This is a genomic window from Enterobacter sp. 120016, assembly GCF_018383635.1.
In the GTDB taxonomy this organism is placed as follows: Bacteria; Pseudomonadota; Gammaproteobacteria; order Enterobacterales; family Enterobacteriaceae; genus Enterobacter; species Enterobacter asburiae_D.
The window spans coordinates 229,179-344,521 of the sequence record NZ_JAHAWC010000002.1 but is presented as its reverse complement, the minus strand read 5'-3'; the positions used below and the strand labels follow the sequence as shown (position 1 = coordinate 344,521).

The following is a 115,343-nucleotide window of genomic DNA, read 5'->3' as shown; positions in this document are numbered from 1 at the left end:
CGACACCCTTCGCTATGATTACTACCTCGACGATAACGTGGCGTTTGAAGCGTTCAAAGCCGGGGCCTTCGATTTACGCGTTGAGAGCAGCGCCAAAAACTGGGCGACCCGCTATATCGGCAAAAATTTCGCAAAAGGCTATATCGTCAAAGACGAGCACAAAAATGAGTCGGCCCAGGACACCCGCTGGCTGGCGTTTAATATTCAGCGTCCGGTATTTAATGACCGCCGGGTGCGGGAAGCGATATCTCTGGCCTTTGATTTTGAATGGATGAACAAAGCGCTGTTTTACGGGGCTTACAGCCGCGCCAGCAGCTATTTTCAAAATACCGAGTACGCCGCGCGTGATTATCCGAAAGCCGACGAGCTGGTTCTGCTGGCACCGCTGAAGGCGGAGGTTCCGCCGCAGGTGTTCACCACCGTGTTTCAGCCGCCCGCGTCGAACGGGGACGGCTACGACCGCGACAACCTGCTCAAGGCCAGCAAGCTGCTGGATGAAGCGGGCTGGCACCTGAAAAATCAAAAGCGTGTGGATGCCAAAACGGGTAAGCCTCTCAGCTTTGAGCTGCTGCTCTCGTCCGGGGGCAACGATCAGTGGGTGCTGCCGTTTAAGCACAACCTTGAGCGGCTGGGCGTGACCATGAACATTCGCCAGGTCGATAACGCGCAGATCACCAGCCGCATGCGCAGCCGTGATTACGACATGATGCAGCGCCTGTGGCCCGCCCAGCCATGGCCCAGTTCGGACCTGCAAATCTCCTGGGCTTCCAGCTACATCGACTCCTCCTACAATGCGCCGGGGGTAAAAAGCCCGGCGATTGACGCGCTGATTGCGAAAATAGTGGCGGCGCAGGGGGATAAAGAAAAGCTCCTGCCGCTCGGGCGCGCCCTCGACAGGGTCTTAACCTGGAACTACTACATGCTGCCGATGTGGTATATGGGCGAAGACCGCCTGGCGCGCTGGGACAAGTTCTCCGTGCCTGCCGTGCGCCCTGTCTATTCCCTGGGCTTTGATACCTGGTGGTATGACGTTAACAAAGCCGCCAGACTTCCCGCTGAGCGGCGATAAGGAATCATCATGGGTGCCTATCTTATCCGTCGTCTCCTGCTGGTCATCCCCACCCTGTGGGCCATCATCACGATTAACTTTTTTATCGTGCAAATCGCCCCCGGCGGCCCGGTCGATCAGGCGATTGCCGCCATTGAATTTGGCAACCGCGGCGGCATGCCCGGCGGCGGCGGAGAAGGGATGGGCGCGAGCCATGCGCGAACCGGCGTAGGGAATATCAGTGAAAGCCATTATCGCGGCGGACGCGGGCTGGATCCGGAAGTGATCGCCGAGATCACCCACCGCTACGGCTTTGACAAACCGATTCACGAGCGCTATTTCAAAATGCTTTGGGATTACATCCGCTTTGATTTTGGCGATAGCCTGTTTCGCAGTGCCTCAGTGCTAACGTTGATCAAGCAAAGCCTGCCGGTTTCAATCACGCTGGGGCTGTGGGGAACGCTGATTATCTATCTGGTCTCTATACCGCTCGGGATCCGTAAAGCGGTGTATAACGGCAGCCGCTTCGATATCTGGAGCAGCACGTTTATCATCATCGGCTATGCCATTCCGGCGTTTCTGTTTGCCGTCCTGCTGATCGTCTTTTTTGCCGGGGGAAGTTATTTCGACCTCTTCCCGCTGCGGGGGCTGGTCTCCGCCGATTTCAGCTCCCTGCCGTGGTATCAGAAAATCACTGACTATCTCTGGCATATCACGCTGCCGGTGCTGGCCACGGTCATCGGCGGGTTTGCGGCCCTGACCATGTTGACCAAAAACGCTTTTCTCGATGAAATTCGTAAACAGTACGTCGTTACTGCACGCGCCAAGGGCGTAAGCGAGAAGCAGATCATGTGGAAACACGTGTTTCGCAACGCCATGCTGCTGGTGATTGCCGGATTTCCGGCCACGTTCATCGGCATGTTTTTTACCGGCTCGCTGCTGATAGAGGTGATGTTCTCGCTCAACGGCCTGGGGCTGCTGGGCTATGAGGCTACCGTGTCGCGCGATTATCCGGTGATGTTTGGCACACTCTATATTTTCACCCTGATTGGCCTGCTGCTGAATATCATCAGCGATATCAGCTATACGCAGGTCGATCCCCGAATCGATTTTGAGGGCCGCTGATGCCGCGTTTAAGCCCCGTCAACCAGGCCCGCTGGGCCCGCTTTCGCCACAACCGCCGCGGCTACTGGTCGCTGTGGATTTTTGCCGTGCTGTTTGCCTTAAGCATGTGTTCGGAGCTGATCGCCAACGACAAACCGCTGCTGGTGCATTTTAACGACCGCTGGTACGTGCCGGTTATCGCCAACTACAGCGAAAGCGACTTTGGCGGCCCGTTTGCGACCCCGGCGGAGTATCAGGATCCGTGGCTTCGCCAGCAGATTGAGCAGCACGGCTGGGCGCTCTGGGCACCGGTGCGCTTTGGCGCAAACAGCATTAACTTTGCCACCACGACCCCCTTCCCTTCCCCGCCCTCCGCGCAAAACTGGCTGGGAACCGATGCTAACGGCGGCGACGTGCTGGCGCGCATCCTTTATGGCACGCGAATTTCTCTTCTCTTTGGGCTGATGCTGACGATCTTCTCAAGCGTGATGGGCGTCGTGGCGGGTGCCGTTCAGGGCTACTACGGCGGGAAAATTGACCTGTGGGGCCAGCGGGTTATTGAAGTCTGGTCAGGCATGCCAACGCTGTTTCTGATCATCCTGCTTTCCAGCGTGGTGCAGCCTGGCTTCTGGTGGCTGTTAGGCATCACCGTCCTGTTCGGCTGGATGGCGCTGGTGGGCGTGGTGCGGGCGGAGTTTCTGCGCACCCGCAATTTCGACTATATTCGCGCCGCGCAGGCGCTTGGCGTGAGCGACCGCGGGATCATCTTCCGCCATATGCTGCCCAACGCGGTGGTCGCAACGCTCACCTTCCTGCCGTTTATTCTGTGCAGCTCCATCACCACTCTGACCTCGCTGGATTTTCTGGGTTTCGGGCTACCGCTGGGTTCCCCGTCGCTCGGCGAACTGCTGCTGCAGGGCAAAAACAACCTGCAGGCGCCGTGGTTAGGCATCGCCGCCTTTCTTTCCGTGGCCGTGCTGCTTTCACTGCTGATTTTTATTGGCGAAGCCGTGCGCGATGCCTTCGATCCGAACAAGGCGGTATAAAATGACCCAGCCTCTTCTGAGTATTGATAACCTGTCGATTGCTTTTTCAACGCAGGGCGAGACGCGCACCGTGGTCACCGACCTGTCGCTGCAGATCCAGCCCGGGGAAACGCTGGCCCTGGTGGGCGAGTCGGGTTCAGGCAAGAGCGTTTCAGCACTCTCCATCCTGCGGCTGCTGCCTTCTCCGCCGGTGAGCTACCCACAGGGGGATATTCTGTTTCACGGCAGTTCGCTGCTGCATGCCGACGAACATACCCTGCGCGGTATTCGCGGCAACAAAATCGCCATGATCTTCCAGGAGCCCATGGTTTCCCTCAACCCGCTGCACAGCCTGGAGAAACAGCTCTATGAAGTGCTCTCCCTGCACCGGGGGATGCGCAAAGAGGCCGCGCGGGGAGAAATTCTGGACTGTCTGGAACGAACGGGCATACGCAACGCGGCCAAACGGCTGAATGATTTTCCGCACCAGCTCTCCGGCGGTGAACGCCAGCGCGTAATGATTGCCATGGCCCTGCTCACGCGTCCCGAGCTGTTGATTGCCGACGAGCCTACAACGGCGCTGGACGTGACGGTACAGGCGCAAATATTGACGCTGCTGCGGGAACTGCGTGACGAGCTGAACATGAGCCTGCTGTTTATCACGCATAACCTGAGCATTGTGAGAAAGCTGGCCGACAGCGTCGCGGTGATGCAAAACGGACGGTGCGTTGAACAGAATACCGCGTCCACGCTGCTGAGCGCGCCGCAGCACCCCTATACGCAGCGTTTGCTCGACAGCGAACCCTCCGGCGACCCGGTTCCTCTCGCGGCTGACAGCACACCGCTGCTGCGCGTTGAGGATCTGTCCGTCTCGTTCCCGATCCGCAAAGGTATTCTGCGCCGCATTGTCGATCGGAACCCGGTGCTGAAAAACATCCGCTTCTCGCTGCGCCCGGGAGAATCCCTGGGGCTGGTGGGCGAATCCGGTTCAGGCAAAAGCACCACCGGTCTGGCGCTGCTGCGCTTAATTGCCTCTGAGGGCAAGATCCTCTTCGACGATATGCCGCTGCACCGCTGGAACCGTCGTCAGATGCTGCCCGTGCGGCCCCGCATGCAGGTGGTATTTCAGGATCCCAACTCCTCGCTTAACCCACGGCTCAGCGTGTTACAGATTATCGAAGAGGGTCTGCGCGTGCATCAGCCCGGCCTGAGCGCTCAGCAGCGAGAGCAGGACGTTATGCGGGTGATGGCCGAAGTGGGCTTAGACGCCGGGACCCGCCACCGCTATCCGGCTGAATTCTCCGGCGGACAGCGCCAGCGTATCGCCATTGCTCGCGCGCTGATCCTGAAACCGGAGCTGATTATTCTGGATGAACCGACGTCGTCGCTGGACAGAACCGTTCAGGCGCAGATCCTGGCCCTGCTGAAAGGGCTGCAGGAAAAGCACCAGCTGGCCTATATCTTTATCAGCCACGATCTACAGGTGGTGCGGGCGCTATGCCATCAGGTGATTGTGTTGCGACAGGGAGAAGTGGTCGAGCAGGGTGAGTGCCAGCGCGTATTTAGCGCGCCAACGCAGCGCTACACGCGCCAGCTGTTGTCGGCAGACTAGCGGTCAGAACGGGTACTGGCCGGAGAAAGGCTCTGCGATGGCAACGCCAAAATTCTTCAGACGGCAGGTGGCGGCAAACTCGTCCTGGCTTTTCACAAACAGGCACGGCTCACCTTCACACTCCAGTACGGAGCTGTCCACTTCGATATCCGTCAGGGCCTGACTGAGACGCTCCATCACCCGCCACGCATTTTCGTCGCTCGGGCTCAGCAGCTTGAGCGCGACCAGGCAGTTTTCGCAGCCCGCGACGTTTTGCGGAATCGGTTCAACTTTCGAACCTGCAAAACCCGCCGACCAGCGATAGCTCTGGGGCAAGCGATGGACAATGGAGAGTTGTAATGTATTCACGTTCGTTCCCCGGAAGCAAAATTTACTTCACAATTTATTTACATTTATAGTAACACATCATCGCCAGCCTGCACTATTCAGCGCTTTTTTATCCGTTTCCAGGCTCGCGTCGGCGCTATATGTACCCGTTTCTGCGATCTAACTCAACCTTTTTGAATACAATGATGTGACTTTTTACACAAATAGATTTTACATAAAATAAACAAACACGGAATAAACGAACGGGGGTTTGGTTGATATGCATCAACAAAAAAGGCCCTGGCGGGCCTTCTCTGTGTTTTAGTGGGCCGCTTTTCGCGGTCGACTGGCGTAAAGATAGAAGAGTATCGAGCTGGTTGCGCAAAACGCCATCGCCCACAGCATGGGCCATGCCGTCGTAAAGGTAGCCATCGAAAGCAACGCGCCAACGATAGCGCCGATGCCGAAGCGGAACGTCCCCGCCAGCGACGATGCGGTGCCCGCCATATGCGGAAACTCATCCAGGATCACCGCCATCGCATTAGATGACACCATCGACACGCAGCCGACAAAGGCCGCCACGCCGACCACCAGCGCCCAGAAGCCCACGCCCAGAAACGCGCTCACCACCAGCCAGATAGCCATCACAAACTGGATCCACAGCCCGGCGCGGAACATGTTCAGCGCCCCCACCCGCCGGACAAAACGGCTGTTGATGATGGTCATGATGAACAGGAAGACGATGTTGAGCGCAAAGTAATAGCCGAAGTGCTGCGGCGAAACGTGGTTCAGCTCGATGTAAACAAACGGCCCGGCGCTCAAGAAGGAGAACATCCCGGCGAAGCTGAACCCGCTTGCCAGCATATAGCTGAGCACGCGCTTGTGGCGAAACAGCGAGGCAAAGTTGCCGATTGTGGTTCGGATGTGGAATTTCTGACGGCGCTCGACGGGGAGCGTTTCATCAATAAAGAAGAAAATCATCGCGGAGGCCAGCAGCGCGGCCAGGGCCAGGATCCAGAAAATCACATGCCAGCTAAACCACACCAGCACCGCACCACCGGCCATGGGTGCCACCAGCGGCGCAATCGTCGTCACCAGCATCACGAACGACATCATGCGGGAGAACTCTTCCTTCGGGTAGATATCGCGCATCAGGGCGTTAATCACCACGCTTGCCGCTGCTGCCGCCAGACCGTGGAAGAAGCGCATGATAATCAGATGATCGATGGTCTGCGCCAGCGCACAGGCAACCGCTGCGGCCGCAAAGACCAGCGTCCCGCCCAGAATGACGGGCTTGCGTCCAAGGCTGTCCGCCATCGGGCCATAAAACAGCTGGCCGAGGGCAAAGCCGAGAATATAGGTGCTGAGCGTCATCTGCGCGCTGCCCGCCGGGACGCCAAACTGTGCAGAAATTACCGGCAGCGCAGGCAGGTACATATCAATAGACAGCGGCATCAGCATGGCCAGCAGGCCAAGAATGAAGACGATTTTGAACGACGAGTGTGGCCTGGTGGTCACAGAGCTCTCCTGAAATTAGTGCGAAGGCAGACCGACGCTGGCGATCTCTTCTTCCGTTAACGGGCGATATTCGCCTGGCGCCAGGTCGGGATCGAGTTCAATCGCACCAATCCGCTCACGATGCAGGCCAACAACGCGGTTCCCCACGGCGGCAAACATACGTTTCACCTGGTGGTAACGTCCTTCGCTGATGGTCAGACGGACTTCGGTCGGCGTGATTACCTCAAGCACGGCGGGTTTGGTCAGATCTTTTTCATTATGCAGCTGAACGCCTTTCGTGAATTGCTCTGCCGTGTCATCGGACACCGGCGACTCCAGCGTGACCAGATAGGTTTTCTCGCAGTGGTGACGCGGGGAAGTAATGCGATGCGACCACTGCCCGTCGTCGGTCATCAGCACTAGACCCGTGGTGTCGATGTCGAGACGGCCTGCGGCGTGCAGCTTGTGCGCCACCGGTTCATCGAGGAAATAGAGCACCGTCGGGTGATCCGGATCGTCCGTTGAGCAGACGTAGCCTTCCGGCTTATTGAGCATGAAGTAGCGCGGACCGTGCTGCTGGGTCAGCGGATTGCCGTCATACTCCACCTGATGCTCAGGCTGAAGTTTGAAAGCGGTGTCTCTCACAATGTCGCCATCCACGGTAACGCGGCTGGCGCGAATTTCGCGCCCGGCAATAGCGCGGCTTACGCCGAGTTGCTGAGCGATAAACTTATCAAGTCGCATGAAATCTTTTTAGCCTTAATGATGCTGGAAGTCGGACTACGGGTCCGAAAAAAGAAGCAGTCTGGAACGGTTCAGTATAATGGTCTGGTTGCGCCACTCAAGGGAAAAAGTTTCGTGGCATACTATGTGCGGAATAACGAAACCGAGACCCTATGACTTTTACACTTCGTCCCTATCAGCAGGAAGCCGTTGACGCCACCCTCGCCTGGTTCCGTAAACATCGCGAGCCGGCGGCGATTGTGCTCCCGACCGGCGCAGGCAAAAGCCTTGTCATCGCCGAACTGGCGCGTCTGGCACGCGGTCGCGTGCTGGTGCTAGCGCACGTCAAAGAGCTCGTCGCGCAAAACCACGCCAAGTATTGTGCGCTTGGGCTGGAAGCCGATATTTTCGCCGCTGGGCTGAAGCGCAAAGAGAGCCACGGTAAAGTGGTCTTTGGCAGCGTGCAGTCGGTGGCGCGCAATCTGGACCTGTTTCGCAACGAATTTTCGCTGCTGATTGTCGACGAATGTCATCGCATCAGCGATGACGACGACAGCCAGTATCAGCAAATCCTGGCCCACCTGAAAGCGGTGAATCCTCACCTGCGCCTGCTGGGCCTGACGGCGACCCCGTTTCGTCTGGGGAAAGGCTGGATCTATCGCTACCATTATCACGGCATGGTGCGCGGCGATGACAAGGCCCTGTTTAGCGACTGCATTTACGAACTTCCGCTGCGCTACATGATTAAACATGGCTACCTGACGCCGCCTGAACGGCTGGATATGCCGGTGGTGCAGTACGATTTCAGCCGTCTGCAGGCGCAGAGCAACGGTTTATTCAGCGAAGCGGATCTCAACCAGGAGCTGAAAAAGCAGAAGCGTATTACGCCGCATATCATCAGCCAGATAGAGGAGTTCGCCGCGACGCGCAAAGGGGTGATGATCTTTGCCGCCACCGTTGAGCACGCGCGAGAAATCACCGGGTTACTGCCCTCCGGCGACGCGGCGTTAATCACCGGCGAGACGCCCGGCCCGGAGCGCGACAGCCTGATTGACGCGTTTAAGGCCCAGCGGTTCCGCTATCTGGTTAACGTGTCGGTATTGACTACCGGCTTTGACGCCCCGCACGTCGACCTGATCGCCATTCTGCGCCCGACCGAATCGGTCAGTCTGTATCAGCAAATTGTTGGCCGCGGCCTGCGTCTGGCCCCGGGAAAAACAGACTGCCTGATTCTGGATTATGCCGGTAACCCGCACGATCTCTATACGCCTGAAGTCGGCGCGCCAAAAGGGAAAAGCGATAACGTGCCCGTGCAGGTCTTTTGCCCAGCCTGCGGGTTTGCCAACACCTTCTGGGGAAAAACCACCGCCGACGGTACGCTGATCGAACACTTTGGCCGCCGCTGTCAGGGCTGGTTTGAAGATGATGACGGGCATCGCGAGCAGTGCGATTTCCGTTTCCGCTTTAAAAACTGCCCGCAGTGCAACGCCGAAAACGACATTGCCGCGCGCCGCTGCCGAGAATGCGACACGGTGCTGGTTGACCCGGACGACATGCTGAAAGCGGCGCTCAAGCTGAAAGATGCCCTGGTGCTGCGCTGTTCCGGCATGGCACTGCAGCCCGGCGCCGATGAAAAAGGTGAGTGGTTAAAAATCACCTATTACGACGAAGACGGCGCGGACGTCAGCGAGCGCTTCCGGGTCCAGACGCCTGCTCAGCGAATGGCCTTCGAACAGCTGTTTATCCGCCCGCATACCCGAACGCCGGGCGTCCCCCTGCGCTGGATAAACGTGGCCGATATCGTGCGCCAGCAGGTGTTATTGCGCCATCCGGATTTTGTCGTCGCCCGTAAGAAAGGCCAGTTCTGGCAGGTGCGCGAAAAACTCTTTGACTACGAAGGTCGCTTCCGCCGTGCCAACGAATTGCGCGGTTAGCGGGACTTTTCATTGATGTGAGGGGCATTTGAGTATAAAATGCCGCCCGCTTCACATCCGTGAGGCAGAACACTCACCTGCTGCTGGGTCGCCTGTAGCAGGGTTTTAAATACAGAGAGAAATCAATGTTCACTATCGAAGCAGAAGTACGTAACGTGCAGGGTAAGGGTGCGAGCCGCCGCCTGCGTAACGCTAACAAGTTCCCGGCTATCGTTTACGGTGGCGAAGCTGCTCCAGTTGCAATCGAACTGGATCACGACAAACTGTGGAACCTGCAGACCAAAGCTGAATTCTACAGCGAAGTTCTGACCATCGTTGTTGGCGGTAAAGAAGAAAAAGTGAAAGTTCAGGCTGTTCAGCGTCACCCGTTCAAGCCAAAACTGTCTCACATCGACTTCGTTCGCGCGTAATCGCAAACACGTCGAAAAAAAACCCCGCTTCTGCGGGGTTTTTTTATGGCTGTTATTTCCCGCCCGAGGTGCGGCGCTGGAGCTGATCGCGCAGGTTCGGCGGCGTGCCTTTAATGGTCAGCGTATCGGTGGCCGGATCCCAGAAGATCCGTTCACCCAGCAACATCGCGTCAAAGTTGATGGTTAACCCGCCGCCGCTGCCGGCAAACTTGGTTAACTGACGCAGCGTACTGCGATCCGCCGGGAAGCTCTCTTCAAGCTCATAGCCTTTCTCCGCGGTGAATTCCTGGAAGCTGACTTCGCTGACGCCGGCCAGCTCTTTTGACAGGGACTCCAGCTCGATCTCCTCCCCTGCCTGCAGCTGTTCGTTGCAGTAGCTGTAAACCTGCTGACGCACGGTCTGGCGCTCAGATTTATCGAGCTGCGCTTCTGCTGTGAAGTCGTCAACCGCCTGGAGCAGACCTTTGTTCTGCGCTTTGGCGTTGAGACCTTCGCTGGCACCGAGGAAATCCATAAAGAAATCTGCCACTTTGCGGCCCACGCGCCCCTTCAGGAATGTCAGGTAGCGGGTCGACTCCGGATTGGTTTCCCATTCGGTCAAATCAATGCGCGCCACGATATCCGCATGGTTGATATCCAGATAATGCGTTGAGCTGATGTCCAGCTGCTCGTTCACGCGCATGCTGCTTAAGTTATTCAGCACGGTAACCAGCAGATACTCTACCGCCAGATAGCGGTAGTGGCAGAACAGCACGATCCCGCCGTCGGCGAACGGATATTTCGCCAGCTCGTCGCGCAGACGCCCGGTTGCGGCGCGGCTAAACGCCAGAAAATCCTCTTCGCCCTGACGCTGCAGGCGCAGGCTATCAGCCAGTTCACTCTCTTCGCTGAACAGGCCATAGGCTTTATTTTTGGCGCTGTAGACGCGATGCAGCTCTGCCATCATCTCCACAACGGTCGCCGTGGGTTCCAGTAACGAATCGCGCAGCACCACTTCAAGGGTTTGCTCATCACGCTTGATAAGCTGGTGCAAGGCAATCTGGTTGATTTCCAGACTCATGATAAACTCTCCTTTTAGACCGGGCGGTATTCAACCACCACCAGGACATGTGTGCAACAACAGATAAAAAAGGGGAAAAAAAGCTGTTGCTACGGTAATATGTTGCCCTTTCATCAACAAACTGATTTTGATTTATGCCACAACATTCCCGCTACAGTGATGAACACGTTGAACAACTGCTCAGTGAGCTGGTCAACGTACTGGAAAAACATAAAACGCCGACCGATCTCTCCCTGATGGTTTTGGGAAATATGGTCACCAACCTGATTAACACCAGCGTTGCTCCGGCTCAGCGTCAGGCGATCGCAAAATCGTTCGCCCAGGCTTTACAGTCGTCCGTCAGCAACGACCCGGCCCATTAAGGGATACGAACAACAGTTTATGGTGACGAATCGTCAGCGCTACCGTGAAAAAGTCTCCCAGATGGTTAGCTGGGGGCACTGGTTTGCCCTGTTCAACATTCTGTTGGCGACGGTCATCGGCTGTCGTTATCTGTTTGTCGCAGACTGGCCAACAACGCTAACCGGGCGTATCTACTCCTGGATAAGCGTTGTCGGTCACTTTAGCTTTTTGGTTTTCGCCACCTATCTGCTGATCCTGTTCCCCTTGACGTTTATCGTCATGTCGCAGCGTCTGATGCGATTCTTGTCCGCCATCCTTGCGACGGTGGGGATGACGCTGCTGCTTATCGACAGTGAAGTGTTCACCCGCTTCCACCTGCACCTCAACCCCATCGTCTGGGAACTGGTAATTAACCCCGACCAGAACGAAACGGCCCGTGACTGGCAGCTGATGTTTATCAGCGTCCCGGTGATCCTGTTGATTGAGATGCTGTTTGCCACCTGGAGCTGGCAAAAACTTCGCAGCCTGACCCGGCGACGCCATTACGCGAAGCCCGTCGCTGCGCTCTTCTTCATCTCCTTTATCAGTTCGCACATCATGTATATCTGGGCGGATGCGAACTTCTATCGCCCGATTACCATGCAGCGCGCTAACCTGCCGCTCTCATATCCGATGACGGCCCGTCGCTTCCTCGAGAAACACGGCCTGCTTGATGCGCAGGAGTACCAGCGCCGCCTGGTCGAACAGGGTAACCCGGAAGCCGTCAGCGTTCAGTATCCGCTGAGCGACCTGCAGTACCGCGATATGGGTCGCGGGCAAAACGTCCTGCTGATCACCGTCGATGGCCTGAACTATTCGCGCTACGAGAAGCAGATGCCTGCGCTGGCCGATTTCGCCAGTAAAAACGTCTCGTTTACTCAGCATATGAGCTCCGGTAACACAACCGATGCGGGCATCTTTGGCCTCTTCTATGGCATTTCAGCCGGCTACATGGACGGCGTACTGTCTACCCGCACGCCTGCGGCGCTGATCACCGGGCTGAATCAGCAAGGCTATCAGTTAGGGTTGTTCTCCTCCGACGGCTTTAACAGCCCGCTCTACCGCCAGGCGCTGCTGTCCGATTTCTCACTGCCGACGGCACAAAAACAGCCCGATGCGCAGACCGCCAGCCAGTGGATAAACTGGCTGCAGCGCTACGCCCAGGAAGACAACCGCTGGTTCTCATGGGTTGCCTTTAACGGCACAACGCTTGCTGACAGCAATAAGAATGACTTTGCGCGCCGTTATGGCCGCGCGGCTGGCGATGTTGATGCGCAGATAGGCCGCGTGCTTGATGCGCTTCGCGAGTCGGGCAAGCTGGACAACACCGTGGTGATCGTGACCGCAGGTCATGGCGTGCCGTTAGGTGACGAGACGAAGAGTATGAGCTGGTCTCGTCCGAATCTGCAGGTTCCGCTGGTGATCCACTGGCCAGGCACGCCGGCGCAGCGCATCAATATGCTCACCGAGCATAAAGATGTGATGACGACCCTGATGCAACGCCTGCTGCACGTCAGCACGCCGGCAAACGAATATTCGCAGGGGCAGGATCTCTTCAGCGCCGCGCGCCGCCACAACTGGGTGACGGCTGCGGGGAATAATACGCTGGTGGTGACCACGCCGAAGCTGACGCTGGTGCTGAACAGCAACGGGAATTATCAGACGTATAATCTGCAGGGTGAACGGTTGAAAGACCAGAAACCGCAGCTGAGCCTGCTGCTGCAGGTCCTGACGGATGAGAAGCGGTTTATCGCTAACTGATTAATAATAAACCAGTTAGCGACGGATTCCCTTGCATTCAAAACGGAATCGAGTAGTATTCTTTTTATGCGTCGGCACGTAGCGCAGCCTGGTAGCGCACCGTCATGGGGTGTCGGGGGTCGGAGGTTCAAATCCTCTCGTGCCGACCAAATTTTATCATTTAGATCAGATGGTTAGGGAGTTAAACACTTCTTGCCTTAACCACCTGACTCTATCGACTGTTGTACATGAGAGCGGGTTTAACCTGCTGTACTCCCGCACCGCTTGCAGGGTTTGCCGTGATAGAAGTAATCCACCTCCGGGCCTCCTTGCGTTTCGTCAGTAGTACATAAAGCCCTTACATGCTGAAAGCATGACAGTAGCGAAGCTACACGGGCTGGTATATGTTTCTCACATAAGATAAAAGCGAGGCCATGACACAACTACTGATCCGGCTCCCGCTTTATGATCTGGTTATACTTAAACAGGTTGTAACTATTTACCCCCTATTATTGGCTAATCTTGAAAAACGTTTCCCGTGTGAATACATTCTTATCAGCGGGTTTTTTCTTGCTGTATTGATTGATGATCACATAGTCGCCTGTAAGCTGTAGATCCTGCGCTTCATCTACACTCTCGGGGAGGCTGGTTAGTTCCCGGTATACGCCGTTTTCACTATCGATCACCTTTGCATAGAACCACGGGAAAACGCCGCCCATATCATAGAAACGGAAACGGATCACACCATCCCTAACCGCTTCAACTTCTAACTGTCTGCCCTTTGTCGGGCAATTCCCAAACTTGTTTGATCCATCCGGGTTAGTAGTATTGCAGTAAACATAATCGCTATCACTACCGCTATTCACGTACATAGTAGCAGAGGCATTTAGAGAGATAAGAACCAACACCAAAGCGGCTAAGGCTTGTCCTGCTTTCATTGTTCGCACCCTTGATTTTTAGAGTGATAGAACGGCTTAGGATCTACAGCTTCCCCACTGGCTTTCTCAAAGATTTTGTTATTGTCGATTGCTTCATAGTCGGTGAATTGATCCGGGTCGCTATAGAATTTCATATAGCTAACGTTTACTTTCCCATCGCTGGCATACTGCACAACGTCTATTTCTTCCAGATTATCCCGGCTCCTAAATATAGTGTTAGTAAGCACCGGAGTAGAGGCGGCGTTAGGGTTGTATAGCGGGTAAAGCACACCACCCATGATCAACCCCTTCTCTGTGATACGCATAGGTGACGGGGAAACATCCTTACACGTAAACGGCTTTGAAAGATCAATAGAACTATCAAACATCCCCGCGCGGGCTGGAAGGGCTGCAACCAACATGATCCAGCTTAAGATTAATAACGCTGCTTTATGATAACTTTTCATTCAATTTAGCCACTGAATCCCGAAGGGATTTAAACGCGCCTTTAGGTACTGTAGAAAAAATTTATAGGGGAGGATATTATCCTGATAAACACCATAAATTATTTGTAGGTTTGCATGCACACTTATAGGAGCAACCAACAACGAAAATAACCCTGCTCTGGTGCTCCTTTTCATCATTAAAAATTCTCTGCTAGCATATTAATTCGAAATTGGCTTAGCTTCTTTATCCCACGGTTTAGGGTCTAACCAGCCTTTTGTCGGGCTAAAAGCTTTTCCGCCGTCTAAGGTGTAGATGTGAAGCAGGAAGCCACCCCGGTAGCCATTCTTAACGGCTTTTTCACAGTCGGATTGCATCAAAGCCCCATCACAAACGATCTTCACTTCGCTAACCCCGTTAAGAGGCTTATCAAGAGTCGTAGTTACTCGATTATCTCCCAACGTGGTTACTCCATAGAAATAAAAGCTATATTTCCGGGCCGTATGAAGGTCAGCGGCATATTGCTTGATTTGTTGGGTATTGATTGAGTAATAGCCGGTGCTATCCTTCTTCGCGTTCTCTTGCCCCCATCTATCAACATCATTCAAGAAGGTAACGAGATCTCGTTGCTCCTGCTGTTGCTCTGCCCGATAGCGTTCGGCATTTTGTTGGTTTTGTACATAGAGCCAAACACCACCAATCACGCAAACGCCGACAACAGCTAAGACGGCATAACCGATCCATTTATAGGTACTACGTGGTAACAACTTGAAAATCACGATGATTAAAACAATAGCCAGAAGAAATAGAACGAAACCAACCATTTTTTGAACACCCTCAAACAAACGACGAGAAATAATAACGAGCATTGATTAATCAATGTTGATCCCGATCACACTATTATTCACAATACGTACTCCCCAGTGGTAAATCATCATAATACGTTATGAATCTGGAATTTACCTTCTCAGACTTCACCGTGGAAGTTTTATGTGGATCAATAATCCCATCGTAAAGACTAGCCCCGCACGATGTGGGTGATGTGTGAAGATGCTTAACCCCGGAGATAGTGATAACCGCTTCTGAACCATCGTTGTAGTTGATTGGTGTTGTGCCATTGTCGCAGGTCTATCTAAACCCCAGTAAGCCGTCTGCCTCGAGTTTCTCCGCTGCGTTCACGTTGGACACGGAGAGAAAGATCAGCGCTGTAAAAAGTAAAGATTTCATGTGTGTCGCCTCATAGGCCACTGATTATGGGGAAGGTCATAAACACAAAGAGTGAAAACTCTATTGATCAATGACTCTCTTTATCATGATCTCATTCATGTAAGGCGTAGTTAGCTTTTCTACAGTGTTCGTAGAAGGATAAAGCCCCGCTAAATATTCGTTAGCGGCTAGCTCACATTCAACATATGAATCACGGGTTATTGTATTTTGAGGGAAGTCCTTCACTCGGACTTGAACATTGAATTTACCAAACGTTAATTGACGGATTATAGCCATTAGAAACATTCCTAAAAAAGCCTAAATACCTGAAATATAATTAGTTAAACCGTCGTGGATGTCGGAGGTTCAAATCCTCTCGTGCCGACCAAAATTATTATCAAAACCAGCCTTTTACGGCTGGTTTTTTTATTCCATTTCGCCAGGTGTTTTTCGCAGATAAACCAGCGTCGCCAGACAAATCACCGCCCCGGCATAAAACGTATACTGCGCACCAAACGTCTCCCAGATGGCCCCTGCCCCCAGGCTGGCGACTAATAACCCCACGCCGCTGACCAGACTAAAAATACCGTAGGCGGTACCGCGCAGATCCGCAGGTGCGGTTTTCGCAATCATTGCCGCCAGCAGCCCCTGGGTCATGCCCATATGTATCCCCCAAAGCGCAACGCCTATAATAATGCCTGCCCAGTGGGTGCTCAGCGCCAGCACAATGTCCGCGCCAATCAGCACCACCAGCCCCCACTGCAGTAATCGGGTGTGGCTCATCACGTCGGATAACTTGCCAAACGGATAGGCAGAGAGGAAATAGAGCAGATTCATGGCAACCATCACCAGCGGGATCAGCGCCAGCGACACACCCGACTGCTGAGCGCGAAGGACAAGAAATGCTTCGCTGAAACGTGCGAGCGTGAAGATGGCCCCCAGGCCAATGACCCACCAGCAGCCTTTCCCGAGGCGCCTGAGGTTCTCTCGTTTGATGGGATTCGTTCGCTTATGTTCGACAGGGGTTTTAGGCTCATGCAGGCCGAAGAAAAGCAAGGCAACGGCGAGTACGCCGGGGATCACCGCAATCCAGAAAATGGTACGAAAATCATCATTCCACAGCAGCATTAAGCCGACGGCCAGCAGCGGCCCGAGAAAGGCGCCAATGGTGTCCATCGACTGACGCAAGCCAAAGGCCGCGCCGCGGAGTTCCGGCGGCGTAACGTCAGCGACCAGCGCATCACGCGGCGCCCCCCGGATCCCCTTCCCTACCCGGTCGATTAAGCGTGCCCCAAGAATCATGCCGGAGGAAGAGGCAATAGCAAACAACGGTTTACTCAACGCGCCAAGACCGTAGCCCAGAACCGCCAGCCCTTTACGTTTGCCCAGATAATCACTGATTGCGCCGGAAAACACTTTGATAAACAGCGCAGTGGCCTCGGCCAGACCTTCAATCAAACCAATGAAAATCACGCTGGCACCCAGCGTCGTGACCATAAACAACGGCAGCAGGCTGTGAACGATCTCCGAGGAGATATCCATCAACATGCTGACGCCACCCACAACCCAGACTCCTTTCGGGATCCGGCTGAGCGTTGCAAACCGGGATAACATTGCGCATCTCCTGCTTTATGTCGAACAATCTTGTTCGAAACAGAATATCCTGGAAATGCGAATAAAAATCATCTGATATAAAAAAAGCCAGCCCGCAGGCTGGCTTCATTTCTGAGGTGAATGCTTAGCGCTTCTCACGTCCACCCAGGAAGAAAATGCCCAGCGGGATGGCCAGCAGAACGGTGAATACCAGGCTGTAGACGAAGATCATCGCCGATTGCAGGACATACATGCTGGTTGTCCAGGCAGAGAGGGGGATATTGTACTGTTCGATCACGCCAACAATGGTTGCCCGCCCCACGCACGCGGCAGCAATCATAAACACGACCAGCAGCGCCAGGAGGAATTTGCGGCCTTCAGGTGTTTTCAGTTTTGCACGAACCATCTCTCTTCCCTTTTACAGATGAATAACATTATATAAGGTCTAAAATAACACGAACTGGCACTCGACTCCACACCAGCATAAACAACCACTAAACAGGATTTTTAAAAGCGTATAACGCTATCTATAGTGAAAATGTAAGTAAATAACACCAATCATTCATGGTTGTTATGTTAACCTGCGCAGGATCGTTTTGACATAAAGGAATGACAATGAAAAACGCACCTAAATTTGCCATCGCCCTCATCGCCGCCGCGTGCGTCAGCAGCAGTGCTTTCGCCAGCGAAACCCCAAAAGAGCAGCCGCTGGAGAAAGTGGCTCCGTACCCACAGGCGGACAAAGGGATGAAGCGTCAGGTGATTCAGCTGCCGGTTCAGCAGGACGAAGCGAACTTCAAAGTGGAACTGTTAATTGGCAAGACGCTGGAAGTGGACTGCAACCAGCACCGTCTGGGCGGTCAGCTGGAAAGCAAAACCCTGGAAGGATGGGGTTACGACTATTACGTCTTTGATAAAGTGACCTCTCCGGTCTCCACCATGATGGCCTGCCCGGACGGCAAAAAAGAGAAGAAATTTGTGACGGCGTATCTGGGCGACAACAGTCTGCTGCGCTACAACAGCAAGCTGCCGATCGTGGTCTATACGCCTGAAAACGTGGAAGTGAAGTATCGCGTGTGGAAGGCGGACGAGAACATCGGACAAGCGGTAGTACGTTAAAAATAAGTTGGGTGGCGGCTTCGCCTTACCCGACCCGGGAAGGGTGCGCTCTGGTGCCCTCACCCCAACCCTCTCCCACCGGGAGAGGGAGAAAACACTAAAAACGGTAACGGATGTTACCGTTTTGCTTTGACCTTACAGCGCGATATCCGCAACCGGTTTGTTTTCCGGCTGAGGCTTCAGCTCCGCTTTTGGCGCAGCATCCGCAGCCTGCGGCTTGATGTATTGCAGCTGCAGTACGCGGCTGGTGTATTCAAGCTCCTGCTCCGTCGCGCTCACGTTGCCGTTCAGCTTCGTGCCGTAGGATGGAATAATGGTTTTCAGCTTCGCCTGCCATTCCGGGCTGGCGACTTTATCTTTAAACACTTTTTCCATCAGGTGCAGCATGATTGGCGCAGCGGTAGACGCGCCCGGTGATGCACCCAGCAGCGCGGCGATGGTACCATCCTTATCGCTCACCACTTCGGTACCCAGACGCAGCACGCCGCCCTCTTTCGGATCGCGCTTGATGATCTGTACGCGCTGACCCGCCTGCCACAAACGCCAGTCTTCTTTCTTCGCCTGCGGATAGTACTCTTTCAGCGCCTCGAAACGGTCGTCGTCAGAGAGCATCACCTGGCTAATCAGGTATTTCACCAGGTCGAAGTTATCCAGACCCACGTCCATCATCGGCTTGACGTTAGAGGTGGTTGTGGCGCTGAGCAGATCCCACAGGGAGCCATTTTTCAGGAACTTGGTGGAGAAGGTCGCGAACGGCCCAAACAGCACCACGCGTTTGCCGTCAAGCATACGGGTGTCGATGTGTGGAACAGACATCGGCGGTGCGCCAACGGAAGCCTGGCCGTATACTTTTGCCAGATGACGGTTCACCACTTCCGGGTTATCGGACACCAGGAACTGGCCGCCCACCGGGAAGCCCGCGTAGTCGTCAGCTTCCGGAATACCGGACTCCTGCAGCAGCTTCAGCGCCGCGCCGCCCGCACCGATAAAGACAAACTTCGCCTTGATGACGTGCTCGGCTTCGTTGTTTTTCAGATCGGCAACGGTCACGCTCCAGCTGTTATCCGCGTTGCGCTTGAAACCGCGCACTTCGGTGCTGAGCTGCAGGTTGAAGTTCTCTTTTTTCTTCAGAGACGTCACCAGCTGACGGGTAATTTCACCGTAGTTAACGTCGGTACCAATTTCGGTACGGGTCGCCGCCACTTTCTGGTTCGGGTCACGACCTTCCATGACCAGCGGAGCCCACTCTTTAATCTGCGCGTGGTCTTCAGAGTATTTCATCCCGCGGAACAGCGTGCTCTGCTGCAGAGCGGCGTAGCGCGCGCGCAGGAAGTTAACGTTCTGCTCACCCCACACAAAGCTCATGTGCGGCACGGTGTTGATGAAGGAGTGCGGGTCGTGCATCACGCCGCTGTTGACCTGATGAGACCAGAACTGGCGAGAAACCTGGAATGCTTCGTTGATCTCTACCGCCTTCTCGATACTAATGGAACCGTCCTTTTTCTGCGGCGTATAGTTCAGTTCCATGAGTGCCGAATGTCCGGTACCGGCGTTATTCCATCCGTTCGAACTCTCCTGCGCCACGCCATCAAGGCGCTCGACCATGGTCATAGACCAGTCCGGCTGCAGTTCTTGCAGATAGGTTCCCAGCGTGGCGCTCATGATACCGCCACCAATTAAAAGGACGTCCGTTTCCTGCTCTTTTGGTGCGTCAGCTTTCGCCGCCATGGAGACGGTGTTAAGCCCCACGGCCAGAGAAAAGAGCATGGCAGTCATTTTTTTCATAATTTATGCCTTAGTGTAAAAGTGCTTGATGCGTGGAAATTGCAGGTGAAAAAAGCTGCGGGGGCACGGTAACAACTTTTAAATATTGTTTAAAGGTTACGAAATTATTGTAATTGTGAAATTTAATGATGGATTGTTTGTGAGGAATTATCGATGCGTCTGGTAAAGCGCGGTTTTACTGGCTAGTATGTTGCGTTTTGTGATCGCGCGCACGGAAGCCTGCCCTAACCAGCGAACTGTTATGTCCTTACCCCATTCTGCCGTATCCCCCGAAGACCGCGTAGCCAACGTGCTGCGTTCCCCTAAGCAGCTGACGCGTGAAACGCTGGCAGGCGTAATTACCGCCCTGGCGCTGATCCCCGAAGTCATCTCATTTTCGGTGGTGGCGGGCGTTGACCCGAAGGTCAGCCTGATCGCCTCCGTGGTGCTGTGTCTTGCCCTGTCTGTACTCGGTGGTCGCCCGGCGATGGTCACGGCAGCGGCCGGTTCCGTGGCGCTGGTCATTGGCCCGATGGTGCATCAGCACGGCGTACAGTACATTCTTCCTGCCGTGCTGATGGCGGGCGTGATTCAGATTCTGTTTGGCGTGCTGGGCATGGCAAGGCTGATGCGCTTTATTCCTCAGTCGGTCATGACCGGGTTTGTTAACGCCCTCGGCATTTTGATCTTCTTCGCTCAGGTGCCGCATTTCTGGAGCCGAAGCCCGCTGATTGTGGGCCTGTTCGCGCTGACGCTGCTGATCGTGCTGTGGGTGCCGCGCTATCTCAAAAGCATCCCTTCCCCGCTGATTGCGATTGTTGTGCTTACCGTGTTCACCGTTTCAACCGGTCAAATCCTGCCGACCGTGGGCGATGAAGGCTCCATGAGCGGCGGTTTACCAGGTCTTACCGAACTTCTGGTCCCTCTCAATGTACAGACGCTGAGCATTATCTGGCCATGCGCGTTGAGCATCGCCTTTGTCGGCCTGCTGGAATCCCTGCTGACGGCAAAGCTGGTGGATGAGCTGACCGCAACGCCGTCGAGCAAGCGCCGTGAGAGCATCGGGCTGGGCGTGGGTAATATTCTGGCCGGATTTTATGGCGGTATTGCAGGCTGCGCGATGATTGGGCAAACCATCGTCAACGTGGAGATGGGGAAAGGTCGAAGCCGCATTTCAACCCTTGCGGCGGGCATTGTGCTGCTGATCCTGGTGACGGCGCTCAGCGAAGTGATGGCCAAAATCCCGATGGCGGTGCTGGCGGGTATTATGGCAATTGTCGCCGTCAAAACCTTCAGCTGGCACAGCCTTCAGCCAGCCACGGTGAAAACGGCCCCGATTGCTGAAACGGTAGTCATGCTGGTCACCGTAGCCGCCACGGTATCAACCGGCAATCTGGCGATTGGCGTGCTGGGCGGGATTATCGTTATGGCACTCCTCCCCGCCCGCATTAAGCGTCGGCTTAAAGAAGAAAAACCGTCGCCAGCCCAAGAAAAATAAAGAAACCGCCGGTATCGGTGATGGCGGTGATCATCACGCTCGACCCCACCGCGGGGTCGCGCCCCAGTTTGGTCATCGTCAGCGGGATAATGACCCCCATCATCGATGCCACCAGCAGATTTAGCACCATCGCCAGCATCATCACCCCACCCAGCGCCATATCGTCATACAGCCACCAGGTAATGCCGCCCATAATGCCGCCCCACACCAGGCCGTTGATCAGCGCCACGCCCATCTCCCTGAAGATCAGAAAGGCGAAGTTACCGGGCTGAATATTTTCCAGCGCCAGCGCGCGGACGATCATGGTGATGGTCTGGTTTCCGGTGTTACCACCAATCCCTGCGACAATCGGCATCAGCGAGGCCAGCGCCACCAGCTGAGAAATGGTGTGTTCAAACCCGTCAATCACCCGGGAGGCGATAAACGCGGTACACAGGTTAATGGCCAGCCACGCCCAGCGCGTTTTCACCGCCTTGCCGACGGAGGCATGGACGTCATCTTCGGCGCTGATCCCCCCGAGCGCACGCAGGTCGTTGTCGGTTTCTTCGTAGACTACATCAACGATCTCATCGATGGTCAGACGCCCCATCAGCTTGCCGACAGAATCCACGACGGCGGCGCTGACGAGGTCGTCACGTTCGAAGGTACGTGCCGCTTTCTCCGCATCGTCTTCCGGGGAGAAGACCATCGGCTCGTTTTCCATCACCTCGCTCACCTTCCGCTGGGTGCTGTTGAGCAGGATGGTTTTCAACTCAAGTTCGCCAAGCAGGGTTTTATCCCGGGAGGTGACAAACAGTTTATCGGTGTTGTCCGGCATCTTGCCTAGGCGACGCAGGTAGCGCTGCACGGTGCCGAGCGTCACGTCCGGTCGCACCGTGATAACGCCGAACTCCATGATCGCGCCAACGCTGTTTTTCTCGTAATGCATCACCTGACGCACGCGCGCCCGCTCCTCCGCAGGCAGCGACGCCAGCAGGCGACCGGTCAGGTTTCGCGGCAGGTGCTGAACGAGGTAAATCTGCTCGTCGATATCCAGGGTTTGCACAGCGTCGAGAATATCCCGGTCGCTCATCTCGTCGATCAGGTCGTCCCAGACGTTTTCCGAGGCCTCAAGCAGCACCTGCCCGCGCTCGTGATCCTGCACCAGACGCCACAGGGCGTGGCGTTCTTCCGAGGGAAGCGCCTCAAGCGTATCCGCCAGATCCGGCGGGGGCAAATGAGCAACCAGCGCACCTACCTCAGCAATATCGTCGGCCAGGGTGCCGACATCATATTGCTCAGCCAGGGTGAGTTTGCCTAATAGCGTAGAAGTGACCGCTTTATCGGTCGTGAGAAGCCAGATGAGTCGCGCGCGCTCCTGATCACGCTGCCTGGCGCTGTTTTTCTTTAATACCGACATCAATCATAAATCCATTAAATGAGTTGGGGTTAAGCATAGCGCGGGGATATGTAAATAAGAATAAACAACGGGGCGAGGTGGAGAAAAAAGCGGCATTACGGCCACGATCTATCCCCTCTCCCTGTGGGAGAGGGTTAGGGTGAGGGCATCAGGCCGTACGCGCCACCGCGTCACGCGAGGCCGCATCCCGCTCTTCACCAGTCAGCTCGCTCAGCTTGCCGTCACGCATCTCCAGCAGGCGGTCGGCATGAATGAAGTAGTGATCGTCGTGGCTGATGGCGAAAATGGTTTTGCCCATCTCCTGCATCAGCGGCAGCAGCACCTGATAAAACTCGCGGCGGAAGTGCGGGTCCTGGTCGGCCGCCCACTCATCCAGCAGAATGATGTCGCGCTCTTCCGCCAGCGCCAGCAGCAGCGCCACGCGCTTTTTCTGCCCTTTGGAAAGCTTCAGGTTGAGGATCTTCCCGTCCTGTAACTCCAGCTTGTGCGACATCTGCAGCTGCGCCAGCCATTTTTCCACCAGCGCAGGATTGGCCTGTTGCCCTTCCGGCCCCAGCAGCCGATCGAACAGCCAGACGTCGGTGAACACCGCCGAGAAAAGCTTGCGGTAATCCTCGGGCTTCTCCGCGCTGAGCGCCGTGCCGTCGAGCAAAATCTCGCCCGACTGCGGCTGATAGAGTCCGGTCAGCAACATCGCCAGCGTAGATTTACCGCTGCCGTTGCCGCCGATGAGGAACAGCAGTTCACCGCGGCGGATCGTCAGGTTGACCGGCCCCACGGAGAAGGCGCTGTCCTGATAGCGGAACGTGACGTTACGCAGCTCCAGCGTCTGCCAGTTCGGGAAGGCCTGCGGGCGCGGGAATTCGGCTTTAAACGGCGCGAGATCGAATTTTTTGAGCTTGTTAAATGCCACCTGCGCACTCAGCAAGGTGGGCAGCGCACCGACAGCCGACAGCAGCGGCGTGCGCAGAAACAGCAGCGTCAGCGAGTAGGTTGCCGCGACGTTGGTGTCCGCCCAGCCCAGGCTGTTCGCCATCCAGAATACCAGGCCAATGGCGCCCAGCATCATAATGTTTGACCAGTTCACCGCGCTCAGGTGGAAGGTATCGGCGCGAATAATGTGATGACGGTATTCGCGCGCGTCCGGGATATAGAGGTTATTAAAGATATGCTCGGCGCGCTCGCGGTTCAGAGTGAGCTCTTTGCGTCCTTCCAGTACCGTCTGGTAATCGTTATAGAGCTTATCTTCGGTTTCGCGCAGCACCGCCATGTGTTTATAGACGCGCGACACCAGCATAAAGCCGCCCCAGATGGTAATGGCAATCCACAGCGCGGTCACCGCCAGCATTTTGCTGGAGAGCCAGGCGAGATAAGCCGCCGATCCAAAGGTCAGAATGATCCCCTGCACCAGCTCCGGCAGACGAACGAACGCGATGGTAATGGCGCGCACGTCGCTGGTCAGCCCCGCCAGCAGGGAAGCGCTGCCGAGCTGCTCAACGCGCTCTATCTGGGTGTCCAGGATCCGCTTGATAAACTCACTGCGCAGACGAAAAACGAAATGGTGGCCGAGCGCGGTCAGCGCAAGCTGGGAACCGAGCGTAACCGCCATCAACAGAAGCAGCAGGCCGAGAAACTCCGGCAATACGGAGAGCGAGGTGTCGACCATCTCAATCAACCGCACGTTAATAAACGCGATCAGGCCAATACCCAGCGCGGCGCTGGCAAGGCTTAATGCCATTACGGCGATGAAGGGCCAGCGATACTGACGCCAGACAAGGAGAAGTAGTTGCATGCAGGCAATCCGGACAATAAAAATCAGCCAGCAGTGTAAACTGCCCTGCGCTGACATCAAGAATAATTCTTATTTTAGTTTACTCGCCCCCGCCTGACGGAAGGTCAGGTTATAACGGTATTCGCCCGTCAGCGGGTGAACCCCGGGCTTCAGCGGCTGAATGCCGTGGTAATAAAGCCGCGACGCCCTGCCCCACACCACCACATCGCCATGTTCCAGCATGATGCGTTTGAGCGGATCGTTGCGGCGTAATCCGCCAAACTGGAAGACGGCGGGCAGACCTAACGATACCGAGACGATAGGCGCGCGCAGATCGGGCTCATCCTTGTCCTGATGCAGCGAGAGCTTCGCACCGACAGCGTAGCGGTTAATCAGGCAGGCATCCGGCCGAAAGTCAGGATACTCCGCAGCTACGGCGGCCTCGTGGCAGAGAGCCTGAAAAACGGCAGGCATCGGGGGCCACGGCTGGCCGGTAGCGGGATCGTTCGGGGCATACAGATAGCCCCGCTCGTTCGTCGCCCAGCCCAGCTCGCCGCAGTTGGCCATGGCCACCGACATGGTGTAGCCGCCCGGCGTCACCATATGGCGAAACGGCGAAACCGCCGTCACCTCGTCGATACCGGCAAGCAGCGCCGCCGCACGGGAGAGTGCAAAGCGGCACAGGATCACCGCCCCCGGCGCAAGCGGCTCCTGCCAGGGTTCAGCATCCGCAAAAAGATCGAGCATTATTCCTCCTGGCGTTTCGCCTCACGTTTCAGTAATAGCGCTTTTCGCGCCGTCCCCCAACGGTAACCCGACAGCGCGCCGTCGTGACGAACCACGCGATGACAGGGGATCACAATCGCCAGCGTGTTTGCCGCACAGGCTCCGGCAACGGCGCGTACCGCATTGGGTTGACCAATCGCCTGCGCCACCTGCTGGTAACTTGCCGTTTCGCCGCAGGGAATGTTGCGAAGGGCCTGCCAGACGCGCTGCTGGAACGCGGTTCCGCGAATATCCAGCGGCAGCGCAAGCGGTACGTCGCGGTTATCAATACTGGCAATCACCTGCTGGATCCGCCGCGCGAAATCCTCTTCCAGCGGCGCATGCGCTGCTTTTGGAAAATGCGCGGCAAGCTCTTCGGCTAATTCCGCATCGCTGTCACCCAGCAGGATCGCGCAGATCCCCCGCTCGCTTTCTGCAACCAGACAGCGTCCTAACGAGCAGTCGCTGATGGCATAACGCACTGCCGCATCCCCTTTGCGGTACTGCTTCGCCGTCATGCCCAGCGCATCGTTGGCTTTGCGATAATAGCTGCTGCTGTCGGGAAACCCCGCCGCCAGCACGGCGTCGGTAACTTTGTCTCCCTGTGCAAGCGCGGTGCGCAGGCGCTGGCCTCGCGCCGCCTGCTGCCAGGCTTTTGGCGTCATGCCGGTCACGGACTTAAACAGACGGTGGAAATGGAAAGGACTCATGGCAACCTGCTGCGCCAGCCCCTCCAGCGTTAGCGTGGGTTCCTGCTCCAGAAGACGGCAGGCGTGTTCCACTTTCGCCAGCTTCTGCGCCTGCGGATCGCGTTTGTCCGGCATGCAGCGCTTGCACGGGCGAAACCCTGCCTGAACGGCGTGGTGGGCATCGGGATAAAAGCGGACATTTTTACGCAGCGCGTGGCGGGCGCGGCATGACGGGCGGCAGAAAATACCCGTGGTCTGCACGGCGAAGACAAACTGTTCGTCAGCGAGCGGATCGCGGGCCAGCACGGCCTGCCAGCGATCCTCATCGGTAATAAAGGTCGAGTTTCTCATTATCGGCTCCTCTTGTAAGCATACATAGAGCCTGCCTGAGTGCCACTGATAAAAAACCCGCAACCTTGCTTTTTAATTTTTTTCGCGCACCAGGAAGCTGTCGAACTGCGGTGAATGCCAGGTTTTGAACCCGTCGCCCTCTTTGGTGATCATATAAACCGCCAGCCCTTCCTGACGAACCACCTCTTTGGCTTTTTCCGGGCCGAGAACCATTAATCCGGTATCCCAGGCATCCGCTTCCAGCGCGGTGGGGGCAATGACCGTCACCGAGACCAGGTTATGCGTGATGGGACGTCCGGTCTGCGGATCGATAACGTGCGAAATACGCTTCCCCTCAAGCTCGTAATAGTTACGGTAGCTGCCGGAGGTACTGATGCCATGTCCGTTGATATCCACTATCGCCTGCACGGCATTCTGCCGATCGGTCGGCTTTTGAATCGCTACGCGCCACGGCTTATCGCTGGCGTTCATGCCCCGGCTGACTAGCGCGCCGCCCACGGAGACCAGATAGCGGGAAATCCCTTCCTGGGCCATCAGCGCAGCAAGATGATCCGCCGCATAGCCTTCCCCAACCGTCGACAGATCGACAAACAGATCGGGGATATCCTTTTGCAGGTACTGTTGCCCGTACTGATTGATCACCGTCAGATGCTGCAGCCCTGTCCTGGCGCGGGCGTCATCAATAGCCGCCTGTGCAGGCGTGGTCACCGGCTGTTTGTTAGGGCCAAATCCCCAAAGGTTTACCAGCGGTCCGACGGTCACATCCATCGCGCCGTTGGTTTTGTAACCCACGCGCATTGCCTCGGTCACGATATCGGCCATCGCCTCGCTCACCGGCCACAGGGAGGTGCTGGTTGAGAGGTTAAAGCGCATCAGCGCCGAGTCATTTTTATAGGTCGACAGCAGCTGATCGTCGGCGTCCAGCTGCGACTGGATTTTGCCGCGAAGTTCATCTGTGCGCGTTTTATCGAGGTTCATGACGCTGACGCGCCAGAAGGTCCCCATCGTTTTGCCTTCGAGCACCGCCGCGGCGGGTGCGTCGGTTTTCGCCACGGGGGTGGGATCGTTACACGCGGTCAGGAAAAAAAGCATAGCCAGAAAGCTGGCGCGTAAAAAAGTCATGTCCATTCATTATTATCCTCATGCCAGGGCGGCAAGAGTACACCAAAACGGGTGAGTTGTGAGAATCTGAGAGGCACAAAAAAGGGGCCATCAGGCCCCTTACGTCACACGGTGAAGCGATTAGAACTGGTAAACCAGGCCCAGCGCGACGATATCGTCAGTACCGATACCCGCCTGACGGGTGAATTCATTTTCATCAACCAGGTTGATTTTGTAATCCACGTAGGTGGACATGTTTTTGTTGAAGTAGTAAGTCGCACCAACATCAACATATTTCAGCAGATCCTGATCGCCATAACCTTCGATGTCTTTCCCTTTAGACTGCAGGTAAGCCACGGATGGACGCAGGCCGAAGTCGAACTGGTACTGAGCAACTACTTCGAAGTTCTGCGCTTTGTTAGCGAAGCCGTAAGCGGTAGTCGGGCTGCTGCCGTTAGAGGTACCGAAACGGGTTGCGTTGTAGGTCTGAGAGTACTGCGCTGCCAGATAGATGTTGTTGGCATCGTATTTCAGGCCGCCAGAATAGACTTCTGCGTTATCGCCATGACCATAAACGCTTGCGCCGTTCTGATCGGCAGTACGTTTGGAGGAGGACATTGCGCCACCCACGCTGAAACCTTCGCCCAGGTTATAGGTCACGGATGCACCGTAGCCGTCGCCGTTCTGTTTCAGCAGGCTGCGTCCACCGACGTTTTCACCGCTTACGCTGCCGTTTTTACCCTGATACTGCAGGGCAAAGTTCAGACCATCCACCAGACCAAAGAAGTCCTGGTTACGGTAGGTCGCCACGCCGTTAGCACGGGACTGCAGGAAGTTGTCTGCGCCGTAGGTATCGCCGCCAAATTCTGGCAGAACGTCAGTCCAGGAGGTTACGTCGTAGATTACGCCGTAGTTACGACCGTAATCGAAAGAACCCGCGTCACCGAATTTCAGACCCGCGAACGCCACACGCGTCCAGGCATCATTTTCGCTTTCGGAGGTGTTGCCCTGGATCTGGTATTCCCACTGGCCGTAACCGGTCAGCTGATCGTTAACCTGAGTTTCGCCTTTGAAGCCAAGACGCATGTAGGTCTGGTCGCCGTCGGCACCCTTGTCGTCAGAGAAATAGTGCAGACCATCGACTTTACCGTACAGATCTAATTTGTTGCCATCTTTGTTATAAATTTCGGCCGCATTTGCTGCGCCTGCTACCAGGAGTGCTGGTACCAGGAGGGACAGTACTTTAACTTTCATTTTATTAACCCTCTGTTATATGCCTTATAATTGCCACTGCTTACTGGTTAACCCTCATTAACCAGTCGGCAATTTCATTCTCCGCAAAATTACAGAATAATCCAATGCGAATATGATACGAAAACTTTGAAGATGTTTCATTTATCTATCAACATGTTTCAAAATGTAAATATCAAGGAACTTTTACAAAGCACAAATAGCTTAGAAAATTAGCACTTATAATCAAACAGGAAAATCACCGCATAAATATCAATGAGTTACAATAAAATCCGTTACAGCACTGAATGACAAAACAAGATCGCACCTAATCTCTAAAATAACTCTCGCTATCATCATTAACTTTATTTATTACCGTCATTCAGTTTTGAATGTCTGTTTATCCCTAATTGAACCGGATGCTCCGCATTCGGTTTTTTTTTACCTTTCTTTACGTAACTTCTCTTTTTTTTGTGCTACCGCACCGTAATTGTAACGACTATTAACTAAATTCTCCTCGGGTATCCTGCGAGGGCATAAAATTGAGGCAAAACTTAATTTCTTGTTAATTCGTGCTATTTTCTGGCTACGTGTGTCTGTTATTTGTACGCCTAGGGCGAGTTTGTACATGTTTACTGCACACCGCACCGCCGATATTGTCCGGCGAAAAAGTCGCTTCTTCCCGGACAGTGGCGCTGGAAATTCAGTTATTACCCTTTATACTGCCCTATCGCCACAGAGCACGACCATCACGGGTTAAAGATATCAATGAGTCAGACTGAAACTACCGCCCCGAGCAAATTTTCCCTCCTTCCCGGGAGCATCACCCGTTTCTTTCTTCTTTTGATCGTTGTGCTGTTAGTCACCATGGGGGTGATGGTGCAAAGCGCGGTTAACGCCTGGCTGAAGGATAAGAGCTATCAGGTCGTTGATATCACCCATGCCGTGCACAAGCGCATTGATACCTGGCGCTACGCCACCTGGCAGATTTACGACAATATCGCGGCTGCCCCGACCTCCTCGTCCGGGGATGGACTTCAGGAGACGCGGCTGAAGCAGGATGTCTATTATCTCGAAAAACCGCAGCGTAAGACCGAGGCCCTCATCTTTGGCTCTCACGACAGCGCGACGCTTGAGATGACGCAGCGTATCTCGACCTATCTGGATACCCTCTGGGGCGCTGAAACGGTGCCGTGGTCGATGTACTATCTGAACGGTCAGGACAACAGCATGATCCTGATCTCAACGCTGCCGTTAAAAGATCTCTCTTCCGGGTTTAAAGAGACCACCGTGGGCAGCATCGTCGATTCCCGCCGGGCAGAGATGCTGCAGCAGGCGAACGCCCTTGATGAACGCGAGAGCTTCTCTTCCCTGCGTCGTCTGGCCTGGCAAAACGGTCATTACTTTACCCTGCGCACCACGTTCAACCAGCCAGGACATCTGGCGACGGTGGTAGCCTTCGATTTACCGATTAATGATTTGATCCCGCCGGACATGCCGCTCGACAGCTTCCGTATGGAGCCTGACAGCAGCACTCAGAACATGCGTGCGGCGTCAGACAAAGAGGCCGCAGAGAGCGTTTCGATCTCCTTTAACGGTTCGAAAATCGAAATTGCCTCATCGCTGAATTCGACCGGGATGCGTCTGGTGTGGCAGGTGCCGTTTGGCACGCTGTTGCTCGACACCCTGCAAAATATCCTGCTGCCTCTGCTGCTGAATATCGGTCTGCTGGCGCTGGCTCTGTTTGGCTACAGCACCTTCCGGTTCCAGACGGGGCGTCAGAGCGACGCCTCTGCGGTTCCGGCCGGCACCAGCAATGAGCTGCGCGTATTGCGTGCACTGAATGAAGAAATTGTTTCCGTGCTGCCGCTTGGGGTCTTAGTTCACGACCAGGAGGCGAATCGTACGCTGATGAGCAACAAAATTGCCGACCATCTGCTGCCGCATCTTAATCTGCAGAACATTACCACCATGGCGGATCAGCACCAGGGGGTGATTCAGGCCACCATCAACAATGAACTGTACGAGATCCGTCAGTTCCGCAGCCAGGTGGCTCCCCGCACGCAAATCTTTATTATTCGCGACCAGGATCGCGAAGTGCTGGTCAATAAAAAGCTCAAGCAGGCGCAAAGACTGTATGAGAAAAACCAGCAGGGGCGCGCCGCCTTCATGCAGAACATTGGCGATGCCTTCAAGCAGCCATTAAAAACGCTGGCGACCCAGGCGGCGGCGTTAAACACCGCAGAAAGCCACCAGCTTGCCTGCCAGGCCGATTCACTGGTCAGAATGGTTGATGAGATCCAGCTGGCGAACATGCTGGAGAATGATTTCTGGAAGGGAACGCCAACCCTCTTCTCCATTCAGGATCTGATCGATGAAGTCGTGCCGGACGTGCTGCCCGTGATTAAGCGCAAGGGGTTGCAGCTGCTGATCAATAATAATCTCCCGGCGAATGACGAACGCCACGGCGATCGCGAAGCGCTGCGCCGCATTCTGCTGATGATTATTCAGTACGCCGTGACCACCACCCAGATCGGCAAGATCACCCTGGAAGTCAGCGCGGAGGAGTCGGCAGAAGACCGCCTGGCGTTCCGCATCCTGGACACCGGGGAAGGTGTCACAACGAGTGAAATTGATAACCTGCACTTCCCGTTCCTGAATGACACGCAAAGCGATCGCTACGGCAAGGCCAATGCCCTGACCTTCTGGCTATGCGATCAGCTGGCGCGCAAGCTCGGCGGCCATCTGAATATCAAAGCCCGTGAATCCCTCGGCACCCGCTATTCTCTGCACGTGAAAATGGCGGCCAATCCGCAGGAAGAAGATGAAGAACGTCTGCTGGATGACGTCGTGGTGATGGTCGATGTGACCTCGAATGAGATCCGCAATATTGTCGTTCGTCAGTTAGAAAACTGGGGTGCGGCCTGCATCACGCCGGATGAAAGACTTGCAAGTCAAGAATTTGATCTGTTTTTAACTGATAATCCGTCTAATCTTACTGCCTCCGGCTTGCTTTTAAGCGATGATGAGTCAGGCGTGCGGAAAATCGGCCCTGGCCAGCTGCGCGTCAACTTTAATATAAGCAATGCGATGCAGGAAGCTGTACTACAACTAATAGAAGAGCAGCTGGCGCAGGAAGAGATAGCGGAATCACCGTTAGGCGGCAATGAAAATGCCGAGCTTCACGCCAGCGGATACTATTCACTCTTTGTTGATACAGTACCAGATGATGTTAAGCGGTTGTATACTGAGTCCGCTGCGAATGATTTTGCAGCGCTGGCACAGACAGCACACCGGCTTAAAGGGGTGTTTGCCATGCTTAATCTGGTTCCCGGCAAGCAGTTATGTGAAACGCTGGAACATCTAATTCGTGAGAAAGATGCCTCTGGCATTGAAAAATACATCAGCGACATTGACGCCTACGTCAAAAGCTTGCTGTAGCAAGGTAGCCTTATACATGAACAATATGAACGTAATTATTGCCGATGACCATCCGATTGTACTGTTCGGTATTCGCAAATCACTTGAACAGATCGAGTGGGTGAATGTAGTCGGTGAATTTGAAGACTCTACAGCACTGATCAATAACCTCCCAAAGCTTGATGCACACGTGCTCATTACCGATCTCTCCATGCCTGGGGACAAATACGGTGATGGGATTACGCTCATCAAATACATTAAACGTCACTTCCCGGACATCTCGATCATTGTTCTTACCATGAACAACAACCCGGCGATCCTGAGCGCGGTGTTGGATCTGGACATCGAAGGGATTGTGCTGAAGCAGGGCGCACCGACCGATCTGCCAAAAGCGCTCGCTGCGCTGCAGAAAGGCAAGAAGTTCACACCTGAGAGCGTCTCTCGCCTTCTGGAAAAAATCAGCGCGGGTGGCTACGGTGACAAACGCCTGTCCCCGAAAGAGAGTGAAGTTCTGCGCCTGTTCGCAGAAGGTTTCCTGGTGACCGAGATTGCCAAGAAGCTGAACCGCAGTATTAAAACCATCAGCAGCCAGAAGAAATCAGCGATGATGAAGCTGGGCGTGGACAACGATATTGCACTGCTGAACTATCTCTCCTCCGTTACGCTGAGCGCAACGGACAAGGATTGATCCCGGACGGGTGTGCGGCCTGATGCCCTCATCCCAGCCCTCTCCCACAGGGAGAGGGGGAAAAACGTAAAAGGCCCTCGCGGGCCTTTTTTATATTCTGGTTTTTCTCACGCGATCCGCGTAAATCGACAATGTCTGTTTCAGCACGTCCAGCGTCACCGGTTTCGACAGACAGCTGTCCATGCCTGACTCAAGACAGCGCTGCTTCTCTTCCGCCAGCGCGTTCGCCGTTACGCCCACTACCGGCAGCGTCAGGCCCAGCTGTCGGATGCGCTGCGTCAGACGGTAGCCGTCCATGTTTGGCATGTTGACGTCGCTAAGCACGATATCAATATGATTTTTACTCAGCACGTTCAGCGCATCCACGCCGTCATTGGCCGTTTTGCACTGATAGCCCAGCGATCCAAGCTGGTCAGCCAGCAGGCGGCGGTTAATCGGATGGTCATCCACCACCAGAATCATCATATCGTCATTCACCGACGCCAGAGAGTCCGGTGACGGCAATCCGCCCGCGCCGTCGCGCTCTTCCAGCTCTACTTTGTAGATGCGCGCCAGCAGGCTCAACAGCTCGTGCGGCGTTGCCACGCTGTGTACCCATTCTCCAGGCGCACGCTCGACAGGAATGCCGATGTGGCGACGACAGAAGAGCACCGACCCTCTTCCCTGCCACGGCTGATCCGGCATCTCGTCGGCGATCAGCACATCGTCCACGTCCGGGGTTTGGCCTTCATAGCGACACACCCTCACGCCGCTGTGGGCAAGCAGCGCCGTCAGGTAGTCATTCAGCGAGGCGTTATGCACCGCCAGCCAGCAGCGCTTGTCGCTCAGCCCGTCAACCGTCGCTTTAGCCGGATACTGCGCCGAATAGAGCGGAATACGGATGGTGAACTGGCTGCCCATGCCGGGCTCGGTATCCACCGAGATATCACCGTCCATCATGCTGACGAGCTTCTCACAAATCGCCAGCCCCAGTCCGGTACCCTGGAAGTTACGCTGCACGCCGGTCCCGACCTGGAAGAACGGGTCGAACAGGCGAACCACCTCCTTCGCCGGGATGCCGACGCCCGTGTCGCGCACGCGAATGCTCAGATAATCCCCCGCCCGGCAGACGTGCAACACGATACAGCCAACATCGGTGAATTTAATGGCGTTGCTGAGCAGGTTAGAGATGACCTGCTGCAGGCGCATCGGATCGCCGTGCAGCGTCAGCGGCACGTCCGGTTCGATAAAGCAGTAGAGCCCCAGCTGTTTACGCACCACCAGCGGCAGATAGTTAGCGCTAATGTGGTTCATGACCTCGCGCGGCGAGAACTCCCGCGGCTCGATTTTCAGCTGCTCAGACTCAATTTTAGAGAAGTCGAGAATATCGCTGATGATTTTTAGCAGCAGGCTGGAGGAGTTGTTCATCGCCGTCACCAGCCTGTCGACCCCTTTCGGCAGCTCTTTCGTCTGCAGCAGATCGAGGTTACCGATGATCCCGTACAGCGGCGTTCGCAGCTCGTGGCTGACGGTGGCAAGGAACATGGATTTCGACTGGCTGGCCTGCTCCGCGGCCTGCGCCATCTCCTGCAGCGACTCTTCCATCTTCACGCGCGCGGAGACATCCACCAGCACGCAAATCGCCACGTTCTCATTGCGATAGCGGGAATGCACGAAGCTGATCTGCAGGTTGGTGTGCGTGCTGGTGAGCACGTCGACAAAGTTAACCTGCTGGCCGCATATGATTTGCGTCAGCCTCTGCCGGTCTTCATGCGTCAGCATGTTCAGGTAGTTATGCGCCAGTTCGTTACTCAGGATATTGGTCCCGTCCTGAGTACGCAGAATACAGATCCCCACCGGTGCCGAGGCAACAATCTTGCGGTTAAACTGCTCGTGTTCCTCCAGCCGCTGGGCGTCGCTCTCGGCGGGAATAAAGATTTTCCGCTCATACATGCGCGCCAGGGTGAACAGCGCCCCACCCGCGATCAGGTTCAGCAGAATGGCATTCATGATGAGAATGCGTATCCGCTCAAGTACCATGTCCACCGGCAGCGAATAGACAATACTCAGCGACGAAGGCGGCAGGCTCTTCTTCAGCACCAGTTCGCGGAAACCCGAGGTATAGCCAAACCACGACCGTTCCTGCATCCAGTGCGGTTCGACGTTTAACGGGTTATCCGGCCCGGCGAGTGAGATCAGCTGATGACCGTTTTCATCCAGAATGGTCACCCCCATGGGCAGGCTGCCCGGGGTGAAGAAGTTTTCCATGCGGATGGTCTGCTCAATCCCCAGCAGCGCCTGCAGGCGATTGCCGAGATACACCGGCGTCAGGGCGTAGAAATAGCCCACGCCCGGGCGCGGGCCCTGGCTAACCCAGAAGATGTTATTCCCGCGCTCGTCCTGCGGCGCATTGCGATATTTCACAATACGTTCATGCAGGCTTTTCAGCGCATCGTCACGCTCAACGGGCACATCGCGCAGGCCAAAGTCAGCCATGCAGAGATTTTCGCTGCCAATCAGGAATACGCGGTTCAGGTCATAGGCGGCGGAGAAATTGTCGCGCCAGTAGCGCATAAACCAGGCAAGGGATTCCAGCGACCCGCGCCAGGAATTGCTCATGGTGGAGCAATCGGAGTCCGGGAACAGGGGCTGGAAGTCCGGGACTTCGGTTTTGTCATTACGCCCGCGAAGCGCAAGGATACCGTTTTCCGCCGTCAGACGATTCTCGGCTATATACTTCAGCTCCTTCATCACGTCAGACGTTCGCTGAATGTAGCGCTGGGCCTGGTCGGAGCTTAAGTTAAACTCCTGGCGGATCTCCGCTTCTTTCTGGTGCAGCGCGTTAACGATGTAAAACACCGAGAACAAGGCCACCAGCAGCCAAAGCAGGAGCGCCAGCGCCCGAAACAGATAGCGAGAAACTTTCAGCGTAGTACGAAAGGAGACGAGGTATTTCAAGGGGGCGAGGCTCCGCCGTCGGGGTCAAAAGAATGTGGTTAAGGTAGCGGTAAACGCGCCAGGTCGCAACGTTGACTTATCTGCTTGTGCAAAAGAAAAGGGCCGGAATCCGGCCCTTTTTTGCATCAGGAGACATTACTCGTCAGCGTCATCCGCTGCGTCATCGTCAGTATCGGCTTCCGGCGCGATATCATCATCGCCTTCCGCAACGCTACCGTCGATGGAATCGAGCTCTTCGTCATCCACCGGCTCAGCAACGCGCTGCAGACCCACCACGTTTTCATCTTCCGCTGTACGGATGAGGATTACGCCCTGGGTGTTACGCCCCACCACGCTGATCTCAGACACGCGGGTACGCACCAGCGTACCGGCATCGGTGATCATCATGATCTGGTCGGCATCGTCCACCTGCACCGCGCCCACAACGGAACCGTTGCGCTCGGTCACTTTGATAGAGATAACGCCCTGCGTGCCGCGAGACTTGGTTGGGTATTCCCCTTCCGCCGTACGTTTACCGTAACCATTCTGCGTGACGGTCAGGATAGCCCCTTCACCGCGCGGAATAATCAGAGAAACAACGCTGTCTTCGCCAGCCAGTTTGATACCACGAACGCCCGTAGCGGTACGACCCATCGCACGGACGGCATTCTCTTTAAAGCGCACCACTTTACCGGCGGCAGAGAACAGCATTACTTCATCAGAACCGGAGGTCAGATCCACGCCGATCAGCTCGTCGCCTTCGTTCAGGTTCACCGCGATGATCCCGGCGGAACGTGGGCGGCTGAACTCGGTCAGCGCGGTTTTCTTCACGGTACCGCTGGCGGTCGCCATAAAGACGTTCACGCCCTCTTCGTACTCGCGTACCGGCAGGATGGCGGTGATACGTTCGTTCGCTTCCAGCGGCAGCAGGTTAACGATTGGACGACCACGCGCACCGCGGCTCGCTTCCGGCAGCTGATAGACTTTCATCCAGTACAGACGACCGCGGCTGGAGAAGCAGAGGATCGTGTCATGGGTGTTGGCCACCAGCAGGCGATCAATAAAGTCTTCTTCTTTAATACGAGCTGCAGACTTGCCTTTACCGCCACGACGCTGTGCTTCGTAGTCGGTCAGCGGCTGATACTTCACATAGCCCTGGTGAGACAGGGTGACCACCACGTCTTCGCGGTTGATCAGGTCTTCAATGTTGATATCAGAGCTGTTCGCGGTGATTTCGGTGCGGCGCGCATCGCCGAACTGATCGCGGACCAGTTCCAGCTCTTCACGGATCACTTCCATCAGACGCTCTGCGCTGCCCAGGATGTGCAGCAGCTCAGCAATCTGTTCCAGCAGCTCTTTGTATTCGTCGAGCAGTTTTTCGTGCTCAAGGCCGGTCAGTTTCTGCAGACGCAGATCCAGAATCGCCTGGGCCTGCTGTTCAGTCAGGTAATACTGACCGTCACGCACGCCGAATTCAGGTTCCAGCCACTCAGGACGCGCTGCGTCATCGCCCGCACGTTCCAGCATCGCGGCGACGTTACCCAGATCCCACGGACGGGAAATCAGGCCGGCTTTCGCTTCCGCCGGGGTTGGCGCACGACGGATCAGTTCAATGATCGGGTCGATGTTGGCCAGCGCAACCGCCAGCGCTTCAAGGATGTGCGCACGGTCGCGCGCTTTGCGCAGTTCGAAGATGGTACGACGGGTCACCACTTCACGGCGGTGACGCACGAACGCGCTCAGGATCTCTTTCAGGTTCATGATCTTCGGCTGACCATGGTGCAGTGCAACCATGTTGATACCGAAGGAGACCTGAAGCTGAGTCTGGGAGTACAGGTTGTTCAGCACAACCTCGCCCACCGCGTCGCGTTTGATCTCAATCACGATGCGCATACCGTCTTTGTCAGACTCGTCACGCAGCGCGCTGATGCCTTCAACACGTTTTTCTTTTACCAGCTCGGCGATTTTTTCAATCAGACGCGCTTTGTTCACCTGATACGGGATCTCGTGAACAATGATGGTTTCACGGCCGGTTTTAGCGTCCGCTTCCACTTCGGCGCGGGCACGGATGTAAATCTTGCCGCGGCCGGTGCGGTACGCTTCTTCAATACCGCGACGACCGTTGATGATCGCCGCCGTCGGGAAGTCCGGGCCCGGGATGTGTTCCATCAGCCCTTCAATGCTGATGTCTTCATCGTCGATATAGGCCAGGCAGCCGTTGATCACCTCGGTGATATTGTGCGGCGGAATGTTGGTTGCCATACCGACCGCGATACCGGACGAACCGTTAACCAACAGGTTCGGGATCTTGGTTGGCATCACATCTGGGATGCGCTCGGTGCCGTCGTAGTTATCGACGAAATCAACGGTCTCTTTTTCCAGGTCGGCCATCAGCTCATGTGCGATTTTCGACATACGGATTTCCGTATAACGCATCGCCGCAGCGGAGTCGCCGTCGACTGAACCAAAGTTACCCTGACCATCTACCAGCATGTAACGCAAGGAGAATGGCTGCGCCATACGAACGATGGTGTCATAAACGGCGGTATCACCATGCGGGTGATATTTACCGATAACGTCACCGACGACGCGGGCAGATTTTTTATAGGCTTTATTCCAGTCATTGCCCAATACGTTCATGGCGTATAGTACGCGACGGTGTACCGGCTTAAGGCCATCGCGGACGTCCGGCAGCGCACGGCCAACAATGACCGACATCGCATAGTCCAGATAGGAGCTCTTCAGCTCTTCCTCGATGTTAACCGGTGTAATTTCTCTCGCAAGGTCGCTCATCTAACCGCTATCCCTCTACTGTATCCCGGATTCAAAGGTCGCAAATTATAACACAGCCGAGGTGATTGAGGTAAACCTATACGCTTTATTCACGGGGATTGCCTGATATACTCCTTTGTCTTGCTAAATAAGGAGTAAAAGCGCCCATGAATGCCGAAAAATCCCCGGTGGTTCACAACGTTGACCACGAAGAGATTGCCAAATTTGAAGCGGTGGCGTCCCGCTGGTGGGATCTCGAAGGTGAGTTCAAACCGCTGCATCGCATTAACCCGCTGCGTCTGGGCTATATCGCGGAGCGTTCCGGCGGTCTGTTCGGTAAGAAAGTGCTCGACGTCGGCTGCGGCGGCGGCATCCTGGCTGAAAGCATGGCGCGCGAAGGGGCGAATGTTACGGGCCTGGATATGGGCTTTGAACCGCTGCAGGTAGCCCGCCTTCACGCGCTGGAGTCCGGTATACAGGTGGAATACGTGCAGGAAACCGTGGAAGAGCATGCGGCGAAACACGCCCATCAGTACGATGTGGTGACCTGCATGGAAATGCTGGAGCACGTTCCCGATCCGCAGTCGGTGGTGCATGCCTGTGCAAATCTGGTGAAGCCGGGCGGCCAGGTCTTCTTCTCAACCATCAACCGCAACGGTAAAGCCTGGCTGATGGCCGTCGTCGGCGCGGAGTATGTGCTGCGCATGGTGCCGAAAGGGACCCACGACGTGAAGAAATTCATCAAGCCTGCGGAGCTGTTAAGCTGGGTTGACCAGACGTGGCTCAAAGAGCAGCACATCACCGGCCTGCACTACAATCCGCTGACCGATAAATTCAAACTCGCACCGGGCGTTGATGTTAACTATATGTTGCACACAACCGCCAAAAACGACTAACGTCATTCGTTATTCTTATAAAGATTGCGCGACATCATGTTGCGCAATTCTGACCTCTCGTTGAAGAAATCAGCACTCGATCAAATTTTGAATTTTTTTTCTTAATTATTGACATGTCTTCCAGGCCTTACGGTACGAGGACTTAGCCTTTTTTACCCTTTCACAACCTCAATTTAACGTCAAAATCAACCCTTGTGCTGAAATGATTCGATACTAGAATACTCACCATATAGCGTTTATCTTATCGCAAACCCCCTATATGTAGTATTTATCCACAGAGTTAGTCACAAGACGGATCTGTGGATAAGCGGGGGATATTTTTTATTTCACGGACAGGTAAAACCCACATGAATCAGAGTCTGCTGGTGACAAAGCGCGACGGTACTACCGAGCGTATCAATCTGGACAAAATCCATCGAGTTCTCGACTGGGCAGCAGAAGGACTGAACAACGTATCTATCTCCCAGGTTGAACTGCGTTCCCACATTCAGTTCTACGACGGCATCAAAACGTCTGATATCCACGAAACGATCATCAAAGCAGCGGCAGACCTCATCTCCCGCGAAGCACCGGATTATCAGTACCTCGCTGCACGTCTGGCGATTTTCCACCTGCGTAAAAAAGCCTACGGCCAGTTTGAGCCGCCGAAGCTTTACGATCACGTAGTGAAAATGGTTGAGCTGGGCAAATACGACACGCATCTGCTGGAAGACTATACGGAAGAAGAGTTCGAGCAGATGAACGGGTTTATCGATCACTGGCGCGACATGAACTTCTCCTATGCGGCGGTGAAGCAGCTCGAAGGCAAATACCTGGTTCAGAACCGCGTAACCGGTGAGATCTACGAAAGCGCCCAGTTCCTCTATATTCTGGTGGCCGCCTGCCTGTTCTCTAACTACCCGCGTGACACCCGTCTGGAATACGTGAAGCGTTTCTACGATGCGGTATCCACGTTCAAGATTTCTCTGCCGACGCCAATCATGTCCGGCGTGCGTACCCCAACCCGTCAGTTCAGCTCCTGCGTACTGATCGAGTGCGGTGATAGCCTGGATTCCATCAACGCCACCTCCAGCGCCATCGTGAAATACGTTTCCCAGCGTGCCGGTATCGGCATCAACGCCGGTCGCATCCGTGCGCTGGGCAGCCCGATTCGCGGCGGTGAAGCGTTCCACACCGGCTGTATCCCGTTCTATAAACACTTCCAGACGGCAGTAAAATCCTGCTCTCAGGGCGGCGTGCGCGGCGGTGCTGCGACCCTGTTCTACCCGATGTGGCACCTGGAAGTGGAAAGCCTGCTGGTCCTGAAAAACAACCGCGGCGTGGAAGGCAACCGCGTGCGCCACATGGACTACGGCGTGCAGATCAACAAGCTGATGTACACCCGTCTGCTGAAAGGCGAAGACATCACCCTGTTCAGCCCGTCCGACGTTCCGGGCCTGTATGACGCGTTCTTTGCCGATCAGGACGAGTTCGAGCGTCTGTACACCAAATACGAAAAAGACGACAGCATTCGCAAGCAGCGCGTGAAGGCGGTAGACCTGTTCTCCCTGATGATGCAGGAACGTGCCTCTACCGGCCGTATCTACATCCAGAACGTGGACCACTGCAACACCCACAGCCCGTTTGACCCGGTCGTCGCCCCGGTGCGCCAGTCTAACCTGTGCCTGGAGATCGCCCTGCCGACCAAACCGCTGGAAGACGTTAACGACGAAAACGGCGAAATCGCGCTGTGTACGCTGTCCGCGTTCAACCTGGGCGCAATTAAGAGCCTGGACGAGCTGGAAGAGCTGGCGGTGCTGGCGGTTCGCGCGCTCGACGCCCTGCTGGACTACCAGGATTACCCAATCCCGGCCGCGAAACGCGGTGCAATGGGCCGCCGTACCCTGGGTATCGGCGTGATCAACTTCGCCTACTGGCTGGCGAAAAACGGCAAGCGCTACTCTGACGGCAGCGCCAACAACCTGACGCACCAGACGTTCGAAGCGATTCAGTACTACCTGATGAAAGCCTCTAACGAGCTGGCGAAAGAGCAAGGCGCGTGCCCGTGGTTCAACGAAACCACCTATGCGAAAGGCATTCTGCCAATCGACACCTACAAGAAAGACCTGGATGCGATTGTCAGCGAGCCGCTGCATCTCGACTGGGAAGGCCTGCGCGAGTCCATCAAGACCCACGGCCTGCGTAACTCCACGCTCTCTGCCCTGATGCCGTCCGAGACCTCTTCGCAGATCTCGAACGCCACCAACGGTATTGAACCGCCGCGCGGCCACGTCAGCATTAAAGCGTCGAAAGACGGCGTGCTGCGTCAGGTCGTACCGGATTACGAAACGCTGGGCAACAACTACGAGCTGCTGTGGGAAATGCCAAACAACGACGGTTACCTGCAGCTGGTAGGTATCATGCAGAAGTTTATCGACCAGTCGATCTCTGCCAATACCAACTATGACCCGACGCGCTTCCCGTCCGGCAAGGTTCCGATGCAGCAATTGCTGAAAGACCTGCTCACCGCCTACAAATTTGGCGTGAAAACGCTGTACTATCACAACACCCGTGACGGTGCGGAAGACGCGCAGGACGACATGGTGCCGTCAATTCAGGACGATGGCTGCGAAAGCGGCGCATGTAAGATCTAATGTAAATGCCGGGTGGCGCTACGCTTACCCGGCCTACGATTTTGTTTGCCCGACTGACAAAATCTCTCACAGGACACACTCATGGCATACACCACCTTTTCACAGACGAAAAACGACCAGCTCAAAGAGCCGATGTTCTTCGGCCAGCCGGTCAACGTGGCACGCTACGATCAGCAAAAATATGACATCTTCGAAAAGCTGATCGAAAAGCAACTCTCCTTCTTCTGGCGCCCGGAAGAAGTGGACGTTTCCCGCGACCGTATTGACTACCAGTCACTGCCGGATCACGAAAAACATATCTTCATCAGCAACCTGAAGTACCAGACGCTGCTGGACTCCATTCAGGGCCGTAGCCCGAACGTGGCGCTGCTGCCGCTGATCTCTATTCCTGAGCTGGAAACCTGGGTGGAAACCTGGGCGTTCTCCGAGACGATCCACTCCCGCTCTTACACCCACATCATCCGCAACATCGTGAACGATCCGGCGGTGGTGTTTGACGATATCGTTACCAACGAGCAGATCCAGAAGCGCGCGGAAGGCATTGCCCACTACTACGACGAGCTGATCCAGATGACCAGCTACTGGCATCTGCTGGGCGAAGGCACCCACAACGTGAACGGTAAAACCGTTACCGTGAACCTGCGCGCGCTGAAAAAGCAGCTGTACCTGTGCCTGATGAGCGTCAACGCGCTGGAAGCGATCCGCTTTTACGTGAGCTTCGCCTGCTCCTTCGCCTTTGCCGAGCGCAAGCTGATGGAAGGCAACGCCAAAATCATTCGCCTGATCGCTCGTGACGAAGCCCTGCACCTGACCGGCACCCAGCACATGCTGAACCTGCTGCGCAGCGGCGTGGACGACCCGGAGATGGCCGAAATCGCCGAAGAGTGCAAGCAGGAGTGCTACGACCTGTTCGTGCTGGCGGCTCAGCAGGAGAAAGAGTGGGCGGACTACCTGTTCCGCGACGGCTCCATGATTGGCCTGAACAAAGACATCCTGTGCCAGTACGTTGAGTACATCACCAACATCCGCATGCAGGCCGTCGGTCTCGACCTGCCGTTCCAGACGCGCTCTAACCCAATCCCGTGGATCAACACCTGGCTGGTGTCCGATAACGTGCAGGTTGCGCCGCAGGAAGTGGAAGTCAGCTCTTATCTGGTCGGTCAGATTGATTCTGAAGTCAACACCGACGACCTGAGCAACTTCCAGCTCTGATGTCACGCGTCACGTTAAGTCTTTCCGGCACTGAGGTACTGTGTCGGGAAGAGCACCCTTCTCTGCTGGTGGCGCTTGAAGCGCATCAGGTAGAAGTAGAGTACCAGTGTCGTTCCGGCTACTGCGGCTCCTGCCGCTGCCGTCTGGTCGCCGGCCAGGTGGACTGGCTGACCGAGCCGCTGGCCTTTATCAACGAAGGGGAAATTTTGCCCTGCTGCTGCCGGGCAAAAGGCGATATTGAGATCGAGATGTGATGTTGTCCGTATCCCCTCTCCCGGTGGGAGAGGGTTAGTTCGTAGGCCGGGTAAGGCGCAGCCGCCACCCGGCAATTTCAGCGTTAATCCTTCAAAAAGCTCACCGCTTTATCCGGAAAATCCGTAAACAGCCCGTCCACGCCCGCCTGGTTATACAACACCTCATAAAGCTGATTCACGTCCGTGGCATACGGCGGCAGCTGGTCTGCACGCACGGTATACGGATGCACCTGCATCTTGCTGGCGTGCGCCTCTTTTACCATCGCCGTCAGCTTCACGTGGCCCGGCGCTGAGCCTTCCGCCACCAGCATGTGGTAATCCGGCCCGATGCCGTCGGCGTACTGCGCAATCTGCTTCATCGCGCCCGGCTTAAACATCCAGTCGTAGTTATAGTTAACCCACTTACCGTCCGGCTGCTTCTCCTGGGTTTCATTCCAGTCGGTATAGGCGATCAGCTGAACCAGATTGAGGTTCATGCCCATCTTCGGCTCCAGCTCGGTTTTGATGCGCTTCAGCTCGGCGGCATCAAAACACTGCAGGTAGACTTTGTCCTTCTTGCTGGTGTAGCCGTACTGTTTCAGCACCTCCAGCGTCTTCGCGGCAATGTCTTTTCCTTCCTGATGGTGGAACCACGGCGCTTTGATCTCAGGGTAGATACCGATGTTTTTACCGGTGGAGTGGTTCAGCCCCTGAACAAACTCAATCTCTTCCTGGAAGGTATGAATGCGGAAGTCAGATTTGCCCATCGGGAAACGTCCCGGATAGACCTGCACCTTCTTGCCGTTTTCAATCTCAAAGCCTTCGGTAAACTTCAGGGAACGGATCTCCGCCAGGGTGAAATCAATGGCGTAGTAGCGGCCATCTTTTCGCGCGCGGTCCGGGAAGCGCTCCGCCACGTCCGTCACGCGGTCCAGATAGTGGTCATGCAGGACGACCAGCTGGTCGTCCTTCGTCATCACCAGATCCTGCTCCAGATAATCCGCGCCCTGGGCATAGGCCATCGCTTTTGCCGGCAGCGTATGCTCCGGCAGATAGCCGCTGGCACCGCGGTGGGCGATAACGATTTTATCCGCCGCCAGCGCGGAGCCGGTCATCAGGCCCGCCAGCAGCAGGCCGGTTGTTACGTAAGATAATTTCATGGCAATACTCCTTATTGACGACGCGCCTGCACTTCCGCGTGGTGGCGTTTCTCACCGATCATCACAACAATCAGCAGCAGTACCGCCAGCACGCTGCCGCCGATCATCACCATAAAGCCGCCGTCCCAGCCGAAGAAGTCAACGGTGTAGCCCACGATGGCGCTCGCCGCGACCGAACCGCCCAGATAGCCGAACAGACCGGTAAAGCCTGCCGCCGTGCCTGCCGCTTTTTTCGGTGCCAGCTCCAGCGCGTGCAGACCGATCAGCATTACCGGACCATAAATCAGGAAGCCGATGACGATCATGCAGGCCATGTCTACTGATGGGTTGCCCGGCGGGTTGAGCCAGTAAACAACGGTCGCGATGGTCACCAGGGTCATAAAGAACACGCCCGTCGCGCCGCGGTTACCTTTAAACACCTTGTCCGACATCCAACCGCAAAGCAGCGTGCCCGGGATCCCGGCATATTCATACAGGAAATAGGCCCACGAGGATTTATCCAGCGCGAAGTGCTTCACCTCTTTCAGGTAGGTTGGCGACCAGTCGAGGATGCCGTAGCGCAGCAGGTAAACGAACACGTTCGCCACCGCGATGTACCACAGCAGCTTGTTCGGCAGGACGTACTTCATGAAGATCTGTTTTGCGGTCAGCTCTTCTTCGTGCTCCTTGCTGTAATCATCCGGATAGTCGTTTTTGTACTCTTCAATCGGCGGCAGGCCGCAGGACTGCGGCGTGTCGCGCATCAGCGCGAAGGCGATAATCGCCACGACGATGGCGCCAAAGGCAGGCATATACAGCGCAGCGTGCCAGTCGTTGAACCAGGCCATCCCCAGCAGGAACAGCAGCGGCGGAATACCGCCACCCACGTTATGCGCACAGTTCCACACCGACACGATGCCGCCGCGCTCCTTCTGCGACCACCAGTGCACCATGGTACGTCCGCACGGCGGCCACCCCATCCCCTGGAACCAGCCGCAGAGGAACAGCAGCACGAACATAATCGCAATACTGGACGTCGCCCACGGCACAAAGCCCATGAACAGCATGACCGCGGCCGCCAGGATCAGGCCAGCGGGCAGGAACACGCGCGGATTCGAGCGATCCGATACGGAACCCATGATGAATTTGGAAAAACCGTAGGCGATTGAGATCCCCGACAGCGCGAACCCCAGATCGCCGCGGGAGAAGCCCTGCTCCACCAGATACGGCATGGCGAGCGCAAAGTTTTTACGTACAAGGTAGTACGCCGCGTACCCGAAGAAGATCCCCAGGAAGATTTGCCAGCGCAGACGGCGGTATAGCGGATCAATTTCTGCCTCTGGCAGACGCGCCCGATGCGGCGCAGGTTTGAAGATACTGAGCATAACAGCCTCCGTGGCCTTGAATTGAATGAGCAGGTGGCTCGCACCCGAATTCCAGAGGCGGGGATGTTAAGAAATCACGGTGATTGTTACTGTGAATCAACGCACAGATTGTTACAGAAATATGACAGAATGCGCAAAAAAGCGCATGAAATCACGTTTCACTTTCGAATTTCGCGCGTTTATGTTCGAAATCAAACAAACCACACTATTGATATGGCTAAATGATAAAAAAACGAACATAGAGGGTAAACAATGACCATTCACGATCCTCGCTACAGCGATGTGATAATCATTGGCGGTGGCGCAACCGGCGCCGGGATCGCACGCGACTGCGCCCTTCGCGGCTTAAGCGTCACGCTGCTGGAGCGCCATGATATCGCCACGGGCGCAACCGGGCGTAACCATGGCCTGCTGCACAGCGGCGCGCGGTATGCGGTTACCGACGGTGAATCCGCGCGCGAATGTATTGCCGAAAACCAGATCCTCAAGCGTATCGCCCGCCACTGCATTGAGCCGACCGACGGCCTCTTTATTACCCTTCCAGAAGATGATCTCGCCTTTCAGGACACCTTTATTACCGCCTGCACTGCAGCAGGCATTCAGGCTGAGGCCATGGACCCGGCGCTGGCGCGGCGGCTGGAACCGTCGGTTAACCCGGCGCTTATCGGCGCGGTGAAAGTGCCTGACGGCACCGTTGACCCCTTCCGCCTGACCGCCGCCAATATGCTGGACGCCCGAGAACATGGCGCGCACATCCTGACCGGGCACGAAGTGACCGGGCTTATCCGCGAGGGGAATCGCATCTGCGGCGTGCGGATCCTTGATACGCAATATAACGAACACAGCGAGCTGTATGCCGCCGTCGTGGTCAACGCGGCGGGGATCTGGGGGCAGCGCATCGCGGAATACGCGGATCTGTCGGTGCGCATGTTCCCGGCGAAAGGCTCGCTGCTGATCCTCGACCACCGCATCAATAACCACGTGATCAACCGCTGCCGTAAACCGTCTGATGCCGATATTCTCGTCCCTGGCGACACCATTTCGTTAATCGGTACCACCTCAACCCACGTGGACTACAGCGAGATTGACTACAACCGCGTGACCGCCGAAGAGGTCGACATCCTGCTGCGCGAAGGGGAAAAACTGGCCCCGGTGATGGCCAAGACGCGTATTCTGCGCGCCTACGCGGGCGTGCGTCCGCTGGTCGCCAGCGATAACGACCCGAGCGGGCGTAACGTCAGCCGGGGCATCGTGCTGCTCGATCACGCCGAGCGCGACGGCATGGACGGGTTTATCACCATCACCGGCGGCAAGCTGATGACCTACCGCCTGATGGCCGAGTGGGCGACCGATGCCGTCTGCCGCAAGCTGGGCAATACCGAACGGTGCGTGACGGCAGAACAAGCCCTGCCCGGCTCGCGTCAGTCCACCGAAAAAACGCTGCAAAAAATTATCTCTCTGCCCGCGCCGCTGCGCGGGTCCGCTATTTACCGCCACGGCGACAGAACGCCACAGTGGCTCGGTGAAGGACGACTGAGCCGCAGCCTGGTATGCGAGTGCGAAGCCGTCACCGCCGGTGAGGTGCAGTACGCGGTGGAGAGCCTGACGGTCAATAGCCTGCTCGATCTTCGCCGCCGCACCCGCGTTGGAATGGGGACCTGTCAGGGCGAGCTGTGCGCCTGTCGTGCCGCCGGATTATTGCAGCGTTTTCACACCACCACCGCCACCCAGTCGCTCGATCAGCTCAGCGCGTTTTTAAACGAGCGCTGGAAAGGCATTCAGCCTGTAGCCTGGGGCGATGCCCTGCGCGAAAGCGAATTTACCCGCTGGGTCTACCAGGGGCTTTGCGGTCTTGAGAAGGAGCAACGCGATGAAATTTGATACCGTCATCGTCGGCGGCGGGCTGGCAGGCCTGCTCTGCGGCATCAAACTCACGAAGCAGGGGCTGCGCTGCGCCATTATCACCCGGGGCCAGAGCGCCCTGCACTTCTCGTCGGGCTCGCTGGATCTGGTGGACGAAGCGTACCGCGATAAGCTGCCGCCGGAGCACCCGTATCACCTGATTGGCGCGCAGCATATTGACCGCTTTGCGCTGGAAACCGAAGCGCTGCTGGCGGACTGCGGCGCGCGTCTGAAGGGAAGCGCCCGGCTCAATCACCAGCGCGTCACGCCGCTCGGCACCCTGCGCTCTGCCTGGCTCAGCCCGGAGGAGGTACCCGTTGCACCCTTCAATGCCGCGCGCGTGCGGGTCGTGGGTATTAGCGGCTTTCTGGATTTTCAGCCCCACCTCGCGGCGGCGTCGCTCTGTCGCCAGGGCGTTAACGCCGAAACGGCAGAGATAGAGCTGCCCGAGCTTGATGTCCTGCGCGATAACCCGAGCGAGTTTCGCGCGGTGAATATCGCCCGTTTTCTGGATAACGAGGACAAATGGCCGCTGCTGTATGACGCGCTCAGGCCGCTCGGCGACGGCTGCGACGCCCTGCTGATGCCCGCCTGCTTTGGTTTACGCGACAACCGGCTCTGGCGCTGGCTCTCGGATCGTCTGCCCTGCTCGCTCGGCCTGCTGCCCACGCTGCCCCCTTCCGTACCCGGCATTCGCCTGCATACCCAGCTCCAGCGCCAGTTTGTCGCGCAGGGCGGCGTGTGGATGGCGGGTGATGAGGTGAAAAAAATCACCCTGACCGACGGCGCGGTGAGCGAAATCTGGACGCGCAACCACGACGATATTCCGCTTCGTGCCCGCTATACGGTGCTGGCAAGCGGCAGCTTCTTCAGCAACGGGCTGCTGAGCAGCCGGGAGGGCATCCGGGAAGCCATCATGGGGCTGGATGTTCGCCAGCGAGCCTCCCGATCTGACTGGTATCAGAGTGATTTCTTCTCGCCGCAGCCCTGGCAGCAGTTCGGGGTGATTGTCGATAGCCAGCTGCACCCGCAGCTTTCCGGTAAGCCCGTCAGTAATCTCTTTGCCATCGGCTCGCTGCTGGGCGGGTACGATCCCATTGCCCAGGGATGCGGTGGCGGGGTCTGCGCCGTCACGGCGCTGTATGTGGCAGAGCAGATTAGCCAGCGCACGGAGGCTGAACAATGAACGACACCCGTTTTGAAAGCTGCATTAAATGCACGGTGTGTACCACCGTCTGCCCGGTCAGCGGCGTGAACCCACGCTATCCGGGTCCAAAGCAGGCCGGACCGGACGGCGAGCGTCTGCGTCTGAAGGACGGCAAGCTGTATGACGAGGCGTTGAAATACTGCATTAACTGCAAACGCTGCGAAGTCGCCTGCCCGTCGGATGTTAAAATCGGCGATATCATCCAGCGCGCCCGGGCGCGCTACAGCACGCAAAAGCCGACGCTGCGGGACGCGATCCTTAGCCATACCGATCTGATGGGCAGCGTCTCGACGCCCTTTGCCCCGCAGGTGAATGCCGCGACCTCGCTCAAGCCGGTGCGCCAGCTGCTGGATGCGACGCTGAAGATAGATCATCACCGCAGCCTGCCGAAATATTCTCACGGCACCTTCCGCCGCTGGTACAAATCCGTCGCGGCGGAACAGGCGAAGTATGCCGACCAGGTGGCCTTTTTCCACGGCTGCTATGTGAACTACAACCACCCGCAGCTGGGTAAAGACCTGCTGAAGGTGCTGAACGCCATGGGAACGGGCGTTCAGCTACTGAACAAAGAGAAGTGCTGCGGCGTACCGCTGATTGCCAACGGGTTTACCGATAAAGCGCGCAGGCAAGCTCAGAGCAATGTCACCTCCCTGCGCGAAGCAATTGTCGATAAAGGTATTCCGGTGCTGGCGACCTCGTCCACCTGTACCTTCACCCTGCGCGACGAGTACCCGCATCTGCTGGACGTGGATAACACCGGCCTGCGCGAGCACATCGAGCTGGCGACGCGCTTCCTGTGGCGCAAGCTGGATAGCGGGCAGACGCTGCCGCTGAAGACATTACCGCTGAAAGTGGTCTATCACACGCCGTGTCACATGGAGAAAATGGGCTGGTCGCTCTATACGCTTGAGCTGCTGCGGCTTATTCCTGGCCTGGAGCTGACGGTGCTGGATTCGCGCTGCTGCGGGATTGCGGGGACCTACGGCTTTAAGCGTGAAAACTACGAAACGTCACAGGCGATTGGCGCCCCGCTGTTCCGTCAGATTGAAGAGAGCGGCGCGGATATCGTGGTAACGGACTGCGAAACCTGCAAGTGGCAGATTGAGATGTCCACCAGCAAGCGCTGCGAACATCCAATCACCCTGCTGGCGAAGGCGCTGGGCTGAACATGGCCGGGGCGAAAGGCCCCGGCACAGGTTTTACTCAATAAACAGCGACTCGACCACATGGATCCAGCCGTGCTCGCTGGCAACCTCTTTACCATTCAGCCAGCGGCGCAGCATGTTCAACGCCATCATGGCGCAAACCTCCTGACGCACCGCCAGGCTGTGGCGGGTGATGCTCATTTTTACCCGCAGGGCCCAGGTGCCTTCCGGCGTCGCCAGCGCGAAGTTAAGGTATTCCTCGTCCAGCCCCCCGACGAACAGCGCCAGACCGGCAAAATGCTTCACCCTTCTCTCGGAAGCCCAGCGTGCGGTTTGCGCCAGGGTCTCCTGCTGGAACGGCACCACTTCGCTGGCCAGCAGCGGCGCGTTGACGCGCGACAGCTGCAGCGCCAGCAGGCCACCCGTGAACTGCTCGCTTAAGGTCACGCTCAGCTGACGCGACTGCAGATGCGCCGCAATCTGCGCGGGCAACCCTTCCGTCCCTTCAAAAATCAGGCTTTCGCCCGCCACGCGCTGCACCTCGGGCCACAGGGCCAGCATCGCCTCTTTCTGCTCGGCCGGGCCTGTCAGCTTAAGTTCAATGATCGGCATGGAGGAGCGATAGCCCATGGAGACGCCCGGCGGCAGCGGGAGAGGGTCAAGGCTCTGGGCCAGATCGCTTTCAGAGCGGCCAAAGGTGGTCAGACGCAGGCACAGCGGCGGTTCAGGCAGGGTAAAACGATCGCGAAGGCGCGGCAGGATCTGCTGCTCGACCATCACTTTAAATTCTGAGGGCACGCCCGGCGTGAAGAACATCAGGCAGCGGTTCAGCTGCATGGCAAACCCGCACGCGGTACCCACCGGGTTATCGACCAGCTCGGCGCTGGCGGGAATTTCCGCCTGTTTGCGGTTGCTGGGGGCCATGACGCGGCCACGTTCGGAGAAAAAGCGCTCCATCTGCGAAAGCCACGCCTCGTGCAGCACCAGCCCTTCGCCTTTTGCGGTCGCGGCGGCCAGCGCGCTGAGATCGTCGCTAGTGGGGCCGAGCCCGCCATTCACAATCAGCACGTCGCACTGTTCGCTGCGCTCGCGCAGAATAGCGACCAGCGACTCAAGATTGTCGCCCACGGTATTGCGACGCGTTAACGGTAATCCTTGCTCAAAGAAAAGATCGGCAAGCCAGGCAGCATTGGTATCGATAATTTGTCCATGCAGCACTTCGTCGCCGGTGGATAACATCTCCACGTTAATCATTATGTTCTCCCGCTTATTTGGTCAAAACACTATAGCGCAAACGCGGGGTGGAGAAGAGAGAAACTGGCGCGACAGAATGCCGCGCCGGAGTGATTAGAAGCCTGCGCTGACGCCCACGTACGGGCCGTCGGCCAGCGCGTTGTCGCGGTTGCCGTCTTTACCGGCCAGGTTCAGATAGCGATAGCCCGCTTCGATGGTAATCGGACGCATGATGGTCCAGCGCGCGCCGGCGTTGGCCTCTTCATAGCTCTCGATACCGCTTGAGAGGGAGTCCGGCGAATAGTAGTACTCACCAAACAGGCCGAAGCTGTCGCCAATTTTCCACTGCAGGCCGCCGCCTACTGCCGCCGCGTACCCTTCGTCACCGTCATTTGGGTTGGTATAGATACCTTTACCGCCGACGGTGGCCAGGAACGGGCCAAGAGGAATATTCAGACCCAAGCCGAGGCTGGCCGCGTCGCCGTCGTCATCGTTATGCGTCCAGCCGCCGGTCATCGCCAGACCGGAAGTCTCGGTACCCATGCCAAAGCCCAGGTGGGTGTAATCCTGACCCGCCGAGCCGTTAATGCTGATGGCGTTAGCCGCCGCAGATACAACCATCAGGCCGAAGCCCAGTAATGCCACTTTTTTCATTGTCGTGATCCCGCACAATTATTATAAAGAAGTCCCAAAACCGCGAGATTTTAACCGGAGTCTCCCGGGGATCAAGCACTCTGCGTGCGGCAGAACGGTAGATTGTAACTATTTGAAACGGCTATTATCCCTTCAGCGATGCGTTCACCCACTGCTGCAACGCGCGGCGCGAGACTTTAATGCCGCCATTTTTGAGTTCGGTCGGCAACAGCAGCCAGCGGACGGGTTGCTCAAAACGCGCCACCTTATCCCTGACCCAGTCAGGCAAACAGGTGATATCCGTGCCCGGCTCGCACTCCACCACCGCCACCGGACGTTGCCCAAACTCGGCGTCGTCCAGCGGGACGATAAACACCTGGTTAATCTGCGGATGGCGGGCGATAACACGCTCAAGACTCTCCGGCTGAATCCCTTCTCCACCGCTAAAAAAGAGGTTGTCCATGCGGCCCAGGATCGTCAGGCGGCCATCATACCATTCACCGCGATCGCGGGTGGCGAACCATCCCTGCGCGTTGGTCAGCGGAACTAATTCGCCGTCCCGCCAGTAGCCTGAGGCCATGCTCTGCGCCCGGATCCAGACCTCACCGTTAACCACCTGCACCTCTCTGCCCGGCAGAGCATAGCCTACGTCCGGCTCGCCGTCCGCCGCTTTCGCGCAGACGGTAGAGGCAAACTCGGTCAGGCCGTAGCCGCAGAAGGTGTGAATCCCCTGCTCGCGCGCCTGCTGCGTCAATTCAACAGGGATGGCGGCACCGCCCAGCAGCACCGCTTTCAGTGCGACAGGCTGGTGGGTATTAAGCAGACGCCAGAGCTGGGTCGGCACCAGCGAGGCGTGGGTGCAGCCGAGCAGCGCCTGCGCCAGCGGCTGTTTCTCGCGCACGGTTAACCGCGCCCCGGCCTGCAGCCAGCGCCATAAAATCCCCTGGCCGGAAACGTGAAACAGCGGCAGCGAAAGCAGCCAGTCGTCGTCTTCACCGTAGGGCATCAGCGCCAGCACGCCGCGCGCGCTGGCGAGGTGGGCGGCGCAGGTATGCACCGCCGCTTTCGGCAGCCCGGTGGAACCGGAGGTCAGCGTCATGGACGCCAGCCGCGACGGTTGCCACGCAACGCGATATTCACCCGCGCGCTCGCGCATGCGCAGGGCAGGAAGACCCTCACAGGTACCGTCCAGCACCAGCGCAAAGCGCAGCGTCATCTGCGGGAGCAACACGTCCAGCAGCGGGCGAGGCAGCTGCGGATTAACGGGAAGAATACGCGCCCCGCACTGGAGCAGCGCCAGCCACGCCAGAAGGGTTTGCGGGTGGTTATGGGCCAGCAGCAGCACCCCGTCGCCCTCCTCCACGCCCTGAAGATGAAATTCTGCCGCCAGGCGGTCGATGCGGGTGCACAGCTGCTGCCAGCTGAGCACCTCGTCGTCCAGCCTCAGGGCCGGTTTATCAGCAAACTGCGCGCACCAGTGTCGCCACGGCCAGTCGGTAAAACTCATCGCAGCGGCTCCAGCGCCGCGACGTCGAGGCACGGCAGCGCGCTGTCCGGCCACGTGCGGATAAGCTGAGCCTGCATCAGGTTCAGCGTGTCGAGGCCGGGGATCGTATCCGGCGTTAGCCAGGCGGCAATGCGCGCCAGCTGGGTCAGCCCAAGGCTGGACTCAATCGACGAGCTGATGACCGCCGTCAGCCCCAGCGCGTGCGCCGCCGAGACCTGCTCGCGCACCTTCGCCAGGCTGCCCGTCAGCGTCGGTTTAATCACCACCGCGCTGACGCCGGACTCGGCGACAAATTCAAAATCGTCCTCGCGCAGGCTTTCATCCCAGGCGATGGCTATCCCCGTTTCGCGGGCAAACGCGCGCGAATCGTCGCGGGTTTTGCACGGCTCTTCGAGGAAGGCAATGCGGCTGCGGTACGCCGGGTTAACGTACTTTGCAAATTGCTGCGCCTTGAGCGGCGTCCAGGCGCGGTTAGCATCCAGACGCAGATGAAGATCGGGGATCGCCTCCAGCAGCAGGTTGGCGACCATGCCGTCGCGCACCGCCTCGTAGAGACCGACTTTAATTTTCGCCACCTTCTCGCCCGGCATGGCGGAGAGCAGCGCAAACAGCTCGTCAGGATCGCCCGTACAGAGCGGTGCCGCGCGGTAGTTAGCCTCTTCAGGCAGGCTACCGTCCAGCTCCGCCAGCGCGCAGCTGATACCAAAAGCCGCGGAAGGCACGTCCGGCAACGCCGGATCCGCACCCTCGCGCCACGTGTCTACCCACGCCAGCAATGCTGACTGCGCGTCATCCAGCGACTCCAGGCTAAAGCCCGGCAGAGGCGAAATCTCGCCCCAGCCTTCCCGCTCGTCCTGCTGCAGATGCACGAAGAAGCCGTCACGGGTTTTTAACCGCCGTTCACGCAGCACCACGCCCGCGTCCATCGGTATCTGCCAGCGGTAAACCTGCGCGCGACGCATTACGGGTTCCGTTTGTATTTGCTGAAGTCCGGCTGGCGTTTTTCGTTAAACGCGTTGCGCCCTTCCTGACCCTCTTCGGTCATGTAGAACAGCATGGTGGCGTTGCCCGCCAGCTCCTGCAGACCCGCCTGGCCGTCACAGTCGGCGTTGAGCGCGGCCTTCAGGCAGCGCAGCGCCATCGGGCTGTTTTGCAGCATTTCACGGCACCAGCGAACGGTCTCTTTTTCGAGATCGGCAATCGGTACCACGGTATTCACCAGGCCCATATCCAGCGCTTCCTGAGCGTTGTACTGACGGCACAGGAACCAGATTTCGCGGGCTTTTTTCTGCCCGACGATGCGCGCCATGTACGAGGCGCCCCAGCCGCCGTCGAAGGACCCCACTTTCGGGCCGGTCTGGCCGAAGATGGCGTTCTCGGCGGCAATGGTCAGATCGCACATCATGTGCAGCACGTGGCCGCCGCCGATGGAGTAGCCCGCCACCATCGCCACCACCGGTTTTGGACAGGTGCGGATCTGACGCTGGAAATCGAGGACGTTCAGGTGGTGGGTACCCGCATCGTCCTGGTATCCGCCGTAGTCGCCGCGCACTTTCTGATCGCCGCCGGAGCAGAACGCTTTATCGCCTTCGCCGGTCAGGACAATCACGCCGATGTTGTCGTCGTAGCGCGCATCCGCCAGGGCCTGAATCATCTCTTTCACGGTCAGCGGACGGAAGGCGTTACGCACCTGCGGACGGTTGATGGTGATTTTGGCAATGCCGTCATTGGATTTGTGGTAACGAATGTCGGTGTAGCCTTCGGAGCAGTCCTGCCATTCAACCGGGGCGTAAAGCATGTTTTCATCAGGATAGATCATAGAGTGTCCTTTATTCGATAACGCAGTATCTGAGCCAGACTCGCGATAACCGCATCGGGATTTTCCCGGTGGGCGTTGTGTCCGGCATTGGGAATGGCATGGCGAACGGCGTTCACTTCTGCGGCAAGGGCCGCGAACTTCTCATCCCGTTCGCCATAGAGATAGTCAAAAGAGAAATCGCGTGCGCTAAGCGCGGGACGCAAATCCGGCTGCACGGCCAGCGAGGTCGCCTCGAGCATCATCGCCAGCGTCGCGCCGTTGTTCTGGCTGCGCAGGGTTATCAGCGCCTCGCGCTGGGCGTCCGTGAGGGAGGCGAACACGGGCTGTTGGTACCAGTCAGCGAACACCTTCTCCAGCGGTTCGGTGCGAAAACGCGTTGCCCAGCGGCGGTCGGATGCCAGCCGCGCATTCCGCACCTCGGCATCCTGCAGGCCGGGATGTCCCCCCTCCACAATCACGCCCAGCAGCCCCTTCGGCTGCTGGCAGGCATGAAACATCGCAATGCGGCCGCCGAGGGAGTACCCGATGAGCCAGAATTTCAGTATGTTGTAACTAAGAAGGGTTCGGGTGAGCAACGTGCTCACCTCGTCAAACCCCGTCACGCCCAGCTCCTGGGATCCACCGTGCCCCGGCAAATCCAGGTACAGCCGGGGGTAATCCCTGAGCCCTTCACCGACCCTCTGCCACTCGCGGCAGTCGCCTGAAAAACCGTGCAAAAAGACCAGCCAGGGATAGCCCGGTTTTCCGGCCTGCTGCACGCCAGAGAGGATCACAGCTGGCTCACCTGCGCCAGCAGGCTTTGCAGGGCCTGCGCACCGTCAGCATCGTTCACCACCAGCTCAATCAGCGTCGCCCCCGGCTGCTTCCAGGCGCTGCTTAACGCTGCGTCTAGCTGTTCCCAGCTTTCCGGGCGATGGTATTTCAGGCTAAACATCGCCGCGGCGTGTTCGAACTGCACGTTCTGCGGCATCAGATAGAAGCGCTCGCGCTCGCTCTGCGGCGTTGGCAGCAGGGAGAAAATCTGTCCGCCGTTGTTGTTGACCACAATCAGCACAAACGGGGCAGACGCCTGACGCAGCAGCGCCAGCGCGTTGAGATCGTAGAGCGCGGAGAGATCGCCCACGATCGCCAGCGTCGATTTCGCGCTGGCGCGCTGCACGCCCGCCGCTGTGGAGATCAGCCCGTCGATGCCGCTGGCGCCGCGGTTGCTGTACACCGGGTAGCCCGCGGGCAGCTTCGAAAAAGCGTCAATCAGCCGCACGACCAGGCTGTTGCCGACAAACAATTGCCCCTGTTCAGGCAGGCACTGGCGAATACGGTGCGCCAGCCCGGCCTCGCTAAACGCTTCACAGTGCGCTTTGGTCAGCTCCCACGCCTGGCGCGAAAGGTCCGGGATGGCTACCGCCCAGGGCTTGCGTTTTTCAGCCGGATGAAGCGTCAGCCAGGCGTCGATACTGCTGACCAGACGACGACCGCGGTGGTGCGCCGGGTCAAGCCGGCCTTCCAGCGCGTCCACCAGCCAGTACTCTTCCGGCGTGCAGGTGGCCTGCCACTGCAGTAACCGTTTGCCGGTCAAACTCGATCCAAGCTGGACCACAATCTGCGCCTGCGCCAGTTCGGTGACCGCTTTGGCATTACCCAGCCAGAGGTCGGCGCACGGCAGCGGCTGACCGGTCTGGGAAAGCACGTCGCCTATCAGCGGCCAGCCAAGGGTTTGCGCCCATTCGGCAACCAGTTTGCCTTCAGCGGCGCTCATGCGCCCGGCAATCACCACGCCGCGCTTCTGCCGCCAGAAGAACCAGTCGCGCTGCTTCGCGCTCTCAAGATGCGTCTGCTCGCGCAGCCACGGTTTTTCACTCTCCCACCAGTCGCCAAGGGACTGCTGCCAGTCAAGACCCGTGTCGTCCAGCTCACCGTAGAGCGGCTCGGCAAACGGGCAGTTGATATGCAACGCCCCGCTGCGCAGCGTCTCCATGGCGTGATCGACGGTGGAGACCAGCCAGCTTGCCGGAATATCCTGGGTGGGACGCGGTAACGAAATCGTCTGCGAAGGATGCGAAGCAAAGAGCCCCGGCTGGCGAATGGCCTGATTAGCGCCGCAGTCGATAAGCTCAGGGGGGCGATCGGCCGTCAGTAAGATCAGTTTTTCACCGGTTAACCCGGCTTCAATCAGGGCCGGATAGAGGTTCGCCACGGCGGTACCGGAGGTGACGATCACCGCCACAGGTTCTTTGCTGACCTTCGCCAGACCCAGCGCAAGATGGCCGAGACCGCGTTCATCAAAGTGGGTGTGGTGAATCAACGCCCGGTTTTCAGCGGCCGCCAGCGTCAATGGCGTTGAGCGAGAACCCGGTGCAATACACACGTGCCTGACGCCATGACGCGTCAGGGCTTCAAGGATCACCGCCGCCCAGCGTCGGTTAAAAGAACTTACTGACATGAGATTGTCCGGTATCAAGAATGCGACACAGTATAAATAATAGAAAAAAATAGAATTTTGATATGAATCGGGATTGCGCGATTCAGTATTAATCCCTTAGGAGCAGAGAGCGCAATCCGGCGGCTTTGTTTTCAATCTCCTGCCACTCCTGCTCCGGGTCAGACCCGCTGACAATACCGGCGCCGGCGTAGAGCCGCAGAGAATCCTCCAGCACGCGCGCGGAGCGCAACGCTACGCAGAACTCACTCTGTTCGGGAGATAAATACCCGGCCGAACCGGCGTACCATTCGCGGTTAAAGGGCTCAACCTTCTGGATAAACTCGCGCGCAGGCTGTCGGGGTAATCCGGCAACGGCCGCGGTCGGCTGCAGCATGAGCAGACACTGCTCGTCATCGGCCTGTTTGAGCTCGGTCCAGATACAGCGGCGCAAATGCTGCACCTTACGCAGGCGCACCACCTGGGCGGGCAGTACCTCAAGCGTCTGCGTATGGTGCTGAAGACGCTGGCAGATATCTTCCACGACCAGCATATTTTCGCGCTGGTTTTTATCGTCATTCAGCAGCCACTCGCCGAGACGCTGGGCCTGGCTATCATCGGTATGGCTGGCAACGGTGCCCGCCAGCGCTTCCGTGCGCAGCAGCTTGCCGCGCCGCCGCCACAGACGCTCCGGCGTAGAGCCAAGAAACGCGTTGTTAGCGTCGAATACCATGCAAAAATGGTAGCAGTGTAAATTCAGGGCGCGGCTGGCCGCCATCAGCGCGACAGGGTTAACGCGCTGCGTGAACTGCAGATCGGTTGCCCGGGCGAGAACCACTTTTTCAAAATCACCGCGCGCGATGGTCTCCGTCGCCGTGCGGATAAGCTTCAGCCATTCGGCCTGCTGCGGCTGATGGGTTTCGTGCTCAACCTGAACGGACAGCGGACGGATAGATCTCGCAGGACGGAGATGCTGTAAAAAATCCAGCGCGACGCAGGCATCCTCCTCAAGCGAGCGGTCGCTCCACAGCTGCAGGCGCAGCGTGGCGTTGCCGGCGGTGCGTCGCCAGAGCAGTCGCGGTAAAAAGAGGCTGCCCTGCTCCGGATTAAAGGCGTTCAGGCCACAAATGCGGGTATCACTTGCTGCGTTTTGCTCGCGCAAAAACTGCGAGGCTAATGCCAGAGAGGGAAATTGGGTGACTGCCCCCAGCGCGGCCAGCTCTTCATCGCCGTTACGCTGCTGCCAGTAAAACTGCGGATAACACTGCTGCTCGCCCAGCCAGGCGAGGGGATCGAAGGCGTCTTTTAACGGGAAAGAGACGTCGAAATGACGTATGCCGGGTGCTGCGGGTAACGCTTGCGATAGCTGGGTACGCAGTTGCTCCAGCGCGAGGAAAATCGAATTCACGCGAACCTCTCCCTGTTAAAACCTCGTATTATACGGGGTACTGACCATAAATAGCAGTACCCACGTATAGGGAGTGGTTAAGCGTTTAAAACGCTGTTAACGACGGGCTAACAGCAGCCCCAGCACCAGCCCCACGGCGGCACCCACCCCAATACCCTGCCACGGTTTTTCATGCACGTAATCATCGGCACGATACACCGCTTTTTTGGCACGGTAGTAGTAAGTATCTGACGCATGGCTGACGCGGTTTTTCACTTCATGCAGCGCCCGCTCGGCACGGGCCTTTAGCTCAATATATTTCTGATCGGCAGGGTCGCCCGAGGAACGTAACACCTCTTCAAGCGTTTCGCTCAGTAAGGCCAGGTCGTCGTCGATACGGGTATCCCAGGATTGAAATGACATATTTTTCTCCATGTTAGTACACCAGTCCGCTAACTATAGCCAACGAGATGCCATTACGCCTGTTTCGTTTCCCGCGCCATGCCGATGTGCGGAATGCCATCTTCGTCATACACTTCCGTTACCGGCGTGAAGCCAAAGTGGGCATAGAACGACTGCAGGTGCGCCTGCGCGCCCAGGTATAACGCCTTGTCCGTCCACTGTTTCCGGCACGCTTCCAGCGTTTTTTCCATCAGCTGATAGCCCAGTTTTTCACCGCGCGCCTTGCCGCTGATGATGACGCGGCCAATCACGACAGGCTCAAAATCATCTTCGCTTTTCAGAATCCTCGCATACGCCACCAGCTCGTTATCACGCCAGCCGAGGATATGGCGGTTCTCGCCAACGAGGTCATCGCCATCGATGTCCTGATACGGGCAGGTCTGTTCCACAACAAACACTTCGCAGCGCAGCTTCAGCAGGGCGTAAAGTGCATTAACGGTGAGGTCGCTATGATGTAAATCTTGCCACTGGATCATGTCAGTCTCCTTACTGGGGTTCATCACGTTATACTAAACCCCTCCCCGTTCGGCAAAGGGCTGATTGCGTTATGGAACTGATTTTTCTGGGTACGTCCGCTGGCGTGCCAACCCGCTCACGGAACGTGACGGCGATCCTGCTGGATCTTAAGCACCCCACCCGGGGCGGGCTGTGGCTGTTTGACTGTGGTGAAGGGACGCAGCATCAGCTGTTACACACCGTTTATCACCCCGGCAAGCTGGATAACATTTTTATCACCCATCTGCATGGCGACCATCTGTTTGGCCTTCCCGGCCTGCTGTGCAGCCGCTCGATGGCCGGTAACGCCAACCCGCTGACGATTTACGGGCCAGCGGGTATTCGTGAATTTGTTGAAGCTACGCTGAGCCTGAGCGGGTCATGGACCGATTATCCGCTGGAGGTCGTTGAGATTACCGAAGGCCTGGTATTCGACGACGGGGATTATCGGGTCACTGCTCAACCGCTCAGTCATCCTGTGGAATGCTATGGCTACCGTATTGAAGCGCATGACAAACCCGGTGCGCTGGATGCCGCCGCGCTGATGGCCGACGGCGTAAAACCCGGGCCGCTGTTCCAGCGTCTGAAGCATGGAGAGACCGTCACGCTGGAGGACGGACGCGTCATCAACGGCCAGGATTATCTCGCCGCACCGCAGCCGGGCAAAAAACTGGCGATTTTTGGCGATACGGCCCCTTGCCAGGCGGCGCTCACGCTGGCCCAGGGCGTGGACGTGATGGTGCATGAAGCGACGCTTGAAACCGCGATGGAAGAGAAAGCCAACAGCCGGGGCCACAGCTCCACGCGTCAGGCGGCGCAGCTTGCCCGTGATGCGGGTGTAGGAAGACTGATCGTCACCCACGTCAGCTCGCGCTACGACGCGCGGGGATGCGCAGGCCTGCTGGCAGAGTGCCGCACGCTGTTCTCGGAATGTGAGCTGGCCGAAGATTTCGCTCAGGTCAGCGTTTAGTCCTTCATTTTTCCCTCAGGATGCCGATAACGATTAAAAGGTCAGCATTTCTCTCGAGGGTAGAATGGATAATTTCCAGAAAGATATTGATGACAGGGCGAATCTGACCCTGTCGAACCGTTTTGAACTGTTGCTGTTCCGTCTTGGCACCTCTCTGAACGAAAATAAATCCGAGCTGTTTGGGATTAACGTCTTTAAGCTGCGTGAAATTGTGCCGATGCCGGAGTTCACAAAACCCGCCGGGATGAAGTCGCCGCTGATGGGAATGGTGAATATTCGCGATCAGGTGATCCCGGTGATTGACCTGGCCGCCGTGGCGGGCTGTAAGCCCACCACCGGGCTGAACATTCTGCTGATCACCGAATATGCGCGCAGCGTGCAGGCGTTTGCCGTGGAATCGGTTGAGAACATCATGCGTCTGGACTGGAAGCAGGTGCACGCGGCGGAAACCGCCGTCAGCGGTCGCTACATCACCAGCATTGCGTGTCTTGACGAGAAGACCGATACCAACGATCTGGCAATGGTGCTGGACGTTGAGCAGATCCTGTATGACATCACCCCGGCCAATCACGATCTGCACGCCACGAACCTGAAGACCACCAAATTCCATATCAAGCCAGGCGCTGTCGCCATCGTCGCGGAAGACTCTAAAGTGGCGCGCTCGATGCTGGAGAAAGGTCTGCAGGCAATGGAGATCCCGGCACAGCTGCATATCACCGGCAAAGAGGCGTGGGAGAAAATTGGCGTGCTGGCGGCGCAGGCCCAGGCTGAAGGGGTTCCCATCACCGATAAGATCGCTCTGGTGCTGACCGACCTCGAAATGCCGGAGATGGACGGCTTTACGCTGACGCGCAAAATCAAAACCGACCCGGTACTGAAAGATATTCCGGTGGTGATCCACTCTTCCCTTTCCGGCAACGCCAACGAAGACCATATTCGCAAGGTGAAGGCGGACGGGTATGTGGCGAAGTTTGAGCTGAACGAGCTGTCGTCGGTGATTGAGGAAGTGCTGGACCGCTCGATGAAGAAGATTGACGGGCCGTTGATTAGCAGGAAGCAGCTGTCTTAAGCATTGTGCGGGCTGGTGCCCTCACCCCGGCCCTCTCCCACGGGGAGAGGGCGAAAACCATAAAAAAACCCGCCGAGGCGGGTTTTTTGTTTTACATCAGCGGCATCGCGCGCTGCACGATATCAATCAGCGGCTGCGGATAGATACCGAAGATCAGCACCAGCAGCGCGGAGATAAGCACGACGATACCACCGGCGCTGTACTGCCAGTTGGTTGGGGCATCACGGTTGAGCTGCTGAGGTGCGCTCAGGTACAGGCTCACGGCCACGCGCAGGTAGTAGTAGAGGCCAATCGCGGAGCCGATAATCACGCCCGCAGTCAGCCACCACAGGTGCGCCTGCACACCGACGGCCAGCACGTAGAACTTACCGATAAAGCCGAGCGTCATCGGGATACCTGCCAGAGAGAGCATCATCACGGTCATCACTGCGGACAGGATCGGACGGTGCCAGAACAGACCACGGTAGGAGAACAGTGAATCGGCATCCGGACCACGGTACGGGCTGGACATCAGGCTCACCACGCCGAAGGCGCCGAGGCTGCTGAACAGGTAGCCGGCCAGGTACACGCCCACGGCTTCCATCGACATCTCACCGCTCTGCAACGCAATCAGCGCCACCATCAGGTAGCCCAGATGAGAGATAGACGAGTAGCCCAGCAGACGCTTGATGTTGGTCTGGCTCAGCGCCATCAGGTTACCGAAGATGATGGAGACGAAGGCGATAATGCCCAGCACCACGCGAACCGCTTCGCTGTCACCGACCGGTGCGTACAGGAACAGACGCATGACCACACCGAAGATAGCGATTTTGCTCGCCGTCGCCAGGAAGGTCGACACCGGAGCCGGAGCGCCCTGGTAGACGTCTGGCGTCCACAGGTGGAACGGCACAAGAGAGAGTTTAAAGCCGAGACCCACGATCATCATGCCCAGACCCGCCAGCAGCAGCGGCTCATGCAGCATGCCGTCACCGAGGCTCTTGCCGAGCGCCATGAAGGAGAGGTTACCGGACTGTGCGTACAGCAGCGCAATACCAAACAGCAGGAACGAGGACGCAGCAGCAGACAGAATGGTGTACTTGATGCTTGCTTCCAGCGAGCGCTTCTGACGGAAGGCGTAACCAATCAGGCCGAACAGCGGCAGAGAGATCAGCTCAATACCGAGGAACAGCGCGGCCAGATGGTTCGCATTCGCCAGCAAAATGCCGCCCAGCGCGGCAATCAGAACCAGCAGGTAAAACTCTTCTTTATTGTCGTTGTAGCCTTCGAGCCACGGGTACGCAAAGGTACAGGTTGCCAGGCTCGCCAGCAGCACGAGACCGGTATACAGCATGGCGTAACCGTCAACGCGCATCAGCGGGGTGACGTCCATCGCCCCGCCCTGGCCAACAAACCAGAGAGAGACTAACGCGGCGTTCAGGCCGATGACCGACAGCGTGGCATTCAGGAAGTGATTGCGTCGCCACGCAATGGAGAGCATCACAACCACCACCGTCAATCCGACGATCAGCAGCGGTAGCAGCGCGATCAGTTGTTGTGGAGTTATTGTCATGGCGAATTACGGCCTTGTAGTAGAAGCAGAATTAACAAACCACTGCTGGATGTTACCCATCGCGCTATGCGAGGTATCCAGAATCGGCTGCGGGAAGAAGCCCAGCAGCACCAGCAGTACGACCAGCAGCAGGATGATGAACAGCTCACGCAGCGACATCCCCGGCAGTTCTTGTGCAGCAATTTCGCTCTTCGCTTTACCGAAGTAAGCGCGGTGCAGCATCGCCAGCGAGTACACGGAAGCGAACACCAGACCAAAGGTGGAGATCACGGTAATCACCGGTACCACTTTGAAGCTGCCGAACAGAATCATAAATTCGCCGACGAAGTTACCGGTACCCGGCATCCCCAGAGTGGCAACAGCGAAGAACATGGACAGCGCTGGCAGCCACTTAATTTTGCTCCACAGGCCGCCCATCATGCGCATGTCGCGGGTATGCAGACGTTCATACAGCTGACCGCACAGGATGAAGAGGCCGGCTGCGGACAGACCGTGCGCAATCATCTGGATCACCGCGCCCTGGTACGCCAGCTGGCTGCCGGTGTAGATAGCAATCAGCACGAAGCCCATGTGGGAAACGGAGGTGTAGGCAATCAGACGCTTGATGTCGTACTGCGTGAAGGCCATCCAGGCACCGTAGAAGATACCGATCACACCCAGCCACATGGCAATCGGTGCGAACTCTGCGGAGGCATTCGGGAACAGCGGCAGTGCGAAACGCAGCAGACCGTAGGCCGCCGTTTTCAGCAAGATGCCCGCCAGGTCAACGGAACCCGCCGTTGGTGCCTGAGAGTGCGCGTCTGGCAGCCAGCCGTGCAGCGGAACGACCGGCATTTTCACCGCGAAGGCGATGAAGAAGCCCAGCATCAGCAGGTATTCAACGCCGTGTGACATTGGCGTTTTCAGCAGATCTTCGTAGTTGAAGGTCCAGGTGCCGGTCGCGTTGTGGTGAACAAACACCAGCGCCAGAATGGCAATCAACATCACCAGACCACTCGCCTGGGTATAGATGAAGAACTTGGTTGCCGCCGTGATACGCGTTTTACCGTCGGACGCCTTATGGCCCCACAGCGCGATCAGGAAGTACATCGGCACCAGCATCATCTCCCAGAAGAAGAAGAACAGGAACATGTCGATGGCAAGGAACACGCCGATCACGCCGCCCAGGATCCACATCAGGTTCAGGTGGAAGAAGCCCTGGTATTTTTCGATTTCTCGCCAGGAGCAAAGTACCGCCAGAACGCCGAGCAGACCGGTCAGCACCACCATCAGCAGCGACAGACCGTCAATCGCCAGGTGGATCGTAATGCCGAAACGCGGGATCCACGGCAGAATGAACTCAGACTGCCACTGCGGAATGCCCGCAGACTGGGTCAGTGAGTAACCGCCCTGCAACCACAGTTGCAGGCCAAGCGCGAGCGTCAATCCCATGGTGATCAGCGCAATCCAGCGCGGCATCTTCACGCCAAAGCGTTCAGTCTGCCAGCACAGGAAGCCGCCGATGAAGGGAATTAATATTAGCCAGGGTAGTAACATGGCGATTTTTATTCCTTGTTAAAGTCCCTAAGGGACCGATTTTCAACAAATTCGACAAAATTCACGCGTTAGTGCGGTTTGTGGTGTCGGGTGGCGCTCACGCTTACCCGACCTACGGTCTCGTAGGCCCGGTAAGCGCAGCGCCACCGGGCAAAACCACTATCGCAACACCATCAGCAGCGCCAGTACGACAACCGCACCGATGCTCATGGACGCCACATACCAGCGCAGGTAACCGTTCTCGCTGTACAGCAGGCCTTTACCTGCAAAGCGGGAGAGGATCGCCGGGATATTCATCAGGCTGTTCAGTGGGTCGCGCTTCACCAGCCACGCAATGCCCAGGAACGGCTTAACGAAGATCATGTCGTACAGCCAGTCGAAGCCCCACGCGTTGTACCACCAGGTGCCCAGCAGGCGGCCCGGGGCGCTGTTGGCAACGGCAGTCACCAGCGTACGTTTACCCAGCCACAGCCATGCTGCAATCAGGATGCCCGCAATAGCGACCACGCCGGAGGTGATTTCAAGCGTCAGAACGCGACCGTGCTCAAGCTCGGTGGTGTCTGGCAGTACGCCCTGCAGCGGTGGCACAATCATCGCGCCAACGAAGGTGGACAGTACCAGCAGCACAATCAGCGGCAGGTGGTGGGTGATCCCCTTCCCTGCGTGAGCGTGAATTTGTTCTTTACCGTGGAATACGATGAAAATCATACGGAAGGTATACAGGGAGGTCATGAACGCACCGACCAGACCCGCAACCATCAGATTGATATGACCATTCGCCATGGCACCCGCAAGGATTTCGTCCTTACTGAAGAAGCCCGCGGTAATCAGCGGCAGTGCCGCCAGCGCCGCGCCGCCTACCAGGAAGCAGATATAAACCAGCGGGATGGACTTACGCAGTCCGCCCATCTTGAAGATGTTCTGCTCGTGATGGCAGGCCAGAATCACAGAACCGGATGAGAGGAACAGCAGCGCTTTAAAGAACGCGTGCGTCATCAGGTGGAAAATGGCTGCGTCCCACGCCTGAACGCCCAGCGCCAGGAACATGTAACCAATCTGGCTCATGGTGGAGTACGCGAGAACGCGTTTGATGTCGGTCTGCACCAGCGCGGCAAAGCCTGCCAGCACCAGCGTGACCGCACCGACGATACCCACCAGATGCAGAATTTCCGGGGTCATCAGGAACAGGCCATGGGTACGCGCAATCAGGTAGACACCAGCGGTTACCATGGTCGCGGCGTGGATCAGCGCGGAGACAGGGGTTGGACCCGCCATCGCGTCGGCCAGCCAGGTCTGCAGCGGCAGCTGCGCGGATTTACCCACGGCACCACCCAGCAGCATCAGCGTTGCCCACCACAGCATATTGTTGCCTGCTGCGAAGTGCGCTGGCGCCAGTTCCACCATTTCGCGGAAGTTCAGCGTGCCCAGTTCGTTGTAAAGAATGAACAGCGCGAAAGCGAGGAAAACGTCACCCACGCGGGTCACGACGAACGCTTTCATGGCCGCTGCGCCATTCTTCGGATCGGTATAGTAGAAACCGATCAGCAGGTAAGAACACAGACCCACGCCTTCCCAGCCCAGGTACATCAGCAGCAGGTTATCGGCCAGCACCAGAACCACCATGCTGGCGATAAACAGGTTGGTGTAGGCGAAGAAGCGGGAGTACCCCTCTTCACCGCGCATATACCAGGAGGCGAACATGTGGATCAGGAAGCCAACACCGGTGACCACGGAGAGCATGGTCAGCGAGAGGCCGTCCAGCACCAGGTTGAAGCCGATGTTGAAATCGCCGACCGACATCCACGTCCACAGCGGCACGCTGAAAGGCTGACGTCCGTTGTTAAAGAAGTCGATACCCGCATACGCTGTGACCAGCGCAGCCAGGCCGATGGAGCCAATGCCCACGGTCGCAGACAGATTCTCAGACCAGCGGCCGCGAGAAAACGCCAGCAGCACGAAGCCAATCAGCGGAAAAATAATGGTTAAGGCAAGCATGTTCATCCACGCAACTCACTTACTGAATCGATGTTCAGGTTCTGGCGGCGACGATGGAGCTGCAGTAACAGCGCCAGGCCAATACTCGCTTCGGCAGCCGCGAGGCTGATGGCAAGAATGTACATCACCTGACCATCGGTCTGGCCCCAGTAGCTTCCGGCGACCACGAAGGCCAGCGCGGAGGCGTTAATCATGATTTCCAGCCCGATCAGCATAAACAGCAGATTGCGGCGGATAACCAGACCGGTCAGACCCAGGACGAATAAAATCGCAGCGAGGATCAGTCCATGTGTTAAGGGGATCATGCGCGCTCCTCCATTTTTCTTTTCGCGCGGTCGTCAGTGCGGTTGCTCAGCACCTCGCCAACACGCTCTTCGCGGCCAACGTGGAAAGCAACAACCAGACCTGCCAGCAGCAGCATTGAGGCCAGTTCAACCGCCAGAACGTATGGGCCAAAGAGCGTAATACCGACCTCTTTCGCGCCAATCGGCGTTCCGTCAATGCCCTGATCGTTAACACCCAGAATGGCGTAAACGATCACCACCAGCATGATGGCCGACAAAATTGCCGGGCCAATCCACACCTGCGGTTTTAACCACTGACGTTCCTGCTCAATTTCAGAGCCGCCCAGGTTCAGCATCATCACCACGAACACGAACAGCACCATGATGGCCCCGGCGTAGACGATGATTTCCAGCGCACCGGCGAAGTGCGCGCCCAGTGCGAAGAACACCCCGGAAATGGCCAGCAGCGAGATGATTAAGTACAGCAGCGCATGCACCGGATTGGTGTGCGTAATCACTCGCAGCGTAGCCAGGATGGCGATAAGGCCACAGATATAAAAAGCGAATTCCATTGCCCTCTCCTTACGGTAACAGGCTCTTGACGTCGATAGGCTTAGCTTCGTTCTCTGCTTCGCCCTTATCTTTGCCGTCGATTGCCATACCCGCCATCCGGTAGAAGTTATATTCCGGGTATTTGCCCGGACCGGAAATCAGCAGATCCTCTTTCTCGTACACCAGGTCCTGACGCTTGTACTCACCCAGCTCGAAGTCTGGAGTCAGCTGAATCGCCGTGGTTGGGCACGCTTCTTCACACAGACCGCAAAAGATGCAGCGTGAGAAGTTGATGCGGAAGAACTCAGGGTACCAGCGGCCGTCTACCGTCTCTGCTTTCTGCAGAGAGATACAGCCTACCGGACACGCTACCGCACACAGGTTACAGGCAACGCAGCGCTCGGAACCGTCCGGGTCGCGCGTCAGCACGATACGGCCACGGTAGCGCGGCGGCAGATATACCGGCTCTTCCGGGTACATCCGGGTTTCGCGTTTGGCAAACGCGTGCAGGCCGATCATCCAGATACTGCGTACCTGGGTACCGAAGCCTACCAGTAATTCTTTTAAGGTCATGGTCTATAGCCCCTTATGGCTGCTGCCAGAGAATGACAGCCGCCGTTACCAACAAGTTGACGAGCGTCAGCGGCAGGCACACTTTCCAGCCGAAGGACATTACCTGGTCATAACGCGGACGCGGTAACGCTGCGCGAATCAAAATGAACATCATCATGAAGAACGCGGTTTTCAGCGCGAACCAGATGAACGGCGGTAAGAACGGGCCATGCCAGCCACCGAAGAACAGCGTTACCATCAACGCGGAAATGGTGACGATACCGATGTACTCGCCCACGAAGAACAGACCGAATTTCATACCGGAATATTCAATGTGGTAACCGTCGGCCAGTTCCTGTTCGGCTTCTGGCTGGTCAAACGGGTGACGGTGACACACGGCCACGCCCGCGATTGCAAAGGTAATAAACCCAAAGAACTGCGGAATAACGTTCCAGATGTCGGCCTGGTTGTTGACGATGTCGGTCATGTTGAATGAACCGGCCTGCGCCACCACGCCCATCAGGGAGAGACCCAGGAACACTTCGTAGCTCAGTGTCTGCGCGGAAGCACGCATCGCACCCAGCAGGGAGTATTTGTTGTTACTGGACCAGCCTGCAAACAGCACCGCGTAAACCGCGAGGCCTGCCATCATCAGGAAGAACAGAATGCCGATGTTCAGGTCAGCGACCACCCAGGTCGGGCTGACCGGAACGATAGCAAACGCCAGCAGCAGCGAGGTGAAGGCGATCATCGGTGCCAGAGTAAAGATCACGCGGTCCGAGAAGCGCGGGATCCAGTCCTCTTTAAAGAACATCTTGATCATGTCCGCGACCAGCTGGAGTGAACCACCCCAGCCTACGCGGTTCGGTCCGTAACGGTTCTGGAACAGACCGAGCAGACGACGTTCACCAAAGCTCATGAACGCACCGCAGGTGACCACTACCAGCAGGATAACAACCGCTTTCAGAATGCTCAGCAGGATGTCGATAAGATCCGGCGTTAACCAACTCATGCTTTTGCCTCCTGCAGGTTATCAAGACGCGCACCCGCCAGAACCGGCGCGATGCCAGGCATACCCATCGGCAGACCCACCTGCCCTGCTGTCAGACCTTCGGAGATAATCAGCGGCAGGCTGATTGTCTGGCCGTCATAGCTAAAGGCAATGTTCGCGCCCGCGTTAACGCCAAGCTTCGCGGCATCCGCCGGGTTGAGCTTGATGTACGGCTGCGGCATACGGGTCTGGAAGACCGGTGAACGCTGGGACAGCTCGTCGCTACCGAACAGATGGTAGTACGGCGCGATACGCCAGTTACCATCCTGCGCCTGGAAGCTCGCTGGAACGGTGGTGAAGAAGTCCAGACCGGTTTCGGAGGCTTCAATCAGACGCACGCCCGGATCGCCGTGGCGCAGGGAGCCACCCACTTCAGCCTGGAACTTGTTCCACGCCTGCGGGGAGTTCCAGCCTGGCGCCCATGCGAATGGGATTTGCGAACGCGGCGCAGACGGCTGGTTGTTCCCTTCCATGGAGAAGGCGAACATGGTGTCTTTATCCTGCGGCTGGCGCGGTTCGTGCACGCTGATATTGGCACGCATCGCGGTACGGCCGCTGTAGCGGTGCGGTTCACGCGCCAGTTTCTGGCCGCGAATGCGGAAGCTTGCTTCAGGTGCGGCATCTTTAATGCCTGCCAGCTGAGGCAGTTTTTCGACTACCGCGTCGATAACGTGGTCGAGCTGCGTCCAGTCCACTTCACGGCTCTGCACGGTGCTGTGCAGGGAGTGCAGCCAGCGCCAGCTTTCCAGCATCACGGTGTTGCTGTCGTAGTACGCCGGGTCGTAAACCTGGAAGAAACGCTGTGCGCGGCCTTCGTTGTTAATCACCGTACCGTCGCTTTCTGCGAAGCTTGCCGCAGAGAGCACCAGGTGCGCTTTGTCCATGATCGCGGTGCGCTGATGGTCAATGACCATCACCAGCGGCGCTTTGGAGAGCGCGGCGTCAACGCGAGCGGCAGAGGCGTGACGGTGCAGGTCGTTTTCCAGCACCACAACGGCGTCGGCAGAACCGGATTCCAGTTCGCTTAACGCTGCTTCCAGAGAACCGCCGCCGATCATGCCCAGACCAATGCTGTTCACCGCACGGGCAATCATGGTCACGCCGACGTCCGCACCGCGGCCTTTCAGGGCTTTGGCAACGTTGGCTGCCGCCTGAATGATCTCCGCACTGCCGGCGTTGGTACCGGAAATAATCAGCGGTTTCTTCGCACCCGCCAGGGCCTGAACAATCACGTCAACCTTGTTCTGCAGGTCGCGATCCAGTTCTACCGCCGGAGAGCTGTTGTCCAGCGCGTGGGCAATCGCAAAGCCGAGGCGCGCCTGATCTTCAACCGGCGCGCAGTAGGTCCACGCGGCGATGTCGTCCAGACGGGTGTTGTCAACGTTGGTCACAAACAGAGGATGCTTCGCGCGCTGGCCGATGTTCAGGATCGCCGCAATCTGCCAGTCAGCCACTTTCTGCGCCGCTGCCATTTCACGTGCTTTACCCTTCACCGCCTGACGAACCGCCAGAGCCGCGCGTGCGCCCGTCTGCGTCAGGTCTTCACCCAGCACCAGGACCGCATCATAAGATTCAATTTCGCGCAGCGCAGGGGTATGAATACCGCCTTCACGCAGCACTTTCAGTACCAATTGCAGACGTTCCTGCTCGCCCTGGGCGATACCGGTATAGAAGTTTTCCGCTCCAACCAGCTCGCGCAGCGCGAAGTTGCTTTCGATGCTGGCGCGCGGGGAGCCGATACCGATCACTTTCTTCGACTGGCGCAGAATATCTGCCGCGCCCTGCATCGCCTGTTCAGCGTTCAGGGTAATGAAGTCGTCGCCACGGCGCTGAACCGGCTGACGCGGACGGTCTTTCAGGTTCACATAGCCATAGCCGAAACGACCGCGGTCGCACAGGAAGTAGTGGTTAACGGTACCGTTGTAACGGTTTTCGATACGGCGCAGTTCGCCGTAGCGCTCACCCGGGCTGGTGTTACAGCCGAGGGAACACTGCTGGCAGATGCTTGGCGCAAACTGCATGTCCCATTTACGGTTGTAACGCTCGGAGTGGGTTTTATCCGTGAAGACGCCGGTCGGGCAGATTTCTACCAGGTTACCGGAGAACTCGCTTTCCAGCACGCCGTCTTCCGGACGACCGAAGTAGACGTTATCGTGCGCGCCATATACGCCCAGATCCTGACCGTCTGCATAGTCTTTGTAGTAACGCACGCAGCGGTAGCAGGCGATGCAGCGGTTCATTTCGTGAGAGATGAACGGCCCCAGGTCCTGATTACGGTGGGTACGCTTGGTAAAGCGATAGCGACGGAAGCTGTGGCCGGTCATCACGGTCATATCCTGAAGGTGGCAGTTACCACCCTCTTCACAGACCGGACAGTCGTGCGGGTGGTTGGTCATCAACCATTCCACTACGCTTTCGCGGAACTGTTTCGCTTCTTCGTCATCAATCGAAATAAAGGTGCCTTCGGTGGCTGGCGTCATACAGGACATCACCAGGCGACCACGCGTGTCTTCCGCGTTTTGATATTGCTTCACCGCACACTGGCGGCAAGCACCGACGCTGCCCAGCGCCGGATGCCAGCAAAAGTACGGAATATCGAGGCCAAGAGACAGACAAGCTTCCAGCAGGTTGTCCGCCCCGTTGACTTCGTATTCTTTGCCGTCTACATGAATCGTAGCCATTAGCATGCTTCCAGTTGGCTCGGTCGAAACCGAGCGTTAATCAAAATTCTTGTCGTTACCAGCGCGCTTTAAGCAGGTTCGGCTGAATCCCATTAATCGCATGGGTATTGCTGAACGGCTGCTTGATGCCTGCTTCGAACTCGTCGCGGAAATATTTGATCGCGCTCTGCAGAGGTTCGACGGCACCCGGTGCGTGGGCACAGAAGGTTTTACCCGGGCCTAAGAATCGACACAGTTGCTCAAGCGTCTCGATATCCCCAGGCTGGCCTTCGCCACGTTCGATTGCACGCAGGATCTTCACGCTCCACGGCAGGCCATCACGGCATGGTGTACACCAGCCGCAGGACTCGCGGGCGAAGAACTCTTCCAGGTTACGCACCAGCGAGACCATGCCGATCTCGTGGTCGACGGCCATCGCCAGCGCCGTACCCAGACGGCTGCCTGCTTTACCAATGCTTTCGAATTCCATCGGCAGGTCAAGGTGGGCTTCGGTAAGGAAGTCTGTCCCTGCCCCACCCGGCTGCCAGGCTTTAAATTTCAGGCCATCGCGCATGCCGCCCGCGTAGTCTTCAAGAATTTCACGTGCGGTGGTACCGAACGGCAGTTCCCAGACGCCAGGATTTTTAACGCGACCAGAGAAGCCCATCAGCTTGGTACCGGCATCTTTGCTTGAGGAGATGCCCTGATACCACTCCACGCCGTTGGCGAGGATAGCCGGAACGTTACACAGGGTTTCAACGTTGTTTACGCAGGTCGGTTTACCCCATACGCCGGAGCTTGCCGGGAACGGTGGCTTGGAACGCGGGTTCGCACGGCGGCCTTCCAGGGAGTTAATCAGCGCGGTTTCTTCACCGCAGATATAACGCCCGGCGCCGGTGTGCACGAACAGTTCGAAGTCAAACCCGGTACCCAGGATGTTTTTGCCCAGCAGGCCCGCTTCGGTAGCTTCGGCAATCGCGCGACGCAGGTTTTCCGCCGCTTCGATGTACTCACCGCGCAGGAAGATATAGCCGCGGTACGCTTTCAGCGCAAACGCGGAGATCAGCATGCCTTCCACCAGCAGGTGCGGCAGCTGTTCCATCAGCAGGCGGTCTTTATAGGTGCCCGGCTCCATTTCATCGGCGTTACACAGCAGGTAACGGATGTTCATGGATTCGTCTTTCGGCATCAGGCTCCACTTCAGACCGGTGGAGAAGCCCGCACCGCCGCGCCCTTTCAGGCCGGAGTCTTTCACCGCATTAACGATGTCATCCGGCGCCATGCCGCCGAGGGCTTTACGCGCACCGGCATAGCCGTTTTTGCTCTGGTATTCGTCGAGCCATACCGGCTGTTTGTCATCGCGCAGACGCCAGGTCAGCGGATGCGTCTCAGCAGTACGAATTACAGTTTTCATTTGTACTGCTCCAGCAGGTCAGGAATCGCTTCCGGCGTCAGATGGCTGTGAGTGTCCTCATCAATCATCATGGTCGGCCCCTTGTCGCAGTTACCCAGGCAGCAGGTTGGCAGCAGAGTAAAGCGTCCATCGAACGTGGTCTGGCCCGGCTTGATATTGAGCTTCTTCTCAATCGCAGCCTGGATGCCCTGATACCCGGTGATGTGGCAGACAACGCTGTCACAGTAGCGGATCACATGGCGGCCAACCGGCTGACGGAAGATCTGGCTGTAGAACGTGGCTACGCCTTCTACGTCGCTTGCCGGAATACCCAGCACTTTCGCGATCTCATAGATCGCCCCATCCGGCACCCAACCACGCTGTTTCTGTACGATTTTCAGCGCTTCAATGGACGCCGCACGCGGGTCTTCGTAGTGGTGCATCTCATGCTCAATGGCGGCACGTTCTGCTTCACTCAGCTCAAAAGCCTCGGTTTGTGGTTGTTGATTCTCGTGCATAATTAGCGGTCCACATCTGACATAACAAAATCGATACTACCCAGATACACAATCAGGTCGGAGACCAGACTGCCGCGGATGGCGGACGGGATCTGCTGCAGGTGCGCAAAGCTCGGCGTACGCACGCGGGTACGGTAGCTCATGGTGCTGCCGTCACTGGTCAGGTAGTAACTGTTAATACCCTTGGTCGCTTCAATCATCTGGAAGGATTCTTGCGCCGGCATGACCGGACCCCAGGAAACCTGCAGGAAGTGGGTGATCAGGGTTTCGATATGTTGCAGCGTGCGCTCTTTCGGTGGTGGCGTCGTCAGCGGGTGATCCGCCTTGAACGGGCCTTCCGGCATGTTGTTGAGGCACTGCTCAAGGATGCGCAGACTCTGGCGCAGCTCTTCTACTTTCAGCATCACGCGGGTGTAGCAGTCGGAAACACCGCCGCCCACCGGGACTTCAAAGTCGAAGTTCTCGTAGCCAGAGTAAGGACGGGCTTTACGCACGTCGAAATCAATACCGGTCGCACGCAGACCTGCACCTGTCGTACCCCACTCCAGCGCTTCTTTCGCGCCGTAGGCAGCAACGCCCTGGGAACGGCCTTTCAGGATGGTGTTGCGGAGTGCGGCTTTCTCGTAAGACGCCAGACGTTTTGGCATCCAGTCGAGGAATTCACGCAGCAGACGGTCCCAGCCACGCGGCAGATCGTGTGCCACACCGCCGATACGGAACCAGGCCGGGTGCATACGGAAACCGGTAATTGCTTCTACCAGATCGTAGATTTTCTGACGGTCGGTAAAGGCGAAGAAGACCGGAGTCATCGCGCCGACGTCCTGAATGAACGTGGAGATGTACAGCAGGTGGCTGTTGATACGGAACAGCTCTGACAGCATGACGCGAATCACGTTAACGCGATCCGGCGTAACGATTCCCGCCAGTTTCTCAACGGCCAGCACGTATGGCATCTCGTTGACGCAGCCGCCGAGGTACTCGATACGGTCGGTATACGGAATGTAGCTGTGCCAGGACTGACGCTCGCCCATCTTCTCAGCACCACGGTGGTGGTAGCCGATGTCAGGCACGCAGTCGACAATCTCTTCGCCATCAAGCTGAAGAATAATACGGAATGCACCGTGCGCAGACGGGTGGTTTGGACCGAGGTTGAGGAACATGAAGTCCTCGTTGTCGGTACCGCGCTTCATGCCCCAGTCTTCCGGCTTGAAGGTCAGCGCTTCCATCTCCAGATCCTGCTTGGCTTTGGTCAGCTCAAACGGATCGAATTCGGTTGCACGTGCCGGGTAGTCTTTACGCAGCGGGTGGCCGGTCCAGGTCTGCGGCATCATGATGCGCGTCAGGTGCGGGTGGCCGTCGAAGGTCATGCCGAACATTTCCCAGGTTTCACGCTCGTACCAGTTGGCGTTCGGGAACAGTTTGGTGATCGTCGGCAGATGCATGTCGTTTTCAGACAATGCCACCTTGAGCATGATATCCGTATTACGGTCTATTGAGATCAGGTGGTAGAAAACGGAAAAATCCGCAGCAGGGAGGCCCTGGCGGTGGGTACGCAGACGTTCATCCATGCCGTGTAAGTCAAACAGCATGACGTACGGTTTTGGCAATTTCTTGAGGAAATCGACAACTTCCAGCAATTGCTCACGCTTCACCCAAACAACGGGTACCCCGGTGCGGGTAGCCTGAACAGTAAAGGCATCCGGCCCAAAACGGTTGCGCAGTTCGCCAATGACTGGGTCATCCAGATGATCCCGGGTCTGCCAGGCGGCTTCTTGCGCGGTTAAGTCGGTCATATTGTTCACCATTGCAAATGGTCCGTGGTGACTGTTGAGCCTGGCTTCGCGCTATTTGAGTAGTGATATGCGAAGGTGTTCTCCAGGCCTACAGGCGCAAATTAAATTTCGTCAGGCGTACGCAGATTGGTGACGGCAATACGTTCACCACGTTTACGCTCGCGCTCAGACTGCATGTTCGCGCGATACACACCCTGATCGCCAACAACCCACGACAGTGGGCGACGTTCTTTACCGATAGACTCCTGCAGCAGCATCAGCGCCTGCATGTAAGCTTCCGGACGTGGCGGACAACCCGGGATGTACACATCCACTGGAATAAACTTATCTACGCCCTGCACGACGGAATAGATGTCGTACATACCGCCAGAGTTTGCACATGCGCCCATGGAGATAACCCATTTAGGCTCCAGCATCTGGTCATAAAGACGCTGAATAACAGGTGCCATCTTGGTAAAGCACGTACCGGCTACCACCATCAGGTCAGCCTGACGTGGGGAAGCACGCAGTACCTCTGCCCCAAAACGCGCAACGTCATGCACCGCAGTGAATGACGTCACCATTTCAACGTAGCAGCAAGAAAGGCCAAAGTTGTACGGCCAGATGGAGTTCTTACGACCCCAGTTGACCATATCGTGCATGGCATGTTCGAGTTTGCCCATGTACACGCTTTTATTGACTTCTTGCTCCAGGGGGTCGGTTACGATCTCCTGTTTTTGCAGGGGGTAACGGTCATTCTCACCGTTAGGATCTATGCGGGTGAGCGTATAATCCATCTTATTGCCTCGCTGTTACTGCTGACGATTAGAGATACTGTTTTCCGGGTTGATGTGTTCACGACGTGAACGCGCAGGCGTCCAGTCAAGCGCGCCAATACGCACCAGATAAACCAGACCGGCCAGTAGCACTAAAATGAAAATTGCGGCCTCGACAAAGCCCACCCAACCACTTTCGCGGATGGACGTTGACCATGCGAAAAGGTAAAGCGCTTCCACGTCGAAGATGACGAAGAACATGGCTACCAGATAGAACTTGGCAGACAGGCGTAAGCGAGCGGAACCTACTGAATCAATACCTGATTCGAAAGGTGTGTTTTTGTGCCTTGCACGGGCGCGACCGCCCAGGAACCAGCCGCCGACTAACATCAGGCAGCACAGGCCAATGGCTACAATAAGAAAGATTGCGAATGCCCAGTGATGAGCGATGACTTCTGTGGATGTTGACATACTCATTGCTTACTCATCAAAAGTGATACCAACGACACTGCTCTTGCTGGCAGATGGGCATCACATCGATTCATGGGGAGGAACAAATAACCTTACACTAACTGTCAGAAATGAGACGTAGACAGCAAAATGATGGGGTTTTTTACTCCTTTCTATAACCTATTGTCAACTTTAACAAAGGTTTCTTCACATTAAATTACATCGAGCGATTCTCATTAACATTTGGTGCCCTTTAACCCTGGTGGGTGCATGACTTTCCGTCAAATGTATGTTGTTGAATCGTGTCCGTTTCGGAAGTAAAAAAAATAACCCTCCTATTTTGACAGGATTTGCCAACGATTCCTCCCCCCAAATAGGAGTATTTTCTTGATCTGAGACACGCTTTTGTTAATTCAACCTGGAAAACGGCAACATATTTCCTGTTTTTTTAACATGAGAGGGATGTGGATGAAGTTAGAACGGAAAACGGACAAGTTTTAAGCAAAAGCATTTATCTCATTGATAAATAGAGGATATCCTGAAAATCCATGCGCCATAAGCGGGTATTATTGCTAAAAAAAAGCCACTGCATGTGAAAATCACACGAGTGGCTTTTTTTTACACTTACATTTTGTTACCAGAATTTTGAGCTATCGATCACTCAAAATCCCCTTCAACGATCAGGGAGTCGTCCCCCCCTTCGGAGGTAACGCGCTCGAACTGCCACGGGTTATGGTAGTTTTCCATCGCCTCGAACACCACTTTGGCCAACTCGTTATGGCTGGACGAATTGTGGCAGAGCAGATACTCCGTATCCGGCAGCGCAGGAAGACCATCGGATTTCCCAAGGACGCGCAGATCGGGGCTCATCATCTCTACCGGACGGGCCGTTACGCCCAGACCGGCCTTCACGGCGGCACGGACCGCTGGCAGCGTGGAAGCCACATACGCCAGACGCCACGGAATGTTGGCCTCATTCAGCGCCGTGAGCACCATGTCGCGGAACGGGCTCGGGTCATCCAGTAAGACCAGTGGAACCGGCTCGCCTTTTTGCAGCACGTATTCGGCTGCGCAATACCAGTGCGTAGGCGATGTGCGCAGCGTCAGGCAATCAAACTGCCCGGGACGATGCGTCGTCACCACCAGGTCAACTTTATTCTCATTTAACATCTCAACCATAAAGGCATTACGCTTTACGCTAACGTCCAGCGCAAGCTTCGGATAAACCGAGCTAATACGGTTGAGAAGAAACGGCAATATAGTATCCGCTGACTCATCAGATGCGCCTAATGTTAGCACCCCTTGAAGGTTGCTAAACATTAATGACATACATGCTTCATCATTAAAGCGAAGAATTTTCCTGGCATAACCCAGAAGCTGAATACCGTGTTCCGTTAAGAGCTTATTACGCCCATGACGCGCAAAAAGCTCTTTACCAACCAGTTGCTCCAGCCGCTGCATTTGCTGGCTGACGGCGGACTGAGTTCGGCAAACGGCGGCAGCAGCTGCTGCAAAAGTGTTGAGATCGGCGACCGCAACAAACGTTCTCAGCAGATCGAGGTCGAGATTCATTATCGGACGATTTGCATTTATCATATCTATTCACTTTCAGGTTGCTCGTGCGGAGCTGCCCGGGTTGAAGCTGTGTGTGTACAGTTAAGCAATTCCCTCTGAAGATTTTCCCTCGCATCCCGGCCCGGCAGACTGCCTGACAGATAGTTATTGTGCTGCTTTATATCAACAGTCAGAAAGCACGTTTCATGACGTTATTTTTATTCTCTTAAACGTTCAGGATATTTAGATGTTCGCAGGTTTATGTAAATTACATTAAAGGTGTAACACCTTTTCTGCCATCTTTATCGCAGCGCTGTCAACGTAGCAGGAGATGTTCGACACATTCCAGCCAGAGATAACTCCAACAATAACAATCAATTAATTCGGAAAAACAGCGTCAGATATACAAAAAGCATGCTTCTGACCTCTGCTTTCCTGAAAGACATCTTAACCCAAATCCACTTTATTTATAAGTCTTATTGCAATATTGAGGATTAAAGAAGAATGTTAAGCTTCTAAACTAATTTTATTAGAATTAACTAAAGTTGCATTTTTTAGGTTAATAATAAATAAATTTTAATTTAGATTAAGACCATTCATTAATGGCACTTAACATTAATTTCACATGAGTAACTTTTAGCCACAGTATGCTATTACAGGAACATGTATCAAGCATTCAGGTTTAACGAAATGTCACTCAGGGTGATTGCCACCTTTGTCCTGCTTCCCACTTATTTTTACCAGCACAATATACACAATTTTGACAAATGAATAGCACATTTAACCTAACGCGACGCTGTGAGCACAACTTTACGCCAGCATAAAAGCACACACACAGCGAAAAAGATTTATCAAAATTTTACTCCCGGCACAAAATCTTCTACTGCACACCCTTCAAAACGAAGCGAGGGGGGAGTACATTATTCCGTGCTGACTTCCACGGCAGGGAGTGGCAATAATAGCGAAAAGGTTAAAGGTTCATGTCCCCTATCGAAAAATCCAGCAAGCTAGATAACGTCTGTTATGACATCCGCGGCCCGGTTCTGAAAGAGGCAAAACGCCTTGAAGAAGAAGGCAACAAGGTTCTGAAACTCAACATTGGTAACCCTGCGCCATTTGGTTTTGAAGCGCCGGATGAAATTCTGGTTGATGTGATCCGCAACCTTCCTACTGCACAAGGCTATTGTGATTCAAAAGGACTTTACTCCGCACGTAAAGCCATCATGCAGCACTACCAGGCACGCGGTATGCGTGATGTTACCGTTGAAGATATTTATATTGGCAACGGCGTCTCTGAACTGATCGTGCAGGCGATGCAGGCGCTGCTGAACAGCGGGGACGAAATGCTGGTACCCGCGCCGGATTATCCGCTGTGGACGGCTGCCGTATCACTGTCCAGCGGTAAAGCAGTGCACTATCTGTGCGACGAGTCCTCTGACTGGTTCCCGGACCTCGATGATATTCGCGCAAAAATTACGCCCCGCACGCGCGGCATCGTGATCATTAACCCGAACAACCCAACGGGCGCAGTGTACTCAAAAGAGCTGCTGATGGAGATCGTCGAGCTCGCCCGCCAGCACAACCTGATCATCTTTGCCGATGAAATCTACGACAAGATCCTGTACGACGCGGCGCAGCACCACTCAATCGCTGCGCTGGCCCCGGATCTGCTGACCGTCACCTTTAACGGCCTGTCTAAAACCTACCGCGTGGCCGGTTTCCGTCAGGGGTGGATGGTATTAAACGGTCCGAAAAAGCACGCCAAAGGCTATATTGAAGGGCTGGAGATGCTGGCCTCCATGCGTTTATGTGCCAACGTTCCGGCGCAGCACGCGATCCAGACGGCGCTGGGTGGCTATCAGAGCATTAGCGAGTTCATCGTTCCCGGTGGTCGCCTGTACGAACAGCGCAACCGCGCGTGGGAACTGATCAACGATATCCCGGGCGTCTCCTGCGTGAAGCCGAATGGCGCACTCTATATGTTCCCGAAAATTGACGCGAAGCGCTTCAATATTCACGACGACCAGAAAATGGTGCTCGATTTCCTGCTGCAGGAAAAAGTGCTGCTGGTTCAGGGTACGGCGTTTAACTGGCCGTGGCCGGATCACGTGCGTATCGTGACGCTGCCGCGCGAAGATGATCTCGAAATGGCCATCAGCCGCTTCGGGCGCTTCCTGTCCGGTTATCATCAGTAACGCTGGCTTTCTGCCGGGTGGCGCTGCGCTTACCCGGCCTACAACACCTTCAGATTTGCATCTTCCCTCCCCTCCCCGCACAATGAACGCCTGTCGCAGTGAAGACAAAAGGTAACCTATGAGTCAGAGTCATTTCTTTGCCCACCTCTCCCGCCTGAAACTCATCAACCGCTGGCCGCTGATGCGCAATGTCCGCACGGAAAATGTCTCAGAGCACAGTCTGCAGGTTGCGATGGTCGCTCACGCGCTGGCCGCCATTAAAAACCGCAAATTCAACGGTCAGGTCAATCCAGAGCGCATTGCCCTGCTGGCGATGTACCACGATGCGTCAGAAGTGCTGACCGGCGACCTGCCTACGCCGGTGAAATATTTCAACTCGCAGATTGCGCAGGAATATAAGGCCATCGAGAAGATTGCCCAGCAGAAGCTGATTGACATGGTGCCGGACGAGTTGCGCGACATCTTTGAGCCGCTCATCGATGAGCATCAGTACACGGAAGATGAAAAATCGCTGGTCAAACAGGCCGACGCGCTCTGCGCCTACCTGAAGTGTCTGGAAGAGCTGTCTGCGGGGAATAACGAATTTTTACTGGCAAAAACGCGTCTGGAAAAAACGCTGGAATCCCGCCGCAGCGAAGAGATGGATTACTTTATGCAGGTGTTTGTGCCGAGCTTCCATTTATCGTTGGATGAGATTAGCCAGGATTCACCGTTGTAATTTTTAGTTTGTAGGCCGGGTAAGGCGCAGCCGCCACCCGGCAAAATACTCAGAACGGGAACAGGACCGGTATCAACACCACGCATACCAGCATCACCAGCACGGTGAACGGCACGCCCAGCTTCACGAAATCACTGAACCTGTAATTCCCGGGCCCCAGCACCAGCGTATTCACCGGTGAAGATACTGGCGTCATAAACGCCGCGGAGGCCGCCATTGCGACCATCATCGCAAAGGGATACGGCGACACGCCCATGGATTTGGCCATCGCCAGCGCAATCGGCGCCATCAGTACCGCCGTCGCGGTGTTGGAGATAAACAGACCGATGGTGGCGCACATGATAAACAGACAGACCAGCATCATGTACGGCCCATACCCGCCGCCAACGTCCATTAAGCCTTTAACGATCAGATCCACCCCGCCGGTCTTTTGCAGCGCCAGGGCGAAGGGCATCATCCCGACGATGAGAATAATGCTCGGCCAGTGAATGGCTTTATACGCGCTTTCGGCGTCAATGCAGCGGAATTTGCCCATCAACAGGCAGGCGATAATTGCCGCGACCGGATTGGGGATTTCGTCGGTCAGCATCAGCGCCACCATCAGCACCAGACAAAAAATCGCGTGGGGCGCCTGGCTGTGCGCCGGGGAGGCGTCGCTCTCCTCTACAGGCATGTTGAGCACCACAAAATCGCGCCCTTTTTGCCCGAGCTGGCTAATCAGCTTCCAGTTACCGACAACCAGGAAGATATCGCCCAGCAGGATCGGCTCATCCACCACCGCCCCTTCCATCGCCACGCCATCGCGCTTCAGCCCCACGACATTTAGGCCATAGCGGGTTCGGAACCCCATTTCCCGCACGGTTTTACCCAACAGTTCCGATTCCGGGATCAGCGATACTTCGGCCATGCCAACATCCAGCGCCTGATCGGAGAAATACTCCCCGCGCAGCACCATCGGTTCCAGCAGCTGCTCGCTGCAAAACTCGCGCAGATCCACGTCCGCGGTGGACATATCAATCAGCAGGACGTCCCGCGCGCGGAATTCCGACACCCCGTTGACGTTGACGATCACCCGGCGAAAACGACGCCAGCGCTCTACGCCGATCACGTTTGCGCCATAGCGCTCACGCAGCTTCAGGTCGTCCAGGCGCTGTCCCACCATCGGCGAACCGGGACGAATAGCCAGACGGCGCGCGCGCCCGGTGAGACGGTACTCTTTAATCAGATCGCGGAAGGTGCGTCGCTTCCACCCTTCTTTATTTTTATCCTGTTTTTCACCTTTCAGGGCAAACCGGGTCAGCAGCATGTAGACCACGCCCAGCACCAGAATGACCAGCCCAAGCGGAGTGACGCTGAAAAAACTGAAGCCCTCGAATCCTTCCCGGATCAGCTCGCTGTTGACGACCAGGTTCGGCGGCGTTGCCACCAGCGTCATCATTCCGCTGATCAAACCGGCAAAACTCAGGGGCATCATCAGGCGCGACGGCGAGATCTGCATCCGCATGGAGACGCTCAGCACCACCGGAATAAAGATGGCGACCACGCCCGTTGAGCTCATAAACGCCCCCAGCCCGGCGACGGTCACCATCAGGTAGATCAGCATTTTGGTTTCGCTGCTGCCCGCTACCTTCACCAGCCACGATCCCATGATGGTTGCCACGCCGGTACGCACCAGCCCATCACCGATAATAAACAGGGCGGCAATCAGGATAACGTTGGGATCGCTAAACCCGGAGAAGGCTTCCGGCAGCGTGAGCGTACCGCTCAGCACAAACGCGACGATGACAAACAGGGCGACGGCGTCCATGCGTACCTTGCCCGTTGCAAAAAGAAGGATGGCGATTAAAAGCAGGCTCAGGACCCAAATCAGTTCACCGTTCACAACATGTCCTTGTCAGTGGGAGAGGAGAAATTGTGCCATAAAAAAGCCCCAGCAATGTGGGGCTATATCATGTGATTACATTTTTAGCGAGACGGTTACAACTCCGTCAGAGGCTTTCGAAACGGCCAGCGCCGTCAGTGAATCCAGCACAAAGTCTGCCTCCTCCAGCCGGGGGGATCCCGCCGGAACATTCACCGCGATAACGTGGCTTCCGGCGTTCAGCCCGGCCAGTACGCCAGCGGCCGCATCTTCTACTACCACACACTCTGCGGGGGCGAGGCCCAGCAGTTCAGCTCCCAGTAAAAATGCATCGGGCTCCGGTTTACCGCGCTTAACGCGCTCCGCAGTGATAAACACTTCTGGCTTCGGTAAACCTGCCGCCTTATGACGGGCGTGGGCGACGGGAATGGAGCCTGAGGTGACGATCGCCCACGGGATCTGCGCTTCGTTCAGATGCTCAAGCAGCTCGCGCGCGCCCGGTAAGGCGGTGATGCCGTCCGTATCCGTGGCTTCAATGTGTTCCAGGTATTTGAACTCCGCCTGAATTTCGTCCTCAGAGCGTCCGGCCAGGAAGTGCCGTAGCGAGGTGATGGCCTGTTTGCCATGGATAAAATTCAGCACGTCCTGATGGTCGATGCCATGTCGGTCAGCCCAATGGCACCATGAACGCTCCACAACCGGCAGCGAATCCACCAGCGTACCGTCCAGATCAAACAGAAAACCTCTACACTGCACACGCACCTCCGTCAGGCATTAATGATTTGTTGAATTTCGTTGCTGCTTAAATGGTACTGACGCGGACAGGCGTGCCACGCGCTCAGCATACGCTGATATTTCTCCCACATTGGGGTCTGCGCGTTGAAGCCGTGGGTGCCCGCGTCAAAGTGGGTGTAACGCCCTTCTGTATTCACCATAAAGCGAACATAGCTCAGATAACGCGCTTCCGTTGCGGCATCAAAGCCTAAGAAGGTCACGCGGCGCTCGTCAATGGACTGCTGATCTTTGAGATTCGTCCAGGACACGTGCAGGGCGTGATACATCTCCATAATGTCGATCACGATGCGACAGGTTTCTTCTTTCAGCTCGCCAAACTCGCGGTCCAGTTCGCGCATTTGCAAACCAAAACCGCGTTCTACGATGGTTTGCAGGCGGCTGTAGCGCGCAGCGTTATCGGGATCAAGCATAGTCATCATCTTGTACTGGTTAGACAAAATCAGACGTTGAGCATGGGTCATTTCCATCTTTCGACTCCTGTAGCGCATTGCACTTTAAAAAAAAGACACGGTAACTGATTGTTACTGTGCCTTCTTTTCGTCGTCGTTTCGATGATCAATCACAAGTCATCGAGGAATGTTTTATCCAGTTGCTTAAAAGCGCGCTTTAACGTGTCCGCCAGCGCCTGGTAATCCGGCTTGCCTTCAACCGGGGCGAGCGCCTGTCCGGCCTCCTCCAGTTTTCCGCGCACTTCATAAAACCAGTGTAAAATAGAAGGGGGAAGCGGGGTGATGGACCGTTTTCCTAACCACCACAGGCCCTGCATCGGCAGGCTTAACGCGAAGAGCGCCGTCGCGACCGCAGGACCAAGCTGCCCGCCCAACGCAATCTGCCAGCACAGCGTAAAGACAGCGACAGGCGGCATAAAGCGAATCGCATAGCGCGTGGCGCGAATGGTGCGATTCTCAATGAACATAGGCGCAAGGCGCTTTTCCATCGGCCACGTCTTTGCGTAATGCTGTCCCCGACGAAACAGACTAAAGAAATTTACGGACGGGTTTTCTGGTGTCGACATGGCTGTACCTCAACTTCACATATAAAAATTAAAATTTTCGTGCAAAACCACAACAAGCTATGACAACGTTCAAAATATTTTGTCATCTCTACCCCGTATCGGGTATCCTGTGCCAGCCTGATAGGGCCATAGACGAGAATCATTAACTCGTCAAATTATTGCATATTATGCCATTGGCTGAAAATTGTGCAAAATGGCATAAAATCATAGTTATTTCTTCCATCATGCCACAATGTTCGTTTGGCATGATGTTAATCATAAATGTCTGAGTCGTCATGCGTTACGCTGTTAGACTCACTGACGTTTTTTTAGCCACGTATCAATAATAGGTACTTCCATGTCGAGTAAGTTAGTACTGGTTCTGAACTGCGGTAGCTCCTCACTGAAATTCGCCATCATCGATGCGCTCAACGGTGACGAATACCTCTCTGGTTTGGCCGAATGTTTCCATCTGCCTGAAGCACGTATCAAGTGGAAGATGGACGGCAGCAAACAAGAAGCGGCTTTAGGTGCAGGCGCCGCTCACAGTGAAGCGCTGAACTTTATCGTTAACACTATTCTGGCACAAAAACCAGAACTGTCTGCTCAGCTGACTGCGATTGGTCACCGTATCGTCCACGGCGGCGAAAAATACACCAGCTCCGTCATCATCGACGACTCTGTGATCCAGGGCATCAAGGACTCTGCGTCCTTCGCACCGCTGCACAACCCGGCTCACCTGATCGGTATCGCTGAAGCGCTGAAATCCTTCCCGAATCTGAAAGACAAAAACGTGGCCGTATTCGACACCGCGTTCCATCAGACCATGCCGGAAGAGTCTTACCTCTATGCCCTGCCATACAGCCTGTACAAAGAACACGGCGTACGTCGTTACGGCGCGCACGGCACCAGCCACTTCTATGTGACTCAGGAAGCCGCAAAAGTCCTGAACAAGCCGGTTGAAGAACTGAACATCATCACCTGCCACCTGGGCAACGGTGGTTCTGTTTCCGCTATCCGCAACGGTAAATGTGTTGATACTTCCATGGGTCTGACCCCGCTGGAAGGTCTGGTGATGGGTACCCGTTCCGGTGACATCGACCCGGCGATCATCTTCCACCTGCACGACACCCTTGGCATGAGCGTTGACCAGATCAACAAAATGCTGACCAAAGAGTCTGGCCTGCTGGGTCTGACCGAAGTCACCAGCGACTGCCGTTACGTTGAAGACAACTACGCAGAGAAAGAAGACGCTAAACGTGCAATGGACGTTTACTGCCACCGTCTGGCGAAGTACATCGGCTCTTACACTGCGCTGATGGAAGGCCGTCTGGACGCGGTTATCTTCACCGGTGGTATCGGTGAGAACGCGGCAATGGTTCGCGAACTGTCCCTGGGCAAACTGGGCGTTCTGGGCTTCGACGTTGATCACGAGCGTAACCTGGCTGCCCGCTTCGGCAAGTCTGGCTTCATCAACAAAGAAGGCACCCGCCCTGCTCTCGTTATCCCAACTAACGAAGAACTGGTCATTGCGCAAGACGCGCACCGCCTGACTGCCTGATTCCACACCGCCAGCAATGCTGGCGGTGCTGTTTTGTAACCCGCCCAATCGCGGCGGTAACGAAAGAGGATAAACCGTGTCCCGTACTATTATGCTGATCCCTACCGGAACCAGCGTCGGCCTGACCAGCGTCAGCCTTGGCGTTATCCGTGCTATGGAACGCAAAGGCGTTCGTCTGAGCGTCTTTAAGCCAATCGCCCAGCCACGTGCCGGTGGCGATGCGCCAGACCAGACCACCACTATCGTTCGCAAGAACTCCAATCTGCCAGCGGCTGAACCGCTGAAGATGAGCCACGTTGAATCTCTGCTGTCCAGCAACCAGAAAGACGTGCTGATGGAAGAGATCATCGCCAACTACCATGCTAACGCGCAAGACGCGGAAGTGGTGCTGGTTGAAGGCCTGGTCCCGACGCGCAAACACCAGTTTGCCCAGTCTCTGAACTTTGAAATCGCGAAAACCCTGAACGCAGAGATCGTTTTCGTGATGTCTCAGGGCACCGACACCCCAGAGCAGCTGAACGAGCGTATCGAACTGACGCGCAGCAGCTTCGGCGGCGCGAAAAACACCAGCATCACCGGCGTGATCGTGAACAAACTGAACGCACCGGTGGATGAGCAGGGCCGTACTCGCCCTGACCTGTCCGAGATCTTCGACGACTCTTCCAAAGCGAAAGTTGTCAAAGTTGACCCGGCTAAGCTGCAGGAATCCAGCCCGCTGCCAGTGCTGGGCGCGGTGCCATGGAGCTTCGATCTGATTGCCACCCGTGCCATCGATATGGCGCGTCACCTGAACGCTACCGTGGTTAACGAAGGCGATATCAACACCCGCCGCGTGAAGTCCGTGACCTTCTGTGCGCGCAGCATTCCGCACATGCTGGAACACTTCCGCGCTGGTTCCCTGCTGGTGACCTCCGCAGACCGTCCTGACGTTCTGGTTGCAGCCTGCCTGGCCGCAATGAACGGTGTGGAAATCGGTGCGATCCTGCTGACCGGTGCCTACGAGATGGACCCACGCGTCAGCAAGCTTTGCGAACGCGCATTTGCGACCGGCCTGCCGGTCTTCATGGTGAACACCAACACCTGGCAGACCTCCCTGAGCCTGCAGAGCTTCAACCTGGAAGTACCGGTTGATGACCACGAGCGTATCGAGAAAGTTCAGGAATACGTTGCGGGCTACATCAACGCAGACTGGATCGAATCCCTGACCGCGACCTCCGAGCGCAGCCGCCGTCTGTCTCCTCCAGCATTCCGTTACCAGCTGACCGAGCTGGCGCGTAAAGCGGGCAAACGCGTTGTTCTGCCAGAAGGCGACGAACCACGTACCGTTAAAGCGGCTGCTATCTGTGCCGAGCGCGGCATCGCGACCTGCGTGCTGCTGGGTAACCCGGATGAGATCACCCGCGTTGCGGCGTCTCAAGGCGTTGAGCTGGGCGCTGGCATCGAAATCGTTGACCCTGAAGTGGTTCGCGAAAGCTACGTTGCCCGTCTGGTTGAGCTGCGTAAGAGCAAGGGCATGACCGAAGCCGTTGCGCGCGAACAGCTGGAAGACAACGTGGTGCTGGGTACGCTGATGCTGGAGCAGGACGAAGTTGACGGTCTGGTTTCCGGTGCGGTTCACACCACGGCGAACACCATCCGTCCACCGCTGCAGCTGATCAAAACCGCTCCAGGCAGCTCTCTGGTTTCTTCCGTGTTCTTCATGCTGCTGCCTGAACAGGTTTACGTTTACGGCGACTGCGCGATCAACCCGGATCCAACCGCAGAACAGCTGGCAGAAATCGCTATCCAGTCCGCGGACTCTGCGATTGCCTTCGGTATCGAACCGCGCGTCGCAATGCTCTCCTACTCCACCGGTACCTCTGGTGCAGGTAGCGACGTAGAGAAAGTGCGTGAAGCGACCCGTCTGGCACAGGAAAAACGTCCTGACCTGATGATCGATGGCCCTCTGCAGTACGACGCCGCCGTTATGGCCGACGTCGCGAAATCCAAAGCGCCGAACTCTCCGGTTGCAGGTCGCGCTACCGTGTTCATCTTCCCGGATCTGAACACCGGTAACACCACCTACAAAGCGGTACAGCGTTCTGCAGACCTGATCTCCATCGGGCCAATGCTGCAGGGTATGCGCAAACCTGTGAACGACCTGTCCCGTGGCGCGCTGGTTGACGATATCGTCTATACCATCGCTCTGACCGCGATCCAGTCTTCACAGCAGCAGCAGTAAGCTAAAAAGCCCGGTGGCGCTAGCGCTTACCGGGCCTACGGTTTTGTAGGCCGGATAAGCGAAGCGCCATCCGGCAAGAAAGGCGACCACTTAACCGGTCGCCTTTTTTATTTACAGCAGCTCTCTCGCCGCCGACACAATGTCATGTGCCGTCAGGCCATACTCCTTCTGCAGGAAATCCTGCGTCCCTACCTGACCGTAGCGCTCCTTGACGCCCACCCGCCGCATCGGTACCGGGCAGGTTTCCACCAGCACTTCTGCCACCGCCGATCCCAGGCCGTTGTGAATGCTGTGATTTTCACAGGTGACGATGCGTCCGGTTTTCTCGGCGTAGTTTTTCACCAGCATCCGGTCGATAGGCTTCAGGGTAAACATGTCGATAACCGCCGCGCTTACCCCCTCCTGCTCCAGCTGGCGCGCCGCTTCCAGCGCTTCCGCCACCATGATGCCATTGGCAATCAGGGTAATATCGGTTCCTTCGCGCAGCACGTTGCCTTTTCCGATGGTGAAGGTTGAGCCCGGGGCATACACGCTCGGCGCCTGCTTACGAATGGTCCGCACCCAGTAGAAGCCTTCGAGGTCGATAAGCTGGCGCAGCACGTCCTCGAACATCACCGCGTCGGTCACCTCCAGCACCACCGAGTGCGCCAGACCGCGAACAATGCCCATATCCTCAAACGACATATGCGTTCCGCCGTTGTGGCAGGCCGTCACGCCCGCATCCGAGGCAATCACCTTTACGTTGTTGCGCTGATAGTCCAGAGACATAAACAGCTGGTCGAAGCAGCGACGGCTGGCAAACGCGGTGAAGGTATGCACGAACGGCTTACGCCCGGTAAGCGACAGCCCCGCCGCGGTGCCGATGACGTTGGCCTCCATAATGCCGCAGTTAATCACGTGCTGCGGATAATCGCGCGCCACGCCGTCCATCGCCATTGAGCTCATCAGATCCGCCTCCAGGGCGATAATCTCGCTTCCTGCCTCAATCTGCTTTGCCACGAAGCCCGCGTAGACCTTACGCATCTCAACGGCGTCTTTCTGTCCTGCCGGCGCAACCTTAATCATGTGAAGCCTCCAGTTGGCGAATCGTCTCGTTGAGGGCCGCTTTGCTCTCGGCGGTCAGTCGCAGGTGGTGCGAGTTGCTGAGCTGCTCCAGGTACGGCACCCCCTGCCCTTTAATGCTGTCGAGGATGACGACTAACGGACGCGCATCGGCAGCCGGAACCCGCGACGTTACTGCCAGCAGACCCGGAATGTCGTCGCCCTTCACCGTCGCCACGTCAAAGCCAAAGGCGCGGAATTTCCCCTCCAGGTCGAAAGCGCTGATGATCTCGTCCAGCTCGCCGTCGAGCTGCTGTTTGTTCCAGTCCACGAACACCGTCAGGTTGTTGAGGCGATGGTGGGCGATAAACTGGAACGCCTCCCAGCACTGCCCCTCGTTCAGCTCGCCGTCACCGACGATGCAGAAGACCCGATTCGGCCGCCCCGCCAGCCTGTGCGAGAGCGCCATACCGCCAGCAATGGAGATCCCCTGCCCCAGCGAACCGGTGGTGGCGTCCACGCCGCGCGTTTTCAGACGGTCCGGGTGGCTTGGCAGGCGCGTGCCGTTCTGGTTCAGGGTGCTCAGCTCTTCCACCGGGAAGTAGCCTTTGATTGCCAGCGTGCTGTAGAGCGCCGGGCCCGCATGACCTTTCGACAGGACAAAATAGTCTCGCTCCGGCCAGTCCGGATCCGCCGGGTCGATTTTCATCACCGCGCCGTAAAGCACGGCCAGGGTTTCAACCACCGACATACTGCCGCCGTAGTGCCCAAAGCCCAGCTGCGTCAGGGACTTCAGCGTCTCAAGACGGATCTGACGCGCGAGTTCGGTTATCTCTTTCTCATTCATGATTTGGCTCCGGTGTTTTCCTGCGCGTTACCGCCCGCAGGTTTGTTTTTCGCGAAGACGTTGTACGCCACCAGCAGCGCGAACAACGCCACAACCAGTCCGGTGATGGCAAGCGGCGACAGGAAGCGCGCCAGGTTACCGAGGACAATCCCGACCGCGCCGAAGTCGGCGTCCGAGAAGGTGGTGTTGGCAAAGCCAATGGCGCCCAGCACCGGCAGCAGCAGGACCGGCAGGAAGGTGATCAGCAGGCCGTTAGCAAAGGCGCCAATCATTGCCCCGCGACGTCCACCGGTGGCGTTACCGAACACGCCCGCCGTTGCGCCGGTGAAGAAGTGCGGCACGACGCCCGGGAGGATCAGCACCCAGCTAAACTGACCGCAGATCAACAACCCCACAATCCCGCCGAGGAAGCTGAACAGGAAGCCAATCAGCACCGCGTTTGGCGCATAGGGATACACCACCGGGCAGTCCAGCGCAGGACGCGCGTTCGGCACCAGTTTCTCCGAGAAGCCGGTAAAGGCCGGAACGATCTCCGCCAGAATCAGGCGCACGCCCTGCAGGATGATGAACACGCCCGCCGCAAAGGTGATCGCCATGATGATGGCGTAGACCAGATAGTTCTGGCCGCCGCTGAAGGTGGCCTCCACGTACTCGCGCCCGGCGCTCACCGCCAGGATGAGGTAGATAATCATCATGGTCAGGGAGATGGAGATCGAGCTGTCGCGCAGGAAGCTCAGGTTCTTCGGCAGGTTCATCTCTTCGGTTGAGCGGGAGCCTTTGCCGACCTTGCTGCCAATCCAGCCGGACAGCACGTAGCCCAGCGTGCCGAAGTGGCCGAAGGCAATCTCGTCGTTGCCGGTAATGCGCTTCATGTAGCGCTGGGCAATCGCCGGGAAGAAGGCCATGATCAGGCCGAGGATCAGCGAGCCGGTAAAGACCAGACCCACGCCCTCAAAGCCCGCGACCGTCAGGATCACGCCAATCATGCACGCCATGTAAAACGTGTGGTGTCCGGTCAGGAAGATGTACTTAAGGCGAGTAAAGCGCGCGACGATGATATTCGCCACCATGCCGAAGGCCATAATCAGCGCGGTCGCTGCACCGTATTTTTCCAGCGCGATAGACACAATCGCTTCATTGTTTGGAATAATGCCCTGGATCGTAAAGGCGTGCTCAAACATACCGCCCAAAGGATTTAACGACCCCACCAGCACCGTGGCCCCGCCGCCCAGCACAATAAAGCCGAGAATGGTTTTAATCGTCCCTTTCACCACGTCCGAAAACGCTTTTTTCTGCGCAACCAGACCAATTAACGCAATTAAACCGACCAGCACCGAAGGGACTTTTAAAATATCAACAACGAAATTCAGCGTTTCAAGGATAAACATATCCACCTCGCCTTATCAGGGTTATTGTCTGTCGAACCAGGCGCGCAGCTGCGCTTCAAGTTCGTTGATGTCGATGATGTTGTTAATCACCACCAGCTGGCTTTCCGGCACGCTGGCGCTGGCCGCAATGTCTTTTGCCATCACGAAAAGATCGGCTGCGCCCGGCGTGGCCGAGGAGAGATCGGAATGTTCAACCTCAGCCTCAATCTCCAGCTTTTTAAGCACCTTTTTAATATTCATTTCGACCATAAAACTGCTGCCCAGGCCGGAGCCGCAAATAGCCATGATTTTCATTGTTGTCCCCTTATTTTGAGTAGAGCACGCCCCATCACGCTGGCGCGTAATGTTGTGAATAATCGGATTAAAGAATTAAATCAGAAGCGGTCAATAATCGTTTTAATTTCCTCCAGGGTATTCGCCTGATGCAGTTCCGCCATATCTGCATCGCTGGAAAATAATTCAGCCAGCGAAGAGATCATCTCAATATGGCTATTTTTGTCGGGTGCCGCGAGCATAATAATGACGTCGACAGGGTCAAACTCACCGGCACCAAACGAGATGCCCTGTTTTAGTTTTAATAAAGACAACCCCAGTCCTTTGGCGCCTTCCTCCGGCCGCGCATGCGGCATAGCCAGCCCCGGTGCCAGCACATAATAAGTTCCTAACGTGTGGTGCTGCTGGATGATGGCGGTGACGTATTCAGGATCAATCACCTGCAAATCCAGCAGCGGCCTCGCGCACAGCTCCAGCGCCTGCGGCCAGTTTTCCACGCTATCCTGCAGCGTGATGGTTGTATCATATATCCATTTTTTGAGCATTTTTCACTCCCGCTACACGCTTGAAGATGAGCAAACTTTATTCAACACATCGCTGGATGACTGCGATCGCGATCACAAAGATAGCGCTACCAATGGTTAACATGCAGAAATGTGATAGCGCTATCAAATTGCAATCACGGTGCTAAATCACAGCAAAAAAAGGGATTTAAGGCGTATACTGCCTGTCACGTGAAGCGAAGGAAATGAAGAACGCGTCTGGTCAGCAGGAAGGTGTATGTCTCTAACCCGAAAACGGCGCAGTACTGGTAAAGTGACACTCGCCGATGTCGCACAGCTTGCCGGTGTGGGCACGATGACCGTGTCCCGTGCACTCCGCACGCCCGAACAGGTTTCCGATAAACTACGAGAAAAAATTGAAGCTGCCGTGCAGGAGCTGGGCTATATGCCTAATCTTGCCGCCAGCGCGCTGGCCTCGGCGTCGTCATGGACGATAGCAATGGTGGTGCCTAATCTCTCCGAAGCCGGCTGCTCGGAGATGTTCGCCGGGCTACAGCAGGTGCTACAGCCTGCCGGGTATCAGATCATGCTGGCAGAATCCCAGCATCGCCTGGAGCAGGAGGAGAAGTTGCTGGAAACGCTGCTGGCATCGAATATTGCCGCCGCTATCCTGCTCAGCGTTGAACATACCGACACCGTTCGCCACTGGCTGAAAAACGCCTCTATTCCGGTGATGGAGATGGGCGCCATGCGCGCCGACCCGATTGATATGAATATCGGGATTGATAACGTAGCGGCCATGTATGAACTTACGGAAATGGTGATTAAGCGCGGCTATCAAAATATTGGCCTGCTGTGCGCCAACCAGGAGCAGTGGATTTTCCAGCAGCATTTGCAGGGCTGGTACAAAGCCATGCTTCGCCACCATATGTCGCCGAACCGGGTCATAAACGCGGCGATGCCGCCGAGCTTCTCCACGGGTGCCGCGCAGTTGCCTGAGTTTTTGCTGGCATGGCCAGAGCTGGATGCGCTGGTTTGCGTGTCTGATGAACTGGCATGCGGCGCGCTGTACGAATGCCAGCGCAGGCGAATCAAGGTGCCGGACGATCTGGCGGTGGTCGGCTTTGGCGATAGCGACGTGAGCCGCGTCTGTCAGCCGCCGCTGACGACGATGGCGGTGCCGCATCGTAAGATTGGAATTGAAGCCGGGAAAGCGCTGCTGGAGCGTCTGAATGACGGTGACTGGCGCGATCAAAAGCCCATCGCGTCCAGTCTGTGTCTGAGAGAGAGTTGCTGAATCTTACTCAGCCTCTTCCTCTTTTTCTGATTTGGTCGATTCGTTTTTGGCGTTGCGGGTCATCCACAGCGCCAGCGCTTTTAACGAATCTGGCGTAAACTCGTCGCAGCGCGCGGTGATCTCTTCCGGCGTCATCCAGCTGACTTCGCTCACCTCTTCTTCCTGCAGGGCGAACGGGCCGTGAGAAACGCAGCTAAACAGCCCGCCCCAGACGCGGCAGTTTTCGTCTTCGAAATAGAACTGACCGTGCTCGGCAAACGGCACGCCGGCAATACCTAACTCCTCTTCCGCTTCACGACGCGCGGAATCCAGCAGCACTTCATCTGCCTGGACAACCCCACCAGCGGTGGCATCCAGCATACCCGGGAGAAAATCTTTGGTATCCGTACGGCGCTGGACCAGAATTTTGCCCATACCGTCATGCACAACGATGTACGTTGCGCGGTGGCGCAGACGCTCCGCACGCATTTGTTCGCGGCTGGCCTGCGCGATCACTTCATTCTCTTCGCTGACAATGTCAACCCACTCTGTACTTGCCAAATGACTCTGCTCCACCATCGGGAAACCTTCTCTTCTAAGCGCTCTTTCGGCGCGTTTGCAGTTGAGGTGTAACTTACGGATTAATCGCTACCTGCGCAATAACTTGCTGATCATTAAGTGCGATAACGCTCAGGGTATTTCCATCCAGCATGCCATAGCTCGCAGGGTATCCGCCTTTCGGTATGCTGACCGAACCCGGGTTAAAGTGATAAATCTCACCGCGCTTTTCAGCAACCGGAATATGAGTATGACCGTAAACCAGGACATCGCCAGCCGCGAGCGCCGGGAGATTATCCGGGCTAAAAAGATGCCCATGGGTCAGGAACAGGCGGCTTTGTTCCAGCAGCACCTGTTGCCATGGCGCGGTAAGGGGAAAATGCAGCAGCATCTGGTCCACTTCGCTGTCGCAATTGCCGCGAACGGCGATAATGCGCGAGGCAAACGGGTTAAGCTTTTCCGCGACCAGCGCAGGGGCATAGCCCTCCGGCAGCGCGTTGCGCGGGCCGTGATTGAGCACATCACCCAGAATAATCAGCCACTGCGCGCCGCTTTGTGCAAACAGGGAGAGGACACGCTCGGTAGCGGGCAGCGATCCATGGATATCCGACGCAAACATCAGTTTCATCAGTCACTCCTCGGGAAAACAGACTGCCCCCATCATACCTGAAGCGTCAGGGCTTATCAGCCCGCGCGCTTGGCCGAGAGTGCCACATAGCGCTGCACGGAGGCGCGCTGCCACTGAAACGCGGCATAATCCACCAGCAGCTGCGGCACCTCATCGCCGTTGAGGATCAGGCGGTTAAGCATCAACGCCAGATCGGCGTCGGCAATGCACCACTCGCCGAACAGGTTCGGGTTGCCGTGTGCGAGCAGCGAGGTGGCGGTTTCAATCAGTTTTTGCGCGCTTTCACGGCCTTCAGCGCTGAGCGCTGGCTTTTTCACCCCGGCGAACACGACGTCCGTTGAGCGTTCCACGCGAATCGGCACCAGATCGCTACGCAGCCACGCCTGGATCTGCCGCGCCCGCGCGCGTTTTTGCAGGTCGTGAGGATAGATGCGTTCCCACTCAGGCGGCGCGAACCGATCTTCCAGATATTCATCGATTGCCGACGATTCACTCAGGGCAAAACCGTCAATCTCCAGCACCGGCACGCGCCGGGTCAGGTCGTAACCCTGCCACTGCGGTTTAAGATGTTCACCGCCGTCAAGATCGACGGTCTTCAGCGTAAAAGTGAGTCCTTTTTCGGCCAGCGCAACGTATACGCTCATAACATAGGGAGAAAAGAAATTCGCATCGGACCACAACGTGATGACGGGCTGGTTCATAACATCCTCATAGGCTGATCGGTTTTTACTCAACATATAATCTCTTTGCCTCGCTGTCACTTGATGAAAACTCACGATTTACAACAACCACCTATACTCATTTGTCATGGCACCACTATTCGCATGGACAGGAGTTGAGAATGATCGACCTTTATTACGCCCCTACCCCAAACGGCCATAAGATCACCCTCTTTCTTGAAGAAGCCGAGCTGGATTACAGGATCATTCGCGTGGATATCAGCAAAGGCGATCAGTTCAGCCCTCTCTTTCTGGCTATCTCGCCGAATAATAAAATCCCGGCCATTATTGATAACCAGCCGACGGACGGGGGCAGACCGCTGAGCCTGTTTGAATCCGGTGAAATTTTGCTCTACCTGGCGGAGAAAACCGGCAAACTGCTGAGCGGCGAACTGCGCGAGCGTCACCATACCCTGCAATGGCTCTTCTGGCAGGCGAGCGGGCTGGGGCCCATGCTGGGTCAAAACCATCACTTTACCGCTTACGCCCCGCAGCCCATTCCTTATGCGATAGAACGCTATCAGGTTGAGACTCAACGGCTGTATGACGTTCTGAACCGTCGGCTGGAGAAAACGCCGTGGCTCGGCGGCGATCATTACAGTATTGCCGATATCGCCTGCTGGCCGTGGGTGAATACGCATGAAAAACACCGCATTGACCTGGCCTCTTACCCGGCGGTGAACAACTGGTTTGAGCGCATTCGAACCCGCCCGGCCACCGAGCGGGCGATGCAAAAAATCCAGCAGATTTAACCCTCTATGAGGCTGGGTGCCCGCGAGCCTCTCATGTATGATGAGCAGGAAATACTGACACGGAGAAGACCTGCAATGTCACAGCCAGATGCTGTTATTCGTATAAAAAATTTACGCTTGCGTACCTTCATCGGTATCAAAGAGGAAGAGATCGCCAACCGTCAGGATATTGTCATTAACGTGGTGATTCACTACCCCGCAGACAAAGCGCGGGCCAGCGAAGACATCAACGACGCGCTGAACTACCGCACAATAACCAAAAACATCATTCAGTACGTGGAGAATAACCGCTTCTCTCTGTTGGAAAAATTAACTCAGGATGTGCTCGATATCGCACGCGAACATCACTGGGTCACTTATGCTGAAGTTGAGATCGATAAACTTCACGCCCTGCGCTACGCCGATTCCGTCTCCATGACGTTAAGCTGGCGACGCCAGGCGTAAACCTGGAGGTTGTATGAAGATTTTGCTGACCGGCGGTACAGGCCTGATTGGTCGTCACCTGATTGCGCGTCTGCAGGCCTTGCATCACGACATTACCGTGGTTACGCGCAGCCCGGAGAAGGCGCGCCAGGTGCTGGGGGCGGGTATCGATATCTGGAAAAATCTGGCCGAGCAGCAAAATCTGGACGGCTTCGACGCCGTCATTAACCTCGCGGGTGAACCCATCGCCGATAAGCGCTGGACGGAAGAGCAAAAACAGCTGTTATGCAGCAGCCGGTGGAACATTACCGAAAAGCTGGTCGAGCTGATCCGCAATAGCCACACCCCGCCTTCGGTGCTGATTTCGGGTTCAGCGGTGGGCTATTACGGCGATCTCGGTGAGGTGGTGGTAACCGAGGAAGAGCCGCCCCATAACGAGTTTACCCATAAGCTCTGCGCCCAGTGGGAGCGTATCGCCTCTGCAGCGCAAAGCGATCGTACCCGTGTCTGCCTGCTGCGAACCGGCGTCGTGCTTGCGCCGAAAGGCGGCATTCTGGGTAAAATGCTTCCTCCCTTCAGGCTGGGGCTCGGCGGGCCAATTGGCAACGGGCGTCAATATCTGGCGTGGATCCATATCGACGATATGGTCAACGGTATTCTCTGGCTGCTGGATAACGATCTGCGCGGGCCGTTTAACATGGTTGCGCCGTATCCGGTGCGTAACGAACAGTTTGCCCACGCGCTGGGGCATGCCCTGCACCGCCCGGCGATTTTACGCGTACCTGCGACGGTCATTCGCCTGATGATGGGTGAAGCCTCTGTGCTGGTATTAGGCGGACAGCGGGCGCTGCCAAAGCGTCTGGAAGCGGCCGGCTTTGCGTTCCGCTGGTATGAATTAGAAGAGGCGCTGGGGGATGTGGTGCGGTGAATATGTTACAGTGACAGGCCATGTTCCGAAGAAATGGCGTAACAATGGCAACAATCACCACTCCCCGGCTTCACCTCACTCCTTTCGAACCCACCGACTGGGCCTTCTTCCGCTCGCTGCGCGAAGACCGCCGCATCATGCGCTACATGGCCGCCATCGCGCCGGAAAAAGAGACCCGACGCGTGTTTGCCGCAAGGCTGATGGCGGAGCATGTCTTCGTGATCCGCTCTCTGGAGGACGATACGCCGCTGGGCGATATTGGCCTGCAAATCAGCCCTGAGAATCGTGAAGAGGCCGACATCGGCTATACGGTTGTGCCTGCCGCGCAGGGAAAAGGGATTGCCAGCGAGGCGCTGCGCGCGGTGTGTGACTATGCGTTCAACCAGACCAGCGTAAAAGCGATTAACGCATATGTGCTGGCGGACAACGGCGGTTCGGTGCGGGTGCTGGAGAAAGCAGGGTTTGTGCGTACGCAGATGCTGGAAAAGGCGTATGAAATTGACGGCGTGCGCTATGACGACTGGGTGTATCGGCTGGAGTGCGGTGCGGCCTGAATGCCGGGCGGCACTGCGCTTGCCCGGCCTACGGTTTTTGTAGGCCCGGTAAGCGAAGCGCCACCGGGCGATTGGGCTGCACTGCGGGCTGATGCCCTCTTTACTTCAGAGATCCCTTCAGGAACTGCTGTAAACGCGGACTTTGCGGGTTCGCCAGCACCTCGTCCGGGTGGCCCTGCTCTTCAATTTTCCCCTGATGCAGGAAAATCACGTGGTTCGAGACGTTACGGGCGAAGCCCATCTCGTGCGTCACCACCACCATCGTTTTGCCCTCTTCGGCCAGCTTCTGCATGATGCGCAGCACTTCGCCAACGAGTTCCGGGTCCAGCGCGGAGGTCGGTTCGTCGAACAGCAGCACTTCGGGCTCCATCGCCAGCGCGCGCGCGATGGAGACGCGCTGCTGCTGACCGCCGGAGAGATGCACCGGGTATTTCATCTGCTGGCGCTCGTCGATACCCACTTTCGCCAGGTATTTCACCGCGCGCTCGCGGGCTTCCTGCTTGCTCAGGCCCAGCACCTGAATCGGCGCTTCCATCACGTTCTCCAGCACCGTCATGTGGCTCCAGAGATTGAAGTGCTGGAACACCATCGTCAGGCGCGTGCGCAGCAGGCGCAGCTGGTTTTTATCCGCGACCTTCAGCTGGCCGTCTTTGTCACGGACCAGGTTAATATTCTGCCCGCTCACCACAATCGAGCCTTCGCTCGGCTTTTCGAGGAAGTTGATGCAGCGCAGGAAGGTACTTTTACCCGAGCCGGATGAGCCGATGATACTGATTACATCGCCTGCATTAGCCTGCAGCGACACCCCTTTCAGCACTTCATGTTCGCCGTAGCGTTTGTGCAAATCAATAACGTTTAATTTGTTCTCAGCCATCATCTTTCTCAGTGCGTCGAAGAAGGTTTTATATGCTGCAACCAGCGTTTTTCAGCCTTACGGAACAGGCTAATCAAAACATAAGAGATAATTAAATAGAGCACCGCCGCAATGCCAAACGCGGTAAACGGCTGATAGGTCGCGGAGTTAATATCGCGCGCGATTTTGAGCAGATCCGGCACCGTCGCGGTAAAGGCGAGCGCGGTGGAGTGCAGCATCAAAATGACTTCGTTACTGTACGCCGGTAGCGCGATACGCAGTGCCGACGGCAGAATAATGCAGCGATAAAGCTTCACTGAGGAAAAGCCGTACGCGCGCGCCGCTTCAATCTCACCGTAAGGGACAGAGCGAATTGCCCCGGCGAAAATCTCGGTGGTGTAGGCGCAGGTGTTGAGCGTCAACGCCAGCACCGTACAGTTCAGACCGCTGCGGAAGAACGCATTCAGCATCTCAGTGCCTTTTACGATCTCAAGCGTATACATCCCCGAATAGAACACCAGCAGCTGCACGTACAGCGGCGTACCGCGAAACACGTAGGTAAACAGCCAGATCGGGAACTGGATAAATTTATTGTTCGACACGCGGCCAATGGCAAGAAACACCGCCAGAACGCCGCCCATCACCACGGAGGAAATCAGCAGCCAGAGCGTAATAGCAACGCCGGTAAAGCGGTAGCCATCCGTCCACAGCAGGGATTTCCAGTATTCCTGAATAATCTCAATCACAGGTCAGCCCTCTTCACACCCACGGAGTAGCGACGCTCGAGCAGAAGCAGCACACCATTGGAGACGGTCGTAAAGACCAGATAAATCACGCCGCAGACCACCGCAAAATAGAACGGCTCCCAGGTGCTCTTGCCCGCCAGCTGAGTCGCTTTAACGACGTCTTCCAGACCGAGCAGCGAGACCAGCGCTGTCGCTTTGAGGATAACCTGCCAGTTGTTGCCGATACCCGGCAGCGCGTAGCGCATCATGGCCGGGAACATAATCCGACGAAACGTTTGTGAAGAGGTAAAACCAAATGCGGTTGCCGCCTCAATGTGGCCCTTCGGCACGGCCATGTAAGCGCCGCGGAAGGTTTCGGTGAAGTAGGCACCGTAGATAAAACCGAGGGTAATAATACCGGCCACCATCGGGTCGATATCAATTTGTCCCATGCCCATCGCGTCCGTTACGCTATTCAGCGCAATCTGCAGACCGTAAAAGATAAGCAGCATCAGCACCAGATCGGGAACGCCGCGAATAAGCGTGGTGTAGCCTTCAAAAATTAGCGCCAGCGGTTTGTTAGCCGAAAGCTTCGCCCCTGCGCCTGCCAGACCTATCAGCACCGCCAGCACCACGGAGCTGATAGCCAGCTCAAGGGTGACAAGCGCGCCCTGTAAAATAACGCCAGAAAATCCGTACAGCATACCGCGAGCCCTGTCGTATCGTGAGTGGTGGAACCGTGTCTTATCCCCTCCCGCAGCGGGAGGGGCCGCACGTTATTTGACGGGGCGATTAGCCGCCGTAAACATTAAAATCAAAGTACTTTTTCGCCAGCTTGTCGTAGGTGCCGTCAGCGCGCATTTCAGCAAACGCTTTGTTCAGCGCCTCGCGAAGCTCGTTGTCTTCTTTGCGCAGGCCCATACCGGTGCCCACACCAAACAACTTCACGTCCTTAATGGACGGGCCGCCAAACTTGTAATCTTTACCCACCGGCGTTTTCAGGAAGCCTTCGCTTGCCGCGACTTCATCCTGGAATGCCGCATCAATTCGGCCTGCCGTCAGGTCAGCGTAGATATTTTCCTGGCCCTGGTAGGAGACGATTTCAATCCCCTTCGGCGCCCAGTGTTCGTTGCCGTAGGTTTCCTGCGTGGTGCCCTGCAGCACGCCGACGCGTTTGCCTTTCAGGGACTCCAGCGTTGGCTGAACGTCAGAGGATTTAGCCACCACCAGACGAGAATCGGCCGCGTAGAGTTTGTCTGTGAAGGCAATCTCCTGCTGGCGTTTTTCGGTGATGGATAGCGAGGACATAATCACGTCGATTTTTTTCGCTTTCAGGGACGGGATCAGCGCATCCAGCGGGTTCTCAACGTAGGTACACTGTGCTTTGATGCGTTTGCACAGCTCATTGGCCAGATCGATGTCAAAACCGACCAGTTCACCCTTTGAATTCTTCGATTCGAACGGCGCATAGGTTGGATCGGTACCAATCCGAATTTTCTGCGGAATGGCTGCGAATGCCGCGGTGGCGCTGGAAAAGGCCAGCACCAGAGATAGTGACAACACGAGTTTTTTCATATTTGTCCTCAACAAACTGTCTTCATACGGGATTTTTACGACGACGGGGTGGTGCTAATGTGCCATCAATCCCCTCTGTCAGGCAAAGACTAATGCCCTTCAGGCGGGAATTTTTGCATTATAAATGCGTAAGTATGCACAAAGCGATCCAATACGGTGCAACAAATGCACCGCATTGGGTCAACCGCTCCCGTAACGCACCTTTGCGGTGCGTTAGCGCCAGCTACTATTCACCGTATACGTTGAAGTCGAAGTATTTCTTCGCCAGTTTGTCGTAAGTACCGTCTTTACGCAGCTCTGCAAACGCTTTGTCGAAGGCGGCTTTCAGCTCGGTATCATCCTTACGCAGGCCAATACCGGTGCCGTCGCCAAAGTATTTTTTGTCTTTTACCGACGGGCCTGCAAACGCATAGTCTTTACCCGCAGGCTGTTTCAGGAAGCCTTCGCTCGCGGCAACTTCATCCTGGAATGCGGCATCCAGACGGCCTGCGGCCAGGTCAGAGTAAATCAGATCCTGGTTCTGGTAAGCCACCACGTCTACACCCTTTTCACGCCAGGTGGCATTGGCATAACCTTCCTGAGTCGAGCCCTGAAGCACGCCAACATGCTTGCCTTTCAGCGAGTCGATGGTTGGCTTAATCGGGGAACCTTTCGGCGCAATCAGGCGAGAATCCGCGGCGTAGAGCTTGTCAGAGAAGGCAATCTCCTGCTGGCGTTTTTCGGTGATGGAGAGAGAAGAGATAATGGCGTCGATTTTCTTGGCTTTCAGCGACGGGATTAACGCGTCAAAGTCGCTGCCCACCCATGTGCATTTCACCGCAATGCGTTTGCACATTTCATTTCCCAGATCGATATCAAACCCCACGAAATCGCCTTTCGCATCCTTGGAAGAGAATGGCGCGTAGGTTGCGTCTGTACCGATACGAACCGTCTGTGGAAGCGCTGCGTAGCTACCTGCTGCCGCACTTAACCCCACGAGCAAAGACAGAGCCAGAACCGTCTTCTTCATACATTTACCCTCAAGTACCGTGATTTTATTATGTATTGTGTTGTGTGTTGTGTTGCAGGCTTCATCTTGCAGGTCTTATGCCACATTGCCGTCTGGTCAAAACTTCGACGTTAAATATGTTAATAAAACGTTGCGATATTGCCTTAATGGTGAAAGATAGCAGGTCTGCCGAACGAACCGGAAAGAGAAAAAGGGAAAAAACGAATTAAATGTCGAGGATATGATCGCCGTTGCATAATTGCCCTGAAACAGGGCAACGTCTCTTTTCATGCACTCTGTTTGTGCACAGAATCAGGCCCCTTGCCAGCGGATGAAGAGATCTTCAGGCAGGTCGATGTCAAACTGATCCAGCACGCGGTTAACGGTCTGATTAATCACGTCATCCAGCGAGGTCGGGCGATGATAAAACGCCGGTACCGGCGGCATGATGATGGCACCAAGCTCAGCGGCCTGGGTCATCAAACGCAGGTGGCCGAGGTGCAGCGGCGTTTCCCGCACGCAGAGCACCAGGGGACGACGCTCCTTCAGCACCACATCCGCCGCGCGCGTTACCAGGGTATCGGTATAGCTGTTCACAATGCCTGAGAGCGTTTTAATGGAACAGGGCAGGATAACCATGCCGGCCGTTTTAAACGAGCCTGAGGAGATGCTGGCGGCGATATCACGGGCATCGTGAACCACGTCCGCCAGTGCCTGAACATCACGCAGGGAGAGATCGGTTTCCAGAGAGAGGGTCTGCCGCGCCGCCTGGCTCATCACCAGATGGGTCTCAACTTCCGCCACGTTACGCAGAACCTGTAACAGACGTACGCCGTAAATCGCGCCGCTGGCGCCGCTAAGCCCAACAATGAGTCGTTTCATGATTTTCGCCCTTACTGATTTCAGGGCAGACTGTGCAGGATTTTGCGGGGAGTTGCAAGTGAGGGCGTTCGCCCTCACCTGCCGGACCATCAACCTTCGTTGTGCATCTCTAAGCTTTCAAGATCGTTCTGCATCTGAACGGCTTTCGCATCGTCGTTGCGCAGAGAATCAAGATAGTCGAGGTACTGCTGGTCAACGTCTTTGGTCACGTAAATACCGTTGAACACGGAGCATTCAAACTGCTGAATTTCCGGGTTCTCGGCACGCACCGCGTCGATGAGATCGTTCAGATCCTGGAAAATCAGGCCGTCGGCACCGATGATCTGGCGAATTTCATCCACTTCACGCCCGTGAGCGATCAGCTCGTTGGCGGTTGGCATATCGATGCCGTACACGTTCGGGAAGCGAATCTCCGGCGCAGCAGAGGCCAGGTAGACTTTCTTCGCACCCGCTTCGCGCGCCATCTCGATAATCTGCTCAGAGGTGGTGCCGCGAACGATGGAGTCATCCACCAGCAGAACGTTCTTGTCGCGGAATTCCGCGCGGTTGGCGTTCAGCTTGCGGCGCACGGACTTACGGCGCAGGTGCTGGCCCGGCATGATAAAGGTGCGGCCAACGTAGCGGTTCTTCACGAAGCCCTGACGGTATGGCTTGTCCAGAATGCGGGCGATCTCCAGCGCGATATCGCAGGAGGTTTCCGGGATAGGAATAACCACGTCGATGTCGAGATCGTCCCACTCGCGGGCAATCTTCTCGCCCAGCTTCGTGCCCATGTTGACGCGCGCGCTGTAGACGGAAATCTTGTCGATGAAGGAATCCGGACGGGCAAAGTAAACGTATTCAAACAGGCACGGGTTGCTGACCGGGTTATCGGCACACTGGCGGGTAAACAGCTGGCCCTTCTCGGTGATATAGACCGCTTCGCCTGGCGCAACGTCACGCAGGAACTCAAAGCCCAGGGTATCCAGCGCCACGCTCTCAGAGGCAACCATATATTCGGTACGGCCATCGCCGAGGTCGCGTTTGCCGAGCACCAGTGGACGAATGCCGTTTGGATCGCGGAAGGCCACCATGCCGTGACCGATGATCATCGCTACGCAGGCGTATGCGCCGCGGATCTGGCGGTTTGTCGCGGCAATCGCAGCAAAGATGTTGTCTGCTTCCAGCGGGTAGTGACGGAAGTTATCCAGCTCGCTGGCGAACACATTGAGCAGGATTTCAGAATCAGAGGTGGTGTTAATGTGGCGACGTTTCTCTTCGAACAGCTTTTTACGCAGCTCATGCGCGTTGGTCAGGTTGCCGTTATGAGCAAGGGTGATGCCATACGGTGAGTTGACGTAGAAAGGCTGTGCCTCAGAGGCGCTGGAACTGCCAGCAGTAGGATAACGAACGTGACCGATCCCCATATTACCTTGCAGACGCTGCATATGGCGGGCTTCAAACACATCGTTTACCAGGCCATTCGCCTTGCGTAAACGGAAGCAGTTGTTTGCATCAATGGTGATGATACCCGCAGCATCCTGCCCACGGTGCTGAAGCACCGTTAACGCGTCATAAATCGACTGGTTTACCGGCATGAAACCGGCGATACCGACAATACCGCACATTCGTCTTTTCCTCGTTAAGCCACATCTCAGGGTTTATGCCCTGGGCAAAAAACTCGACGAGCTTTGCAGATAGTCAAAGAACCATCTGATGATGAAGCTGAACTCTGGAATGAGCTGCGATTTTTGCCAGTCTTCGCTTTTGGAGAACCCGGTAAAGGTATCCAGGAAGAACAGGATCGCGGCCACAATCAGCACGCCTCGTAACGCCCCGAAACAGATCCCGAGCACCCTGTCCGTTCCTGACAGACCGGTTTTCTCGACCAGCTGACCTATCACGTAATTCACGATAGCGCCGACAATCAGCGTTGCGATAAACAGCACCGCGATAGCGATTCCATTTCGGACCAGTTCATCTTCAAAGCCCGTGAACCAGACAGACAGGTAAGTGTAGTAATGACTGGCGACAAAGAAAGCACAGCCCCATGTCACCAGCGATAACGCTTCACGAACAAAGCCACGGATCAGGCTAACCAGACAGGAAAAACCAATCACCGCAATGATGGCGTAATCAATCCAGACCATATATGTCCCACGATTTAACGCCCTGTCATCCAGTTCGGGGCGAATTCTAACAGAAAAAGAAAACGTTTGCGTAGGGATTTCCTTCCCGCGCGTAAATAAAAAAGGCGCTGAAAAAATGTTCAACGCCACGGTCCATTTGACGTCTCTGTGGACGTCTGCTCCCCCCTCACCCCAGCCCTCTCCCTCAAGGGAGAGGGAGCTAACCACTCCGAGGATGGGTAAGATCTTATCAGTTCGCGCTGTAGCCCATCACCACACCGCTCAGGCCGGAGATCTGCTTCAGCTCACCGAGCGAACCTTTAAGCTTATCTTTGGACGCCTCTGGCCCCACGAGGATACGGGTAATTTTACCCTGCACCGGCGTGGAAGGTGAAGTGTAAACACGATATCCCGCACTGCGCAGTTTGCTCACGACCTCGTTGACCTTATCGGCGTTTTTCAGCGCACCGAGCTGCACAACGTACGCTTTTCCGGTCGGTGCCGCGTCTTGTTTTGCCGGCGGTGGGGTTTCTGACGCGGCAGCCAGCTGCTCTGCGGCTTTATCCCGCTGCGGTTTCGGCTGCGGCTTCTCAACCGGCTTCGGTTTTTCAACAGGTTTAGGCTGCTCTACCGGCACCGGATCGATATCGCTGTTGCTCACTGTCGCCAGGCGAGACGGATCGAGCGACGGTGCGGCGGCATCTCCTGCACGCACCTCTTCCGCCGCTCCTTCCGGAGGCTGAGCAGGCAGCGCCTGCGTCGCCGCTGGCAGCATATCCGGCTCATCGCGGTCACCCGGTTTCGGCACCAGCGGAATAGCGGCAAACTCGTCCTGATAATGCTTTTTCTGCCCGTCGAGCAGACCCGGGAGAATAATCACCCCGAGCGCGACCAGCACAATGGTTCCTGTTAAACGGTTCTGAAACTTACTCGCCACCGGTTCTCCCCGCGTCCATCACTTCCATGACATGTGCCACCGTGTGGAATGACCCACACACCAGCACGGTATCTTCTGGTTTAGCATCCGCCATCGCGGCACGCCAGGCCTGAGCCACGCTACTGTAGATTGCGCCTTTGCCGAGATGTTCCATCAGCTGCTCAGCCGTCGCGCCGCGCGGCCCCTCCAGAGGAGCACAATACCAGCTATCGACCACACTCTCCATGCAGGCCAGCGTCCCGCCGATATCTTTATCATGAAGCATACCGATAACCGCCAGCACGCGCCCGGTTTTTGGTAACGATTTGAGACGTCCCGCGAGATACGCCGCCGCATGCGGGTTATGCGCCACGTCCAGAATCAGGCGCGGTGACTCGCTGACAATCTGGAAACGCCCGGGCAGAATTGCGTTCTGAATACCGTCGCGGATCGCCTGCTCGCTGACCGCGAGGCCGCTGGCGCGCAGTGCCGCCAGCGCGGTTGCCGCGTTCGGCTGCGGCACCTGCGGCAGCGGCAGGTTGTCGAGCGCGCCCTGCGCGTCGCTAAAGCGCCAGCCGTTATCCTGGACCTCGTACTGCCAGTCAACGTCGCGGCGCAGCAGACGCGCGCTCTTCTCGTTTGCCACGTCAGCAATGGTGTATGGCATATCCGGCTCGCCGACCACGGCAGGCTTATTTGCGCGGAAAATACCGGCCTTCTCGCGGCCAATGCTTTCACGATCCGGTCCCAGCCAGTCGATATGGTCCAGCGCGATACTGGTGACTACCGCCACGTCCGCATCCACCATATTGGTCGCATCAAGACGTCCGCCGAGGCCGACCTCAAGGATCACCACATCCAGTTGCGCCTGTTTGAACAGCCACAGCGCCGACAGGGTGCCGTATTCAAAATAGGTTAATGAGATCTCACCGCGCGCGGCTTCAATTTCCGCGAACGACGCCGTATGCGCCGATTCCGGCAGCTCGCTGTTCTGCACGCGAACGCGCTCGGTGTAGCGGACCAGGTGTGGCGAGCTGTACACGCCAACTTTGTAACCTGCGGCCATCAGGACAGATTCCAGCGAGCGGCAGGTCGTGCCTTTACCGTTGGTCCCCGCGACGGTGAACACGAAAGGTGCCGGTTTGAGCACATCAAGACGCGCGGCGACCTGGCTTACGCGCTCAAGCCCCATATCGATGGTTTTACTGTGCAGGTTTTCCAGATAAGAAAGCCACGCGGCCAGGGGCGACGTGGCTTGGGGAATGCTTTTATTTTCCATAATGCCCGGTTGTCATTAACAGATTAGAAAGCAAAAGGGCAGCGCCAACCGGCCCTGCCCTTTTCAGTTATCAGGCCTCGGGTTCCTGATCCGGTACCACCACGCCTTCGCGCGGCTCATCCGGGTTCGGCGCCGGCAGATTCATCAGCTTCGCCAGGACGCTCGCCAGCTTCAGGCGCATTTCCGGACGGCGGACAATCATGTCGATGGCGCCTTTTTCGATGAGGAACTCACTGCGCTGGAAGCCCGGCGGCAGCTTTTCACGCACGGTCTGCTCGATAACGCGAGGACCCGCAAAGCCGATCAGGGCCTTAGGCTCAGCGATGTTCAGGTCGCCCAGCATCGCGAAGCTCGCGGAGACGCCGCCCATGGTTGGGTCGGTCAGCACGGAGATGTACGGCAGACCGCGCTCCTGCATTTTCGCCAGCGCAGCAGAGGTTTTCGCCATCTGCATCAGCGACATCAGCGCTTCCTGCATACGCGCACCGCCGGAGGCAGAGAAGCAGATCAGCGGACAGTTGTCTTCCAGCGCCTGCTCTACGGCACGCACGAAGCGCGCACCGACCACGGAGCCCATAGAGCCGCCCATAAAGGCGAACTCAAACGCAGCGGCAACAACCGGCATCTCATGCAGGGTGCCTTTCATGACGATCAGCGCGTCTTTCTCGCCGGTCTCTTTCTGTGCAGAGGCCAGACGATCTTTGTATTTTTTGGAATCGCGGAACTTCAGCACGTCTTTTGGCTCGAGTTCGCTACCCAGCTCTACCAGAGAGCCTTCGTCCAGCAGGCTATGCAGGCGGTTGCGCGCCGACATGCGCATATGGTGGTCACACTTCGGACACACCTCAAGGTTGCGCTCCAGCTCTGCGCGATACAGAACCTGACCGCAGCTATCACACTTCGTCCATACCCCTTCAGGAATGCTCGCTTTGCGCGTTGGGGTAATGTTGCTTTTAATTCGTTCAATCCAGCTCATTGATAACCTTTCTGCCTGAACCTGGTCGTATGCCAGTTTTGCTATAAGAGGCGAATAATGCCATTTTTGCCTCCAACAGACCATGAATGTTGCACATTAAAACATAACAGCCCGAAACTTTGGATAAAAAAGTGGTCGAACCGCCAGCGTGCATTTACTTCGCTTGTTTTGCCGCCGCGCGTTTGTGACGAATGATTTCGATAACGCCCGGCAGTACGGAAAGCACAATAATCGCTACAATCAGTAACTTAAGGTTTTCCTGAACGATCGGAAGATCGCCAAACAGGTAACCTGCATAGGTGAACAGCAGTACCCACAGCAGCGCGCCAACCACGTTGTATGCCGCAAAATGACGATAGGACATATGCCCCATTCCCGCCACAAACGGTGCAAATGTACGCACAATAGGCACAAAGCGCGCAAGGATAATGGTTTTTCCACCGTGGCGTTCATAGAACGCATGGGTTTTGTCTAAATAGCTGCGACGGAAAATTTTCGAATCAGGATTGCTAAAAAGCCGCTCACCGAACACTCGTCCAATCGTATAGTTGACCGCATCACCGACAATAGCGGCAATCACCATCAGCACAACCATAAGATGCACGTTCAGATCGTTAGTGGGCAACGCCGATAGCGCGCCGGCAACGAACAGCAGTGAATCCCCAGGCAGGAATGGGGTAACGACCAGACCGGTTTCACAAAACAGAATAAGAAACAGAATGGCATAAACCCAGACGCCATACTGCGCGACCAGCTCCGCCAGGTGAACATCAATATGCAGGATGAAATCAATTAAAAAACGAATTACGTCCATATTGTCTAAACCCTAATTGCACCTTTGTTTAGTCCGCTAAAAATAGCGGACCCATTGGCGGTTTCGGCAGGTCAAACCGATCCGGATAGTCTACCGAGACCAGATACAACCCTTCCGCTTTCGCCGTGGCTGCCGCAAGCGTTCTGTCCTTCGCTGCAAGCAGGTCTGCAATCCAGCTCTCCGGCTGGTGTCCGGCACCCACTTCCATCAGGCTGCCCACAATATTCCTAACCATATGATGTACAAAGGCATTGGCTTTGATATCCACCACCACATACGCGCCAAAACGGCTGACGTTTATGTGCATAACGTTGCGCCACGGCGTGCGGGACTGACACTGCACCGCACGAAACGACGTAAAGTCATTTTCACCAATCAGACACTGCGCCGCGCGATGCATACGTTCTGCATCAAGCGGCTCATAAAAATGCGTCACGCCCTGGCTTAGCACCGCCGGACGCAGGCGCTGGTTGTAGATGACATAACGGTAGCGACGCGCCGTGGCGCTGAAGCGCGCGTGAAAATCATCCGGCACAGCTTTTACCCAACGCACCGCAATGTCACCAGGCAAATTCGCATTTACACCCAGGGTCCAGGCAGCATCCTTACGCACGGCGGTGGTTTCAAAGTGAACCACCTGCCCCGTGCCGTGAACACCCGCGTCCGTCCGTCCTGCGCACAGGACGTTAATCGGCTCGTTTGCCACCTGAGAGAGCGCTTTTTCCAGCTTCTCCTGGACGCTGCGCACTTCGTTCTGACGCTGCCAGCCATAATATTTACTGCCATCGTACTCAATTCCGAGGGCAACTCTATGGACCGGCTTTTGTTCCACGTCTGACATCAGTACAGGTACTCCTGCACCAGTTTTTCAGCGATTTTGACCGCCATCAGCGCGCCGCCAAAGCGAACGTTGTCGGCAACGGACCAGAACTGAACCTGTTCCGGCATGCCGTAATCGTTACGCACGCAGCCAACGGAAAGATGCGCGCTGCCGGTGGCATCGCCAACCTGGGTCGGGAACTCGCTCTCTTCAGAGAGCACGATGTCTTCACCGCGGCCAAACGCATCGCGCGCCTCTTCTGCCGCAAGCGGACGCAGGGCTTCGAAGCCGACCATCTGCGCGTGGCCGTAGAAGACCGGAGACTGCACGACGTTCGCGGAGATCATCAGGCCATCGTCCTGCAGAATTTTACGTACTTCATCGACGATACGACGCTCTTCGCGCACGGAGCCCTCGCGGTCCGGCAGCAGCGGCAGCATGTTGAACGCCAGCTGGCGGCCAAAGAAATCATCTTCATCAATCGGGATACCGTTCAGCAGCTTCGCGCTCTGCCCGGCCAGCGCGTCAACGGCCTTTTTACCGTTCGCGGACGCGGAGAGCAGGCTGGTGACGGTAATGCGCGACAGGCCGCCGTCGTCGATCAGCGGTTTCAGGGCGGTCAGCAGCTGGCTGGTCAGGCTGTTCGGAACCGCAATCACGTTACGGTTGCGGTAGTCAGCCAGCACAAACGGGTTCACGTCCGGCACCACCAGCGGCACATCCGGCTCCATTGAGAACAGGCCGCTCAGGTCGATCACCAGGCAGCCTGCGTTGGTCGCTTCTTCAACGTACGCAGCAGTCGCTTCAGCACCCGCGGCGAAAAACGCCAGCTGCGCCTGCGTCCAGTCGAACGCTGCCGCGTCCTGGACCATAACGGATTTACTGTTAAAACGCAGATGCTCACCTGCGCTGTCGGTACGCGCCAGCGCATAGATGTCGCCCACCGGGAACTGACGCTCAGCAAGGGTTTCGAGCAGGGCTTCGCCCACGGCACCCGTGGCACCTAAAATGGCAATGTTCCAGCCTTCAGACATGGTGGTTTACTCCAGAAATAAAAAAGCGTCCCTGTCGGAGTATCCGACAGGGAGCATTAAGAAGACATTAACGTGCCGGGTGATGAACGGCGTTAAATCCCAGCTTATGCAGCAGCGTCGCCGCCGACGCGTCGTCGCACATCACATACAGGGAAGACCACTCGCGGCGCTCAACATAGTTCTTGCGCAGCTTATCAAACTCACCCGGGATCCCCGCCACTTTACGCAGCAGCGCATCATCGCGGCGCACATCATACACCAAATGCACCAGCCTTTTCAGCGTTGCCTGATCGAGCGGACCGTGCAGGGTAATGCGGCCAAATTCAGGCGCGGGGAGTAAGGTATCCAGCGCTACCTGCTGCGGATGGCCGATAAAAGTGCTGTAGGCCTCGAAGACCTGCGTCGTGCCGCGCGCTTTTCCCTCGAGGGTATAACCGGCGATATGCGCCGTGCCCACGTCCACCCTGTTAAGCAGCTCAACGTTGAGATCCGGCTCCGGCTCCCAGACGTCCAGCACCACGCTGAGGTCTTGACCTTCATTCAGGCATGTCAGCAGCGCGGCGTTATCTACGACCGGACCACGGCAGGCATTTATCAGAATAGTGCCAGCCTTCAGACGACGGATCAGCACCTCGTCGGCAAGATGCAGCGACTTATACGGCCCCTCTTTAAACAGCGGCGTGTGGAAAGTCAGCACGTCACACTGTTCGACCAGCTCGTCCAGCGAGCGGAAATCGCCCTCATCGCCGTTGTCTTTGCGCGGCGGATCGCACAGCAGCGTGCGGATCCCCAACGCTTCAAAGCGCTTTTGCAGGCGTCCGCCAACGTTACCCACGCCGACAATCCCCACGGTGCGGTCCTTCAGCGCAAACCCGTCGCGCTCGGCCAGCATCATCAGCGAGGAGAAAACGTATTCCACAACGGCAATGGCGTTACAGCCCGGCGCGGCGGAAAAACCGATTCCAGCCTGCTTCAGCCACTGATCATCCACATGATCGGTCCCTGCCGTTGCGGTTCCGACAAACTTAATCGCTTTACCGGCGAGCAACGCCTCATTTACTTTGGTCACCGAGCGCACCATCAGCGCGTCTGCGTCATCCAGTTCGTTGACCGGGATCGGGCGACCAGGGACAGCCTTAACGTTACCCAGGCGGCTAAACAGCTCACGGGCATAAGGCATATTTTCATCAACGAGGATTTTCACGTCTGAGTACCTGTTTGAGAGGAAGAAAACCTGCCAAGTGTGCCATAATCTGGCCGCCAGGCATATACGTATACCTGGTTTACGCTGAGTTTTGACTTTAAGGATTTTTGACGATGCAGCCCATTTCAGGTACGCCGCCACGCCCTCCGGGTGAAGGCCCCGTCACGCCAAACGTTGCCGGTGAACAACCGCTATCCACGCAACAGCGCACCGTGCTGGAGCGACTGATCACGCGCCTGATTGCGCTGACTTCACAGCAAAACGCGGAAGTCTGGGCCGGGGTTAAGCATGATCTAGGCATGAGGAACGACGCACCGCTGCAGTCGCGTCATTTCCCTGCTGCCGAGCAAAACCTGAACCAGCGTATCAATAACGCGCAGCAGAACCACACCACGCGCCAGATTGTTGCTCAGCTGACGGAGCTGCTTGGCCAGGGCAATAACCGCCAGGCGGTGAGTGATTTTATTCGCCAGCAGTATGGTCAGACCGCGCTGGGGCAGTTGACGCCCGACCAGCTCAAAACCGTGCTGACTCTGCTGCAGAACAACGAGCTGTCGATTCCGCAGCCTCAGGTGCGCCCGGCAACCGAGCGTCCGCTGCTGCCCGCCGAGCACAACACGCTCAAGCAGATGGTGACAAAGCTGGCTGCGGCCACCGGCGAACCGACGAAGCTTATCTGGCAATCCATGCTGGAGCTGTCCGGCGTGAAGGCGGGTGAGCTGATCCCGGCCAAGCAGTTTACTCATCTGGTGACCTGGCTCCAGGCGCGCCAGACGCTCAGCACCCAGAATGCCCCTACCCTGCATACCGTCCAGGCGGCACTCAAACAGCCGCTTGAGCCGCACGAGTTCGACGTGATTCGGGATTACGCTCAGCAAAACTGGCAGGCCACGCCGCAAACGGTACTGACCACCGAGCAGGTGCAGGATCTGCTCAATCAAATATTCGTTCGTCGCGCCGAGCGCGAGGGAGGCGTGCCGGAGGTGAGAAATATTCAGCCGATCTACAGCCCGCTGTTTGCGCCGGTCGTCGAGACGTTCAGAACGCTCTCTGCGCGTCCGGGGTTGATGTTTATTGCGCTACTGATCGCACTGGCGATTTTCTGGCTGGTTGCCTGAGGTTTTGCCCGGTGGCGCGACGCTTACCGGGCCTACAACGGCTCGAACCGTAGGCCGGGTAAGGCGCAGCCGCCACCCGGCAACAACGGCTCAAGTCCTGCGAAACGCCACCAGCGTCACCACGATCCCCACCACCGCAGAAACCGCACCCGCCAGGAAGACGGACGGATAGCCAAACGAGGTGGCTAACACCCCGGCCAGCGGCCCGGTTACCCCGTATGAGATATCCTGAAACGCCGCATAGCCGCCCAGCGCCGTACCGCGCACCTGCGGGGCCACGCGCTTCACCACTTCAACGCCCAGCGCCGGGAAGATCAGGGAACAGCCGCAGCCGGTCAGCGCCGCGCCAAGCAGCGCAACGGACGCCACGGGTGCATTCCACAGCAGCAGCAGACCCACGGTCTCTATCATCAGCGACGCTACCGCGACCTTCACGCCGCCGAAGCGATCCGGCATCCAGCCAAAAAGCACGCGCATCAGCACAAACGCGCCGCCAAACGCGGTAAGCGTAAAACCGGCCATCGCCCATCCGCGGCTCATAAAATAGAGCGAGACGAAGGTGCCAATCACCGCAAAACCCACGCCCTGCAGCGCCAGGCCAAGACCCGGCTGCCAGATCTGGCCGACCACGCTCCACAGGGAAGGACGCTCGCCTTTGTGCGCGGGCACCTTACGCACCGAACCGTTAAACGCCCACGCCAGCAGGGGTAAAACCATCGTGGTTGCGGCCAGCGCCGCAAATCCAAACTGGCTATTAATCAGCAGCCCAAGCGGTGCGCCTGCGGCCAGCGCGCCATAGATGGCCATGCCGTTCCAGGACATCACCTTGCCGGAGCGTGCTGGCCCCACCAGACCCATTCCCCAGGTCAGGGTGCCGGTCAGCAGCTGACTTTCACCAAAGCCAAGGATTAAACGGCCCAGCACCAGCAGCGCAAATTTATACGCGGC

Annotated in this window: 103 protein-coding genes and 1 tRNA gene (2 of these 104 cut by a window edge); 32 read left to right on the top strand and 72 right to left on the bottom strand. The window is 56.5% G+C overall.

Going from position 1 to position 115,343, the window contains the following annotated elements:
- The 4 genes in view from KIF87_RS05850 to yejF are tightly spaced (at most 9 nt apart) and all read left to right on the top strand, a layout consistent with a single transcriptional unit that may run on beyond the window.
- Positions 1 to 1,069: the 3' portion of an extracellular solute-binding protein gene (locus tag KIF87_RS05850; protein ID WP_213328174.1), read on the top strand. Its footprint begins 737 nt before the window's first position; 1,069 of the gene's 1,806 nt are visible here — the last part of the coding sequence; the start codon falls outside the window, past its left edge; the stop codon is at positions 1,067 to 1,069.
- A 9-nt stretch (positions 1,070 to 1,078) separates the two neighbouring features.
- On the top strand, positions 1,079 to 2,173 hold the full coding sequence (locus tag KIF87_RS05845) for a microcin C ABC transporter permease YejB (protein WP_213328173.1): 1,095 nt from the start codon (positions 1,079 to 1,081) through the stop codon (positions 2,171 to 2,173).
- Positions 2,173 to 3,198 (top strand): ABC transporter permease, encoded by a 1,026-nt coding sequence (locus tag KIF87_RS05840; protein ID WP_023312492.1) that lies wholly within the window; start codon positions 2,173 to 2,175, stop codon positions 3,196 to 3,198. Before KIF87_RS05845 ends, KIF87_RS05840 begins: the two co-directional genes overlap by 1 nt.
- Before the next feature lies 1 nt (position 3,199).
- On the top strand, positions 3,200 to 4,789 hold the full coding sequence (gene yejF, locus KIF87_RS05835) for a microcin C ABC transporter ATP-binding protein YejF (RefSeq protein WP_213328172.1): 1,590 nt from the start codon (positions 3,200 to 3,202) through the stop codon (positions 4,787 to 4,789).
- Between the two features lie 3 nt (positions 4,790 to 4,792).
- On the opposite strand, the gene KIF87_RS05830 is transcribed toward yejF, so the two are convergent.
- From KIF87_RS05830 to rsuA, 3 genes are all read right to left on the bottom strand, one after another.
- Positions 4,793 to 5,137 carry a YejG family protein gene (locus tag KIF87_RS05830; RefSeq protein WP_008500952.1) on the bottom strand — a complete coding sequence of 115 codons (345 nt, stop codon included), beginning with the start codon at positions 5,135 to 5,137 and terminating at the stop codon, positions 4,793 to 4,795.
- A gap of 279 nt (positions 5,138 to 5,416) precedes the next feature.
- Complete coding sequence (locus KIF87_RS05825; protein WP_008500953.1) at positions 5,417 to 6,613, bottom strand: Bcr/CflA family multidrug efflux MFS transporter; 1,197 nt, start codon at positions 6,611 to 6,613, stop codon at positions 5,417 to 5,419.
- A gap of 15 nt (positions 6,614 to 6,628) precedes the next feature.
- Positions 6,629 to 7,336 (bottom strand): 16S rRNA pseudouridine(516) synthase RsuA, encoded by a 708-nt coding sequence (rsuA, locus tag KIF87_RS05820; RefSeq protein ID WP_032659004.1) that lies wholly within the window; start codon positions 7,334 to 7,336, stop codon positions 6,629 to 6,631.
- Positions 7,337 to 7,488: 152 nt separating this feature from the next.
- Here rsuA and radD point away from each other — a divergent pair, with 152 nt between their 5' ends.
- Positions 7,489 to 9,249, top strand: coding sequence for a DNA repair helicase RadD (gene radD, locus KIF87_RS05815; protein ID WP_213328171.1), 1,761 nt, complete (start codon positions 7,489 to 7,491; stop codon positions 9,247 to 9,249).
- Positions 9,250 to 9,374: 125 nt separating this feature from the next.
- Positions 9,375 to 9,659 carry a 50S ribosomal protein L25 gene (gene rplY, locus KIF87_RS05810; RefSeq protein ID WP_029740955.1) on the top strand — a complete coding sequence of 95 codons (285 nt, stop codon included), beginning with the start codon at positions 9,375 to 9,377 and terminating at the stop codon, positions 9,657 to 9,659.
- Positions 9,660 to 9,711: 52 nt separating this feature from the next.
- Here rplY and yejK read toward each other — a convergent pair whose 3' ends face one another.
- Positions 9,712 to 10,719, bottom strand: a complete 1,008-nt coding sequence (yejK, locus tag KIF87_RS05805; RefSeq protein WP_008500957.1) for a nucleoid-associated protein YejK — start codon at positions 10,717 to 10,719, stop codon at positions 9,712 to 9,714.
- Positions 10,720 to 10,853: 134 nt separating this feature from the next.
- Here yejK and KIF87_RS05800 point away from each other — a divergent pair, with 134 nt between their 5' ends.
- The 3 genes from KIF87_RS05800 to KIF87_RS05790 all read left to right on the top strand — a co-directional run bounded on the left by KIF87_RS05800 (position 10,854) and on the right by KIF87_RS05790 (position 13,010).
- The gene (locus tag KIF87_RS05800; protein WP_008500958.1) at positions 10,854 to 11,081 is read left to right on the top strand and encodes a YejL family protein; all 228 of its coding nucleotides are present in this window, start codon (positions 10,854 to 10,856) and stop codon (positions 11,079 to 11,081) included.
- Between the two features lie 19 nt (positions 11,082 to 11,100).
- Positions 11,101 to 12,861, top strand: coding sequence for an LPS biosynthesis-modulating metalloenzyme YejM (gene yejM, locus KIF87_RS05795; RefSeq protein WP_213328170.1), 1,761 nt, complete (start codon positions 11,101 to 11,103; stop codon positions 12,859 to 12,861).
- Between the two features lie 72 nt (positions 12,862 to 12,933).
- Positions 12,934 to 13,010, top strand: a tRNA-Pro gene (locus KIF87_RS05790).
- A gap of 339 nt (positions 13,011 to 13,349) precedes the next feature.
- Here KIF87_RS05790 and KIF87_RS05785 read toward each other — a convergent pair.
- The 5 genes from KIF87_RS05785 to KIF87_RS05765 all read right to left on the bottom strand — a co-directional run bounded on the left by KIF87_RS05785 (position 13,350) and on the right by KIF87_RS05765 (position 17,406).
- The gene (locus KIF87_RS05785; protein WP_213328169.1) at positions 13,350 to 13,778 is read right to left on the bottom strand and encodes a hypothetical protein; all 429 of its coding nucleotides are present in this window, start codon (positions 13,776 to 13,778) and stop codon (positions 13,350 to 13,352) included.
- Entirely contained in the window at positions 13,775 to 14,224 is a 450-nt protein-coding gene (locus tag KIF87_RS05780; RefSeq protein WP_213328168.1) for a hypothetical protein, read from the bottom strand. The genes KIF87_RS05785 and KIF87_RS05780 overlap by 4 nt, the downstream gene beginning before the upstream one ends.
- A gap of 198 nt (positions 14,225 to 14,422) precedes the next feature.
- Positions 14,423 to 15,070, bottom strand: coding sequence for a hypothetical protein (locus tag KIF87_RS05775; protein ID WP_213328167.1), 648 nt, complete (start codon positions 15,068 to 15,070; stop codon positions 14,423 to 14,425).
- A gap of 763 nt (positions 15,071 to 15,833) precedes the next feature.
- Entirely contained in the window at positions 15,834 to 17,021 is a 1,188-nt protein-coding gene (locus KIF87_RS05770) for an MFS transporter (protein WP_213328166.1), read from the bottom strand.
- 124 nt (positions 17,022 to 17,145) lie between these two features.
- The gene (locus KIF87_RS05765; RefSeq protein WP_063143759.1) at positions 17,146 to 17,406 is read right to left on the bottom strand and encodes a DUF2534 family protein; all 261 of its coding nucleotides are present in this window, start codon (positions 17,404 to 17,406) and stop codon (positions 17,146 to 17,148) included.
- 209 nt (positions 17,407 to 17,615) lie between these two features.
- Between KIF87_RS05765 and eco the strand changes: the two genes are divergently transcribed.
- Positions 17,616 to 18,119 carry a serine protease inhibitor ecotin gene (eco, locus tag KIF87_RS05760; RefSeq protein ID WP_181593532.1) on the top strand — a complete coding sequence of 168 codons (504 nt, stop codon included), beginning with the start codon at positions 17,616 to 17,618 and terminating at the stop codon, positions 18,117 to 18,119.
- 135 nt (positions 18,120 to 18,254) lie between these two features.
- Here the strand turns inward: eco and mqo are convergent, their stop codons facing one another.
- Positions 18,255 to 19,904: a malate dehydrogenase (quinone) gene (mqo, locus tag KIF87_RS05755; protein WP_032646585.1), complete on the bottom strand. Its 1,650-nt coding sequence runs from the start codon at positions 19,902 to 19,904 to the stop codon at positions 18,255 to 18,257.
- Positions 19,905 to 20,091: 187 nt separating this feature from the next.
- On the opposite strand from mqo, the gene KIF87_RS05750 reads away from it, so the two are divergent.
- Positions 20,092 to 21,381: a SulP family inorganic anion transporter gene (locus KIF87_RS05750; RefSeq protein ID WP_213328165.1), complete on the top strand. Its 1,290-nt coding sequence runs from the start codon at positions 20,092 to 20,094 to the stop codon at positions 21,379 to 21,381.
- On the opposite strand, the gene mgtE is transcribed toward KIF87_RS05750, so the two are convergent.
- From mgtE to KIF87_RS05720, 6 genes are all read right to left on the bottom strand, one after another.
- Positions 21,344 to 22,780, bottom strand: a complete 1,437-nt coding sequence (mgtE, locus tag KIF87_RS05745) for a magnesium transporter (RefSeq protein WP_121425299.1) — start codon at positions 22,778 to 22,780, stop codon at positions 21,344 to 21,346. The two genes, KIF87_RS05750 and mgtE, sit on opposite strands and share 38 nt — an antisense overlap.
- 148 nt (positions 22,781 to 22,928) lie before the next feature.
- Positions 22,929 to 24,572, bottom strand: a complete 1,644-nt coding sequence (locus KIF87_RS05740; RefSeq protein ID WP_213328164.1) for a multidrug ABC transporter permease/ATP-binding protein — start codon at positions 24,570 to 24,572, stop codon at positions 22,929 to 22,931.
- Positions 24,573 to 24,641: 69 nt separating this feature from the next.
- Complete coding sequence (gene alkB, locus KIF87_RS05735) at positions 24,642 to 25,298, bottom strand: DNA oxidative demethylase AlkB (RefSeq protein WP_213328163.1); 657 nt, start codon at positions 25,296 to 25,298, stop codon at positions 24,642 to 24,644.
- A complete protein-coding gene (gene ada, locus KIF87_RS05730; protein WP_213328162.1) occupies positions 25,298 to 26,356 on the bottom strand; it encodes a bifunctional DNA-binding transcriptional regulator/O6-methylguanine-DNA methyltransferase Ada in 1,059 nt (352 codons plus the stop codon). The genes alkB and ada overlap by 1 nt, the downstream gene beginning before the upstream one ends.
- Before the next feature lie 72 nt (positions 26,357 to 26,428).
- Complete coding sequence (apbE, locus tag KIF87_RS05725; RefSeq protein WP_213328161.1) at positions 26,429 to 27,484, bottom strand: FAD:protein FMN transferase ApbE; 1,056 nt, start codon at positions 27,482 to 27,484, stop codon at positions 26,429 to 26,431.
- Between the two features lie 114 nt (positions 27,485 to 27,598).
- Positions 27,599 to 28,711: a porin OmpC gene (locus tag KIF87_RS05720; protein WP_047060579.1), complete on the bottom strand. Its 1,113-nt coding sequence runs from the start codon at positions 28,709 to 28,711 to the stop codon at positions 27,599 to 27,601.
- A 744-nt stretch (positions 28,712 to 29,455) separates the two neighbouring features.
- Between KIF87_RS05720 and rcsD the strand changes: the two genes are divergently transcribed.
- On the top strand, positions 29,456 to 32,128 hold the full coding sequence (rcsD, locus tag KIF87_RS05715) for a phosphotransferase RcsD (RefSeq protein WP_213328160.1): 2,673 nt from the start codon (positions 29,456 to 29,458) through the stop codon (positions 32,126 to 32,128).
- Between the two features lie 16 nt (positions 32,129 to 32,144).
- Positions 32,145 to 32,795 (top strand): response regulator transcription factor RcsB, encoded by a 651-nt coding sequence (rcsB, locus tag KIF87_RS05710; protein ID WP_003859405.1) that lies wholly within the window; start codon positions 32,145 to 32,147, stop codon positions 32,793 to 32,795.
- A 90-nt stretch (positions 32,796 to 32,885) separates the two neighbouring features.
- On the opposite strand, the gene rcsC is transcribed toward rcsB, so the two are convergent.
- Both rcsC and gyrA read right to left on the bottom strand, forming a co-directional pair.
- Positions 32,886 to 35,732 (bottom strand): two-component system sensor histidine kinase RcsC, encoded by a 2,847-nt coding sequence (rcsC, locus tag KIF87_RS05705; protein ID WP_213328159.1) that lies wholly within the window; start codon positions 35,730 to 35,732, stop codon positions 32,886 to 32,888.
- Between the two features lie 135 nt (positions 35,733 to 35,867).
- On the bottom strand, positions 35,868 to 38,504 hold the full coding sequence (gyrA, locus tag KIF87_RS05700; protein ID WP_121425291.1) for a DNA topoisomerase (ATP-hydrolyzing) subunit A: 2,637 nt from the start codon (positions 38,502 to 38,504) through the stop codon (positions 35,868 to 35,870).
- A gap of 146 nt (positions 38,505 to 38,650) precedes the next feature.
- Between gyrA and ubiG the strand changes: the two genes are divergently transcribed.
- The 4 genes from ubiG (at position 38,651) to yfaE (ending at position 43,478) form a co-directional block, all read left to right on the top strand.
- Positions 38,651 to 39,379, top strand: a complete 729-nt coding sequence (gene ubiG / locus KIF87_RS05695; RefSeq protein WP_213328158.1) for a bifunctional 2-polyprenyl-6-hydroxyphenol methylase/3-demethylubiquinol 3-O-methyltransferase UbiG — start codon at positions 38,651 to 38,653, stop codon at positions 39,377 to 39,379.
- A 347-nt stretch (positions 39,380 to 39,726) separates the two neighbouring features.
- Entirely contained in the window at positions 39,727 to 42,012 is a 2,286-nt protein-coding gene (gene nrdA, locus KIF87_RS05690; protein WP_023312513.1) for a class 1a ribonucleoside-diphosphate reductase subunit alpha, read from the top strand.
- A gap of 81 nt (positions 42,013 to 42,093) precedes the next feature.
- Positions 42,094 to 43,224, top strand: coding sequence for a class Ia ribonucleoside-diphosphate reductase subunit beta (nrdB, locus tag KIF87_RS05685; RefSeq protein WP_213328157.1), 1,131 nt, complete (start codon positions 42,094 to 42,096; stop codon positions 43,222 to 43,224).
- Positions 43,224 to 43,478, top strand: coding sequence for a class I ribonucleotide reductase maintenance protein YfaE (gene yfaE / locus KIF87_RS05680; RefSeq protein ID WP_008500234.1), 255 nt, complete (start codon positions 43,224 to 43,226; stop codon positions 43,476 to 43,478). Before nrdB ends, yfaE begins: the two co-directional genes overlap by 1 nt.
- Positions 43,479 to 43,561: 83 nt before the next feature.
- Here yfaE and glpQ read toward each other — a convergent pair whose 3' ends face one another.
- Both glpQ and glpT read right to left on the bottom strand, forming a co-directional pair.
- On the bottom strand, positions 43,562 to 44,617 hold the full coding sequence (gene glpQ / locus KIF87_RS05675) for a glycerophosphodiester phosphodiesterase (protein WP_213328156.1): 1,056 nt from the start codon (positions 44,615 to 44,617) through the stop codon (positions 43,562 to 43,564).
- 11 nt (positions 44,618 to 44,628) lie between these two features.
- Positions 44,629 to 45,981, bottom strand: coding sequence for a glycerol-3-phosphate transporter (gene glpT / locus KIF87_RS05670; RefSeq protein WP_029740922.1), 1,353 nt, complete (start codon positions 45,979 to 45,981; stop codon positions 44,629 to 44,631).
- A 252-nt stretch (positions 45,982 to 46,233) separates the two neighbouring features.
- On the opposite strand from glpT, the gene glpA reads away from it, so the two are divergent.
- The 3 genes from glpA to glpC are packed head-to-tail and all read left to right on the top strand — an operon-like array spanning position 46,234 to position 50,256.
- The gene (gene glpA / locus KIF87_RS05665) at positions 46,234 to 47,862 is read left to right on the top strand and encodes an anaerobic glycerol-3-phosphate dehydrogenase subunit A (protein ID WP_213328155.1); all 1,629 of its coding nucleotides are present in this window, start codon (positions 46,234 to 46,236) and stop codon (positions 47,860 to 47,862) included.
- Positions 47,852 to 49,069 carry a glycerol-3-phosphate dehydrogenase subunit GlpB gene (gene glpB, locus KIF87_RS05660; protein WP_213328154.1) on the top strand — a complete coding sequence of 406 codons (1,218 nt, stop codon included), beginning with the start codon at positions 47,852 to 47,854 and terminating at the stop codon, positions 49,067 to 49,069. Before glpA ends, glpB begins: the two co-directional genes overlap by 11 nt.
- Positions 49,066 to 50,256, top strand: coding sequence for an anaerobic glycerol-3-phosphate dehydrogenase subunit GlpC (glpC, locus tag KIF87_RS05655; protein ID WP_213328153.1), 1,191 nt, complete (start codon positions 49,066 to 49,068; stop codon positions 50,254 to 50,256). Before glpB ends, glpC begins: the two co-directional genes overlap by 4 nt.
- A 33-nt stretch (positions 50,257 to 50,289) precedes the next feature.
- On the opposite strand, the gene KIF87_RS05650 is transcribed toward glpC, so the two are convergent.
- The 10 genes from KIF87_RS05650 to KIF87_RS05605 form a co-directional block, all read right to left on the bottom strand.
- Positions 50,290 to 51,489 carry a nicotinamide mononucleotide deamidase-related protein YfaY gene (locus KIF87_RS05650; RefSeq protein WP_213328152.1) on the bottom strand — a complete coding sequence of 400 codons (1,200 nt, stop codon included), beginning with the start codon at positions 51,487 to 51,489 and terminating at the stop codon, positions 50,290 to 50,292.
- A 93-nt stretch (positions 51,490 to 51,582) separates the two neighbouring features.
- Positions 51,583 to 52,122, bottom strand: coding sequence for a YfaZ family outer membrane protein (locus tag KIF87_RS05645; protein WP_028016260.1), 540 nt, complete (start codon positions 52,120 to 52,122; stop codon positions 51,583 to 51,585).
- Between the two features lie 124 nt (positions 52,123 to 52,246).
- Entirely contained in the window at positions 52,247 to 53,608 is a 1,362-nt protein-coding gene (gene menE, locus KIF87_RS05640; RefSeq protein WP_213328151.1) for an o-succinylbenzoate--CoA ligase, read from the bottom strand.
- Positions 53,605 to 54,570, bottom strand: a complete 966-nt coding sequence (menC, locus tag KIF87_RS05635) for an o-succinylbenzoate synthase (RefSeq protein WP_213328150.1) — start codon at positions 54,568 to 54,570, stop codon at positions 53,605 to 53,607. Before menC ends, menE begins: the two co-directional genes overlap by 4 nt.
- Complete coding sequence (menB, locus tag KIF87_RS05630; protein WP_213328149.1) at positions 54,570 to 55,427, bottom strand: 1,4-dihydroxy-2-naphthoyl-CoA synthase; 858 nt, start codon at positions 55,425 to 55,427, stop codon at positions 54,570 to 54,572. Before menB ends, menC begins: the two co-directional genes overlap by 1 nt.
- Entirely contained in the window at positions 55,424 to 56,200 is a 777-nt protein-coding gene (gene menH, locus KIF87_RS05625) for a 2-succinyl-6-hydroxy-2,4-cyclohexadiene-1-carboxylate synthase (protein ID WP_213328148.1), read from the bottom strand. Before menH ends, menB begins: the two co-directional genes overlap by 4 nt.
- Entirely contained in the window at positions 56,197 to 57,867 is a 1,671-nt protein-coding gene (gene menD, locus KIF87_RS05620; protein ID WP_213328147.1) for a 2-succinyl-5-enolpyruvyl-6-hydroxy-3-cyclohexene-1-carboxylic-acid synthase, read from the bottom strand. Before menD ends, menH begins: the two co-directional genes overlap by 4 nt.
- Before the next feature lie 88 nt (positions 57,868 to 57,955).
- Complete coding sequence (gene menF / locus KIF87_RS05615; RefSeq protein WP_213328146.1) at positions 57,956 to 59,251, bottom strand: isochorismate synthase MenF; 1,296 nt, start codon at positions 59,249 to 59,251, stop codon at positions 57,956 to 57,958.
- A 96-nt stretch (positions 59,252 to 59,347) separates the two neighbouring features.
- A complete protein-coding gene (gene elaB, locus KIF87_RS05610) occupies positions 59,348 to 59,653 on the bottom strand; it encodes a stress response protein ElaB (protein WP_213328145.1) in 306 nt (101 codons plus the stop codon).
- A 53-nt stretch (positions 59,654 to 59,706) separates the two neighbouring features.
- Positions 59,707 to 60,168, bottom strand: a complete 462-nt coding sequence (locus KIF87_RS05605; RefSeq protein WP_213328144.1) for a GNAT family N-acetyltransferase — start codon at positions 60,166 to 60,168, stop codon at positions 59,707 to 59,709.
- 71 nt (positions 60,169 to 60,239) lie between these two features.
- On the opposite strand from KIF87_RS05605, the gene rnz reads away from it, so the two are divergent.
- Entirely contained in the window at positions 60,240 to 61,157 is a 918-nt protein-coding gene (gene rnz, locus KIF87_RS05600) for a ribonuclease Z (protein WP_213328143.1), read from the top strand.
- A 64-nt stretch (positions 61,158 to 61,221) separates the two neighbouring features.
- Positions 61,222 to 62,226: a chemotaxis protein gene (locus tag KIF87_RS05595; RefSeq protein WP_193939380.1), complete on the top strand. Its 1,005-nt coding sequence runs from the start codon at positions 61,222 to 61,224 to the stop codon at positions 62,224 to 62,226.
- A gap of 91 nt (positions 62,227 to 62,317) precedes the next feature.
- Here KIF87_RS05595 and nuoN read toward each other — a convergent pair whose 3' ends face one another.
- From nuoN to lrhA, 14 genes are all read right to left on the bottom strand, one after another.
- Entirely contained in the window at positions 62,318 to 63,775 is a 1,458-nt protein-coding gene (gene nuoN / locus KIF87_RS05590; protein WP_211438298.1) for an NADH-quinone oxidoreductase subunit NuoN, read from the bottom strand.
- A 6-nt stretch (positions 63,776 to 63,781) separates the two neighbouring features.
- Entirely contained in the window at positions 63,782 to 65,311 is a 1,530-nt protein-coding gene (gene nuoM, locus KIF87_RS05585; protein WP_023312532.1) for an NADH-quinone oxidoreductase subunit M, read from the bottom strand.
- 159 nt (positions 65,312 to 65,470) lie between these two features.
- A complete protein-coding gene (gene nuoL, locus KIF87_RS05580) occupies positions 65,471 to 67,312 on the bottom strand; it encodes an NADH-quinone oxidoreductase subunit L (RefSeq protein ID WP_063143734.1) in 1,842 nt (613 codons plus the stop codon).
- Positions 67,309 to 67,611, bottom strand: coding sequence for an NADH-quinone oxidoreductase subunit NuoK (gene nuoK / locus KIF87_RS05575; RefSeq protein ID WP_003861496.1), 303 nt, complete (start codon positions 67,609 to 67,611; stop codon positions 67,309 to 67,311). The genes nuoL and nuoK overlap by 4 nt, the downstream gene beginning before the upstream one ends.
- Positions 67,608 to 68,162 carry an NADH-quinone oxidoreductase subunit J gene (nuoJ, locus tag KIF87_RS05570; RefSeq protein WP_029741935.1) on the bottom strand — a complete coding sequence of 185 codons (555 nt, stop codon included), beginning with the start codon at positions 68,160 to 68,162 and terminating at the stop codon, positions 67,608 to 67,610. The genes nuoK and nuoJ overlap by 4 nt, the downstream gene beginning before the upstream one ends.
- Before the next feature lie 10 nt (positions 68,163 to 68,172).
- The gene (gene nuoI, locus KIF87_RS05565; RefSeq protein WP_003861491.1) at positions 68,173 to 68,715 is read right to left on the bottom strand and encodes an NADH-quinone oxidoreductase subunit NuoI; all 543 of its coding nucleotides are present in this window, start codon (positions 68,713 to 68,715) and stop codon (positions 68,173 to 68,175) included.
- 13 nt (positions 68,716 to 68,728) lie between these two features.
- On the bottom strand, positions 68,729 to 69,706 hold the full coding sequence (gene nuoH, locus KIF87_RS05560; protein WP_047346615.1) for an NADH-quinone oxidoreductase subunit NuoH: 978 nt from the start codon (positions 69,704 to 69,706) through the stop codon (positions 68,729 to 68,731).
- Positions 69,703 to 72,426 carry an NADH-quinone oxidoreductase subunit NuoG gene (gene nuoG, locus KIF87_RS05555; RefSeq protein WP_213328142.1) on the bottom strand — a complete coding sequence of 908 codons (2,724 nt, stop codon included), beginning with the start codon at positions 72,424 to 72,426 and terminating at the stop codon, positions 69,703 to 69,705. Before nuoG ends, nuoH begins: the two co-directional genes overlap by 4 nt.
- A gap of 55 nt (positions 72,427 to 72,481) precedes the next feature.
- Positions 72,482 to 73,819 carry an NADH-quinone oxidoreductase subunit NuoF gene (gene nuoF, locus KIF87_RS05550; RefSeq protein WP_023312536.1) on the bottom strand — a complete coding sequence of 446 codons (1,338 nt, stop codon included), beginning with the start codon at positions 73,817 to 73,819 and terminating at the stop codon, positions 72,482 to 72,484.
- Positions 73,816 to 74,316 (bottom strand): NADH-quinone oxidoreductase subunit NuoE, encoded by a 501-nt coding sequence (gene nuoE / locus KIF87_RS05545; RefSeq protein WP_006176513.1) that lies wholly within the window; start codon positions 74,314 to 74,316, stop codon positions 73,816 to 73,818. Before nuoE ends, nuoF begins: the two co-directional genes overlap by 4 nt.
- A 2-nt stretch (positions 74,317 to 74,318) precedes the next feature.
- Positions 74,319 to 76,121 carry an NADH-quinone oxidoreductase subunit C/D gene (gene nuoC / locus KIF87_RS05540; RefSeq protein WP_023312537.1) on the bottom strand — a complete coding sequence of 601 codons (1,803 nt, stop codon included), beginning with the start codon at positions 76,119 to 76,121 and terminating at the stop codon, positions 74,319 to 74,321.
- 89 nt (positions 76,122 to 76,210) lie between these two features.
- On the bottom strand, positions 76,211 to 76,885 hold the full coding sequence (gene nuoB, locus KIF87_RS05535; protein ID WP_003861482.1) for an NADH-quinone oxidoreductase subunit NuoB: 675 nt from the start codon (positions 76,883 to 76,885) through the stop codon (positions 76,211 to 76,213).
- A gap of 15 nt (positions 76,886 to 76,900) precedes the next feature.
- Complete coding sequence (gene nuoA / locus KIF87_RS05530) at positions 76,901 to 77,341, bottom strand: NADH-quinone oxidoreductase subunit NuoA (protein WP_014171000.1); 441 nt, start codon at positions 77,339 to 77,341, stop codon at positions 76,901 to 76,903.
- 630 nt (positions 77,342 to 77,971) lie between these two features.
- Positions 77,972 to 78,910, bottom strand: a complete 939-nt coding sequence (gene lrhA, locus KIF87_RS05525) for a transcriptional regulator LrhA (protein ID WP_021241557.1) — start codon at positions 78,908 to 78,910, stop codon at positions 77,972 to 77,974.
- A 938-nt stretch (positions 78,911 to 79,848) separates the two neighbouring features.
- Here lrhA and alaA point away from each other — a divergent pair.
- Both alaA and yfbR read left to right on the top strand, forming a co-directional pair.
- On the top strand, positions 79,849 to 81,063 hold the full coding sequence (gene alaA / locus KIF87_RS05520; protein ID WP_008500204.1) for an alanine transaminase AlaA: 1,215 nt from the start codon (positions 79,849 to 79,851) through the stop codon (positions 81,061 to 81,063).
- 118 nt (positions 81,064 to 81,181) lie between these two features.
- Entirely contained in the window at positions 81,182 to 81,781 is a 600-nt protein-coding gene (gene yfbR, locus KIF87_RS05515) for a 5'-deoxynucleotidase (protein WP_023312539.1), read from the top strand.
- 49 nt (positions 81,782 to 81,830) lie between these two features.
- Here the strand turns inward: yfbR and KIF87_RS05510 are convergent, their stop codons facing one another.
- The 4 genes from KIF87_RS05510 to yfbV all read right to left on the bottom strand — a co-directional run bounded on the left by KIF87_RS05510 (position 81,831) and on the right by yfbV (position 85,452).
- Positions 81,831 to 83,663 (bottom strand): SLC13 family permease, encoded by a 1,833-nt coding sequence (locus KIF87_RS05510; protein WP_213328141.1) that lies wholly within the window; start codon positions 83,661 to 83,663, stop codon positions 81,831 to 81,833.
- A 75-nt stretch (positions 83,664 to 83,738) separates the two neighbouring features.
- Positions 83,739 to 84,398 carry a sugar phosphatase gene (locus KIF87_RS05505; RefSeq protein WP_045402709.1) on the bottom strand — a complete coding sequence of 220 codons (660 nt, stop codon included), beginning with the start codon at positions 84,396 to 84,398 and terminating at the stop codon, positions 83,739 to 83,741.
- Positions 84,399 to 84,409: 11 nt separating this feature from the next.
- Complete coding sequence (locus KIF87_RS05500; protein ID WP_023312542.1) at positions 84,410 to 84,904, bottom strand: YfbU family protein; 495 nt, start codon at positions 84,902 to 84,904, stop codon at positions 84,410 to 84,412.
- A 92-nt stretch (positions 84,905 to 84,996) separates the two neighbouring features.
- Positions 84,997 to 85,452, bottom strand: coding sequence for a terminus macrodomain insulation protein YfbV (gene yfbV, locus KIF87_RS05495; protein ID WP_023312543.1), 456 nt, complete (start codon positions 85,450 to 85,452; stop codon positions 84,997 to 84,999).
- A gap of 337 nt (positions 85,453 to 85,789) precedes the next feature.
- Here yfbV and ackA point away from each other — a divergent pair, with 337 nt between their 5' ends.
- Both ackA and pta read left to right on the top strand, forming a co-directional pair.
- Positions 85,790 to 86,992, top strand: a complete 1,203-nt coding sequence (gene ackA, locus KIF87_RS05490) for an acetate kinase (RefSeq protein ID WP_213328140.1) — start codon at positions 85,790 to 85,792, stop codon at positions 86,990 to 86,992.
- A gap of 76 nt (positions 86,993 to 87,068) precedes the next feature.
- Positions 87,069 to 89,213, top strand: a complete 2,145-nt coding sequence (gene pta / locus KIF87_RS05485) for a phosphate acetyltransferase (RefSeq protein ID WP_213328139.1) — start codon at positions 87,069 to 87,071, stop codon at positions 89,211 to 89,213.
- Positions 89,214 to 89,324: 111 nt separating this feature from the next.
- Here pta and KIF87_RS05480 read toward each other — a convergent pair whose 3' ends face one another.
- The 5 genes from KIF87_RS05480 to KIF87_RS05460 all read right to left on the bottom strand — a co-directional run bounded on the left by KIF87_RS05480 (position 89,325) and on the right by KIF87_RS05460 (position 93,307).
- Positions 89,325 to 90,278, bottom strand: coding sequence for a transketolase family protein (locus KIF87_RS05480; RefSeq protein WP_048992666.1), 954 nt, complete (start codon positions 90,276 to 90,278; stop codon positions 89,325 to 89,327).
- Positions 90,271 to 91,101 (bottom strand): transketolase, encoded by an 831-nt coding sequence (locus KIF87_RS05475; RefSeq protein WP_045354309.1) that lies wholly within the window; start codon positions 91,099 to 91,101, stop codon positions 90,271 to 90,273. The genes KIF87_RS05480 and KIF87_RS05475 overlap by 8 nt, the downstream gene beginning before the upstream one ends.
- Entirely contained in the window at positions 91,098 to 92,489 is a 1,392-nt protein-coding gene (locus KIF87_RS05470; RefSeq protein WP_032659183.1) for a PTS ascorbate transporter subunit IIC, read from the bottom strand. The genes KIF87_RS05475 and KIF87_RS05470 overlap by 4 nt, the downstream gene beginning before the upstream one ends.
- Positions 92,490 to 92,510: 21 nt before the next feature.
- The gene (locus KIF87_RS05465) at positions 92,511 to 92,783 is read right to left on the bottom strand and encodes a PTS sugar transporter subunit IIB (protein ID WP_023336413.1); all 273 of its coding nucleotides are present in this window, start codon (positions 92,781 to 92,783) and stop codon (positions 92,511 to 92,513) included.
- Positions 92,784 to 92,863: 80 nt separating this feature from the next.
- Positions 92,864 to 93,307: a PTS sugar transporter subunit IIA gene (locus tag KIF87_RS05460; RefSeq protein WP_213328138.1), complete on the bottom strand. Its 444-nt coding sequence runs from the start codon at positions 93,305 to 93,307 to the stop codon at positions 92,864 to 92,866.
- Between the two features lie 235 nt (positions 93,308 to 93,542).
- Between KIF87_RS05460 and KIF87_RS05455 the strand changes: the two genes are divergently transcribed.
- A complete protein-coding gene (locus KIF87_RS05455; protein ID WP_029741925.1) occupies positions 93,543 to 94,562 on the top strand; it encodes a LacI family DNA-binding transcriptional regulator in 1,020 nt (339 codons plus the stop codon).
- A gap of 3 nt (positions 94,563 to 94,565) precedes the next feature.
- On the opposite strand, the gene yfcD is transcribed toward KIF87_RS05455, so the two are convergent.
- From yfcD to yfcF, 3 genes are read right to left on the bottom strand one after another with little or no spacing between them, the layout of a single operon-like run.
- The gene (yfcD, locus tag KIF87_RS05450; RefSeq protein WP_023312551.1) at positions 94,566 to 95,120 is read right to left on the bottom strand and encodes an NUDIX hydrolase YfcD; all 555 of its coding nucleotides are present in this window, start codon (positions 95,118 to 95,120) and stop codon (positions 94,566 to 94,568) included.
- 55 nt (positions 95,121 to 95,175) lie between these two features.
- The gene (yfcE, locus tag KIF87_RS05445) at positions 95,176 to 95,727 is read right to left on the bottom strand and encodes a phosphodiesterase (protein ID WP_213328137.1); all 552 of its coding nucleotides are present in this window, start codon (positions 95,725 to 95,727) and stop codon (positions 95,176 to 95,178) included.
- A 56-nt stretch (positions 95,728 to 95,783) separates the two neighbouring features.
- Positions 95,784 to 96,428, bottom strand: a complete 645-nt coding sequence (gene yfcF / locus KIF87_RS05440) for a glutathione transferase (protein WP_032643441.1) — start codon at positions 96,426 to 96,428, stop codon at positions 95,784 to 95,786.
- A gap of 140 nt (positions 96,429 to 96,568) precedes the next feature.
- On the opposite strand from yfcF, the gene yfcG reads away from it, so the two are divergent.
- The 4 genes from yfcG to KIF87_RS05420 all read left to right on the top strand — a co-directional run bounded on the left by yfcG (position 96,569) and on the right by KIF87_RS05420 (position 99,103).
- The gene (yfcG, locus tag KIF87_RS05435) at positions 96,569 to 97,198 is read left to right on the top strand and encodes a GSH-dependent disulfide bond oxidoreductase (RefSeq protein ID WP_213328136.1); all 630 of its coding nucleotides are present in this window, start codon (positions 96,569 to 96,571) and stop codon (positions 97,196 to 97,198) included.
- 75 nt (positions 97,199 to 97,273) lie between these two features.
- Positions 97,274 to 97,642, top strand: a complete 369-nt coding sequence (gene folX / locus KIF87_RS05430; protein ID WP_023336419.1) for a dihydroneopterin triphosphate 2'-epimerase — start codon at positions 97,274 to 97,276, stop codon at positions 97,640 to 97,642.
- Positions 97,643 to 97,655: 13 nt separating this feature from the next.
- On the top strand, positions 97,656 to 98,549 hold the full coding sequence (locus KIF87_RS05425) for a TIGR01777 family oxidoreductase (protein WP_213328135.1): 894 nt from the start codon (positions 97,656 to 97,658) through the stop codon (positions 98,547 to 98,549).
- Positions 98,550 to 98,593: 44 nt separating this feature from the next.
- Complete coding sequence (locus tag KIF87_RS05420) at positions 98,594 to 99,103, top strand: GNAT family N-acetyltransferase (protein ID WP_213328134.1); 510 nt, start codon at positions 98,594 to 98,596, stop codon at positions 99,101 to 99,103.
- A 100-nt stretch (positions 99,104 to 99,203) separates the two neighbouring features.
- Here the strand turns inward: KIF87_RS05420 and hisP are convergent, their stop codons facing one another.
- The 15 genes from hisP to pdxB all read right to left on the bottom strand — a co-directional run bounded on the left by hisP (position 99,204) and on the right by pdxB (position 113,277).
- A complete protein-coding gene (hisP, locus tag KIF87_RS05415) occupies positions 99,204 to 99,977 on the bottom strand; it encodes a histidine ABC transporter ATP-binding protein HisP (protein WP_045354320.1) in 774 nt (257 codons plus the stop codon).
- 8 nt (positions 99,978 to 99,985) lie between these two features.
- Entirely contained in the window at positions 99,986 to 100,702 is a 717-nt protein-coding gene (locus KIF87_RS05410; protein ID WP_014071132.1) for an ABC transporter permease, read from the bottom strand.
- Positions 100,699 to 101,385 (bottom strand): histidine ABC transporter permease HisQ, encoded by a 687-nt coding sequence (locus KIF87_RS05405; RefSeq protein WP_014832782.1) that lies wholly within the window; start codon positions 101,383 to 101,385, stop codon positions 100,699 to 100,701. Before KIF87_RS05405 ends, KIF87_RS05410 begins: the two co-directional genes overlap by 4 nt.
- A gap of 88 nt (positions 101,386 to 101,473) precedes the next feature.
- Positions 101,474 to 102,256 (bottom strand): histidine ABC transporter substrate-binding protein HisJ, encoded by a 783-nt coding sequence (gene hisJ / locus KIF87_RS05400; RefSeq protein ID WP_024908950.1) that lies wholly within the window; start codon positions 102,254 to 102,256, stop codon positions 101,474 to 101,476.
- A 226-nt stretch (positions 102,257 to 102,482) separates the two neighbouring features.
- Positions 102,483 to 103,265 carry a lysine/arginine/ornithine ABC transporter substrate-binding protein ArgT gene (gene argT / locus KIF87_RS05395; RefSeq protein ID WP_023312560.1) on the bottom strand — a complete coding sequence of 261 codons (783 nt, stop codon included), beginning with the start codon at positions 103,263 to 103,265 and terminating at the stop codon, positions 102,483 to 102,485.
- Between the two features lie 291 nt (positions 103,266 to 103,556).
- Complete coding sequence (locus KIF87_RS05390; RefSeq protein WP_032659201.1) at positions 103,557 to 104,126, bottom strand: UbiX family flavin prenyltransferase; 570 nt, start codon at positions 104,124 to 104,126, stop codon at positions 103,557 to 103,559.
- An 89-nt stretch (positions 104,127 to 104,215) separates the two neighbouring features.
- Complete coding sequence (gene purF / locus KIF87_RS05385) at positions 104,216 to 105,733, bottom strand: amidophosphoribosyltransferase (RefSeq protein ID WP_024908947.1); 1,518 nt, start codon at positions 105,731 to 105,733, stop codon at positions 104,216 to 104,218.
- 33 nt (positions 105,734 to 105,766) lie between these two features.
- The gene (gene cvpA / locus KIF87_RS05380; RefSeq protein WP_000262116.1) at positions 105,767 to 106,255 is read right to left on the bottom strand and encodes a colicin V production protein; all 489 of its coding nucleotides are present in this window, start codon (positions 106,253 to 106,255) and stop codon (positions 105,767 to 105,769) included.
- 229 nt (positions 106,256 to 106,484) lie between these two features.
- On the bottom strand, positions 106,485 to 107,171 hold the full coding sequence (dedD, locus tag KIF87_RS05375; RefSeq protein ID WP_213328133.1) for a cell division protein DedD: 687 nt from the start codon (positions 107,169 to 107,171) through the stop codon (positions 106,485 to 106,487).
- The gene (gene folC, locus KIF87_RS05370) at positions 107,161 to 108,429 is read right to left on the bottom strand and encodes a bifunctional tetrahydrofolate synthase/dihydrofolate synthase (RefSeq protein WP_213328132.1); all 1,269 of its coding nucleotides are present in this window, start codon (positions 108,427 to 108,429) and stop codon (positions 107,161 to 107,163) included. Before folC ends, dedD begins: the two co-directional genes overlap by 11 nt.
- Before the next feature lie 70 nt (positions 108,430 to 108,499).
- Positions 108,500 to 109,405, bottom strand: a complete 906-nt coding sequence (gene accD, locus KIF87_RS05365; RefSeq protein ID WP_063145400.1) for an acetyl-CoA carboxylase, carboxyltransferase subunit beta — start codon at positions 109,403 to 109,405, stop codon at positions 108,500 to 108,502.
- Positions 109,406 to 109,559: 154 nt separating this feature from the next.
- Entirely contained in the window at positions 109,560 to 110,219 is a 660-nt protein-coding gene (locus KIF87_RS05360) for a DedA family protein (RefSeq protein ID WP_029740198.1), read from the bottom strand.
- A 28-nt stretch (positions 110,220 to 110,247) separates the two neighbouring features.
- Complete coding sequence (gene truA / locus KIF87_RS05355) at positions 110,248 to 111,060, bottom strand: tRNA pseudouridine(38-40) synthase TruA (protein ID WP_213328131.1); 813 nt, start codon at positions 111,058 to 111,060, stop codon at positions 110,248 to 110,250.
- Positions 111,060 to 112,073 carry an aspartate-semialdehyde dehydrogenase gene (locus KIF87_RS05350; protein ID WP_024908943.1) on the bottom strand — a complete coding sequence of 338 codons (1,014 nt, stop codon included), beginning with the start codon at positions 112,071 to 112,073 and terminating at the stop codon, positions 111,060 to 111,062. The genes truA and KIF87_RS05350 overlap by 1 nt, the downstream gene beginning before the upstream one ends.
- 67 nt (positions 112,074 to 112,140) lie before the next feature.
- Positions 112,141 to 113,277 (bottom strand): 4-phosphoerythronate dehydrogenase PdxB, encoded by a 1,137-nt coding sequence (gene pdxB / locus KIF87_RS05345; RefSeq protein ID WP_213328130.1) that lies wholly within the window; start codon positions 113,275 to 113,277, stop codon positions 112,141 to 112,143.
- Positions 113,278 to 113,390: 113 nt separating this feature from the next.
- Here pdxB and flk point away from each other — a divergent pair, with 113 nt between their 5' ends.
- Positions 113,391 to 114,395, top strand: coding sequence for a flagella biosynthesis regulator Flk (gene flk / locus KIF87_RS05340; protein ID WP_213328129.1), 1,005 nt, complete (start codon positions 113,391 to 113,393; stop codon positions 114,393 to 114,395).
- A 90-nt stretch (positions 114,396 to 114,485) separates the two neighbouring features.
- Here the strand turns inward: flk and KIF87_RS05335 are convergent, their stop codons facing one another.
- Positions 114,486 to 115,343 carry the 3' portion of an MFS transporter gene (locus tag KIF87_RS05335; protein ID WP_213328128.1) on the bottom strand. It continues 321 nt past the right edge of the window, so only the last 858 of its 1,179 coding nucleotides appear in the window; the start codon falls outside the window, past its right edge — the gene reads right to left on this strand; the stop codon is at positions 114,486 to 114,488.

Bases quoted from the DNA above. Each gene is read 5' to 3' on its own strand.
- nuoB (WP_003861482.1), bottom strand. From the start codon at position 76,885: ATGGATTATACGCTCACCCGCATAGATCCTAACGGTGAGAATGACCGT.
- yfbR (WP_023312539.1), top strand. From the start codon at position 81,182: ATGAGTCAGAGTCATTTCTTTGCCCACCTCTCCCGCCTGAAACTCATC.
- flk (WP_213328129.1), top strand. From the start codon at position 113,391: ATGCAGCCCATTTCAGGTACGCCGCCACGCCCTCCGGGTGAAGGCCCC.
- nuoJ (WP_029741935.1), bottom strand. From the start codon at position 68,162: ATGGAATTCGCTTTTTATATCTGTGGCCTTATCGCCATCCTGGCTACG.
- KIF87_RS05740 (WP_213328164.1), bottom strand. From the start codon at position 24,572: ATGCAACTACTTCTCCTTGTCTGGCGTCAGTATCGCTGGCCCTTCATC.
- eco (WP_181593532.1), top strand. From the start codon at position 17,616: ATGAAAAACGCACCTAAATTTGCCATCGCCCTCATCGCCGCCGCGTGC.
- KIF87_RS05420 (WP_213328134.1), top strand. From the start codon at position 98,594: ATGGCAACAATCACCACTCCCCGGCTTCACCTCACTCCTTTCGAACCC.
- rplY (WP_029740955.1), top strand. From the start codon at position 9,375: ATGTTCACTATCGAAGCAGAAGTACGTAACGTGCAGGGTAAGGGTGCG.
- alkB (WP_213328163.1), bottom strand. From the start codon at position 25,298: ATGCTCGATCTTTTTGCGGATGCTGAACCCTGGCAGGAGCCGCTTGCG.
- mgtE (WP_121425299.1), bottom strand. From the start codon at position 22,780: ATGTCGGTATTAAAGAAAAACAGCGCCAGGCAGCGTGATCAGGAGCGC.
- nuoF (WP_023312536.1), bottom strand. From the start codon at position 73,819: ATGAAAACTGTAATTCGTACTGCTGAGACGCATCCGCTGACCTGGCGT.
- accD (WP_063145400.1), bottom strand. From the start codon at position 109,405: ATGAGCTGGATTGAACGAATTAAAAGCAACATTACCCCAACGCGCAAA.
- yejM (WP_213328170.1), top strand. From the start codon at position 11,101: ATGGTGACGAATCGTCAGCGCTACCGTGAAAAAGTCTCCCAGATGGTT.
- elaB (WP_213328145.1), bottom strand. From the start codon at position 59,653: ATGTCATTTCAATCCTGGGATACCCGTATCGACGACGACCTGGCCTTA.
- KIF87_RS05720 (WP_047060579.1), bottom strand. From the start codon at position 28,711: ATGAAAGTTAAAGTACTGTCCCTCCTGGTACCAGCACTCCTGGTAGCA.
- rsuA (WP_032659004.1), bottom strand. From the start codon at position 7,336: ATGCGACTTGATAAGTTTATCGCTCAGCAACTCGGCGTAAGCCGCGCT.
- radD (WP_213328171.1), top strand. From the start codon at position 7,489: ATGACTTTTACACTTCGTCCCTATCAGCAGGAAGCCGTTGACGCCACC.
- KIF87_RS05765 (WP_063143759.1), bottom strand. From the start codon at position 17,406: ATGGTTCGTGCAAAACTGAAAACACCTGAAGGCCGCAAATTCCTCCTG.
- menE (WP_213328151.1), bottom strand. From the start codon at position 53,608: ATGAGTTTTACCGACTGGCCGTGGCGACACTGGTGCGCGCAGTTTGCT.
- yejK (WP_008500957.1), bottom strand. From the start codon at position 10,719: ATGAGTCTGGAAATCAACCAGATTGCCTTGCACCAGCTTATCAAGCGT.
- yfcG (WP_213328136.1), top strand. From the start codon at position 96,569: ATGATCGACCTTTATTACGCCCCTACCCCAAACGGCCATAAGATCACC.
- KIF87_RS05455 (WP_029741925.1), top strand. From the start codon at position 93,543: ATGTCTCTAACCCGAAAACGGCGCAGTACTGGTAAAGTGACACTCGCC.
- KIF87_RS05840 (WP_023312492.1), top strand. From the start codon at position 2,173: ATGCCGCGTTTAAGCCCCGTCAACCAGGCCCGCTGGGCCCGCTTTCGC.
- gyrA (WP_121425291.1), bottom strand. From the start codon at position 38,504: ATGAGCGACCTTGCGAGAGAAATTACACCGGTTAACATCGAGGAAGAG.
- nuoA (WP_014171000.1), bottom strand. From the start codon at position 77,341: ATGAGTATGTCAACATCCACAGAAGTCATCGCTCATCACTGGGCATTC.
- KIF87_RS05350 (WP_024908943.1), bottom strand. From the start codon at position 112,073: ATGTCTGAAGGCTGGAACATTGCCATTTTAGGTGCCACGGGTGCCGTG.
- glpQ (WP_213328156.1), bottom strand. From the start codon at position 44,617: ATGAAATTATCTTACGTAACAACCGGCCTGCTGCTGGCGGGCCTGATG.
- KIF87_RS05650 (WP_213328152.1), bottom strand. From the start codon at position 51,489: ATGATTAACGTGGAGATGTTATCCACCGGCGACGAAGTGCTGCATGGA.
- glpA (WP_213328155.1), top strand. From the start codon at position 46,234: ATGACCATTCACGATCCTCGCTACAGCGATGTGATAATCATTGGCGGT.
- KIF87_RS05645 (WP_028016260.1), bottom strand. From the start codon at position 52,122: ATGAAAAAAGTGGCATTACTGGGCTTCGGCCTGATGGTTGTATCTGCG.
- glpB (WP_213328154.1), top strand. From the start codon at position 47,852: ATGAAATTTGATACCGTCATCGTCGGCGGCGGGCTGGCAGGCCTGCTC.
- yfcE (WP_213328137.1), bottom strand. From the start codon at position 95,727: ATGAAACTGATGTTTGCGTCGGATATCCATGGATCGCTGCCCGCTACC.
- truA (WP_213328131.1), bottom strand. From the start codon at position 111,060: ATGTCAGACGTGGAACAAAAGCCGGTCCATAGAGTTGCCCTCGGAATT.
- KIF87_RS05425 (WP_213328135.1), top strand. From the start codon at position 97,656: ATGAAGATTTTGCTGACCGGCGGTACAGGCCTGATTGGTCGTCACCTG.
- KIF87_RS05500 (WP_023312542.1), bottom strand. From the start codon at position 84,904: ATGGAAATGACCCATGCTCAACGTCTGATTTTGTCTAACCAGTACAAG.
- KIF87_RS05465 (WP_023336413.1), bottom strand. From the start codon at position 92,783: ATGAAAATCATGGCTATTTGCGGCTCCGGCCTGGGCAGCAGTTTTATG.
- nuoN (WP_211438298.1), bottom strand. From the start codon at position 63,775: ATGACAATAACTCCACAACAACTGATCGCGCTGCTACCGCTGCTGATC.
- nrdA (WP_023312513.1), top strand. From the start codon at position 39,727: ATGAATCAGAGTCTGCTGGTGACAAAGCGCGACGGTACTACCGAGCGT.
- purF (WP_024908947.1), bottom strand. From the start codon at position 105,733: ATGTGCGGTATTGTCGGTATCGCCGGTTTCATGCCGGTAAACCAGTCG.
- nrdB (WP_213328157.1), top strand. From the start codon at position 42,094: ATGGCATACACCACCTTTTCACAGACGAAAAACGACCAGCTCAAAGAG.
- hisP (WP_045354320.1), bottom strand. From the start codon at position 99,977: ATGGCTGAGAACAAATTAAACGTTATTGATTTGCACAAACGCTACGGC.
- ubiG (WP_213328158.1), top strand. From the start codon at position 38,651: ATGAATGCCGAAAAATCCCCGGTGGTTCACAACGTTGACCACGAAGAG.
- rcsB (WP_003859405.1), top strand. From the start codon at position 32,145: ATGAACAATATGAACGTAATTATTGCCGATGACCATCCGATTGTACTG.
- nuoG (WP_213328142.1), bottom strand. From the start codon at position 72,426: ATGGCTACGATTCATGTAGACGGCAAAGAATACGAAGTCAACGGGGCG.
- lrhA (WP_021241557.1), bottom strand. From the start codon at position 78,910: ATGATAAATGCAAATCGTCCGATAATGAATCTCGACCTCGATCTGCTG.
- KIF87_RS05750 (WP_213328165.1), top strand. From the start codon at position 20,092: ATGTTGCGTTTTGTGATCGCGCGCACGGAAGCCTGCCCTAACCAGCGA.
- mqo (WP_032646585.1), bottom strand. From the start codon at position 19,904: ATGAAAAAAATGACTGCCATGCTCTTTTCTCTGGCCGTGGGGCTTAAC.
- KIF87_RS05775 (WP_213328167.1), bottom strand. From the start codon at position 15,070: ATGCTCGTTATTATTTCTCGTCGTTTGTTTGAGGGTGTTCAAAAAATG.
- ackA (WP_213328140.1), top strand. From the start codon at position 85,790: ATGTCGAGTAAGTTAGTACTGGTTCTGAACTGCGGTAGCTCCTCACTG.
- rcsD (WP_213328160.1), top strand. From the start codon at position 29,456: ATGAGTCAGACTGAAACTACCGCCCCGAGCAAATTTTCCCTCCTTCCC.
- nuoC (WP_023312537.1), bottom strand. From the start codon at position 76,121: ATGGTGAACAATATGACCGACTTAACCGCGCAAGAAGCCGCCTGGCAG.
- folC (WP_213328132.1), bottom strand. From the start codon at position 108,429: ATGGAAAATAAAAGCATTCCCCAAGCCACGTCGCCCCTGGCCGCGTGG.
- KIF87_RS05595 (WP_193939380.1), top strand. From the start codon at position 61,222: ATGGATAATTTCCAGAAAGATATTGATGACAGGGCGAATCTGACCCTG.
- KIF87_RS05460 (WP_213328138.1), bottom strand. From the start codon at position 93,307: ATGCTCAAAAAATGGATATATGATACAACCATCACGCTGCAGGATAGC.
- menC (WP_213328150.1), bottom strand. From the start codon at position 54,570: ATGCGTCGCGCGCAGGTTTACCGCTGGCAGATACCGATGGACGCGGGC.
- yfaE (WP_008500234.1), top strand. From the start codon at position 43,224: ATGTCACGCGTCACGTTAAGTCTTTCCGGCACTGAGGTACTGTGTCGG.
- KIF87_RS05780 (WP_213328168.1), bottom strand. From the start codon at position 14,224: ATGAAAAGTTATCATAAAGCAGCGTTATTAATCTTAAGCTGGATCATG.
- nuoI (WP_003861491.1), bottom strand. From the start codon at position 68,715: ATGACCTTAAAAGAATTACTGGTAGGCTTCGGTACCCAGGTACGCAGT.
- apbE (WP_213328161.1), bottom strand. From the start codon at position 27,484: ATGGACATGACTTTTTTACGCGCCAGCTTTCTGGCTATGCTTTTTTTC.
- argT (WP_023312560.1), bottom strand. From the start codon at position 103,265: ATGAAGAAGACGGTTCTGGCTCTGTCTTTGCTCGTGGGGTTAAGTGCG.
- hisJ (WP_024908950.1), bottom strand. From the start codon at position 102,256: ATGAAAAAACTCGTGTTGTCACTATCTCTGGTGCTGGCCTTTTCCAGC.
- alaA (WP_008500204.1), top strand. From the start codon at position 79,849: ATGTCCCCTATCGAAAAATCCAGCAAGCTAGATAACGTCTGTTATGAC.
- yfbV (WP_023312543.1), bottom strand. From the start codon at position 85,452: ATGTCGACACCAGAAAACCCGTCCGTAAATTTCTTTAGTCTGTTTCGT.
- KIF87_RS05800 (WP_008500958.1), top strand. From the start codon at position 10,854: ATGCCACAACATTCCCGCTACAGTGATGAACACGTTGAACAACTGCTC.
- KIF87_RS05360 (WP_029740198.1), bottom strand. From the start codon at position 110,219: ATGGACGTAATTCGTTTTTTAATTGATTTCATCCTGCATATTGATGTT.
- nuoM (WP_023312532.1), bottom strand. From the start codon at position 65,311: ATGTTACTACCCTGGCTAATATTAATTCCCTTCATCGGCGGCTTCCTG.
- glpC (WP_213328153.1), top strand. From the start codon at position 49,066: ATGAACGACACCCGTTTTGAAAGCTGCATTAAATGCACGGTGTGTACC.
- rnz (WP_213328143.1), top strand. From the start codon at position 60,240: ATGGAACTGATTTTTCTGGGTACGTCCGCTGGCGTGCCAACCCGCTCA.
- ada (WP_213328162.1), bottom strand. From the start codon at position 26,356: ATGAGAAACTCGACCTTTATTACCGATGAGGATCGCTGGCAGGCCGTG.
- KIF87_RS05785 (WP_213328169.1), bottom strand. From the start codon at position 13,778: ATGAAAGCAGGACAAGCCTTAGCCGCTTTGGTGTTGGTTCTTATCTCT.
- KIF87_RS05390 (WP_032659201.1), bottom strand. From the start codon at position 104,126: ATGAAACGACTCATTGTTGGGCTTAGCGGCGCCAGCGGCGCGATTTAC.
- KIF87_RS05470 (WP_032659183.1), bottom strand. From the start codon at position 92,489: ATGTTTATCCTTGAAACGCTGAATTTCGTTGTTGATATTTTAAAAGTC.
- yejF (WP_213328172.1), top strand. From the start codon at position 3,200: ATGACCCAGCCTCTTCTGAGTATTGATAACCTGTCGATTGCTTTTTCA.
- KIF87_RS05475 (WP_045354309.1), bottom strand. From the start codon at position 91,101: ATGAATGAGAAAGAGATAACCGAACTCGCGCGTCAGATCCGTCTTGAG.
- KIF87_RS05480 (WP_048992666.1), bottom strand. From the start codon at position 90,278: ATGATTAAGGTTGCGCCGGCAGGACAGAAAGACGCCGTTGAGATGCGT.
- yfcF (WP_032643441.1), bottom strand. From the start codon at position 96,428: ATGAACCAGCCCGTCATCACGTTGTGGTCCGATGCGAATTTCTTTTCT.
- KIF87_RS05405 (WP_014832782.1), bottom strand. From the start codon at position 101,385: ATGCTGTACGGATTTTCTGGCGTTATTTTACAGGGCGCGCTTGTCACC.
- KIF87_RS05605 (WP_213328144.1), bottom strand. From the start codon at position 60,168: ATGATCCAGTGGCAAGATTTACATCATAGCGACCTCACCGTTAATGCA.
- glpT (WP_029740922.1), bottom strand. From the start codon at position 45,981: ATGCTCAGTATCTTCAAACCTGCGCCGCATCGGGCGCGTCTGCCAGAG.
- KIF87_RS05845 (WP_213328173.1), top strand. From the start codon at position 1,079: ATGGGTGCCTATCTTATCCGTCGTCTCCTGCTGGTCATCCCCACCCTG.
- nuoK (WP_003861496.1), bottom strand. From the start codon at position 67,611: ATGATCCCCTTAACACATGGACTGATCCTCGCTGCGATTTTATTCGTC.
- nuoL (WP_063143734.1), bottom strand. From the start codon at position 67,312: ATGAACATGCTTGCCTTAACCATTATTTTTCCGCTGATTGGCTTCGTG.
- nuoE (WP_006176513.1), bottom strand. From the start codon at position 74,316: ATGCACGAGAATCAACAACCACAAACCGAGGCTTTTGAGCTGAGTGAA.
- cvpA (WP_000262116.1), bottom strand. From the start codon at position 106,255: ATGGTCTGGATTGATTACGCCATCATTGCGGTGATTGGTTTTTCCTGT.
- menD (WP_213328147.1), bottom strand. From the start codon at position 57,867: ATGTCAGTAAGTTCTTTTAACCGACGCTGGGCGGCGGTGATCCTTGAA.
- yfcD (WP_023312551.1), bottom strand. From the start codon at position 95,120: ATGGTGGAGCAGAGTCATTTGGCAAGTACAGAGTGGGTTGACATTGTC.
- folX (WP_023336419.1), top strand. From the start codon at position 97,274: ATGTCACAGCCAGATGCTGTTATTCGTATAAAAAATTTACGCTTGCGT.
- KIF87_RS05770 (WP_213328166.1), bottom strand. From the start codon at position 17,021: ATGTTATCCCGGTTTGCAACGCTCAGCCGGATCCCGAAAGGAGTCTGG.
- menB (WP_213328149.1), bottom strand. From the start codon at position 55,427: ATGATCTATCCTGATGAAAACATGCTTTACGCCCCGGTTGAATGGCAG.
- nuoH (WP_047346615.1), bottom strand. From the start codon at position 69,706: ATGAGTTGGTTAACGCCGGATCTTATCGACATCCTGCTGAGCATTCTG.